The sequence below is a fragment of the Serratia sp. 3ACOL1 genome (assembly GCF_003668775.1).
Classification (GTDB): Bacteria; Pseudomonadota; Gammaproteobacteria; order Enterobacterales; family Enterobacteriaceae; genus Chania; species Chania fonticola.
In genome coordinates this window covers 4667224-4782566 of record NZ_CP033055.1, presented here as the reverse complement: position 1 = coordinate 4782566, position 115343 = coordinate 4667224, and the positions used below count along the sequence as shown (strand labels likewise).

Annotated in this window: 98 protein-coding genes, 1 pseudogene and 1 riboswitch (2 of these 100 only partly in view); of the genes and pseudogenes, 43 read left to right on the top strand and 56 right to left on the bottom strand. The window is 52.9% G+C overall.

The features are described from left to right. The 3 genes in view from glgC to glgB are tightly spaced (at most 12 nt apart) and all read right to left on the bottom strand, a layout consistent with a single transcriptional unit that may run on beyond the window. Positions 1 to 741 carry the 5' portion of a glucose-1-phosphate adenylyltransferase gene (gene glgC / locus D9980_RS21545; protein ID WP_024482770.1) on the bottom strand. The gene continues 537 nt to the left of window position 1, outside the view, so only the first 741 of its 1278 coding nucleotides appear in the window; the start codon lies at positions 739 to 741; its stop codon lies beyond the left edge, outside the window. A 12-nt stretch (positions 742 to 753) separates the two neighbouring features. Further along, on the bottom strand, positions 754 to 2739 hold the full coding sequence (gene glgX / locus D9980_RS21540; RefSeq protein ID WP_121608400.1) for a glycogen debranching protein GlgX: 1986 nt from the start codon (positions 2737 to 2739) through the stop codon (positions 754 to 756). Further along, positions 2739 to 4922: a 1,4-alpha-glucan branching protein GlgB gene (gene glgB, locus D9980_RS21535; RefSeq protein WP_121608399.1), complete on the bottom strand. Its 2184-nt coding sequence runs from the start codon at positions 4920 to 4922 to the stop codon at positions 2739 to 2741. The genes glgX and glgB overlap by 1 nt, the downstream gene beginning before the upstream one ends. Positions 4923 to 5548: 626 nt before the next feature. Between glgB and D9980_RS21530 the strand changes: the two genes are divergently transcribed. Further along, entirely contained in the window at positions 5549 to 6034 is a 486-nt protein-coding gene (locus tag D9980_RS21530; RefSeq protein ID WP_024482773.1) for a heme-binding protein, read from the top strand. 224 nt (positions 6035 to 6258) lie between these two features. On the opposite strand, the gene asd is transcribed toward D9980_RS21530, so the two are convergent. Next, positions 6259 to 7365, bottom strand: a complete 1107-nt coding sequence (gene asd, locus D9980_RS21525) for an aspartate-semialdehyde dehydrogenase (RefSeq protein WP_024482774.1) — start codon at positions 7363 to 7365, stop codon at positions 6259 to 6261. A 202-nt stretch (positions 7366 to 7567) separates the two neighbouring features. On the opposite strand from asd, the gene D9980_RS21520 reads away from it, so the two are divergent. Then, complete coding sequence (locus tag D9980_RS21520) at positions 7568 to 8161, top strand: YhgN family NAAT transporter (protein ID WP_021181749.1); 594 nt, start codon at positions 7568 to 7570, stop codon at positions 8159 to 8161. A 43-nt stretch (positions 8162 to 8204) separates the two neighbouring features. Here D9980_RS21520 and gntT read toward each other — a convergent pair whose 3' ends face one another. Then, a complete protein-coding gene (gene gntT, locus D9980_RS21515) occupies positions 8205 to 9521 on the bottom strand; it encodes a gluconate transporter (protein WP_121608398.1) in 1317 nt (438 codons plus the stop codon). A gap of 307 nt (positions 9522 to 9828) precedes the next feature. Here gntT and D9980_RS21510 point away from each other — a divergent pair, with 307 nt between their 5' ends. Continuing rightward, entirely contained in the window at positions 9829 to 10335 is a 507-nt protein-coding gene (locus D9980_RS21510) for a gluconokinase (RefSeq protein ID WP_024482776.1), read from the top strand. Positions 10336 to 10371: 36 nt separating this feature from the next. On the opposite strand, the gene gntR is transcribed toward D9980_RS21510, so the two are convergent. Together gntR and D9980_RS21500 are read right to left on the bottom strand one after the other, a co-directional pair. Further along, positions 10372 to 11367, bottom strand: coding sequence for a gluconate operon transcriptional repressor GntR (gntR, locus tag D9980_RS21505; RefSeq protein WP_024482777.1), 996 nt, complete (start codon positions 11365 to 11367; stop codon positions 10372 to 10374). A gap of 135 nt (positions 11368 to 11502) precedes the next feature. After that, complete coding sequence (locus D9980_RS21500) at positions 11503 to 12198, bottom strand: pirin family protein (protein WP_021807425.1); 696 nt, start codon at positions 12196 to 12198, stop codon at positions 11503 to 11505. 387 nt (positions 12199 to 12585) lie between these two features. On the opposite strand from D9980_RS21500, the gene D9980_RS21495 reads away from it, so the two are divergent. Beyond that, the gene (locus D9980_RS21495; RefSeq protein WP_121608397.1) at positions 12586 to 13083 is read left to right on the top strand and encodes a GNAT family N-acetyltransferase; all 498 of its coding nucleotides are present in this window, start codon (positions 12586 to 12588) and stop codon (positions 13081 to 13083) included. 72 nt (positions 13084 to 13155) lie between these two features. On the opposite strand, the gene iolE is transcribed toward D9980_RS21495, so the two are convergent. From iolE to iolD, 4 genes are all read right to left on the bottom strand, one after another. After that, positions 13156 to 14052, bottom strand: coding sequence for a myo-inosose-2 dehydratase (gene iolE, locus D9980_RS21490; protein ID WP_121608396.1), 897 nt, complete (start codon positions 14050 to 14052; stop codon positions 13156 to 13158). A 61-nt stretch (positions 14053 to 14113) separates the two neighbouring features. Then, positions 14114 to 14998, bottom strand: a complete 885-nt coding sequence (locus D9980_RS21485) for a sugar phosphate isomerase/epimerase family protein (RefSeq protein ID WP_121608395.1) — start codon at positions 14996 to 14998, stop codon at positions 14114 to 14116. A 39-nt stretch (positions 14999 to 15037) separates the two neighbouring features. Continuing rightward, a complete protein-coding gene (locus tag D9980_RS21480; protein ID WP_024482782.1) occupies positions 15038 to 16051 on the bottom strand; it encodes a Gfo/Idh/MocA family protein in 1014 nt (337 codons plus the stop codon). Between the two features lie 113 nt (positions 16052 to 16164). After that, the gene (gene iolD, locus D9980_RS21475; protein ID WP_121608394.1) at positions 16165 to 18105 is read right to left on the bottom strand and encodes a 3D-(3,5/4)-trihydroxycyclohexane-1,2-dione acylhydrolase (decyclizing); all 1941 of its coding nucleotides are present in this window, start codon (positions 18103 to 18105) and stop codon (positions 16165 to 16167) included. 594 nt (positions 18106 to 18699) lie between these two features. Here iolD and iolC point away from each other — a divergent pair. Both iolC and D9980_RS21465 read left to right on the top strand, forming a co-directional pair. Next, on the top strand, positions 18700 to 20640 hold the full coding sequence (gene iolC, locus D9980_RS21470; RefSeq protein ID WP_121608393.1) for a 5-dehydro-2-deoxygluconokinase: 1941 nt from the start codon (positions 18700 to 18702) through the stop codon (positions 20638 to 20640). A gap of 208 nt (positions 20641 to 20848) precedes the next feature. After that, positions 20849 to 21685 carry a MurR/RpiR family transcriptional regulator gene (locus tag D9980_RS21465; RefSeq protein WP_021181760.1) on the top strand — a complete coding sequence of 279 codons (837 nt, stop codon included), beginning with the start codon at positions 20849 to 20851 and terminating at the stop codon, positions 21683 to 21685. A 53-nt stretch (positions 21686 to 21738) separates the two neighbouring features. Here the strand turns inward: D9980_RS21465 and iolB are convergent, their stop codons facing one another. Both iolB and D9980_RS21455 read right to left on the bottom strand, forming a co-directional pair. Continuing rightward, positions 21739 to 22548: a 5-deoxy-glucuronate isomerase gene (gene iolB / locus D9980_RS21460; protein WP_024482785.1), complete on the bottom strand. Its 810-nt coding sequence runs from the start codon at positions 22546 to 22548 to the stop codon at positions 21739 to 21741. A gap of 110 nt (positions 22549 to 22658) precedes the next feature. Then, positions 22659 to 24164: a CoA-acylating methylmalonate-semialdehyde dehydrogenase gene (locus D9980_RS21455; RefSeq protein WP_121608392.1), complete on the bottom strand. Its 1506-nt coding sequence runs from the start codon at positions 24162 to 24164 to the stop codon at positions 22659 to 22661. Positions 24165 to 24724: 560 nt separating this feature from the next. Here D9980_RS21455 and D9980_RS21450 point away from each other — a divergent pair. Both D9980_RS21450 and D9980_RS21445 read left to right on the top strand, forming a co-directional pair. Next, positions 24725 to 26161 carry a sugar porter family MFS transporter gene (locus tag D9980_RS21450; RefSeq protein WP_024482788.1) on the top strand — a complete coding sequence of 479 codons (1437 nt, stop codon included), beginning with the start codon at positions 24725 to 24727 and terminating at the stop codon, positions 26159 to 26161. A 27-nt stretch (positions 26162 to 26188) separates the two neighbouring features. Next, positions 26189 to 27025 carry a TIM barrel protein gene (locus tag D9980_RS21445; RefSeq protein WP_121608391.1) on the top strand — a complete coding sequence of 279 codons (837 nt, stop codon included), beginning with the start codon at positions 26189 to 26191 and terminating at the stop codon, positions 27023 to 27025. A gap of 259 nt (positions 27026 to 27284) precedes the next feature. Here D9980_RS21445 and D9980_RS21440 read toward each other — a convergent pair whose 3' ends face one another. The 5 genes from D9980_RS21440 to D9980_RS21420 form a co-directional block, all read right to left on the bottom strand. Continuing rightward, entirely contained in the window at positions 27285 to 27587 is a 303-nt protein-coding gene (locus D9980_RS21440; protein ID WP_121608390.1) for a hypothetical protein, read from the bottom strand. A gap of 621 nt (positions 27588 to 28208) precedes the next feature. Then, positions 28209 to 28949, bottom strand: coding sequence for a hypothetical protein (locus tag D9980_RS21435; RefSeq protein ID WP_121608389.1), 741 nt, complete (start codon positions 28947 to 28949; stop codon positions 28209 to 28211). 203 nt (positions 28950 to 29152) lie between these two features. Further along, positions 29153 to 30415, bottom strand: a complete 1263-nt coding sequence (locus D9980_RS21430) for a type II toxin-antitoxin system HipA family toxin (RefSeq protein ID WP_370454278.1) — start codon at positions 30413 to 30415, stop codon at positions 29153 to 29155. Continuing rightward, positions 30402 to 30746, bottom strand: coding sequence for a helix-turn-helix transcriptional regulator (locus D9980_RS21425; protein ID WP_121609070.1), 345 nt, complete (start codon positions 30744 to 30746; stop codon positions 30402 to 30404). The genes D9980_RS21430 and D9980_RS21425 overlap by 14 nt, the downstream gene beginning before the upstream one ends. Positions 30747 to 30923: 177 nt before the next feature. Further along, positions 30924 to 32126, bottom strand: a complete 1203-nt coding sequence (locus tag D9980_RS21420; RefSeq protein WP_121608387.1) for an NAD(P)/FAD-dependent oxidoreductase — start codon at positions 32124 to 32126, stop codon at positions 30924 to 30926. Between the two features lie 304 nt (positions 32127 to 32430). On the opposite strand from D9980_RS21420, the gene pitA reads away from it, so the two are divergent. Then, positions 32431 to 33936: an inorganic phosphate transporter PitA gene (gene pitA, locus D9980_RS21415; RefSeq protein ID WP_121608386.1), complete on the top strand. Its 1506-nt coding sequence runs from the start codon at positions 32431 to 32433 to the stop codon at positions 33934 to 33936. Between the two features lie 65 nt (positions 33937 to 34001). Here the strand turns inward: pitA and uspB are convergent, their stop codons facing one another. Beyond that, positions 34002 to 34337 carry a universal stress protein UspB gene (uspB, locus tag D9980_RS21410; protein WP_021181771.1) on the bottom strand — a complete coding sequence of 112 codons (336 nt, stop codon included), beginning with the start codon at positions 34335 to 34337 and terminating at the stop codon, positions 34002 to 34004. A 553-nt stretch (positions 34338 to 34890) separates the two neighbouring features. On the opposite strand from uspB, the gene uspA reads away from it, so the two are divergent. Then, a complete protein-coding gene (gene uspA, locus D9980_RS21405; protein ID WP_021181773.1) occupies positions 34891 to 35325 on the top strand; it encodes a universal stress protein UspA in 435 nt (144 codons plus the stop codon). 182 nt (positions 35326 to 35507) lie between these two features. After that, positions 35508 to 36851: an NADP-specific glutamate dehydrogenase gene (gene gdhA / locus D9980_RS21400; RefSeq protein WP_121608385.1), complete on the top strand. Its 1344-nt coding sequence runs from the start codon at positions 35508 to 35510 to the stop codon at positions 36849 to 36851. Positions 36852 to 36920: 69 nt separating this feature from the next. Here the strand turns inward: gdhA and D9980_RS21395 are convergent, their stop codons facing one another. From D9980_RS21395 to prlC, 3 genes are all read right to left on the bottom strand, one after another. Beyond that, a complete protein-coding gene (locus D9980_RS21395) occupies positions 36921 to 38813 on the bottom strand; it encodes a bifunctional UDP-sugar hydrolase/5'-nucleotidase (RefSeq protein ID WP_121609069.1) in 1893 nt (630 codons plus the stop codon). A 130-nt stretch (positions 38814 to 38943) separates the two neighbouring features. Next, positions 38944 to 39690: a 16S rRNA (guanine(1516)-N(2))-methyltransferase RsmJ gene (rsmJ, locus tag D9980_RS21390; RefSeq protein ID WP_121608384.1), complete on the bottom strand. Its 747-nt coding sequence runs from the start codon at positions 39688 to 39690 to the stop codon at positions 38944 to 38946. A gap of 8 nt (positions 39691 to 39698) precedes the next feature. Beyond that, positions 39699 to 41741 carry an oligopeptidase A gene (prlC, locus tag D9980_RS21385; RefSeq protein ID WP_121608383.1) on the bottom strand — a complete coding sequence of 681 codons (2043 nt, stop codon included), beginning with the start codon at positions 41739 to 41741 and terminating at the stop codon, positions 39699 to 39701. Between the two features lie 443 nt (positions 41742 to 42184). Between prlC and D9980_RS21380 the strand changes: the two genes are divergently transcribed. After that, positions 42185 to 42664, top strand: coding sequence for an Hcp family type VI secretion system effector (locus D9980_RS21380; protein ID WP_037376510.1), 480 nt, complete (start codon positions 42185 to 42187; stop codon positions 42662 to 42664). 31 nt (positions 42665 to 42695) lie between these two features. On the opposite strand, the gene D9980_RS21375 is transcribed toward D9980_RS21380, so the two are convergent. Next, on the bottom strand, positions 42696 to 43181 hold the full coding sequence (locus D9980_RS21375) for a DUF1240 domain-containing protein (protein ID WP_121608382.1): 486 nt from the start codon (positions 43179 to 43181) through the stop codon (positions 42696 to 42698). Further along, on the bottom strand, positions 43178 to 44053 hold the full coding sequence (locus tag D9980_RS21370; RefSeq protein ID WP_121608381.1) for a hypothetical protein: 876 nt from the start codon (positions 44051 to 44053) through the stop codon (positions 43178 to 43180). The genes D9980_RS21375 and D9980_RS21370 overlap by 4 nt, the downstream gene beginning before the upstream one ends. Before the next feature lie 215 nt (positions 44054 to 44268). On the opposite strand from D9980_RS21370, the gene D9980_RS21365 reads away from it, so the two are divergent. From D9980_RS21365 to D9980_RS21300, 14 genes are all read left to right on the top strand, one after another. Next, entirely contained in the window at positions 44269 to 44634 is a 366-nt protein-coding gene (locus tag D9980_RS21365) for a hypothetical protein (protein ID WP_121608380.1), read from the top strand. 136 nt (positions 44635 to 44770) lie between these two features. Further along, positions 44771 to 45136: a DUF6516 family protein gene (locus D9980_RS21360; protein ID WP_024482799.1), complete on the top strand. Its 366-nt coding sequence runs from the start codon at positions 44771 to 44773 to the stop codon at positions 45134 to 45136. A gap of 5 nt (positions 45137 to 45141) precedes the next feature. After that, positions 45142 to 45525 carry a MarR family transcriptional regulator gene (locus D9980_RS21355; protein ID WP_024482800.1) on the top strand — a complete coding sequence of 128 codons (384 nt, stop codon included), beginning with the start codon at positions 45142 to 45144 and terminating at the stop codon, positions 45523 to 45525. Between the two features lie 104 nt (positions 45526 to 45629). Further along, positions 45630 to 46472: a 23S rRNA (adenine(2030)-N(6))-methyltransferase RlmJ gene (locus D9980_RS21350; RefSeq protein ID WP_021181782.1), complete on the top strand. Its 843-nt coding sequence runs from the start codon at positions 45630 to 45632 to the stop codon at positions 46470 to 46472. Positions 46473 to 46664: 192 nt separating this feature from the next. Then, positions 46665 to 47519, top strand: coding sequence for a tagatose bisphosphate family class II aldolase (locus D9980_RS21345; RefSeq protein ID WP_024482801.1), 855 nt, complete (start codon positions 46665 to 46667; stop codon positions 47517 to 47519). A 570-nt stretch (positions 47520 to 48089) separates the two neighbouring features. Beyond that, positions 48090 to 49391: a tagatose-bisphosphate aldolase subunit GatZ gene (gene gatZ / locus D9980_RS21340; protein ID WP_121608379.1), complete on the top strand. Its 1302-nt coding sequence runs from the start codon at positions 48090 to 48092 to the stop codon at positions 49389 to 49391. Then, positions 49384 to 49881, top strand: a complete 498-nt coding sequence (gene gatA, locus D9980_RS21335; protein ID WP_121608378.1) for a PTS galactitol transporter subunit IIA — start codon at positions 49384 to 49386, stop codon at positions 49879 to 49881. The genes gatZ and gatA overlap by 8 nt, the downstream gene beginning before the upstream one ends. Further along, entirely contained in the window at positions 49878 to 50162 is a 285-nt protein-coding gene (gene gatB / locus D9980_RS21330) for a PTS galactitol transporter subunit IIB (protein WP_021181786.1), read from the top strand. Before gatA ends, gatB begins: the two co-directional genes overlap by 4 nt. Before the next feature lie 3 nt (positions 50163 to 50165). Beyond that, on the top strand, positions 50166 to 51548 hold the full coding sequence (locus tag D9980_RS21325) for a galactitol-specific PTS transporter subunit IIC (protein WP_024482804.1): 1383 nt from the start codon (positions 50166 to 50168) through the stop codon (positions 51546 to 51548). Between the two features lie 167 nt (positions 51549 to 51715). Next, complete coding sequence (gatD, locus tag D9980_RS21320; RefSeq protein ID WP_121608377.1) at positions 51716 to 52765, top strand: galactitol-1-phosphate 5-dehydrogenase; 1050 nt, start codon at positions 51716 to 51718, stop codon at positions 52763 to 52765. A 224-nt stretch (positions 52766 to 52989) separates the two neighbouring features. Further along, positions 52990 to 53778: a DeoR/GlpR family DNA-binding transcription regulator gene (locus D9980_RS21315; protein ID WP_059199417.1), complete on the top strand. Its 789-nt coding sequence runs from the start codon at positions 52990 to 52992 to the stop codon at positions 53776 to 53778. Positions 53779 to 53901: 123 nt separating this feature from the next. Beyond that, positions 53902 to 55254 (top strand): glutathione-disulfide reductase, encoded by a 1353-nt coding sequence (gorA, locus tag D9980_RS21310; protein WP_021181790.1) that lies wholly within the window; start codon positions 53902 to 53904, stop codon positions 55252 to 55254. 364 nt (positions 55255 to 55618) lie between these two features. Further along, positions 55619 to 55805: riboswitch (M-box (ykoK) riboswitch) on the top strand. Between the two features lie 262 nt (positions 55806 to 56067). Continuing rightward, a complete protein-coding gene (gene mgtS / locus D9980_RS26755) occupies positions 56068 to 56160 on the top strand; it encodes a protein MgtS (protein WP_143813232.1) in 93 nt (30 codons plus the stop codon). Positions 56161 to 56477: 317 nt separating this feature from the next. Next, complete coding sequence (locus D9980_RS21300) at positions 56478 to 57842, top strand: cation-efflux pump (protein ID WP_121608376.1); 1365 nt, start codon at positions 56478 to 56480, stop codon at positions 57840 to 57842. A 306-nt stretch (positions 57843 to 58148) separates the two neighbouring features. Here D9980_RS21300 and D9980_RS21295 read toward each other — a convergent pair whose 3' ends face one another. The 13 genes and pseudogenes from D9980_RS21295 to D9980_RS21230 form a co-directional block, all read right to left on the bottom strand. Continuing rightward, on the bottom strand, positions 58149 to 60623 hold the full coding sequence (locus tag D9980_RS21295; protein WP_121608375.1) for a fimbria/pilus outer membrane usher protein: 2475 nt from the start codon (positions 60621 to 60623) through the stop codon (positions 58149 to 58151). Next, entirely contained in the window at positions 60623 to 61327 is a 705-nt protein-coding gene (locus D9980_RS21290; protein WP_121608374.1) for a fimbria/pilus chaperone family protein, read from the bottom strand. Before D9980_RS21290 ends, D9980_RS21295 begins: the two co-directional genes overlap by 1 nt. 67 nt (positions 61328 to 61394) lie before the next feature. Next, complete coding sequence (locus D9980_RS21285) at positions 61395 to 62057, bottom strand: DUF1120 domain-containing protein (protein WP_162304308.1); 663 nt, start codon at positions 62055 to 62057, stop codon at positions 61395 to 61397. Positions 62058 to 62299: 242 nt separating this feature from the next. Next, complete coding sequence (locus D9980_RS21280; protein WP_121608372.1) at positions 62300 to 62923, bottom strand: DUF1120 domain-containing protein; 624 nt, start codon at positions 62921 to 62923, stop codon at positions 62300 to 62302. Positions 62924 to 64602: 1679 nt separating this feature from the next. Further along, positions 64603 to 65568: a reverse transcriptase domain-containing protein gene (locus tag D9980_RS21270; protein ID WP_121608370.1), complete on the bottom strand. Its 966-nt coding sequence runs from the start codon at positions 65566 to 65568 to the stop codon at positions 64603 to 64605. Further along, positions 65561 to 66076, bottom strand: a complete 516-nt coding sequence (locus tag D9980_RS21265) for a fimbrial protein (protein WP_238393739.1) — start codon at positions 66074 to 66076, stop codon at positions 65561 to 65563. Before D9980_RS21265 ends, D9980_RS21270 begins: the two co-directional genes overlap by 8 nt. Before the next feature lie 14 nt (positions 66077 to 66090). Continuing rightward, the gene (locus tag D9980_RS21260) at positions 66091 to 66582 is read right to left on the bottom strand and encodes a fimbrial protein (protein ID WP_238393658.1); all 492 of its coding nucleotides are present in this window, start codon (positions 66580 to 66582) and stop codon (positions 66091 to 66093) included. After that, on the bottom strand, positions 66579 to 67073 hold the full coding sequence (locus tag D9980_RS21255) for a fimbrial protein (RefSeq protein ID WP_202913967.1): 495 nt from the start codon (positions 67071 to 67073) through the stop codon (positions 66579 to 66581). The genes D9980_RS21260 and D9980_RS21255 overlap by 4 nt, the downstream gene beginning before the upstream one ends. A 10-nt stretch (positions 67074 to 67083) precedes the next feature. Continuing rightward, positions 67084 to 67713, bottom strand: coding sequence for a fimbrial protein (locus D9980_RS21250; RefSeq protein ID WP_162304307.1), 630 nt, complete (start codon positions 67711 to 67713; stop codon positions 67084 to 67086). A gap of 27 nt (positions 67714 to 67740) precedes the next feature. Next, positions 67741 to 68484: a fimbria/pilus periplasmic chaperone gene (locus D9980_RS21245; RefSeq protein ID WP_238393657.1), complete on the bottom strand. Its 744-nt coding sequence runs from the start codon at positions 68482 to 68484 to the stop codon at positions 67741 to 67743. Positions 68485 to 68600: 116 nt separating this feature from the next. Beyond that, a pseudogene (locus D9980_RS21240) lies at positions 68601 to 71128 on the bottom strand (outer membrane usher protein). A 163-nt stretch (positions 71129 to 71291) separates the two neighbouring features. After that, on the bottom strand, positions 71292 to 71828 hold the full coding sequence (locus tag D9980_RS21235) for a fimbrial protein (RefSeq protein ID WP_121608368.1): 537 nt from the start codon (positions 71826 to 71828) through the stop codon (positions 71292 to 71294). Between the two features lie 85 nt (positions 71829 to 71913). Then, on the bottom strand, positions 71914 to 72438 hold the full coding sequence (locus D9980_RS21230) for a fimbrial protein (protein ID WP_121608367.1): 525 nt from the start codon (positions 72436 to 72438) through the stop codon (positions 71914 to 71916). Positions 72439 to 72893: 455 nt separating this feature from the next. Here D9980_RS21230 and D9980_RS21225 point away from each other — a divergent pair, with 455 nt between their 5' ends. The 3 genes from D9980_RS21225 (at position 72894) to D9980_RS21215 (ending at position 75194) form a co-directional block, all read left to right on the top strand. Next, on the top strand, positions 72894 to 73700 hold the full coding sequence (locus D9980_RS21225) for a transcriptional regulator (RefSeq protein ID WP_121608366.1): 807 nt from the start codon (positions 72894 to 72896) through the stop codon (positions 73698 to 73700). A gap of 6 nt (positions 73701 to 73706) precedes the next feature. Further along, complete coding sequence (locus D9980_RS21220; RefSeq protein WP_121608365.1) at positions 73707 to 74198, top strand: hypothetical protein; 492 nt, start codon at positions 73707 to 73709, stop codon at positions 74196 to 74198. 384 nt (positions 74199 to 74582) lie between these two features. Then, the gene (locus tag D9980_RS21215; protein ID WP_121608364.1) at positions 74583 to 75194 is read left to right on the top strand and encodes a LuxR C-terminal-related transcriptional regulator; all 612 of its coding nucleotides are present in this window, start codon (positions 74583 to 74585) and stop codon (positions 75192 to 75194) included. 125 nt (positions 75195 to 75319) lie between these two features. Here the strand turns inward: D9980_RS21215 and D9980_RS27200 are convergent, their stop codons facing one another. Together D9980_RS27200 and D9980_RS27195 are read right to left on the bottom strand one after the other, a co-directional pair. Next, a complete protein-coding gene (locus D9980_RS27200; RefSeq protein ID WP_255417714.1) occupies positions 75320 to 75649 on the bottom strand; it encodes an amidohydrolase family protein in 330 nt (109 codons plus the stop codon). Continuing rightward, complete coding sequence (locus D9980_RS27195) at positions 75646 to 76659, bottom strand: amidohydrolase family protein (protein WP_255417713.1); 1014 nt, start codon at positions 76657 to 76659, stop codon at positions 75646 to 75648. The genes D9980_RS27200 and D9980_RS27195 overlap by 4 nt, the downstream gene beginning before the upstream one ends. Before the next feature lie 399 nt (positions 76660 to 77058). Here D9980_RS27195 and vapB point away from each other — a divergent pair, with 399 nt between their 5' ends. The 3 genes from vapB to D9980_RS21195 all read left to right on the top strand — a co-directional run bounded on the left by vapB (position 77059) and on the right by D9980_RS21195 (position 79541). Beyond that, complete coding sequence (vapB, locus tag D9980_RS21205; protein WP_121609064.1) at positions 77059 to 77289, top strand: type II toxin-antitoxin system VapB family antitoxin; 231 nt, start codon at positions 77059 to 77061, stop codon at positions 77287 to 77289. Further along, on the top strand, positions 77286 to 77702 hold the full coding sequence (locus D9980_RS21200) for a type II toxin-antitoxin system VapC family toxin (protein ID WP_021181796.1): 417 nt from the start codon (positions 77286 to 77288) through the stop codon (positions 77700 to 77702). Before vapB ends, D9980_RS21200 begins: the two co-directional genes overlap by 4 nt. A 291-nt stretch (positions 77703 to 77993) precedes the next feature. Continuing rightward, a complete protein-coding gene (locus D9980_RS21195; RefSeq protein WP_121608363.1) occupies positions 77994 to 79541 on the top strand; it encodes a hypothetical protein in 1548 nt (515 codons plus the stop codon). Positions 79542 to 79591: 50 nt separating this feature from the next. On the opposite strand, the gene D9980_RS21190 is transcribed toward D9980_RS21195, so the two are convergent. The 5 genes from D9980_RS21190 to D9980_RS21170 all read right to left on the bottom strand — a co-directional run bounded on the left by D9980_RS21190 (position 79592) and on the right by D9980_RS21170 (position 88040). After that, a complete protein-coding gene (locus D9980_RS21190) occupies positions 79592 to 82840 on the bottom strand; it encodes a S8 family serine peptidase (protein WP_121608362.1) in 3249 nt (1082 codons plus the stop codon). 293 nt (positions 82841 to 83133) lie between these two features. Next, entirely contained in the window at positions 83134 to 84342 is a 1209-nt protein-coding gene (locus D9980_RS21185; RefSeq protein WP_121608361.1) for an N-acetylglucosamine-6-phosphate deacetylase, read from the bottom strand. Next, the gene (locus tag D9980_RS21180) at positions 84335 to 85687 is read right to left on the bottom strand and encodes an adenylosuccinate lyase family protein (RefSeq protein ID WP_121608360.1); all 1353 of its coding nucleotides are present in this window, start codon (positions 85685 to 85687) and stop codon (positions 84335 to 84337) included. The genes D9980_RS21185 and D9980_RS21180 overlap by 8 nt, the downstream gene beginning before the upstream one ends. Before the next feature lie 12 nt (positions 85688 to 85699). Then, positions 85700 to 87265, bottom strand: a complete 1566-nt coding sequence (locus tag D9980_RS21175) for a PTS transporter subunit EIIC (RefSeq protein WP_121608359.1) — start codon at positions 87263 to 87265, stop codon at positions 85700 to 85702. Positions 87266 to 87497: 232 nt separating this feature from the next. Further along, positions 87498 to 88040: a hypothetical protein gene (locus tag D9980_RS21170; protein WP_152525748.1), complete on the bottom strand. Its 543-nt coding sequence runs from the start codon at positions 88038 to 88040 to the stop codon at positions 87498 to 87500. Positions 88041 to 88277: 237 nt separating this feature from the next. On the opposite strand from D9980_RS21170, the gene D9980_RS21165 reads away from it, so the two are divergent. The 3 genes from D9980_RS21165 to D9980_RS21155 are packed head-to-tail and all read left to right on the top strand — an operon-like array spanning position 88278 to position 91613. After that, complete coding sequence (locus D9980_RS21165) at positions 88278 to 89312, top strand: glycosyltransferase family 9 protein (protein WP_121608358.1); 1035 nt, start codon at positions 88278 to 88280, stop codon at positions 89310 to 89312. A gap of 22 nt (positions 89313 to 89334) precedes the next feature. Then, on the top strand, positions 89335 to 89829 hold the full coding sequence (locus D9980_RS21160; protein WP_121608357.1) for a molybdopterin-dependent oxidoreductase: 495 nt from the start codon (positions 89335 to 89337) through the stop codon (positions 89827 to 89829). Beyond that, positions 89826 to 91613: a hybrid sensor histidine kinase/response regulator gene (locus tag D9980_RS21155; protein ID WP_121608356.1), complete on the top strand. Its 1788-nt coding sequence runs from the start codon at positions 89826 to 89828 to the stop codon at positions 91611 to 91613. The genes D9980_RS21160 and D9980_RS21155 overlap by 4 nt, the downstream gene beginning before the upstream one ends. On the opposite strand, the gene D9980_RS21150 is transcribed toward D9980_RS21155, so the two are convergent. Together D9980_RS21150 and D9980_RS21145 are read right to left on the bottom strand one after the other, a co-directional pair. Beyond that, entirely contained in the window at positions 91603 to 92454 is an 852-nt protein-coding gene (locus D9980_RS21150) for a helix-turn-helix domain-containing protein (RefSeq protein WP_121608355.1), read from the bottom strand. The genes D9980_RS21155 and D9980_RS21150 overlap by 11 nt on opposite strands. Positions 92455 to 92863: 409 nt before the next feature. Continuing rightward, positions 92864 to 93400: a TetR/AcrR family transcriptional regulator gene (locus D9980_RS21145; protein WP_226906696.1), complete on the bottom strand. Its 537-nt coding sequence runs from the start codon at positions 93398 to 93400 to the stop codon at positions 92864 to 92866. A gap of 385 nt (positions 93401 to 93785) precedes the next feature. Between D9980_RS21145 and D9980_RS21140 the strand changes: the two genes are divergently transcribed. After that, the gene (locus D9980_RS21140) at positions 93786 to 95006 is read left to right on the top strand and encodes a Tm-1-like ATP-binding domain-containing protein (RefSeq protein ID WP_121608354.1); all 1221 of its coding nucleotides are present in this window, start codon (positions 93786 to 93788) and stop codon (positions 95004 to 95006) included. A gap of 71 nt (positions 95007 to 95077) precedes the next feature. Here D9980_RS21140 and spy read toward each other — a convergent pair whose 3' ends face one another. Then, positions 95078 to 95566, bottom strand: coding sequence for an ATP-independent periplasmic protein-refolding chaperone Spy (gene spy / locus D9980_RS21135; protein WP_121608353.1), 489 nt, complete (start codon positions 95564 to 95566; stop codon positions 95078 to 95080). 411 nt (positions 95567 to 95977) lie between these two features. Here spy and pdeR point away from each other — a divergent pair, with 411 nt between their 5' ends. After that, the gene (pdeR, locus tag D9980_RS21130) at positions 95978 to 97969 is read left to right on the top strand and encodes a cyclic di-GMP phosphodiesterase (protein ID WP_121608352.1); all 1992 of its coding nucleotides are present in this window, start codon (positions 95978 to 95980) and stop codon (positions 97967 to 97969) included. A 19-nt stretch (positions 97970 to 97988) separates the two neighbouring features. Here pdeR and D9980_RS21125 read toward each other — a convergent pair whose 3' ends face one another. Continuing rightward, positions 97989 to 98855 carry a crotonase/enoyl-CoA hydratase family protein gene (locus D9980_RS21125; RefSeq protein WP_121608351.1) on the bottom strand — a complete coding sequence of 289 codons (867 nt, stop codon included), beginning with the start codon at positions 98853 to 98855 and terminating at the stop codon, positions 97989 to 97991. 321 nt (positions 98856 to 99176) lie between these two features. Between D9980_RS21125 and yhjD the strand changes: the two genes are divergently transcribed. The 3 genes from yhjD to D9980_RS21110 all read left to right on the top strand — a co-directional run bounded on the left by yhjD (position 99177) and on the right by D9980_RS21110 (position 102681). Further along, positions 99177 to 100172 carry an inner membrane protein YhjD gene (gene yhjD, locus D9980_RS21120; protein WP_021181810.1) on the top strand — a complete coding sequence of 332 codons (996 nt, stop codon included), beginning with the start codon at positions 99177 to 99179 and terminating at the stop codon, positions 100170 to 100172. A 341-nt stretch (positions 100173 to 100513) separates the two neighbouring features. Then, positions 100514 to 101836 (top strand): MFS transporter, encoded by a 1323-nt coding sequence (locus D9980_RS21115; protein ID WP_021807376.1) that lies wholly within the window; start codon positions 100514 to 100516, stop codon positions 101834 to 101836. Between the two features lie 92 nt (positions 101837 to 101928). Next, positions 101929 to 102681 carry a CDP-diacylglycerol diphosphatase gene (locus D9980_RS21110; RefSeq protein ID WP_121608350.1) on the top strand — a complete coding sequence of 251 codons (753 nt, stop codon included), beginning with the start codon at positions 101929 to 101931 and terminating at the stop codon, positions 102679 to 102681. 7 nt (positions 102682 to 102688) lie between these two features. On the opposite strand, the gene D9980_RS21105 is transcribed toward D9980_RS21110, so the two are convergent. Together D9980_RS21105 and pdeH are read right to left on the bottom strand one after the other, a co-directional pair. Continuing rightward, entirely contained in the window at positions 102689 to 104734 is a 2046-nt protein-coding gene (locus tag D9980_RS21105; RefSeq protein WP_121608349.1) for an AsmA family protein, read from the bottom strand. Positions 104735 to 104837: 103 nt separating this feature from the next. Next, positions 104838 to 105638, bottom strand: coding sequence for a cyclic-guanylate-specific phosphodiesterase (pdeH, locus tag D9980_RS21100; RefSeq protein WP_202729016.1), 801 nt, complete (start codon positions 105636 to 105638; stop codon positions 104838 to 104840). 142 nt (positions 105639 to 105780) lie between these two features. Here pdeH and D9980_RS21095 point away from each other — a divergent pair, with 142 nt between their 5' ends. Then, complete coding sequence (locus D9980_RS21095) at positions 105781 to 105984, top strand: 2-hydroxymuconate tautomerase family protein (RefSeq protein ID WP_021181815.1); 204 nt, start codon at positions 105781 to 105783, stop codon at positions 105982 to 105984. A gap of 153 nt (positions 105985 to 106137) precedes the next feature. Beyond that, entirely contained in the window at positions 106138 to 107070 is a 933-nt protein-coding gene (locus tag D9980_RS21090; RefSeq protein WP_024527662.1) for a sugar kinase, read from the top strand. Between the two features lie 220 nt (positions 107071 to 107290). Here D9980_RS21090 and ilvC read toward each other — a convergent pair whose 3' ends face one another. Next, positions 107291 to 108766 (bottom strand): ketol-acid reductoisomerase, encoded by a 1476-nt coding sequence (ilvC, locus tag D9980_RS21085; RefSeq protein WP_021181818.1) that lies wholly within the window; start codon positions 108764 to 108766, stop codon positions 107291 to 107293. Between the two features lie 167 nt (positions 108767 to 108933). Between ilvC and ilvY the strand changes: the two genes are divergently transcribed. Next, positions 108934 to 109815 (top strand): HTH-type transcriptional activator IlvY, encoded by an 882-nt coding sequence (gene ilvY / locus D9980_RS21080; protein ID WP_024482837.1) that lies wholly within the window; start codon positions 108934 to 108936, stop codon positions 109813 to 109815. Between the two features lie 182 nt (positions 109816 to 109997). Here ilvY and D9980_RS21075 read toward each other — a convergent pair whose 3' ends face one another. The 5 genes from D9980_RS21075 to ilvM all read right to left on the bottom strand — a co-directional run. Beyond that, positions 109998 to 110699 carry a DUF2461 domain-containing protein gene (locus tag D9980_RS21075; protein ID WP_121608347.1) on the bottom strand — a complete coding sequence of 234 codons (702 nt, stop codon included), beginning with the start codon at positions 110697 to 110699 and terminating at the stop codon, positions 109998 to 110000. A gap of 22 nt (positions 110700 to 110721) precedes the next feature. Next, positions 110722 to 112266, bottom strand: a complete 1545-nt coding sequence (ilvA, locus tag D9980_RS21070; RefSeq protein ID WP_121608346.1) for a threonine ammonia-lyase, biosynthetic — start codon at positions 112264 to 112266, stop codon at positions 110722 to 110724. A 5-nt stretch (positions 112267 to 112271) separates the two neighbouring features. Next, positions 112272 to 114122: a dihydroxy-acid dehydratase gene (gene ilvD, locus D9980_RS21065; RefSeq protein WP_024482840.1), complete on the bottom strand. Its 1851-nt coding sequence runs from the start codon at positions 114120 to 114122 to the stop codon at positions 112272 to 112274. 74 nt (positions 114123 to 114196) lie between these two features. Continuing rightward, positions 114197 to 115123 carry a branched-chain-amino-acid transaminase gene (ilvE, locus tag D9980_RS21060; RefSeq protein WP_024482841.1) on the bottom strand — a complete coding sequence of 309 codons (927 nt, stop codon included), beginning with the start codon at positions 115121 to 115123 and terminating at the stop codon, positions 114197 to 114199. A gap of 21 nt (positions 115124 to 115144) precedes the next feature. After that, positions 115145 to 115343: the 3' portion of an acetolactate synthase 2 small subunit gene (gene ilvM, locus D9980_RS21055; RefSeq protein ID WP_121608345.1), read on the bottom strand. 59 nt of this gene lie beyond the right edge of the window; the window shows 199 of its 258 coding nt (coding positions 60-258); the start codon falls outside the window, past its right edge; its stop codon occupies positions 115145 to 115147.

Sequence of the window (115343 nt, the reverse complement as noted above, 5' to 3'; positions counted from 1 at the left end):
TTTTGGGATCAGATCCTTACCGAAATCGTGGGTGGAGTCAGGGGTCGACATATCCTCTTCCAGCAGTTGGAAGAGGTAGCTGGCGTTGAAAATATAGATGCCCATGCTGGCCAGTGACATATCCGGGTTGCCAGGCATAGCCGGCGGATTGTCTGGCTTCTCCAGGAATTCGAGGATCAGATCGTTATCGTCCACCTTCATCACGCCAAACTCGCTGGCTTCCTTGCGCGGTACCGGAATACAGGCCACCGTGCACTGCGCCCCTTTCTCGACGTGGTCGATCAGCATGCGCGAGTAGTCCATTTTATAAATATGGTCACCCGCCAGGATCACCACATATTCCGCTTCATAGCGGCGAATGATGTCGAGGTTCTGGTAGACCGCATCCGCGGTGCCTTTGTACCAATGTTCGGTGCTGAGGCGCTGCTGGGCAGGCAGCAGATCGACGAACTCGTTCATCTCTTCGTTCAGGAACGACCAGCCCCGCTGAATATGCTGCACCAGCGTATGGGAATGATACTGAGTGATCACCCCCATACGACGGATCCCTGAGTTCAGGCAGTTGGACATGGCAAAATCGATGATGCGGTACTTGCCACCGAAGTGAACGGCTGGCTTGGCGCGGGTAGAGGTTAAATCTTTCAAACGCGAGCCACGGCCGCCTGCCAATATCAGGGCAACGGATTTATTCGGCAGTTGGCGCGCCAACATCAGAGGGTCTTTATTTTCGTGCTTAACCATAACTGACTCCTTTTAATTTTTCTCTACCAGCACGCAAAGCGAATGCGCAACCTGGCACCAGGCGGGTAGAACCGCCCGCGAATCTTCCTGAGTGAAGGGGGCGACAACCTGCCAATCACCCTCGGGTAACGTCATCTCAACGGTCTGCTGGGTGGCGTTGATCACCATCAGCCAGCGTTGCGACAGGCGGATCTGCAAGCAGCGATCGCCCTGTTCCCACTGTTGCGCACTGAGCGGCTGCCCCTGCGCGTTTAACCACTGCACGCTGCCGTCTCCCTCCTGCCACCAGCGGTCTGCCTGCAAAGCAGGAATTTGCTGGCGCAAGCGGATCAGCGCGGCGGTGTATGCGGTCAGTGACTCATCCGCATTGGCCCAGTCGAGCCAGGTGGTTACGTTATCCTGACAGTAAGCATTGTTGTTGCCTTGCTGGCTATTTCCGTGCTCATCACCGGCCAGCAGCATCGGTGTCCCCTGTGCCAGAAGCAGCGTGGCAAGCAGTGCTCGCTGGCTGGCCTGGCGGCGTTGCAAAACGGTTTCGTCGGCAATCAGGCCTTCAACCCCGTGGTTACAGCTAAAGTTTTGGTCGCTGCCATCACGGTTTCCCTCTCCGTTAGGCTGGTTATGTTTCTCCTTGAAACTCACTACGTCCTGCAAGGTAAAGCCGTCGTGGGCCGTCAGCATATTGATGCTGACATAAGGCGCGCGCCCACGTTGGTTGAATACCTCGCTGGAGGCAGCAAAACGCTGGGCAAACTGACCCAGTGACAGATCGCCCCGCAGCCAGAAACGGCGGATATCGTCACGGAAATGGTCATTCCACTCAGCAAAACGGCCGGGAAACGCACCAACCTGATAGCCCCCCGGGCCAATGTCCCAGGGCTCGGCGATCAGTTTGCAGCGCCCCAGCGTATCGTCCGCCAGCATCGCCTGAAACAGCGGTGCATCGCGGTCAAACGCCGGTGTACGGCCTAACACGGTGCCAAGATCGAAGCGGAAACCGTCGACATGGCACTCCCGAACCCAAAAGCGCAGGCAATCCATCACCCACGCCACGCCCGCTGGCTGATCCAACCGCAGCGTATTGCCACAGCCGGTGAGGTTATCGTAGCCACCGTCAGGGGTTAGCCAGTAGTAACTGGGGTTATCGATACCACGCAGCGACAACGTTGGCCCATCCACATCCAGTTCTGCACTGTGGTTGAACACCACGTCCAGGATCACTTCGATCCCCGCCTGGTGCAGCGCTTTCACCGCATCGCGGAACTCACGTAGCGGCGTCGTCCCGGTGCTCAAACTGCTGTAACGGTTGTCTGGCGCGAAAGGAGCCAGCACGTTGTATCCCCAGTAATTGATCAGCCCCAGGCGCTGCAAACGCGGCTCCGTGGTGTGCTGCTGCACCGGCAAAAGCTCCAGAGCCGTGATCCCCAACCGCTTGAAGTAGGCAATCATCGCCGGGTGGCCAAGGGCGGCAAAGCTGCCACGCAATACGGCCGGGATCTCCGGGTGCGTTAACGTCAGCCCCCGGACGTGGGCTTCGTAGATCACCGTTTTGCCCCAAGGGGTGGCTGGCGGGCGATCGTCTTGCCAATCGTAGCTTTCGTCGATCACTACGCATTTGGGCATCAACGGGGCGCTGTCTTGCTGGTCCGGTTGATCGTACCCCCCGTGCAAATGCACATGGTCGCCAACCGGCCCTTCGACTGCCCGCGCAGCCGGATCGAGCAACAGCTTGTTAGCGTTAAAGCGCAACCCAAGATGCGGCTCAAACGGGCCATGCACCCGAAAACCATAACGCTGCCCCAACTCGCCCCCTGGCAGATATCCATGCCAGATATCACCGCTGCGGGCAGGTAGCGGCAGGCGTGTTTCACGATATTGCGCATCGAACAGGCACAGCTCAACCTGCGTGGCATGCGCAGAAAACAGGGTAAAGTTGATGCCATTACCGTCGTAATAAGCCCCTAAAGGCGCGGCAAGACCCGGCGTCAGCTCTACCATCAAGCCTCCCGCCGTAGATAAACCGTGGCCAGCGGTGGCACCATCACGCTGATCGAATGTTCACGACCGTGGCTGCCGATCGGCTGCGAAATCACCCGCCCCTGATTACCCGCGTTGCTGCCGTGATAATGGTGCGAATCGGTATTGAGGATCTCCTGATATTCGCCAGCGCGCGCAATGCCGATGCGGTAATGAGGGCGCGGCACCGGGGTAAAGTTGCTGATGGCAATCAGCTCATTGCCCTGCGAGTCGTAGCGTGCGAAAGCAAATACCGAGTTTTCGTGATCGTCGACCACCAGCCACTCAAAGCCGTCTGGGCGATAATCGCGCTCATACAGCGGCGCATTCTCCTGATAGCAGTGGTTGAGATCGCGTACCAGCCGTTGCACGCCGTGGTGCCAACCGTCCAGTCCATCCAGCAGATGCCAGTCCAGGCTGGTATCGAAATTCCACTCACGCCCTTGAGCAAATTCGCTGCCCATAAACAGCAGTTTTTTGCCCGGGTGCGCCCACATAAAGCCATAATAGGCCCGCAGGTTGGCGAATTTCTGCCAGGCATCCCCCGGCATCCGATCCAGCACGGAGCCTTTGCCATGCACCACTTCATCGTGCGAGATCGGCAGCACGAAGTTTTCGGTATAGGCGTAGAGCATGCCGAAGGTCATCAGATTGTGATGGTATTTACGGTGCACCGGATCGCACTTCATATAATCCAGCGTGTCGTGCATCCAGCCGAGATCCCACTTGTAGTGGAAGCCTAAGCCGTTGGCATCTGGCGGTAGAGTAACGCCCGGATAATCGGTGGATTCTTCCGCCAGCGTCACCGCCCCTGGCCGCTCTTTGCCCAGAGTCTGGTTGGTGTAACGCAGGAAGGAGATCGCTTCCAGGTTCTCATTGCCGCCATAGTAGTTCGGCACCCACTCACCGTCAGCGCGGCTGTAATCACGGTAAATCATCGACGCCACCGCATCGACGCGCAGGGCGTCGATACCAAAGCGCTCCAGCCAGTAAAACGCATTGCCCGCCAGGTAGTTACGCACCTCGTGGCGGCCATAGTTGTAGATCAGCGTGTTCCAGTCCTGGTGGAATCCTTCGCGAGGATCGGCATATTCATACAGCGCGGTGCCGTCGAAGTTGGCCAGGCCATGGGCATCGCTAGGGAAATGCCCCGGTACCCAATCCAGGATCACGTTGATCCCGGCATCATGAGCCGCGGCGACAAAAGCCTTGAATTCCGCTGGCGTGCCAAAACGACGGGTTGGCGCATACATTCCCAACGGCTGATAACCCCAGCTGCCGTCGAACGGGTGCTCGTTAATCGGCAACAGTTCAATATGGGTGAAGCCCATATATTTAACGTAGGGGATCAGTTGCTCGGCCAATTCTTGATAGCTGAGCCAGAAATTATTGTCGGTATGGCGACGCCAGGAGCCCAGGTGCACTTCGTAGATGGAAATCGGACGGTCAAAGTCATTGGCCCGCTGCCTTTCCGGCGTGTTTTCCACCACCGCAGGCAGCGGTGTGATCAACGAGGCCGTTTCCGGTCGCATCTGCGCTTCGAAAGCATAAGGATCGGCTTTCAGCTGCACGTTGCCGTAACAATCGATAATCTCGTATTTATACAGCTGCCCGGCCTTCACGCCCGGTAAAAACAGCTCCCAAATCCCGTTCTCTCTACGCAGGCGCATGGGATGACGCCGTCCATCCCAAAAGTTGAACTCCCCCACTACCGATACACGTTGGGCATTCGGTGCCCAAACGGCAAAGCTGACCCCATCCACATTATCCAACGAGCCAGGATGCGCCCCCAGCCGCTCATAAGGCCGCAGATGGGTGCCCTCGGCCAGCAGCCAGCTGTCAATATCCTGCAGCAGGGTGCCAAAACGGTAAGGGTCTTCGAGCAGTTGTTGATGGTCGCGCCAGCTGACTTCAAGCTGATAGCGGAAAGGGGTTTTTCGACGCGGTACGAGAGCGCTGAAAAAACCACGAGCGTCATCGCAATTGAGCTGAACCAGACGGTTACCGGTTTTACTCTCTACCAGCCACACGGTGCCCGCATCCGGCAACAGCGCACAAATCTGTAGGCCGTTTTCGGTTACATGCATGCCAAGCAAGGAAAAGGGATCGGCATAGTGACCGGAGATGAGCTGATTGATCACGTCACGTTCGGGAAGTACAGGCATAGCATTCTTCCTTTGATTAAGAGCATGACTTTTAAAAGGCTACGCTGAACAAAAAGCAGCCGTTGCACCTATCATGCAATTCATTTGCTACCTAAAGCGTGATTTCAGTCGGTTATTGATTAATCGATCGCCTTCATGCTCGCAGTTTCGCTCTTTATGCTTAATTTTTAGGCGAATTTTCACCATTGATGGAAAACTTTTCATCCACCTAATAAGCATAGCCATGTCTGCTAAAAACACGGTGGCATTACCAAGGAAAATTTTTAGCCGAAAAACCGACGGAGCGGGCAACCTTCGCTGTCTGCGTCTGATATACGACAGGCGTGACGTCACCTTGCCTCTATCGCCTTTACTGCGACAGCAATCGAGACCCAAAATGTGGAAAATAGTGCATTGGAGGACTGAAAGAGATCAGCCTTGAGGAAGTTCAATGTTATAGCAGTAACGTGCAGTGTTGGGGCTCACCGAACGTCAGATCAAACAACGCTCCAGTCCTTTCACAGGGCTGCATATCCCCCAACTCAGTAAAAACACCTAGCCAAGTAGGTAATCAAGACAATAGATTGCTTCAATGACACCCTCTATTCTCTTTGTTACACCAAAGGTCTATTCAGGAGCAAACCAAGATGAAACGTATAATCTCATGCGCCATTTTATTTAGCAGTGTGCTGTCATTCACCAGTGCAGCCAGTGGCATTCTGACCGAAAAGAATCTCTCCCTCGAATTGGCTGATAAGTTGGCGCAAAGTGCTATCCAGGCCTGTAGCGCCAATAACTACAATGTTGCCGTTACCGTTGTAGACCGCGCCGGCATTCCTCTGGTTATCAAGAAGATGGATAACGCAGGTCCTCATACGGTGGAAGCCAGCCGGATGAAAGCATTTACCGCGCTGACCACCAAAAACCCTACCGAAAATGTGATGAAAAATGCCCAGACCAACGCCGGGGCAGAAAATCTGCGTGATATCCCTGGATTTTTATTGCTGGCCGGTGGCGTACCGGTGAAAAGCGGTGAAGAAGTCGTTGGCGCTATTGGTGTAGGCGGCGCACCGGGTGGACACCTTGATCAGCAATGCGCACTTACCGCATTAGAAAAGGTGCTGACGAAATAACACGGCGGGCTTGAATCGGTACGCTGTTTCAATGACATACCGCCAGGCAGGTGCCACACAGCCCCCGCATTACGTTGCCTCCTATCGACGTCCCCAAAGTACGGCCTTGTGGATAACCTAAATGTGCGTTTTGGTCATGCTATCCACATAAAAAAGCCCGCTTTTCAGCGGGCTATCGGGATTTTTGCAGCTTAGTGATTCTTCATGCCACGCAACTCAATATCCTACAGCAGGATACGCAGCATGCGACGCAGCGGTTCGGCAGCGCCCCACAACAGCTGATCGCCAACGGTGAAGGCAGAGAGGTATTCCGGCCCCATATTCAGCTTGCGCAGACGGCCAACTGGCGTGTTCAAAGTACCGGTTACGGCAGCAGGCGTCAGCTCACGCATGGTCAGTTCGCGGTCGTTCGGGATCACCCGTACCCAGTCGTTGTGCGTGGCCAGCAGTTGCTCGATTTCTGGCAGCGGGATGTCTTTCTTCAGCTTCAGAGTAAATGCCTGGCTGTGACAACGCAAAGCGCCCACGCGCACGCACAAACCATCAACTGGGATAATGCTTGAGGTGCTGAGGATCTTGTTGGTTTCCGCCTGGCCTTTCCACTCTTCGCGGCTTTGGCCGTTATCCAGTTGCTTGTCGATCCAAGGGATCAGGCTGCCCGCCAGAGGAACGCCAAAGTTATCGGTTGGCAGCTTACCGGAACGGGTAGCCTCCGTGACTTTACGTTCGATGTCCAGGATCGCCGAGGCCGGGTTCTGCAACTCCTTCGCCACATCCGCATGCAGCATGCCCATCTGGGTCAACAGCTCACGCATATGGCGCGCACCGCCGCCAGAGGCAGCCTGATAGGTGGCAACAGAGGCCCACTCCACCAAGTCGTTGGCAAACAGACCGCCCAGCGACATCAGCATCAGGCTGACGGTGCAGTTACCGCCAACAAAGGTCTTGATACCTTTGTTCAGCCCTTCCTGGATCACCGCATGGTTGACCGGGTCGAGGATGATAATCGCATCGTCTTTCATACGCAGAGAAGAGGCCGCATCGATCCAATAGCCCTGCCAGCCGGTAGCCCGCAGCTTTGGATAGATTTCATTGGTGTAATCGCCGCCCTGGCAGGTAATAATAATATCGAGAGCGCTTAATGCTTCGACATCATACGCATCTTGCAGCGTGCCTTGCTGCTGGCCACCGAAAGCCGGGGCGGCAGCACCGAGCTGCGAAGTGGAGAAGAATACCGGGCGAATGGCGTCAAAATCGCGCTCTTCAGTCATGCGCTGCATGAGAACCGAGCCGACCATACCACGCCAACCAATGAAACCAACGTTTTTCATATTTACTGTCCTGCCTTGGAGGATGACTATGCTCTATACCCTTTCAGGAAGGATATGAGATAGAGTTAAGTTATATGTTGTGTGCAATATCTACCCACCTTACAAAATGTCGGCGCGAGCGCAAAGTGAATTTATTCGATAAACGGGCATTTCTCAGCAATGCTGCTTATACCCGCCGTTTTTTCTGATTTTGAGGCCTTAGATGACAGAAATGATTGCGGCAACGGTGTTGCTGTTTTTAATTATGGATCCGCTGGGTAACCTGCCGATTTTCATGTCGGTACTGAAACACCTGGAACCGCGCCGTCGCCGGGCGGTGGTGATCCGCGAGTTACTGATAGCCTTGGTATTGATGCTGATCTTCCTGTTCGCGGGCGAACATATTTTGGCGTTCCTTAACCTGCGCACCGAAACCGTGTCGATCTCCGGCGGGATTATCCTGTTCCTGATCGCCATCAAGATGATTTTCCCTTCGCAGGAGGGCAGCGGTAGCGATCTTTCCGCCGGAGAGGAACCTTTCCTCGTGCCGCTCGCCATTCCGTTAGTGGCCGGACCGTCGATTCTGGCAACCTTGATGTTGCTTTCACACCAGTACCCCAACCAGATTTCGCATCTGGTAGTGGCCTTGCTGATTGCCTGGGGATTGTCGGCGGCCATCCTGCTGATGTCGAACGTGTTCCTACGCTTACTGGGCAGCAAAGGGGTGAGTGCACTGGAACGACTGATGGGGTTGATTCTGGTAATGCTGTCCACCCAGATGTTCCTGGACGGCGTTCGGGCCTATCTGAACCTTTAGCAGTCAGGGCGCAGCAGAGATTGCTGCGCCCCACCGTTAAGACTTAAACCACCATCGCCAACAGCAGGCAGCCAATCAGGCCACAGACTGAAATGATGGTTTCCAACACGGACCAGGACCTGATGGTTTCCATAATGGTCAGGTTGAAATACTCCTTGAACAGCCAGAAGCCTGGGTCGTTAACGTGAGAGAAAATCACGCTGCCCGAACCGACGGCGATAACCATCAGTTCCGGGCTGGCCCCGGTGGTGGCAATCAGCGGAGCCACAATGCCCCCGGCGGTGATTGCCGCTACGGTCGCGGAACCCAGTGCAATACGCAGCACTGCGGCAATTGACCAGGCCATCAGGATCGGTGACACGTCGCTGCCATGCATGATGCCAGCGATATATTGCTCAATGCCGCTGTCCACCAGCACCTGTTTGAACGCCCCGCCACCACCGATGATTAACAGCATCATGGCGATGATTTTGATGGAGTCACTGACGGTGCCCATCACTTCGTCCATGGTACGGCCACGGTTCAGGCCGAAGGTAAAGATGGCGATCAGCACCGCGATCAGCGTTGCCATTACCGGGTCACCAAAGAACTCGGCGTAAGCCAAGATCGGGTGGCCTTTTGGCAACACCATTTCCGCCACGGCACGCAACGCCATCAGGATCACCGGCACCAGTGCAGTCGCTACACTGACGCCAAACCCTGGCATCTCTTCTTCGGTAAAGGTTTTTGGGTTGTATAAACCGACCGGAACCGGCTTATCGATGCCTTTCAGGAAGCGGGCATAGACCGGACCTGCCAGGATCACGGTTGGGATTGCCAGCAAGGTGCCATACAGCAGGGTTTTACCCATGTCCGCATGGAAAATGGTAGCAATGGCCGTTGGGCCTGGGTGCGGCGGCAGAAAACCGTGGGTAACGGACAGCGCCGCAGCCATCGGCACACCGACATACAGCAGCGGGATACGCGCAGAGGCAGCAATGGTAAACACCAAAGGCAGCAACAGCACGAAGCCCACTTCGTAGAACAGAGCAAAACCGACGGTAAAACCAGTCAGCACGATGGCCCATTGGATATGCTGTTTACCGAACTTGTCGATCAGCGTGGTAGCAATCCTCTGCGCACCGCCACAGTCCGCCAGCAGCTTACCGAGCATGGCACCAAAGCCCATGATCAGCGCCAGACCGCCCAGCGTTCCGCCCACGCCGGCCTTGATGGAACCAATTACTTTGTCTACCGGCATTCCCTGCATGATACCAACCGCCAGAGCGACCAGAATCAACGAGATAAAGCCGTTCAGCTTAAAGCGGATCATCAGCAGCAGTAGCATGGCTACGCCGATGGCAACAATCACTAGTGGCATAATTTTTCTCCAACCCTTTTATCACTTGGCCTCTTTACGCAACGGCAGCGAAAGAAGGTGCTTTGTTTTATTGTACGACCCTATCCTGGTGGTCTAAGTAGGCAGCTGAGTACAGTGGTATAGCCAATGGATGCAGATTGCAGCCCGCCACGTGGCGACATGAAAACGCCGGGCATGTTCCCTGTTCTATGCTGTGTGATGACAATCACATCTCCATTTGTTACCCGTATCATGATACCGGTAACATGATAAGATCCGGAACCAGGTAACCCAGCAAAATTCGCATTCTGAGATAGAGATCAAACTTATGGCGGGAAAAAGCATCATCCTGATGGGCGTCTCCGGCAGCGGCAAATCCACGATTGGCGCGGCGGTAGCACGGGAAATCAAGGCAAAATTTATCGATGGCGACGATCTGCATCCACGCGCCAATATCCAGAAGATGGCTAGCGGCCAGCCGCTGAATGACGAGGACCGCGCACCCTGGCTGCAACGCCTCAACGATGCGGCGTACAGCCTGAATCACAAGAACGAGAGCGGGATTATTGTCTGCTCGGCGCTCAAGCGCCGCTACCGCGATCTGCTACGCAAAGACAATGACAATATGGTGTTTATCTATCTGAAAGGCAGCTTCGAGGTGATCCTGGCCCGTCTGCAAGCCCGCTCCGGGCATTTTATGCCCACCGAGCTGCTAAAAAGTCAGTTTGAAGCATTAGAAGAGCCCGGGGCCGACGAAAAAGATGTGATTTGCGTAGATATCGATACCGACGTTGAAGGCGTAGTTGGCCGCTGTGTTGCAGCGCTAAAGCAGTAAGTTAGCCGTGCTGGGCGCTGGTGGTTGCGCCCAGGTTCAGATGCTGCCACCGGGTGCCACGGTGAAGCCCACGTCCACCATACGTGGGGAAACAACCTCTCCACGCAGCCGTGCCAACAGGCGCTCAGCGGCGATCTGCCCCATATGCTCACGCGGTGTCAGCACGCTCGCCAGTTTTGGCACCATCACCTGGCCGATATCGTGGCCGTGGAAACCGGCAATCGCCATATCCTGCGGGATAGATAGCCCCTGGCGCTGGCACTCGAATGCCGCACCGATCGCCAGGTCATCGTTGGTACAAAAGATACTGTCAACCTGCGGATAATCGCGCTGTGCCTCGCGCAACATCTCACCACCGGCCGAATAGGAAGAAGAACGTGCGGTCATGATGCTGTAGGCTTCAAGACCAGACTCACGCATAGCCTGTTCGTAGCCCTGCTGTTTGATAATGGTACGTTCATCCTGACGCGCGCCAAAGTACACCACATGACGATGGCCGCGAGCGATGATCTGCTGGGTCATTTGGCGGGCCGCTTCAAAGTTGTTGAACCCGACCGCCAGATCGATACAGGGTGAGACACAGTCCATCAGCTCCACCACCGGGATGCCTGCAACTTCAATCATCTTCAGGGTACGTGCGGTATGGTGGCGTTCGGACAGGATCAGCCCATCGATGTTATAAGAAAACAGCGACGTCAGACGCTCTTCCTCACGCTCCGGCAGATAGCCGTAGTGCGCCAGCATGGTTTGATAGTTGTGTGCATCGGTAACGCTTTCGATACCCCGCAACACTTCGGCAAATACCTGGTTAGTCAGCGACGGCAGCAACACGCCGATCGCCCGGCTGGTCGCATTGGAAAGGATATCCGGGGCGCGATTGGGAATGTAGCCAAGTTCGTCCAGCGCTACCGCAATTTTTTGCTGTAAAGCGGCAGAAACCTGATCGGGATTGCGCAAATAGCGGCTCACCGTCATTTTGGTGACGCCAACCTGATCTGCAACATCTTGAAGCACCGGCCGTTTTTTCTTCATTATCACTGAACTGGCTAACCGTGAATGGGCGGCCATTTTAGCAAATAAAACGCCTTTCCGATATTGTTGGTTATCCGGCCAGCAGACACAAAAAAGGGCCCGGTATTGCACCGAGCCCTTGCCATTATTCTGTCATCACACTGGTGGCAGATCGAACAGTAAAATCTCGCTGTCTTCATCGGCATGGATAGACAGCGCTGTCTCATCCCAGATGGCAAAAGCATCGCTAATACCCGCTTTGTGGCCATTGATAGAGACATTGCCATGCACCACCTGGATCCAAACGCGGCGTTCTGCCTGGATTGGATAAACGGATTGCTCGTCTTTCTTCAGCGCCCAGCGAGACAACGTCATATCCTGGAATACCTTCAGCGAACCTTCACGGGCATCTGGCGACAGCACCAACTGGCGGCCCTGAGGCGCATCAAACATCCGCTGCTCATAACGTGGCTCCAGCCCAACCTGATCCGGAATAATCCAGATCTGGTAGAGATGCAACGGCCGATCGCTATTGGCATTGTACTCGGAGTGACGCACACCGGTCCCTGCACTCATGATCTGGAACTCACCAGCATTGATCTGTTCTTTGTTGCCCATGCTGTCCTGATGCTCTACCGTGCCGCTCAGCACGTAGGTCAGGATTTCCATGTCTTTATGGGGATGAGTACCGAACCCCTGGCCTGCATCAATCACGTCTTCGTTGATCACCCGCAGCGCCGAGAACCCCATAAAGTCGGGATCATAATAGTCAGCAAATGAGAAAGTGTGCCAGCTGTCGAGCCAACCATGATTGGCATGACCGCGATCTTGTGCCTTACGTAAATAAATCATATTCAACTCTCCTCAACGTTTTCTACAGTCTAGACCTGACGGAGGAATATGAAAGCGCAAAAATCTCACCCCTCTGTTCAAAAAATTAGGTGGAGTTTGGCAGCAAGTAGCAAAGGATTTGTGGGATGGGTTAACCGCTGAATTTGGGCAAAAAAAAAGCCAGCACCCGAGCTGGCTAAGTAAACACTGGAAGCAATGTGAGCAATGTCGTGCCTTCAGCAAACAGTATCAAAGGTTGATACTCTCTCTGAACGCATGACAATAATAATCATTATCATTCGCACCTGTAAAGCGTTTTTTTGACCAATGGGAAATTATATTGACTCAGGGGAGTAAACGGATAATTTGGGAGGTTATTCAAACGGTAAACGCGAAAGAGAGGAAAAAATGAGCGAGATTGTAGTTCGTCACGTGGAAAGTAACGATGCTGAAGCCTTGCACCAGCTATATTCCCACCCAGCCGTTTACCGTGACACTCTACAACTACCGCTACCGTCAAAAGCCATGTGGCAGCAACGTATTGCTAATGTGCAACCCGGAACCTACAACATGGTGGCCTGCATTGACGATCGCGTGGTGGGGCAGTTGTTCGTGGAACTCAACCAGCGGGTACGCCGCCGCCATGTAGCCACTATTGGCATTAGCGTGGATGCCGGTTACCACGGCAAAGGCGTTGGCAGCGCGCTGATGAAGGCGATGATCGATATCTGCGACAACTGGGCAGGCATTGAGCGCATCGAGCTCACGGTGTACACCGACAATCAGGGTGCGATTGCGCTGTACCGTAAGTTCGGTTTTGAGATTGAAGGCACCAGCCGCCGCTTTGCCATGCGCGATGGCGAGTTGGTGGATGCTTATCATATGGCTCGGTTTAAAACCCCGTAATCAGAACTGCTTTGTAGGTGGGACGCTAATACCAACGCCCCACCAGTTAGACTCAGCAAACCAATAACTAACTTAAAGCCCGGCCGTTTCGCGAATATAGCGGCGTGCTTTCACAGCGTATTCAAAAGGATTGGCCAGCGCCGGATCCTGCTCGGCCTCCACCACCATCCATCCCTTATAGCCACGCTCATCCAACAGCTTGAATATCGGCCGAAAATCGATCACGCCATCCCCCGGCACGGTGAAGGTGCCTTTTTTCACCCCATCCAGGAAGCTCAGGCGCTTGGCCTTAACCTCTGCCACCACCTCGTCACGCACGTCTTTCAAATGCACATGGTTGATGCGCGGCAGGTATTTCTCCAGGATCGCCAACATCGCCTGTTGGCTGCCTTCGGAGTAATAGGCATGTCCGGTATCAAACAGCAGGTAAACATCGTCGTTCACCATGCTCATATAGCGGTCTATCTCTTCGGTGGTCTGGATGCCCGTGCCCATATGATGGTGAAGGCAGACCTGCATCCCCTTTCCGGCAGCAATTTTCGCCAGCTCGTTATACCCCCGCGCCACCCGCAGCCACTCTTCATCGCTGAAATAGGGCTTCTCTTCAAATACCGCCTTGATGGTGCCTTGAATGCTCTTGCTTTGTTCGGAGCAGCCAATCACTTTAGCCCCCATCGCATGCAGGAAATTCATGTGGTTAACAAATTCATCGATGGTCTTTTCCTTCAGCCCATCGGCAAAAAACGTGCTGAACCAGGCATTACAGATCTGGATCCCGCGGATATCCAGCATCGGTTTCAGCACCTTGGGATCGCGCGGGTATTTGCTGCCCACTTCGCTGCCGGTGAACCCGGCCAGCGCCATTTCGCTGACGCACTGCTGGAACGTATTCTCGTTGCCTAACTCCGGCATATCGTCATTCGTCCAGCCAATCGGGGCGATTGCCAGCTTTACGTGGTCTTTGTTCATTTTCAGCCTCAGTCATGTAGGCACTTACCGGCTATCTTCCCAGCCGGCCTGGCCAGGAATGTTATTTACCCAAAAGCTCTTTTTCGATGCGCTCCCTGGTAGCGACCGCCTGGGCAGGCATTCTCTCCGGGTAGCCGAACAGCGAGGTACAGATGATGGACTCCCCACCGACCTTGAAGGTACGGCTGGCAAATTCCATATCGCGCAGGGTTTGGAACAGGGTCGCGAAGTCCACTTCCCCTTCGCCAATTGCCATATGTTGGTGCACCGCCGCATCGACACCCGGCGGATTGACGATATACCGGCAGGGGCGGGTGTGATTCATGGTATCGGCAATCAACACGTGGGAAAGATCGCTCCCGGCATAGCGCAGCATATTACCGATATCGCCGCGCCCTTGGTCGTAATAGAAGGTATGGGGAACGCTGTAGAGATAGGTCACATTGTCGCTGCGCAACGATTTCACCATGTCGGCGGTTTCATTGCTAAGCTCGCAGAAGTCCCACGGATGGGACTGAATTTCCATGCGAATGCCTTCACGTTCGATAATCGGCAGAAGCTCCTCCATCGATTGATACCACAGCTCTTCGCAAATCTCCGGCTCGTTCGGGTTGCCCGCCAGCTCGGTGTTGATCACCTGAACCCCCATCTCCACCGCGATTTCGATCATCCGCCGCCAGTTCTTGACCGCCGCCCGACGGCGGTCTTCCCCAGGGCCAGACCAGCGATACACCACGATAAAGGAGGAGATCTCCACCCCGGTGGCTTTCAGCACCCGTTGATATTCCGCCAAAACGTCACGACCGGCTTTTGGATGTTTATAGAATGGGTTGATCTGCGGGTGCGGTGACTGCTCAATGTACTTATAGCCCCAGTCAGCCACCTGCTCCACCATCTTGGTAATGCCCAAATCTTTAATCACATCGACGTCAAAAGCGATTTTCATGGTCGCCTCCTTCAGAGCATGAATGCGGTAGCTACGGGCTTATTTGCCATAGAAGCCAGGGCGAGCGGGCAAGGTCACTGGCACCACTTCACCGCTGTTCTGCGCGGCGATACAGGCATCTGCCGCCACCGCAGCCGCAAAGCCATCCCAAGCAGAAGGTCCGGTGAGCTTGCCGGCCAGGACGTCATTGATAAAGGCTTGCAGCTCAACGTCATAAGCACCGATAAAGCGGTCTTTCCAGTCAACCAGGATCTCGGTGGACAGTTTGGCACCGCTGCGCATTTGCACCGCGGAAGGTTCTGGCAGCTTGGCGATGCCGGTCTCCCCCACCACCTCACACTGAATGTCGTAGCCGTATTGGCAGTTAACAAAGATTTCAACGTCAATACGGGTGCCCTTGGCCGTTTCCATCAACACAATTTGCGGATCTCTCAAATGTGGCAGGGCTTTACTGCTCTTGCGTGGGAACACCACCTGTACCGAAACGTAATCATCGTCCAACAGCCAACGCAGCACGTCTAACTCGTGAATGAGCGTATCGGTTATGGCCATATCCGTGGTGTAGGCTTCACCGACTCTTGGGTTGCGGTGGGCACAGTGCAGCATCAGCGGCTCGCCGATCTGGCCGCTGGTCAGCACCTGTTTCAGCGCCCGATAGCCCTGATCGTAAGGGCGCATAAAGCCGACCTGTACCAGGCGTTTGCCATGCTTGGCTTCAGCATCCACGATGTTCTTGCAGCCTTGTGCCGTGACCGCCAGCGGTTTCTCGCAAAACACCGGTTTGCCCGCAGCAATGGCGGCCAGCACAAACTCTTCATGGCTCGGCCCCCATGACGTAACCAGCACCGCCTGGACGTCTGTGGAATTGATCAGATCGTGGGCATTGTCATAAACCTTGGCGTCCAGTTTCAGTTCGCTGACCACCTTGGCCGCACTGTCTCGGTTAATGTCATTCACCGCAACCACGCGGCTGCCCTGCAACACCTGGCTACAACGGCGAATATGATCCCTACCGATAGCGCCGGTACCAATAACCCCAATGTTCAATGTCATTTTCGTTATCCTCATGGACTGTAAACGGCAGACGCAAGGTCTGAGGTAGATCCGATTGTTTATGTGAGCGCGGCGTTCTCCACCGCAGCTACGATTGCCAAGGCATTGCGTTATCAGTAGTCGCGGGCTTTATCGATGTTCTCTTGCAGCTGGCGGGCGACGGCGATAATTTTTTCACTTTCGGCCACCTGGGCACCGCCCACGCGCCACCAACTGAGATATTTGTGCACCATGGTTTTCGGCAGCACTTTGATATCCAGCAGGGTAGAAACCTGTTGCTTGCGGGCATCTGCCAGCGCTTCGATCAGCTGTTGTTCGGTGGTTATGCTGTAGGTTTTGCAACCATAGGCCGCTGCCAACATGGCAAAGTTGACCGGAACGAGCTTGCCATCCAGTTTGCCGCCTTGCGGATTACGGAAGCGGAACTCGGTGGTGTAGCTCCCCATGCCGTGCTCTATCTGCAGGTTATTGATGCAGCCGTTGGTCATGTTGTCGAACAGCACCACGTTGATTTTGCAGCCTTCCTGGATCGAGGTGACCAGCTCGGAATGCAGCATCATGAACGCCCCATCCCCCACCATGGCGTAAACTTCGCGCTGTGGCTCCGCAAGCTTGACGCCTAACGCGGCGTTAACCTCATAGCCCATACAGGAGTAGCCGTATTCCACGTGATAGCCGTGCTCACCCCGGTTTTGCCAGACACGCTGCAAATCGCCCGGCAAACTGCCAGCGGCGGCAACGATGACGCTGTCCTGCGGTAAATGCTCATTCAGCACCCCCAGCACTCGGCTTTGGGTTAATACGGAGTCGGTTTTTTCGATAAACTCGGCAAACACCTGTTCACGATCGAGGCTGTCGTCGATTTCCGGTACAAAGCCTTCGCCGGTATAGGTCACTTGATAGACACGCTCGGTCTCTTTTTGCTGTTCGCCAAGCGCCTTGCTGATAGCGTCTTGCCAATCGGCACGATAATCCGCCTGAGCCAACAACGGACTGAGAGAGGCCAGAGCCGTACGGGCATCCGCCAAGACTTGCAGACCGTCCAGCTTGCCGGCATCAAACGCGCTGACGTTGATGTTAAGGAAGGCCACATCCGGATTTTGGAATAGCCATTTGGACGAGGTGGTGAAATCGCTGTAACGGGTGCCGATGCCGATCACCAGGTCTGCCTGCTTCGCCAGCGTGTTGGCCGCCAGACAGCCGGTTTCACCGATGCCCCCCACATTATAAGGATGAGCGGAAAGCACCGTACCTTTACCAGCCTGAGTTTCGGCAAACGGAATATGGAAGCGTTCAGCAAACTGCTGCAACGCCTGCCCAGCCTGCGAATATTTCATCCCGCCACCGCAGATTATCAACGGTTTGCGTTTACCCACCAGCAACGCCAAAGCCTCTGCCAGAGATTCTTGACTGGCCGGACGGCGCTCAAGGCGATGCAACCGTTTGTGGAAGAAATAGTCTGGGTAATCGTAGGCTTCGCCCTGAACGTCCTGCGGCAGGCAAAGCGTGACGGCACCGGTTTCTGCCGGATCGGTCAGTACGCGCATGGCATTAATGCAGGCGCTCATCAGCTGTTCCGGGCGCACAATGCGATCCCAATATTTACTGACGGCGCGAAATGCGTCGTTGGTGCTGATGCTTAAATCGTAGGATTGTTCGATCTGTTGCAATACCGGATCGGGCTGGCGAGAGGCGTACACATCGCCCGGCAGCAGCAGCAAAGGAATGCGGTTAGCCGTGGCAGTGGCCGCAGCAGTGATCATATTGGCCGCGCCGGGGCCGATGGAAGAAGTACAGGCGTAGATCTGCTGGCGTAGCTTCTGCTTGGCAAACCCGGTAGCGGCATGCGCCATCCCCTGTTCGTTGCGCCCCTGATGCACCACCAGATCGCCACAGTCTTGCTCCAGGGCCTGCCCCAGGCCGAGTACGTTACCGTGGCCGAAAATGGCGAAGATACCCTTTACGAATTTGGTTTCGACACCGTCTACCAGCAGGTACTGGTTGTCGAGAAATCTGACCAACGCCTGTGCCATGGTCAACTTGATCTTACCCATTTTACTCACCCTTTCATTTGGCGTTATCCCGAGCCTGCTGCAGATGGTGGTTTGCGAGCAGGCAAGCGTATCCGGTGGCGTAGCACTGACTTTCGTTACACAAAAGCAGTGATAATCTTGTCTGGGTTGTTACACACTGCTCATGCAATAAGCGGTTTGAAACGTGCATTGATTATAAACAAATATATTTTTCATAAAATATCAATACAGAAAAAACATTTCATTTTGCGATAAAGATCGCATATTACCAAACCACCCAGGTTACAGTTATTTATATAATTCAATTGATTAAGTAAAAATTCATCATGACTCTCTTTCGATCGATGCGCCCACTCGCCGATCGAACCAGCAGCCATCAAGGTGGCACTCGCTTGTGCAGGCCATTTCAGCAAGGGATTGTTCTATCAATAATAATGTGCCGATTCGGCAGGCTACCCGGTGTAAGCTGCTTTTAAATGCATCACATTTTCGGGGTGTAAATTTCAGTTCATATTGAAATTGAAATTTTTATTCCTCATACTTCGAGCCATGCTTCCTACTTAGCTCCTTTACCGGGTCGCAATCGGTTTTGCTTAATGACAGAAGGAAACGGGTATGGCCACACAACAAAAGCAGCTTGATGTCATTTGCCTCGGGCGCATCGCTGTCGATTTCTATGCTCAACAAATCGGCGCACGCCTGGAAGATGCCAGCTCATTCTCCAAATATCTTGGCGGTTCCTCCGGCAACGTGGCCTATGGCACCGCAATCCAAGGGTTAAAATCCGGCATGCTGGCTCGCGTAGGGGATGAGCACATGGGCCGCTTTCTGCGTGAAGAACTCCAGCGCGTCGGCGCGGACACGCAGAGTCTGATCACCGATAAACAGCGCCTCACCGGCCTGGTGATCCTGGGCATCAAGGATCAGGAAACCTTCCCGCTGATTTTCTACCGTGAAAACTGTGCCGACATGGCGCTGACACCCGAGGATATCGATGAAAATTACATCGCATCATCACGGGCTTTGGCGATCACCGGCACTCACCTTTCCCACCCCAAAACGCGCGCTGCGGTGCTCAAAGCGTTGGAATACGCCCACCGCCACGGGCTGCGTACCGCATTGGATATCGATTATCGGCCAGTGCTGTGGGGGTTGACCTCGTTAGGCGATGGCGAGACCCGCTTTATCGAATCAGAAAAGGTGACCCGCGAGTTGCAGGAAGTTCTGCACCATTTCAATCTCATCGTGGGGACTGAAGAAGAGTTCCATATCGCTGGCGGCAGTACCGATACGCTGGTCGCGCTGCAAAACGTCCGTAAGGTCACCCAGGCCACGTTGGTGTGCAAGCGAGGGGCGCAGGGATGCTCGGTATTTGAAGGGGATATCCCCACAGATTGGCAACAAGTCAAACTGCATTCAGGCGTTCGCGTTGACGTTTTGAACGTGCTCGGCGCGGGTGATGCCTTTATGTCTGGCCTGCTACGTGGCTATCTTAATGATGAGGGTTGGGATCAGGCCTGCCGTTACGCCAATGCCTGCGGTGCGCTGGTAGTGTCACGCCACGGCTGCGCCCCGGCAATGCCGACCAAGCTGGAGCTGGACGATTACCTGCAACGCGAACAAGAGGTGAAACGCCCGGATCTGGATGCCCGGCTGAACCACCTGCACCGCGTTACCACGCGCAAACAGCAATGGCCTGAACTGTGCGTATTCGCTTTTGATCACCGCAAGCAGTTGGCAGAGATGGCGCGAGAGGCGGGAGTGAGTACAGAGCGGATCCCACAGTTAAAAACGTTGCTGTTGGCTGCCGCACAGGCTGCGGCAACCGAGGCGGGGCTACACGGCAACAGCGGCATTCTGGCTGATACGACCTACGGCCAGGCGGCGTTGAATGCCATTACTGGCCAGGGCTGGTGGATTGGCCGCCCGGTGGAGTTGCCAAGCTCCCGCCCTTTGCGGTTGGAGCACGGTAATATTGGCTCGCAGCTGATCGACTGGCCCCAAGAGCACGTGGTCAAATGCCTGGTGTTTTATCATCCACAGGATGCCGAAGCGCTGCGCCGCGAGCAGGATGAGCTGATCGTTGACGTGTATCGTGGTTGCTGCAAATCGGGCCATGAGCTGCTGCTGGAAGTCATTTTGCCAGAAGGTCATGCCGACAAAGACGAGAGCAACTATCTACAGGTGATGGAACATTTCTACCGGTTGGGCGTTCTGCCAGACTGGTGGAAATTGCCGCCGCTTAGTGCCGCCAACTGGCAAAAAGTGGGTGAATTGATTGAAACTCACGACCCATTCTGCCGCGGGGTGCTAATCCTCGGGCTAGACTCCCCACAGGAAACGCTGAAAGCCGGGTTCGCCGCAGCCGCAGATGCCCACTGGGTAAAAGGCTTCGCGGTTGGCCGTACCATTTTTGGCACTTCTTCACGCCTTTGGCTACAAGGTGAGATCGATGACGCCGGGCTGGTCGAACAGGTGAAACAGAAATACCTGACGCTGATCGGTTTCTGGCGGCAATATCGCCCGCAGCCTGCGAGTAAAACCAGCCGTAGTTAAGCTGGCGTGGTTAACGAACCTCCCCCTTAAAGTGATTTTCGCTGCTTTAAGGGGATTTTTTTGCCCATTTTCTGTGAAGTAACGCAACTGGCGACGAAATAAATCGCTTTTTGTAGAAATGAAATGTCCACTCCATCTGTTAGAATAACCGGACAATATTTTCAGCGTATAAACCAATACGCCTCAGCCAATACTGCGAGCCGAATGGATGACTAACCCAACTCAACTTTCGCTGTTACAGGACGAAATCCGCCGCCGTTATGAAACGCTGAGCAAGCGCTTGAAACAGGTAGCACGCTACATCCTGGATAACAGTAACAGCATTGCTTTCGATACCGTTGCCTCCATCGCCGCACAGGCCAGTGTGCCGCCTTCTACCCTGATCCGTTTCGCCAACGCCTTTGGCTTCAGCGGTTTCAACGAAATGAAGCAGGTCTTCCGCCAGCATCTGATGGAAGAAACGGTGAACTATACCGAGCGCGCACGCCTGTTCCGCCAAACCTCTACCGACGACAGCGTTGCCCCGGAAAAACCGGCAGAAATCCTTAACGTGTTTACGATGGTCAACTCGCAGGCGTTGCAACAGTTGGCGATGCAAACCAGTGCCGAGCAGTTGGATCGGGCGGTAGAGCTGCTGAATAACGCGGAAAATATCTACGTGATCGGCCTGCGCCGCTCATTCAGCGTGGCTTCTTATCTCACCTATGCCCTGCGCCACCTCGAAAGGCGCGCCTTCCTGATCGACGGGTTAGGCGGGATGTTTACCGAACAGCTCAGCATGGTGAAGCCCAAGGACGTAGTGATCGCCATCAGCTATTCGCCTTATGCCAAAGAAGCGGTAGAACTGGTGGAGTTGGGTGCCAAGCAGGGCGCACAGCTCATCGCCATTACCGACAGCCAGGTCAGCCCGCTGGCCGCCTTCAGCGATGTCTGTTTTGTAGTGCGTGAAGCACAGGTAGATGGGTTCCGCTCGCAGGTGGCCTCCATGTGCCTGGCACAGACGCTAGCGGTATCATTGGCGCTGAATAACGCCAAAGAGCTGTAATATTCGAAAAGGTACGGTTAAACGGGCGCAGCCGCGCCCCTACCTTGTCAGTATCAATAGCTTTCGCTGTTGATCCAGGCGTGATCTTTTTCCCAGGTGAACTTCCACAGGCGTACCGGCCCCGCCATCACGTTGAGATAATAGCTGTCATATCCGGCCAGGGTTGCCACCGGATGGTAACCGCGCGGTACTTTCACCACGTCGCGGTTATAGACCGGCATACACTCATCCAGCGAACGATCGTCGGTATAGACGCGTTGCAGGCAGAACCCCTGTTCAGGGTTAAGACGGTGGTAATAGGTTTCTTCCAGGTAGGTTTCGTCCGGCGAGTTTTCCTGGTCGTGCTTATGACTTGGGTAGGAGCTGGTATTGCCTTCGTCGGTATAGACCTCAACCACCAGTAGGCTGTCAGCCGGTTGGCTATCAGGCAGAATATTGTGTACCAGCCGTTGGTTACGGCCTTTACCCCGCCGCTCCACGCCGACGTCTGCCGGGGTGATCAAGCGTGAAGGCAGATGCCCGTTACCCGGTGCGCTGCATACCGCCAGTTCCAGATCGGTTTCTGCCCGGACTTCAACCTGGTCGTGGTGCGGAACATAAACGGAATAAGGTGGCGTACGCTCAAACGGGCTCATCCGCTTACCAATGTGTGGATACTCCGCTCGTTGCGTTGCCACAGAGGCAATACCCGCGACCAGCACCAGGCAAAGCTCCTTATCGCCACTCTCCAACCGCAACGACTGCCCGGCCGCTAACCGATAGACCTCAAACCCGACAAAACGCCAACCGGCATTTTCCGGGGTGACGGACTGAATACGTCCCTGTGCATCCGGTTGCTGACATTTCGCAAGTAATGATGACATGATAATGCTCCTTAAATCCCGTGCTTGTGAGTGTGGCTGCAATACATTGATACCAGCAACAGCGGCCGCTATCCCGGTGGAATAACGGCCTCGGCATACCTGGCTGCGGTTTAGCCCAGCGTTGGCATACTGTATTCGGATACCGTTTGCTGGCCGGTTGGCCAACGTGCGGTGGCCGTCTTCATGCGGGTATAGAATCGCACGCCATCCGTACCATGTACGTTAAGCGCACCGAATACCGAACGTTTCCAACCGCCAAAGCTGTGGAAAGCCATCGGTACCGGTACCGGCACGTTAACCCCCACCATCCCCGCCTGAACCTCATGCACAAACTGGCGAGCATAGTGGCCATTATTGGTGAAAATGGCGCTGCCGTTACCAAACTCGTGGCTGTTCACCGTATCGATGGCCGTTTGGTAATCGGCGACCCGTACAATGCCCAATACCGGCCCAAAGATCTCTTCGCGATAGATACGCATATCCGGCTGGACGTTATCGAACAGGGTACCGCCCACGTAGTAACCCTCTGGATAACCCGGCACCTGATAATCGCGGCCATCGACCACCAGCGTTGCGCCCTCTTTAACGCCAATATCAATGTATCCCAGCACTTTTTTCTGATGGGCGGATGAGACCAACGGCCCCATTTCATTTTCCTCGCCGCCTTGCTGCATGCCGGGGCCAACCCGCAGTTGGGCGATCAGCGGTTTGAGTTTGGCAATCAGTTTATCTGCGGTGCTATCACCAACCACGACGGCCACTGGCAGCGCCATGCAACGTTCACCGGCCGAGCCAAATGCCCCTCCCATCAGCGCATTGACCGTGGCATCCAGATCCGCATCCGGCATAACGATAGCCTGATTTTTGGCGGCCCCAAAGGCCTGTACACGTTTGCCATGTGCGCTGGCGGTGGTGTAAATATGCTCTGCAACCGTGGATGAGCCAACAAAGCTCACCGCCTGAATCCGTGGATCGGTGCACAGCTGCGAGGCCTCTTCATTGCCGCAATGCACGACGTTGAATACCCCATCCGGCAAGCCCGCCTCTTTCAACAGTTCTGCCAGACGCACGGAGGCAGAAGGCACCAACGCCGGAGGCTTCAGTACGAAGGTATTGCCACAGGCCAGCGCGATAGGGAACATCCACATCGGCACCATAGCCGGGAAGTTGAACGGTGTGATCCCGGCCACTACGCCCAGCGGCTGCATCAGCGAGAAACTGTCCACGCCGGTGCCTACATCCGGTGAGTATTCTCCTTTGAGCAGGTGCGGAATACCGCAGGCAAACTCCACCACCTCCATGCCACGGGTCAATTCACCCAGCGCGTCGGAATAGACTTTGCCATGTTCACTGACGATCAGTTGCGCCAACTCTTCGCGGTGCTGCTCTAGCAATGCTTTGAAATTGAACATGATACGCGCCCGGCGCAGCGGCGTGGTACGCGCCCAGTCGGTAAATGCCTGATGGGCGACATCAATAGCCTGTTTCACCTCGGCGGCGGTGCTCTGCGTCACACGGCGTTCAACCTGACCGCTGGCCGGATTGTGCACGTCGACGGTTTGGTTACTGCTGCTCAGGCAAACCTGCCCACCAATAAAGTTACCCACGGTTTTCATGTTTCACCCTCTTTTAAGTCCGCTATCGCCACCGGTTGAAGCATTCCCGCATACCGTGACGTTCATCGTGCCGCCTGCAAGAGTACGGCCCACAGGCAGATTAAATCCTGACCAGATGAATCAAATTCTATTCCATTGAAAAAAAAGTTTCAAATAAAAGTTTTTAGAAAATTTGTTTTTAGTGCCGCCGATCGCAAATTTACCATGTCCGTAGGCTGAGCGGGTGGTGACGAACGATGCTATCCGCGATCCGCTAGCTGCGTGGCTTTACGCAGTAATCCCTATTTTTTATACAGATACGCTTTCCCGCTTGTGCGAGTCAATTTTCCAATCTGCTATGCAAAACGATGAGAACATTTGCCCTATTTATGCTCAATTTTTTGAACTGGATCTAAAAATCAATATTTCATTATTCACTAAATATGAAATAAATGTTCTTGTCTGCCAAAGGCCCACTGAAAAACACCGCCTTGATGACAGGCACGGTTCACCCTTCTGCCTCCCTACACCCTACAAGTCACTTAAGTAGGCAGAAGCCAGGATAAAAATCGGAGCAACATATGTCACATCAGCGTAAACACAATACTGGGTATATTCTGCGTATCTGCGGGATTGCAGCACTCGGCGGCATTCTGTTTGGTTATGACACCGCCGTGATTTCTGGTGCGATCGAAGCCCTTAAAACCTACTTTGACCTCAGCCCGGCAGAAACCGGCTGGGCAGTGTCCAACGTGGTGATCGGCTGCGTGGTCGGTGCCTTCGGCGCTGGGCCGCTGGCCGGGCGCTATGGGCGTAAAAAGGCCCTGGTGGTCGCCGCCTTCCTGTTTACCGTCTCTGCAGTCGGTGCCGCTCTGGCTACCACCTTCACCTGGTTTGTTATCTATCGCATCATCGGGGGTCTGGCCGTCGGGCTGGCCGCAACGGTATCCCCTATGTACATGTCAGAAGTCTCACCGAAGGATATGCGGGGCCGGGCGCTCAGCATGCAGCAGTTCGCCATCGTGTTCGGTCAGATCGTGATTTTTTACGTTAACTTCAAGATTGCCAGCTATGCCAGTGAAGCCTGGCTGGTGGAGATGGGTTGGCGCTGGATGATTGGCTCAGAGGTGATCCCCTGCCTGCTGTTCACCGCCTTGGTCTTTGTCATCCCCGAATCACCACGCTGGAGCGTAATGGTAGGCCGCGACGATCAGGCTTTAGCCATGTTGACCCGCGTTTCAAATGCTGAGCATGCTAAAAGCGTGTTAAGAGAAATCAAGGAGTCGCTTCGCCAGGACGAGCAGCACCGTAAGCAAAAGCTGAATTATGGCGACGTACGCGTACGCTTCATCTTGTTTGTCGGCTGTATGATCGCCATGCTGCAACAGGTGACGGGGGTTAACGTCATGATGTACTACGCCCCGGTGGTGCTTAAAACCGTGACCGAAAACGCGCAAGAAGCCCTGTTCCAGACCATCTGGATCGGCGTATTGCAACTGGTCGGCTCGGTGATCGGCGCCATGCTGATGGATCGCATAGGCCGTATCCCACTTATGCGCTGGGGCACCCTGGGCACCATCGTTGGCCTGCTGATCACCTCTTATGCCTTGTATACCCAGGCAACCGGCTACTTCGCGCTGTTTGGCATGCTGTTCTTTATGGTGTTCTACGCCATGTCATGGGGTGTAGGTGCCTGGGTGCTGGTCTCCGAAATTTTCCCCAACCGCATGCGTTCACAAGGGATGAGCATTGCCGTTGGCTGTATGTGGCTGGCCAACTTCGTCGTGGCCCAGAGCTTCCCGATGATCAATGACCAACCTTATCTGTTCTCCACCTTCCACGGGGCGTTCCCAATGTGGGTGTTTGCCGCCTGCTGCCTGTTCAGCTATTGGTTTATTGCCCGCTTTATTCCAGAAACCAAGGGCGTTTCACTGGAAAGAATGGAAGACGTCGTGATGGCAAAACGCTATCGCCAACCGCTATCTGAAATCGTCACGGTAGAAGATGGCAAAGCCTAAAGCCGACAAACCCAGGAGTGATGCATCATGGCCATTGCATTGGAACGTTTTTGTATCAACCGTAAGATCGCCCCCAATCTCACGCTGGAGAACTTCTTCCGCCTGGTGAAAAGATGTGGGTTAAGCAAGGTCGAACTGCGCAACGATATGTCGGGTGGCAAAGTGGCCGACAACCTGAGCAACGAGCAGTTAAACGCGCTGGCCGAAGAGTTCGGCATTGAGATCGTCACCATCAATGCGCTGGGAATGTTCAACCTGCTGGAAGATCAAGCAGCACTGCTGAAAAACGCTGAAGCGTTGCTGGTTCAGGCGAAAGCTATCCATAGCAAGGCGGTGGTGATGTGCCCACATTGCAACGCGAGCGACCGGCGTAGTGAATCGCAAAAAAGGGAAGATACGCTGGCTGCACTGCGGCTACTCGCTCCGCTATTCAAGCAGTATGGCGTTGAGGGCTACGTGGAACCATTGGGGTTTGGCATAAGTTCACTGCGTTCTTCCTTGCTGGCACAGGCAATCATTCGTGATTCTGGCGCACCTTATAAGATCGTGCTGGATACGTTCCACCACTATCTGAGCGACGTAGCACAACCGGAGTTTGATGCTCAGATCCGGGTTGAGCAGATTGGTTTGGTGCATCTCTCTGGCGTTGAGGATCCGCTCATCAAAGGCGCATTGAGCGATGAAGAACGCATTATGCTGAGCGATAAAGATCGGTTGGCAAGCGTAGCCCAGGTACAAAACCTGGAACGTTTGGGCTACCGGGGGATCTATGCCTTCGAACCGTTCTCTTCACAGCTAACTACCTGGACAGAGGGCGATATCGAACACGAGATCTGCCACAGTATTGCATTGCTGCAACAGTAAAAGTAAAACCCCCCGTAGAATGCGGGGGTTGTTTTAACAGCGTAACCCTGACGTGTTTGATAGCGCCACCCCAAGCATGCGTAGGGCCCTATGAATTCGCGTCGGAATAGTTAACGAAGTATCTATTGAATTTTAATAAATACGTCAATTATGAGCACTCAATCAAGTCAACTTCGGCAGCAAATATAGAGGCAACCCGAATATATCGATGAAATATTCGAACTATTCATCCACATAGCATGGATATTAATAGTGGCTGCTAGGGTTCGATTTGCGCACGTAAATACGCCAGTGCGCTTTGACTATAGCTCTCCCCTTGAGTCAATTTCTTGATCAAGCCTTGGGCCTCCAGCACCATACCAAGACGATGTAATTCCTGATGCTGCGGAAGTACATCCGCAAACGCATTAAGCAGGATAATCGACGGCATGATTTTTTCTGCACAAGTGCCTACTGCGCCAGGTTCATCCCCCCTGGCCGGACAGGGCAAGCTGTCCGTATGGCGATGTTGGCATGCCTGTAACAAGGTAATTGCCTGTTGAATTTCATGACTCCATGGCATAACCACTTTCCTCTGAGACTGATTGCCTTGCCTAGATATGATTAATAATCAGTACGTTAACATTCATTAACGACTCACAACAAACCACAAGCGCCCCTAACCAAGCTGGCCCTATACAAGATAGGTTTTTCCAGCCATGGTTTATTGATATAGGTCACATTGCATAAAGATCGCCAAATTTTTATATCCCACCAATGGTTAGGATAATTCGCAGAATTTCTATGATGCAACATTTTTTACTTAAAAAAAGATAAAATTCCTACTGCGATCTCTATCTATCCCTAACCTAAATTGGGTAAAAAAAAACCAGATATTGCGATAAATTACCCATTAAAAACAATAAAAAAACGCGTTCGCAAGATGCAGGAGGATATTCTGAAAAAAACACGATAGTTGTAAACGTAAAGTTATTACTAACAAGATTATTCCTGCACACCATTTGTTATCTCGAAAACGGCCAAGAGCAAGGTCTTGCTGGCCGAAAGGTAAGCGTTCACCCTGCCATGAGGCGTTAGCAGCTGCAGGGGGCAGGAGATGCCGGGGTGTCTAAGGTGTCTGAGTAAGCTGGAAACAGGCCTGAAGCCGAACATGGCCTCAGATTTTGAGGCCATGTTCACGCAATTACGGTTTCTTGCAGGGAGCAGGGGCGTATTTAGCATCCCCAGGAAACGCCTGCGGTTGGCAATCAGGCAGACCCGGCAGCGCCATTTCATAAACCGCCACGCCAATCACGCCGGTATTCTCTTTTTCGCCCGCCAGTGAACTCGCAGCGTAGGAATTATCGGGTTTTGCGAAACGGAATGCAGCAACAGACGAATCACTTTTACGGAAGCCCTCAATCACCAGGGTTCCTTTTGGGGAGACCAGATAGCCGGAATTGCGCAGTGAACCACTGCGGCCTGAAATCACGTCCAGGCCGTCAACCGCGGTTACCACCTCATAGGTTTTGCTGGGGCTAGTGTTATAGAAGAACAGCTGGTAGCGCTCGCCGTCATTGGCAGAGAATGAAAACTCGCCATTTTTATAGCGATTGAGCGCGAAATCCCGATTGTTTTCGGTCTGCACCCGCATTCTGACGGAAGACAACACGATCTCATTGGTGTACTGCCCATTATTGGAAGCTGCCGCGCTGTACAACACTTTGGCGACACTGTCTGGAGAGGAATGCATACGCTTCGCGTCAACGGTGGTCACTTTGGAGTAAACGTCCTCACCCCATGCCGTTCCCAGTTTATGTTCTTGGGCGACTGGAGCCGGTGCAGCGGCAGGATCAGCCGCCGCGCGTGAAGAGGAAATCTTTTGGCTACAGCCGGAAACCAGCACCAGAGAAGCCAGTAATGCCAAACCGCATTTGATTTTCATCAGCAGAACTTTCCTTGTTATTATTTGAATAAGAGTGCGCTTGTCTCAACGCACGAGCCGAGTCCATTATTCTGAGTTATTTCTGATGTTTCTATCTCCAAAGCTCCTAAAGTGGACGTTCCAAACTGATAATAATCAATTAACAGAGAAAATTGGCTTCCACTTTGCCAATGCAGACACCCTGCGATCCCATCAATGTAGGATCATAACCTTGAAAAAGGATTTAAGAATTGCCGGTGCCACAGCATCCTGCGATCAACCTCTGAAACCTCGGCCTCATCGCATACCTGCTGCCAATGATTCTCAATGACTGAACACTGCTGATCAAAGATGTTTTCTGCTTCCGACGCGGTCAAAAGAAAAGCGTGGGCCGCATCAATGCAACAACTTCGCTTACTGAGCCGCGTATTGCCAACAATGAGCATCGCCTGTGATGCTTCGTTTCCTGCTCGGCCTTGTGGGCAAATGTCGTAAGCGGGGGTGAGTGTCAGGGTGCTTCCATCCCAGAACGCCGCATGATTCCTGGCATGATCGTCCGTATTCCCGCATAAAATATTAAAGCACAATCGAGAAAACAGCTCTTTCAGCGTTTCCTTAGGCTGTTGAAAACGCGTACGAATGATTTCTGCCAATGTTTCATAACTCGCATATCTCGCCATCATGTCATCCAACTCAAACAGAGTCAGCGCAGATACCATCAAGCGACGTGTCCATCCCCGGTTTGTTCTCTCCCTGTCGAATCGCTTGATGAGCAGCACATCTTTTTTGGCCGCTTTGAGCAGACTAACCGGCGCTACGTTCAAACCAACCAACGCAGCTAGCCGCATGGCAATATATTCAGCCTTAACCACACTATAGAGATCCGAACTGGCCGAAAATTTTGCTATGTACTTTTCACCCTCCGCTTCGATCAGCGCTTTTGGACGCGCGCCACCAATAGAACTCCCATGAAAGAGGGCTTGATCAAGTTCAGGAGTCAGAGGTATCCCTTTTTCAACTCGCTCAACAGAATGCATTAACTCTTCAACGGTGACATTAATCGCTGAGCGGGGTTCATAAATCGAGGGGGAGCGTTGATAGTCCAGAGCCCCGATCCTGTCCGAGCCTGATTCAAGTAAATAGGTTAATTCATCCAAAGCGGCTGTATCAGTATCAGAACCTTTTCTTCCGAGTTTGCGATTAAGAATAACCCGCCGTCCCCATGCGTCAGGAGAGCTATCTCTAAGACAGCCTGGCATACCCAACCCTGGCAGCAGAGGGATAAACCCTTTTTTCAAAGGGAGTTCAGGTTCATAGATGGAAATAGCACGAGGCTCATCACGAATGCGCTCCAGATAACTTTTACCATAGTTGAATAGTAGACTTTCCCCCTCCCGGGTGACTACTCCTGCGACAACGGGTTGAGTTTCATTCGGTAACCAGATCCAGACATAGGCTTCGTTATATTCCCTATTAGAAATCATCATTCACCTCCTTGGATATTTTCCTGGCGCGCCGTGGCAGAAGGCTAAGCTTTTCTTCAGTTCGGGTACGGTGACCGATAATCGTGCTCACCTCTGCGTCTTCGTCAAATAACCTGACTCCGACAATTTTGGCCACCTCGAAGACAACGCCAATCCCGCAGCGAGGATCCGCTTTCTCAATGCGCTGCAGTAGGCCTCTAGAAATGCCCGCGCGTTCAGCTACCTCACTGGTCGTCAGCTTTCGCTCGAGCCTTGCCGCACGAATAGACACAGCAAGCAGCCCTAGAGCTTCCTCTGTGTAACGCGAATAGGCTCTTACAATAGACTTTGGCATTCTTATGCCCCACATAATTCATATAAGGTTCATTAAAGGTGATAATGGGCTATATGTAAACCATATGAGGATTAAATGATCACCCTATCAACTGTATGAAGTGAGTCATATATGAACCATAAAACACCTTAATGAATCATACATGGCTCATTAATGTGAGCTTATCGCAAATCACTTTTAAGATCTTTGTATAGCAGCCAAAGCTTGCGCGCAGGCCCAAGCGGAACTCCAGGCCCACTGGAAGTTATAGCCCCCCAGCCAGCCCGTCACGTCCACTACCTCACCGATAAAGTACAGACCCGGGACCTTACTCGCCTCCATGGTTTTGGAAGAAAGCTCCTTGGTGTCCACACCGCCCAGGGTCACCTCTGCTGTGCGGTAACCCTCGGTGCCATTGGGTTGCACGCGCCAGTCTTGCAAACTATCAACCAATGCTGTCTGCTGCGTTGGAGTGAGTTGCTTCAACGTGGCCTCCGGCAGTTGCCCCAATTCTTGCAGTAATTCCACCAGGCGCTTGGGCAAATGCAAAGCCAGGGTGTTTTTCAGGCTCTGGTTAGGATGTGCCTGGCGCTGTTCGTTAAGGAAGCCCACCAGGTCTAGCGTCGGAAGTAAGTTAATACTCACAAACTCACCAGGCTGCCAGTAACTGGAGATCTGCAAGATAGCCGGACCAGAAAGCCCCCGATGCGTAAACAGGATGCTTTCACGAAAGCTGGTGCCATCTTCCGCTGTGACCACTGCGGGAACCGAAACGCCAGACAGCGCCTGGGATTGCTCCAACAACGGCTTATGCAGCGTAAAGGGCACCAAACCGGCCCGGGTCGGCAACACTTTCAGGCCAAACTGTTCCGCCAGCTTATAGCCAAAGGGAGTGGCCCCCAGGCCCGGCATGGAAAGCCCACCGCTCGCCACCACAAGTGAGCGAGCACTTACACTCTCTCCGTTAAGTGCCAATTCGAAGCCCTGGTCGGTTTTTTCGACGCTCAGGACTTCGCTGCGCAGGCGCGTTACCACCTGACCCAGTTCGCACTCTTGTACCAACAGATCGACGACCTGTTGGGCAGAATCATCACAAAACAGCTGCCCCAAGGTTTTTTCGTGGTAAGCGATGCCGTAGCGGTTAATCAGATCGATAAAATCCCATTGGGTGTAGCGTGCCAATGCCGATTTGCAGAAATGGGGGTTATGCGAGAGGTAGGCTGCCGGTTCAGCGGACATGTTGGTGAAGTTACAGCGCCCACCGCCAGACATCAGGATCTTGCGGCCCGGTTTTTTGCCGTTGTCGAGTAATAGCACCCGGCAACCCAGTTGCCCTGCCTGCGCAGCACAAAACATCCCTGCGGCACCCGCGCCAATGACGACAACATCAAACTGTTCCACCCAAACCTCTCTTTGCAATAACCACAACAATCGCGGCAACAAGAGCGTATTTTACGCCTTTTACGTGCCTGTATACCGCTAAATCCGCGGTGAGGGATTGTAAAGGCATCGGCAGGCCAACGCCAACGTAAGAAAATGTAACGGGCATAAACGGCAGTAACATGCTGAAATTGCATCGATTCAACACTGTTCAAACCCTTTGTACATCAGAGAAATCAAAAAAACGTCATATTTTCCTTTTCCCCGACACCGGTTGTCGCCGATAATGCGCGGCGTTCATGTCCACAAACCTGGCGTAACGCTTATGCTGCATTTGTTCACTGGCCTGGATTTCCATACCGGCCTGATGTTAATTCTCGCATTGTTGTTCGTGCTGTTCTATGAGGCCATTAACGGCTTCCATGATACGGCCAATGCGGTCGCTACTGTAATTTACACCCGTGCTATGCGCTCGCAACTTGCGGTCGTTATGGCTGGCCTGTTCAACTTTCTTGGCGTGATGCTCGGCGGTTTGAGTGTTGCCTACGCCATTGTGCACCTGCTACCAACCGATCTGTTGTTGAACGTCAGTTCAGCACACGGGTTAGCCATGGTCTTCTCCATGTTGTTGGCGGCAATTATCTGGAACCTCGGTACTTGGTATCTTGGGCTACCGGCCTCCAGCTCCCACACCCTGATTGGCGCCATTATCGGTGTCGGCTTGACCAATGCGTTGGTGACCAGCACCTCCGTGGTCGACGCGCTGAACGTGCCAAAAATGATCAGCATCTTCCTGTCGCTTATCTTCTCCCCGTTGATCGGGATGATAATTGCCGGGCTGATGGTGTTTATGCTGCGCCGCTATTGGAGCAATACCAAAAAGCGTCAGCGTATTCATATGACTCCGGCGGAACGTGAAAAGGTCGATGGCAAACGCAAGCCACCGTTCTGGACACGTATCGCTCTGATCCTATCTGCTATCGGCGTAAGCTTCTCACACGGCGCGAACGACGGTCAGAAAGGTATCGGTCTGATTATGTTGGTGCTGATCGGTGTTGCCCCTGCAGGCTTCGTGCTCAATATGAGTGCGACCGGTTACGACATTACCCGTACCCGTGATGCCGTGAGCCACCTGCAGCAATTCTACCAAAAGCATGGCGATTCTCTGGCACACGTGGCCACACAGACGCCATTGGTTCCTGCGCCTCAGAATGCGGCTCCAACGCCTGATCAACCGGTTGAGTTCCACTGCGACAGCTCACGTGCCCTGATCGCCGTTGAGCGCTCTCTGGACCTGCTGAACAATCTGCAAAACTACGATCAGCTGACGGTAGAGCAGCGCAGCCATCTGCGCCGCCTGCTGATGTGCGTGACCGAGACTGCAGACAAGGTGGCCAAGCTGCCGGAAACCTCAGTGGACGATCAACGCTTCCTGAAGAATCTGCGTTCAGACCTGTTGGAAACCGTTGAATATGCACCAACCTGGATTATCGTCGCGGTAGCCCTGGCGCTGTCCCTCGGTACCATGGTGGGCTGGCGACGCGTTGCTACCACTATCGGTGAGAAAATCGGTAAGAAAGGCATGACCTACGCTCAGGGGGTGTCGGCACAGATGACGGCCGCCCTGTCGATTGGCGTGGCCAGCTATACCGGTATGCCGGTTTCCACTACCCAAGTACTGTCTTCGGCGGTTGCCGGAACGATGCTGGTGGATGGCGGTGGTGTGCAGAGCAAAACCATCAAGAGCATCTTGTTGGCCTGGGTTCTGACCCTGCCAGTCTCGATTTTGCTTTCCGGTGGCCTATATTGGCTGGCGCTGAAAGTGATTTGACGATTGCTCGATACAACAATGGCGGCCAAAGTGGCCGCCATTTTTTTTGCCTTGCTATTGCCGGCCTAATACCAGATCGCCAACGCCACCAGGCTGATCACCACTAGCCCACACAGCGATGAAGTCAGTACAAACTGGCTGCGGACACGCTGACAGCGGCGAATGAATTCCGGGTCGTGGTGCTCCATATAGCGTTGCGTAAAGATATAGCGCACCAGCCGTATCTGCTTGCTCGGCTGGCCGTGCGAAGTAAAGAATCCTCCGCCATCGACGTATTGGTAAAGTAACGGGTCGCAGCCGCGTAAAACAAATAGCAGCGCACGCAGAGAAGAAAAATACCGGGCCATGTTAATCACACAGACCACACACAATGCCCAAAACAGCGCGACGGTACTAATCATGATAGCCCCCTCAAGGCGTTGTTATCCCGGACACCCGCCGGGCCAACGGCCCTACTTCATACCTTATGCTGCCGGAGCCTTGGCTCCCATCCCCCTAGCACCTTACGGACCCGAATCTACCCACAACCTCTGACCGCTTGATGAACAGGCATTACAGCGATCAGAGGAAATAAGTGGGGTCCACATTCACTAGTGTAGAATAATGATACGCAAACAGATCCCGGTGCCGTATAAAATTTACAGTCAGGACCAAATTCTTCATCTACCCGCTCTCCGCTCGGATAACCGTCATAAGCTATACTTTGAGCAACAATGCTTATAATTCAATCGTTCAAACGGCGGAGAACCGTATAAGCCATAGGATTTTTTGCCCCGGCGGTGTAAAACGGGTGGGGTAAACGTATAAACAAGGGTGATTGATGCGGTGCAGTGTGATCGCCCCAACATATCATTGTGTTATCTGGATGGTACTATGCAGGTAAGGCGAAAGCGCCAAGCTGGAACACTGAATGCCTGCCCCCTTTAATCGGCATTATATGGAAGGAGTATTCTCATGGCTTACAAACACATACTGATTGCGGTTGACCTATCACCGGAAAGTAAAATCCTGGTCGAGAAAGCGGTATCAATGGCGCGGCCGTACAATGCCAAAGTCTCTCTGATCCACGTTGATGTAAACTATTCCGATCTGTATACCGGCCTGATCGACGTCAATCTGGGCGATATGCAAAAGCGTATTTCCGAAGAAACCCACCATGCATTAACCGAGCTGTCGCAAAATGCGGGCTATCCCATCACCGAAACCCTGAGCGGCAGCGGCGATCTGGCGCAGGTGCTGGTTGATGCGATTAAAAAATACGATATGGACCTGGTATTGTGTGGACACCACCAGGATTTCTGGAGCAAGTTGATGTCCTCTGCGCGCCAGTTAATCAATACGGTACACATTGATATGCTGATTGTGCCGCTGCGCGACGAAGAAAAGTAAGTATTCGCTAACCTGTTTGGCCAACGCCCGCCCTGCGCGGGCGTTTTTCATGGTTTCCTGTTATTTATTGCTTGTTAATCAGCCACCCCACAGTGATATAGTCGAGGTAGACACAACATCCTCCCCAACTGTGAGACACATCATAAAAACAGGGGAACCAATATGCTAAACAGGAGCTATCCATGGAACAGGCTGTATCGCTAGAATCCTTTCTAAAATCCTTACAACGTCATAACTCGCATCAACCGGAATATCTGCAGGCAGTGCGTGAAGTCTTTACCTCTCTGTGGCCATTCATCGAGCGTAATCCTCATTATCGTGACCACGCCCTGTTAGAGCGCCTGGTAGAGCCTGAGCGTATCATTCAGTTTCGCGTCAGTTGGGTCGACGATCAGGGCAAAGTTCAGGTAAACCGCGCCTACCGTATCCAGTTCAACTCCGCCATTGGGCCGTATAAAGGGGGGATGCGTTTCCACCCTTCGGTTAATACCTCCATTCTGAAGTTCCTCGGTTTTGAACAGACCTTCAAGAATGCCCTGACCACGCTGCCTATGGGCGGCGGCAAGGGTGGCTCAGACTTTGATCCCAAAGGCAAAAGCCAGGGCGAAGTCATGCGCTTCTGCCAATCGCTGATGACCGAGCTTTATCGTCATCTGGGCCCAGATACTGACGTGCCAGCCGGGGATATCGGCGTAGGTGGGCGCGAAGTGGGCTTTATGGCCGGCATGATGAAAAAGCTGTCTAACAACACCAGTTGCGTATTCACCGGCAAAGGCCTGTCGTTCGGCGGCAGCCTGATCCGCCCGGAAGCCACCGGTTACGGCCTGGTGTACTTCACCGATTCAATGCTGCAGCGCCATGGCCTGGGCTTTGAAGGGATGCGTGTCGCGGTTTCCGGCTCCGGTAACGTGGCGCAATACACCATTGAGAAAGCGTTGGAGCTGGACGCGCGGGTGATCACCGTGTCCGACTCCGGCGGTACCGTAGTGGATGAAGCTGGCTTCACCACTGAAAAACTGGCGCATCTGGCCGAAATCAAAAACCAGCGCTATGGCCGAGTTGCCGATTATGCCCGCGAGCGTGGCCTGACCTATCTGGCCGGTGAAAGCCCGTGGAACGTGCCGGTGGATATCGCCCTGCCTTGTGCCACCCAGAACGAGCTGGATCTGGAAGCCGCACAGGTGCTGATCCGCAACGGGGTCAAAGCCGTGGCTGAAGGCGCTAATATGCCAACCACCATCCAGGCTACCGATGCCTTCCTGGAAGCTGGCGTGCTGTTCGCACCGGGCAAAGCCGCCAACGCCGGTGGTGTTGCCACTTCCGGGTTAGAGATGGCGCAAAACGCCGCACGCCTTAACTGGCGGGCAGAGAAGGTCGATATCCGTTTACGTCACATCATGGCGGATATCCATCAGTCCTGCGTCGAGTACGGCGGCGAAGGCAAGCAAACGCATTACGTTCACGGCGCCAACATTGCCGGGTTCGTTAAGATTGCCGATGCGATGCTGGCTCAGGGCGTGCTCTAACCTTACCCCTGAATGAGAAATGCCGGCAGATTCGCCGGCATTTTTTTATCTGGTTAACTGAGTATTACCTCAATTAATAGCCTCGATAATCACCAACCGATCGTTTAACCGCTGTTTGATGACCGGATCGGTAGCCGCTTGCGCCTGTTGTTGCAGCGCTGCAACCTGTTGCTTCATCATTTGCGGGTCACTAAACAGTAATTCTTTGACGTTGATGGAGGCCACGTTGGTATAACGCCCATCATCGGTGGTCGGCACGCTGATCTTGCCGTCATTGAGCAGCTTGTCCACAATCTTGCGCTCACGTTCGTACCCTTCCAGCCCCACCAGCTTCCAGCGGTGCATCGCTTTGCCCTGGTATTCACCCTTCTTCACCTCGGTCAGATAGCGAATGGTGAGATTACGAATAGTCCCCGCTTCCTCACCAAATTCCGCCTTGGTATCTGACAGCACCGGGAACTGCATCCCTTCCAGTACTCCGCCTTTTTGCGTCAGGTGACCCATGCGATAGCTGTTCATCCCCAACTGGATCGGCGTGCTGTCGGTCACCGGGGTGCCGTCGTTCAATTTCAGCTCGGTGATGCGCTGCCCAACGGGTTTACGCAGATCGATGGTATAAGTCACGCCGTCAAAGAAGTCATTGGTTGAGTATTTGGACGATCGGCGCTGTGGGTTAAAGCTGTAGGTGACATCGCCATCATGCTGCTGGTTGAAGTAGTCCGCTGACCACTCCATGTACTTTTTCAGCTCTTTACCGGTCAACTGGTAGACGGTGATTTCACCACCGGCATATTGATAGTTGAAGGCGATATCCTTGGCGGTGATGGTGCCCACGTTCAGCTTCGGCCTGTCGTTATCAATCTGCAACGCGATCACCTGAGCCTTAGGCGCGTAGTGACGGGCTGCCTCCTGATACAGGGCGCTGATGCCGGTATCCTGAATATGTACCTGTGGAATACCTTTCACCGCGTCCGGCGGCACCAGATCCTGGCCGGTCAACTGAGCAATCGGCCGGTTGGCGTTGGCACGCAGGATGGTATGGAACGGCTGGTAGATCTCTTCGAGCTTTTTGTCGGAGCTGACGCCTTTGATCGGGTAGGTGTAGCTGTCTTTATTGATCAGCACGTATTTGCCATTTTGCTGCTCAAATTGCAGATCGATACGCGACAGCGCACGGCCGTATTTGTCCGGCTCGGTGACGATCACGCCGTTGATCACCTCTTTATCCACCTTGACGTGCATATGCCCGGCAACGATCGCCGCCAGCTCTGGGTTGGCCCGCGCGATGTCGCCCACCCCGGTGCCCGGCCGCTGGTTCTCATTATCGATCCCCATATGGGCCACCAGCACGATGGCGTCCACCTGGCCGTGGATCTGCTGGATCACCTTTTTCACCGCCTGCACCGGATCGGTAAACGTCAGTCCGTCGATGCGATCGGTGCCCTTGGCAAACTCGGCGGTCATCGGCGTATCCATGCCGATAATGCCAATCTTCACCCCCTGACGCTCAACGATCTTATAGGCGGGCAGGTAAGGCTTGCCGCTGTCCCAGAAGATATTCCCTGCCAGCGCGGTGCCTTTGAACTGGCTGAGTGGGGTTGCCAGCGCCTTCAGGCCAAAATCGAATTCGTGGTTGCCCATCACCCATACGTCGTAATCCAGCGCGTTAAAGCCGAGGATCATCGGGCTGGTCTTGTCGTTCTTGAAGGTTTCAACAAAGTTGCCCTGAATGGTGTCCCCGGCGTCTACCAGGATCACGTTCGGCTGCTGGGCACGGACTTTATGCACCTGGGTGGCAATCTGGCTGAGGCTGCCCGCCAGGTTCTCGGTGTCGGTTGAGTAATCCCAAGGCACGAAGGTGCCATGCAGATCGGAAGTGCCCAGAATGGTGATATTTACCGGTTCAGCGGCCATGGCAGAGGTACTCAAGCAAAGCAGCAGGGAAAGCAGCGTCTTTTTCATCATGTTTTTTCATTATAGTTGATTGTAATTAAACAGGATTATGCGACGCACATCTCAGCGTTACCAGTGACATTGCAGAATGAGCATGGGAAATGTGAGGAAGTTCAATGAATACCCCCTCACGTTTATCTTACAGTGGCATATAAATATCGAAACGGTGATTTTTGGTGGTCGTGGCAGCATGAGCGGGAACATCGGCCAGCGGAGGGGCATAATCCGGTCGTTTCACCACGACCCTTTTGGTGGCCAGCCTGCGGGCTGGCTCCAGCAAACCATCGGCATCATCATCACTGCCTACCAGCGACTGAAATACCCGCATCTCTTTTTTCACCAACGCACTCTTCTGCTTATGCGGATACATTGGGTCGAGATACACCACTTCCGGACGTGGATCGAGATCGCTCAACGCCGTCAGGCTGGAGGCATGCAGTAACGTCATACGTTCACGTAGCCAAGGGCCGATCTCCGCATCCTGATAGCCCCGTTGCAAACCGTCTTCCAGCAACGCAGCGACTACCGGATCACGCTCCAACATGCGAACCTGACAACCCAGCGATGCCAACACAAACGCATCACGCCCTAACCCGGCAGTGGCATCCACCACGCTAGGCACATAACTACCTTTGATGCCTACCGCTTTGGCCACCGCTTCGCCACGGCCGCCGCCGAAACGCCGCCGATGGGCCATCGGGCCAGAGATAAAATCGACGTAGATAGCGCCAAGCTTTGGCTCGTCGCGCTTACGCAGCTCCAACCTTTCTGGCGTCAGCACCAGCGCCATCGTCGCATCTTCGTCGCTGGTTAGCTGCCAACGATCGGCCAAAATAGACAAGGCGCCGGGATCGGCGCCTGCTTCACACAATAAAAACACGCTCACTTGGCGGGTTACCCTTTAATACCGTAATGGCGCAGCATAGCATCCAGCTTCGGTTCACGGCCACGGAAGCGTTTGAACAATTCCATCGGCTCTTCGGAACCCCCGCGTGACAGGATGTTATCGAGGAAGGATTGACCGGTTTCAGCGTTGAAAATCCCTTCATCTTCAAAGCGCGAGTAGGCGTCTGCCGACAACACTTCCGCCCACAGGTAGCTGTAGTAACCCGCCGCATAGCCACCGGCAAATATATGGCTGAATGCGTGTGGGAAACGGCCCCAGCTTGGTGAAGGGATCACCGCCACCATTTTCTTCACTTCGGCCAGGGTTAGCAGGATCTGCGCCCCTTTTTCCGGGCTGTATTCGGCGTGCATACGGAAATCGAACAGGCCAAACTCCAGCTGACGCAGGATAAACAGCGCCGCCTGATAGTTTTTCGCTTCCAGCATTTTGTCCAGCAGGGCTTTCGGCAGTGGTTCGCCAGTCTGGAAGTGACCAGAGATAAATGCCAATGCCTCCGGCTCCCAGCACCAGTTTTCCATAAACTGGCTTGGCAGCTCTACCGCATCCCAAGGCACACCGTTGATACCAGAAACCCCGGCGGTATCGATCTGCGTCAGCATATGGTGCAGACCGTGACCAAACTCATGGAACAGCGTGGTGACTTCGTTATGGGTAAACAGCGCCGGCTGGTCACCCAGTGGGCGGTTAAAGTTACAGGTCAGATAAGCCACCGGCTTTTGCAATTCGCCATTGGCTTTGCGCAGGCTGCCGACGCAATCATCCATCCATGCACCACCGCGCTTGTTCTCGCGGGCATACAAGTCCAGATAGAAGCTGCCACGCAGTTCACCTTTGGCATCGAACAGATCGAAGAAACGCACCTCTGGATGCCAGGTATCGACACCCTGACGCTCTTTGGCGGTGATACCGTAAATGCGGTTAACTACTTCGAACAGCCCTTCCAGCACACGCTGTTCCGGGAAATATGGGCGCAGTTGCTCATCACTGATGGAGAACAGATGTTGCTTCTGTTTTTCTCCGTAATAACTGATATCCCAAGCCTCTAGCTCATCCACACCATAGTGCTGCTTGGCAAAGGCACGAAGCTGTGCCAGTTCCTGTTCTGCCTGTGGGCGAGCGCGCTTGGCCAGATCGCTCAGGAAACCGAGCACCTGCTCCGGGCTTTCTGCCATCTTGGTCGCCAGCGATTTGTCCGCATAGCTGGCAAAGCCCAGCAACTGTGCCAGTTCATGGCGCAGAGCCAGCGTTTCCGCCATTACTTCGCTGTTATCCCACTTACCGGCATTTGGCCCCTGATCGGAGGCCCGGGTGGTGAAGGCACGATACATCTCTTCACGCAGCGCCTGGTTATCGGCATAAGTCATTACCGGCAAATAGCTCGGCATGTCCAGCGTCAGCAACCAGCCTTCCTGCTCTTTGGCCTGTGCCATTGCCTGGGCTTGGGCCAGCGCGCTTTCCGGCAGGCCACTCAGCTCATTCACATCGGTAATCAACTTGCTCCAGCCCATGGTGGCATCGAGCACATTGTTGCTGTAGGTCGAACCCAGTTCGGACAGACGCGCCACGATCTCGCCGTAACGCTTTTGTTTTTCCTTTGGCAGGCCAATGCCCGACAGCTCAAAATCACGCAGCGCGTTTTCTACCGACTTGCGCTGTGGCGCGGCCAGTTTGGCAAAGCCTTCGCCCTCTTTCAGATTACGATAGGCCTGGTACAGCCCTTCATGCTGGCCCACCCAAGTACCGTATTCGGAAAGCAGCGGCAGCGCCTGTTCGTAAGCTTCGCGCAGTTCCGGGCTGTTTTTTACCGAGTTTAAGTGACCAACAGGTGACCAGATGCGTGACAGGCGATCGTCAGATTCGGCCAGCGGCTGACACAGATTTTCCCAGGTAAACGGCCCCGGTTGTGCCACGACGCGCTCAACCGCAGCACGGCAGTCAGCCAATGCGGATGTCACAGCAGGGACGATATCTTCAGGGCGAATGGCAGAAAACGGCGGTAAGGCAAACGGTGTCAGCAACGCATTGGTCATAGAGGAAGTCCTGATTAGGGTGGTGGACCCGATGCGCACATCAGGCCAGACAAAGATAAGCTTCTATCTAACATGGTGCCAACCAGTGGGAAAATCAATGGTCATGCGTGTCATTGAACCTGTTTCTTCACTCACGCGGATCGTTTAGTGAGGAAGATAGGCCACGATTGCATTAAGTAGATTAAGTAGGAAAGCGACAAAAATACCTCCCTGCTAAGTACCTATAAAATGCTCTCATTTGCGTTAATACACGTTTCAAACACGCTCACATACATACAGCATACTTTATGAGTCATTTTTATTTATTGATGAATATTATTATTCCTAGCTAAAAAATCAACCTGTGCGCTAAAAACCATGTTAATTGAGGTTGTTTTGATACAAAATGGTTCGGTCTATTTTTAACCAACCCCAGCCACGAATTACATGACAAGGAGTTCATCATGGCAAATAATATCTACGCAACGATTAATGGAAAACAACAAGGGTTGATATCGGCAGGGTGTTCTACAGCGGATTCGATCGGTAACAAGCACCAATTAGGCCACGAAAACCAGATACTGGTTCTTAAGCTCGCGCATAACATCAGCCGGGGCGAAAATGTGATGCATAACCCAGTGATTTTTGTTAAACCACAGGATAAATCATCTCCTTTGTTTTTGCTGGCTATTTCTAATAACGAGTTGCTTAACCTTAAGTTTGATTTTTACCGCACATCACAAAATGGTGCCCAAGAGTTGTACTACACGATCGAACTCAGAGAGGCGACCATCGTAGATTTCAACATAAACTATCCCCACTGCTTAACGCATTCTAGTGCACAACCCGAAGAAATTATTTCCGTACGTTATAAAGATATTATTTGCCAACACCATATCGCTGGCACCTCAGGTTATAGCGTATGGGACGACAGAGTTTATTAATGACTAGCTGGGTCTCTTTTACCAAGAGGCCCTAACGTCTATAAACTGCTCTGGGTCTTTTAAGCACTTGGGTTCCTCTTTTTTTACATTCGCTGGCATCTTTGATATAGAGCGTCTCCGAATACAAGCTTCTTTTCCAACAGGTGCCATAGCCATGCTGATCCAATACTGTGGTAAAATGCCAATTAAAAATAAAGGCGACAACAAGCAAAAAAGCGGTAAGGCGTAAAGAGTATATAAGTATAGGCTTGAATTTAGCTAGATAATTTTTGCCGGTAATAGACAAATGGAAAAACATAAGAAAATATACGGCACTTGCAGGAATAATTGCTAAAATGAAAGTTTCCAACCTGTTAAATGAAACAACATCAGGATAGGTAAAGCTGATGATATAGTTGCTAATAATACTTGGTGCAAAAATGCAACCTAAAGAAAAAATCCCGGCGACAAGCAAAGAACTTAAACGCTCTTTTACTGTAACTGTCTCGCCCACGTTGGTTATTAATTTATTTTTCATGGTTTATTGTATAAAATTTGGCTATTTGTTCCTAACACACTTGAAACTCTTGGTGTCTGCGCTTCCATTTCCTTTATTTTTTCTATAATTTTATTAGTGATTCCATACTCCCGGTCTAAATACTCTAGACCCATCGTAATAAAAAACGCCACAATGGCGACACCAATAATAGCACCACCTAAGGAAACAGCCGCCCCTATTAACAACGCGGACGATGTTGCTCTCATGATAACAGTAACGACAACCGCTTTGACAATATCACTAGTTACATTTCCTAAAAAACTAGCCGCAGTGCTTTCATCCTTTAGTATAAACTCCAGGCTACGGTAGGCCAAAGAGACATATATACTCCATTTCATGCCCTGTATAGCAGTATGATTAAGCCCTTTCACCCCGATCCCAATTTGTACAACCTGCATATTATTTAACGAATAACGCGTTCCATTTAAGATCCGTCTAATACCTGGGTAGCCGGTGATCTTGATTAACTTCTCGCCATTTTTTCCGACATAAATTAGGGCGGCAATCCCAAAGCCCCCCAACTTCCTTACCAGATCCGCCGCAGAGTAGAAATCCTTCGCGTTGCCGCTATAGGTTGCAGCATATCCCAGATAGTCCAACCCTTCATCACGTGTGATATTTAGAAAACCCTCATCATACTGCCGATCGCCTCTGCCAAACTCTCCAAAGCACTCCAGAACATCATAGGCTTCTTCTTTGGTAAGCAGCATGATGTGGCGCTGTTCGGCATTCATGCAAGCCTGGAATTTTTCTTCCGCAATTCGCCGGGCATAGGCCCCATGATCGGGTGGTGTAGGGAAGAGAGTGGAATTATTTCCCGTGAGATAGTTGGGGTATATTCTGTCTTTCATCTCGGCCTCCGGTTGCCTTATAAGAAAGTATTTCCATTTACTCTTTCGCTAATATAATTGAAATTCTGCCTTGTATAAAGAACAATCAAACGACTCTGCTGATAAATATCAACCATGCAGGTCTATGCAAACTCTTAAACCACGCGCTCAACCGCAGCGCTGCAGTCTTATAGTACGGATGTCACGCAGGTGACAATATCTTCAGGTCTCCAGGGTTGGAAAAACTGGGGCATGAGGTACGTAAAAGCGATGCCCAAACCTGGTCAAATGACGGAAAAGTGGTGATAGGTAAACCGGCAACGCCAGGCTATGGTCTTGAGTTAGCCGGAGCACAGGGGAGTGAACGTTTTCAGGTGCGAGCGGTGGCCTTCACTGAACAGCGCGATAGCGACGTTGAGTCAATCTGGTGTGGTGAACAGCAACAACTCGAACAACTACTTCAACAAACCTGCGATGCGCTGACGCTTGAACGCGCGCTGCCAGCGGGTGCTTCTCAACTTAAAGTCGCTAAACAGGCCAATACGCTGACAGATCGGGCCGATTATCGTTGGCGTGGAGAGAACAGCCGTAGCCTGGATTAGTGAAACAGACGCAGCATACGGCGCCCCTACAAATTCAGCAATATCGCCTCCTTGTCACCAATCTAAACGACAGGATTGTTTGAATTTTAGCCCCCCCTATATTATGATTAGATCATAAATGTCACAAGGAAGAGATATGCAACATGATCCTAGTTTAGATTATCTCATTGAATTACATGGACAAAGAGTTAACCGAGAGGATGGCTACTGGTGGAAAATTGAGGCATGGCAAGTTAAGCCCAATAATTTTATTCCACATGGCATCCGATACAACCTCACGGTGCATGATAAGCACAACACGAGGGTGTTTGGCATGGATAACGCCCACGCCATAAAACCACCGAAGAAAGGCAAGTATACTGGGCGACTGGTATATGACCATATCCATAGAACGCCCAGAGATAAGGGGTACCCTTATGAGTTTACCTCCGCATCCCAGTTGCTCCAGGACTTCTTTGAGAAGATGGATGAAGCGATCGCAGAAAGAGAAAAGAGAGGGTAGGCGTAATGAAAGCACTGATCGGTGTAATGTCTGAAGATCTTATACGCAGGAGAACGCTGGCGATAGCCAAAGGAGATTACAAGCCCGAGCCAGGGGAACCAAAGGTTTGGTTTACCTCCATGATTGCCCTCGCGCAGGTGCTAAGCAATGAAAATATAGCGCTGCTGCGGCTGATGGATGAGCAAAAACCAAAAACGCTAACGGAGTTGGCCGATCTTTCAGGCCGAAAAATCAGTAATCTGTCGGTTACCCTAAAAACGCTTAATTCACATGGCTTTGTCAGGCTGGAGAAAGACGGGCGTAGCGTTAAACCTGTCGCACTGTTTACCGACTTCGATATCCAGGTAAACCAAAAATATGCAACAATGCAGTCTCAGGAAGTCGCATAGTTTTAAGCCAGGTTTTTTCAGGCTTTTTCACGTCTAGCACCCTCAACCTGCCAGAATAAATGCTTTCGATAATAGTGTATTAAAATCAATCGGATAAAAACGCCATGTTAAGTTACCGCCACAGTTTTCACGCCGGCAACCACGCCGACGTGCTCAAGCACACCGTTCAGAGCCTGATCATTGAGGCGCTGAAAGAAAAAGATAAGCCGCTGCTGTACCTGGATACCCACTCCGGTGCCGGGCGCTATCAGCTGAGCGGTGAGCATGCCGAGCGCACCGGGGAATACCTGGAAGGCATCGGCCTACTGTGGCAACGTGACGATCTGCCAGAAGAGCTGGCGGCCTACATGAGCGTGGTGCACAACTTCAACCGCTCCGGTACCCTGCGTTACTACCCAGGCTCACCGCTGATCGCCCGCCAGTTGCTGCGCCCGCAGGATAAAATCCATCTGACAGAGCTGCACCCAAGTGATTTCCCGCTGCTGCGTAACGAATTCCAGAAAGACGAGCGTGCTAAAGTGCAGCGTGCCGATGGTTACCAGCAGTTAAAATCCCAGTTGCCGCCTCCGTCACGCCGTGGCCTGATCCTGATGGACCCGCCGTATGAGATGAAAACTGATTATCAAGATGTGGTGAAAGGCATTCAGGAAGGCTACAAGCGTTTTGCTACCGGCACCTATGCTCTGTGGTATCCGGTGGTGATGCGCCAGCAGATCAAGCGCATGCTCAAAGAGTTGGAAGCGACCGGCATCCGCCGTATCCTGCAAATCGAGCTGGCGGTGAAGCCCGACAGCGATCAACGCGGGATGACAGCTTCAGGCATGATCGTGATTAACCCACCTTGGAAGCTGGAACAGCAGATGAACAACGTGCTGCCGTGGCTGCACAAGGTACTGGTGCCGTCCGGTATCGGTCACCACCTGGTGAACTGGGTCGTACCAGAATAAGTTCGATGATGGTCGTCTGCCTGGGCGGCCATCCGTTTTTCCCTTCGCTATCCCCCCTGCTTGCTCCTCATTTTGCCGCGATCTTTTGCCGATCCTCATCACAACCGCAAAATAACTGTTTGCTTATTTTATCTTTCGATTAGATGATGGTTATCGAAAGATAACGTAATCAAAGAAAACAGGAGGCAGGCGGTGTACATCATTTCGACCAATAATATGCTGCAGAAGGCACAACAACAGGGCTATGCCGTACCGGCCTTCAACATTCATAACCTGGAAACCATGCAGGTGGTGGCTGAAACCGCCGCGCACATGCGCTCACCGGTGATCCTGGCCGGTACGCCCGGCACCTATCTCTATGCGGGAACGGCTAACGTGGTCGCTATTGTCAAACAGCTGGCCGCCGAATACCGCATCCCGCTGGCAGTGCATCTGGATCACCATGAGACTCTGCAAGATATTGAAACCAAAGTGCATGCAGGCATCCGCTCGGCCATGATTGATGGCTCACACCTGCCCTTTGCGGAAAATGTCGCGCTGGTGCGGCAGGTGGCCGAGTTTTGCCATCGTTATGATGTCAGCGTTGAGGCGGAGCTGGGGCGGCTTGGTGGCGTTGAGGATGGCATCAGCGTTGATGCCAAGGATGCCCGCTATACCTCGCCGCAGCAGGCCGAGGAGTTTGTGCGTTCCACCGGCATCGATTCACTGGCGGTGGCGATTGGTACGGCACATGGGCTTTATCAAGGCAAGCCAGAGTTGGATTTCACCCGCCTTGGGCAGATCCGCGACAGAGTCAGCGTACCGCTGGTGCTGCATGGTGCGTCGGGTTTGCCAGACGCTGATATTCAGCAGGCGATTCGGCTAGGAGTGTGCAAGGTGAACGTGGCGACGGAGCTTAAGATCGCCTTTTCCGATGCGCTGAAGCAGCATCTGGCGGAGCATCCGCAGGCCAACGATCCGCGCCACTATATGCAGCCCGCCAAGCTGGCGATGCAGCAGGTGGTGCAAAAGGTGATTCAGGTTTGTGGCTGTGAAGGCAGGCTGTGACCTACGCCAGCATGGTAACGGCCCCTCACCCTAACCCTCTCCCACAGGGAGAGGGGACCGATCGAGTGTGTCTGAAAACTCAGTGACGCACCTTGGATAAGGGGACGATCGCGTTTAATGAGATGACCTCTTTACTTCCAAAAGAGCAGGGGCTAACAGCTCCCTCTCACTAAAGGAGAGGGAGCCGATCAAGTGTGTCTGAAAACTCAGTGACGTACCTTGGATAAGGGGACGAGCGAGTTTAATGAGATGACCTCTTTACTTCCAAAAGAGCAGGGGCTAGCAGCTCCCTCTCCCTGTGGGAGAGGGTTGGGGTGAGGGGCATCCTCTCGTCACAATAACCGCTTTCACTTTATTGCGTATACCCATTCCTCTTTTTACCAACTATTTGTAATCAACTGATTTTAAATAACTAAAATCACCCCACTCATTAACTTACTCCCTCACACTGAAAGCACCTGCGCGGAAAAATAGCGCTAAAGTTTTCGATCTTGATCACGAATAATAGAAAAGTGCATTGCTAACATTTCGAAACATTACGATTATATTCGTAAGAAAACGGAGGGTAGAATGAAAAATATAATCGCACGACATAAAGCAGGGGAGCCGATCGGGATCTGCTCTGTCTGTTCGGCACACCCATTAGTGATTGAAGCTGCATTACGCCTGGATCTGCACAGCGACCGCCAGGTACTGATCGAGGCCACATCCAACCAGGTTAATCAGTTTGGCGGTTACACCGGCATGAAACCGGCAGATTTCCGGCAGTTTGTCTGCGATATTGCGGCAACCGTCGGCTTCCCACTCTCCCGGCTGCTGTTAGGGGGCGATCATCTAGGCCCAAACTGCTGGCAAAATGAACCCGCCGCCAGCGCAATGGCGAAAGCGGAAGTGTTGATCGCCGACTACGTCACCGCCGGATTCAGCAAGATCCATCTGGATGCGTCCATGTCCTGCGCCGACGATCCGATCCCGTTAGATCCCCACGTGGTGGCAGAACGCGCCGCCCGTCTGTGCCAGGTCGCCGAACGGGTCGCTACCCCAGAGCAAAAACAGCAGCTGACCTATGTGATTGGGACCGAGGTGCCCGTTCCTGGAGGAGAATCTTCCGCCATTGGCAGCGTACATATCACTCACGCGACGGATGCCGCCGCCACGCTGGAAACTCACTATCAGGCCTTCCGCAAGGCCGGGGTGGCAGAGGCGATCCCGAGGATCATCGCCGTAGTAGTGCAGCCAGGGGTGGAGTTCGACCACTCACAGGTGATCGCTTACCAACCACAGCTGGCCCGCGAGCTCTCCCAGTTTATTACCACCACGCCGCTGGTCTATGAGGCACACTCTACCGATTACCAAACGCGTGAAGCCTATCAGCAACTGGTGCACGATCACTTCGCCATTCTCAAGGTTGGCCCGGCCCTGACGTTCGCCCTGCGCGAAGCGGTGTTTGCCCTGGCCAATATCGAACAGGCCCTGATTGCCCCGGAAAAACGTAGCCAGATCCTGGCGGTGATTGACGCCGTGATGCTCGACGAACCGGATTACTGGAAAAAGTATTACCACCCGACGTTCAGCCGCTCGCTGATCGACCTGCATTTCAGCCTGTCGGACCGTATCCGCTACTACTGGCCTCACCCGCGTATCGCCCAAAGTATGACGACGCTGCTCAATAACCTCGACCAGCAAGAGATCACCGCGGGCCTGCTGAGCCAATACTTCCCGCTGCAGTATCAGCGCGTGATGGAACGCAAGCTGGCGAAGCAGCCCCACGCACTGATGATCGACAAAATTCAGGATGTGCTGCGCGCTTATCGCTTCGGCTGTGCCCCCGCAGAGCAAGCCAAAAACGCCGAGGAGATGGCTCATGCATAACAGCCAACTGTTCGTTCGCACTGGCATCAGCTTTGCCGACGCACAGCAGGCGCTGGAGCACATTGGCATCACCATGCTCAACGCCGGGGTTGTTCACAACAGCTACCCGCAGGCGTTGCTGGTGCGTGAGAGCGCTTATCCCACCGGCATCGCCCTTGAGCAGCACGCGGTCGCCATCCCCCATTGTGAAGCGGAGCATGCACGTGCCCCGGCTATTTATCTAATCCGCCCTGACCAGGCTGTGCCCTTCGCTCAGGCGGATGATGACGGCACGATCGACGTTGCGCTGATTATCGCGCTGATCGTCACCGACCCGGCGGCGCAGTTGGTTTTACTGCGCACGCTGTTTGGCCAGTTGCAGCACCCCGAGTTTATCACTGCGCTACTGACCGCCCCCGAGGACCAACTGGGCGAAATTTTTGCCCAGCGGGTTTTCACTTCGCCCTCCCGACCACAACAAAAAACAGAATATGAAGGAGCCACACTGTGAAACGTAAAATTATCGTTGCCTGCGGCGGTGCCGTTGCCACCTCGACCATGGCCGCAGAAGAGATCAAAGAGCTGTGTGCGGAGCACAACATCGAGCTGGATTTGGTGCAGTGCCGCGTGACCGAGATTGAAACCTATATGGACGATGCCGACCTGATCTGCACCACCGCCCGTGTCGACCGGCAGTTTGGCGATATCCCGTTGGTGCACGGCATGCCGTTTATTTCCGGCGTCGGCATCGATGCGCTGAAGCAAAAAATACTGACCATTCTGACGGAGTAGCCCATGTTTACCGACATCATGCGTTACATCCTCGATCTCGGCCCTACGGTGATGCTGCCCATCGTGATCATCATCTTCTCGCTGATTTTAGGGATGAAATTAGGGGATTCATTTAAATCCGGCATTCATATCGGCATTGGCTTTGTCGGTATCGGGCTGGTTATCGGCCTGATGCTGGACTCGATCGGCCCCGCAGCAAAATCGATGGCCGAGCAGTTCCAGATCAACCTGCACGTGGTGGATATCGGCTGGCCAGGCTCGTCGCCGATGACCTGGGCCTCGCAGATTGCCCTGATCGCCATCCCGGTAGCGATTGCGGTCAACATCGTGATGCTGCTGACGCGTATGACCCGCGTGGTTAACGTGGATATCTGGAACATCTGGCACATGACCTTTACCGGCGCCATGGTGCATCTGGCCACCGGTTCCTACTGGCTGGGTATGCTGGGCGTGGTGGTGCATGCCGCCTTCGTCTACAAGCTGGGGGACTGGTTCGCCAAAGATACCCGCGACTTCTTCGGGCTGGAAGGGATTGCCATTCCGCACGGCACCTCCGCCTATATGGGGCCGATCGCCGTACTGGTGGACACCATTATCGAGAAGATCCCCGGCCTGAACCGCATTCACTTCAGCGCAGACGACGTACAGAAACGCTTTGGTCCGTTCGGCGAGCCAGTGACCGTCGGCTTTGTGATGGGGCTGATTATCGGTGCGCTGGCCGGTTATGACCTGAAGGGCATTCTGCAACTGGCGGTGAAAACCGCTGCCGTGATGCTGCTGATGCCGCGGGTGATCAAACCGATCATGGATGGCCTGACGCCCATCGCCAAGCATGCCCGTAAACGCCTGCAAGCACGCTTTGGTGGCCAGGAGTTCCTTATCGGCCTCGATCCAGCGCTGCTGCTGGGCCATACCGCCGTGGTCTCCGCCAGCCTGATCTTTATCCCGCTGACCATTCTGATCGCCGTCATCGTCCCAGGTAACCAGGTGCTGCCGTTTGGCGATCTGGCGACCATCGGCTTCTTTGTGGCCCTCGCCGTGGCGGTGCACCAAGGCAACCTGTTCCGCACGCTGATCTCGGGTTTTATCATCATGAGCATCACGCTGTGGATCGCCACCCAAACCATCGGGCTGCATACCCAACTGGCTGCCAATGCCGGTGCGCTGAAAGCGGGCGGAGTGGTGGCCTCGATGGACCAAGGCGGCTCACCGATCACCTACCTGCTGATCCAACTGCTCACCTGGCAAAACGTGGTGGGTCTGGTGGTTATCGGCGTCATTTACGCCATCGGGGTGTTCCTCACCTGGCGCCGTGCCCGTCAATTTGCCCAGGCTGAAGCCTCCGCCAAGCAACAGGCAGCCCAAAGCCTCAACGCCATGTCCTAATCCTTCGGGGGAGCCCGCCTCCCCCTCAAAGTATTTGCAAGGGAGCGAGCAGGTTCGACCCGATCTAACCCATTGATTATCCAAACGGGCGCAGCATGCAGCGCCCCTACGATGTGAGTCTGTTGGGGAGTCAACTCCTCCAATCTATTTTCTACGGAGTTCAAGTTATGCAATCAGTCGTGATCCATACGGAGGGAGAAGTGCGCGTTGAAGAACGCCCCGCTCCTGCTATTGAGGCCGCCGATGAGGTGTTGGTTCGGGTGGCGTATTCCGGGCTATGCGGTTCAGATATCCCCCGCATCTTCGCCAAAGGCGCGCATTTCTACCCGATTACCCTGGGGCATGAGTTCAGTGGCCGGGTCGTGACCTGCGGCGATCGGGTTACCGACCTGCAACAGCATGATGCCGTGGCCTGCGTCCCTTTGCTGCCGTGCTTTAACTGCCCGGAATGCCAGCGCCATTACTATTCGCTGTGCAAGCATTACCAGTTCGTCGGTTCACGCAGCCACGGCGGCAACGCCGAGTTTATCGTGGTCAAACGCGCCAATCTGGTGAAATTGCCTGCCAACGTCAGCTTGTTGCAGGGGGCGTTTATTGAGCCCATCACCGTCGGCCTGCATGCCATTCAGTTGGCTGGGGGCTGCCAAGGCAAAGAGGTGATCATCATTGGTGCCGGCACCATCGGCCAACTGGCGATCCAATGTGCCCGCGCGATGGGCGCACGCAGCGTCACGGCGATCGATATCAATGACGACCGGCTCAAGCTGGCACGGCAGATCGGTGCAGAAAACGCGTTTAACAGCGCGGAGCTTAGCGCTTCAGAGATAGCCGAACGTTTACAGGAAAGGCGCTTTGATCAGTTGATTCTGGAAACCGCTGGCACGCCACAAACGGTCGGGCTGGCATTGGATATCGCCGGGCCGCGGGCACAAATCGCGCTGATAGGGACGTTGCATAAAGATCTGCACCTGTCTTACAGCACCTTCAGTCAGATCTTGCGCAAGGAGCTGACGCTGCTGGGCAGTTGGATGAACTATTCGGCCCCGTGGCCAGGGGAAGAGTGGCAGCAGGCCATGAAGCTGTTCCAATCGGCAGATCTGGCTCTGGAGCCGTTGATTGCCAGCATCGATCGCCCGCAGCAATACGCCGCCAGCGTTGCAGCCCTGGCCGGTAAGCCGATGCAGGGAAAAATCATGCTCAAACTCTGCGAAGAGTGACATCAAGCGGCAGAGTTGCTGAATTTGTAGGGGTGAACCTATTCGCCCCTACCTAACCCATTGATTATCTAAACGTGCGCAGCGTGCAGCGCCCCTACGAAGCAAGCCAGTTGCCCTAACTTAGCCATTATTTTGCCTCAAATCCCATCTCCTTGATCTTTATGCTCCCCTTTCATATCCCTTTCGCATAAAATAAAAGCAAAACATTTCGATAGGTCAGGATGATGAACTCTTTTGAAAGACGAAACAAAATTGTCGACTTGGTTCAGCAGAACGGCAGCATCTTGGTCAGCGATCTTTCGAATTCCTTCGGAATTTCTGAAGTTACCATCCGCGCTGACCTGCGCCTGCTGGAAGAAAAAGGCCTGCTGATCCGCTTCCACGGCGGTGCAGCCAGGCCGGGCAGCCAGTTGGAGCAGGAGGCCGAGGCGCCGAAAACCACCGGTGAGGTCATCCTGGAGGAACGCTACCAGCTGGCTAAAGATCCGAAAAAGCGCATTGCGTTAAAAGCGGCGGCCATGGTCAATCCCGGCGATACGGTGATCCTCGACAGCGGCAGCACCACCATGCTGATCGCCGAAGAGCTGGTGAAGATGGGCAATATCACGGTGATCACCAATAACCTGCCCGCCGCCTTTGCGCTTTCCGACAATAAAGACATCACGCTGGTACTGTGTGGTGGCACGCTGCGCCATAAGACGCGCTCCATGCACGGTTCCATCGCGGAGCTCTCCCTACAGGGCATTGCCGGTGACGTGATGTTCGTCGGGGCCGACGGGTTGGACGCCACCAACGGCATCACCACCTTTAATGAAGGCTACTCGATCAGCGGCGTGATGGCTCAGGCAGCCAAGCGCGTAGTCGCGGTGGTCGATTCCACCAAGTTCGGCCGCCGGGGGTTCAACCTGGTGCTGTCGATGAGCCAGATCGACATGATCATTACCGATACCGGCATCAGCAGTGCCGATCGCCAAGCGCTCGATCGGGCAAAACCCGAACTGGTTATCGTGTAAAATCAACCGGGCAGAGGATCAAGCCTCTGCCTATTACAGCCATCGACGCAATCTTTGCGACAACCCCCTGTCAGGCGTTAAACTCTTACCCTTCTCGAATCACACAACTCATGGAAAACCCAGATGACGAAACATTACGATTATCTAGCAATTGGCGGCGGTAGCGGCGGTATCGCATCGATCAACCGGGCAGCCATGTATGGCCAGAAATGCGCACTGATTGAAGCCAAAGAACTTGGCGGCACCTGCGTTAACGTGGGTTGTGTCCCGAAAAAAGTCATGTGGCATGCGGCACAGATCGCCGAGGCCATTCACCAGTACGGCCCGGATTACGGCTTCGATACCACCGTCAACGCCTTCGACTGGAAACGCCTGATCGCCAACCGCACCGCCTACATCGATCGTATTCATACCTCTTACGACAACGTGCTGGGTAAAAACAAGGTTGACGTGATCAAAGGTTTTGCCCGCTTTATCGACGCGCATACCGTAGAAGTCAACGGCGAGAAAATCACCGCCGACCATATTCTGATCGCTACCGGTGGCCGCCCGAGCCATCCGTCGATCCCAGGTGCCGAATACGGCATCGACTCCGACGGCTTCTTCGAGCTGGATGCCATGCCAAAACGCGTGGCAGTGGTAGGTGCTGGCTACATCGCGGTAGAAATTGCCGGTGTGATGAACGCGCTGGGAGCCGAAACGCACCTGTTCGTGCGTAAACACGCCCCGCTGCGTACCTTCGATCCGATGATTGTAGAAACCCTGGTTGAGGTGATGAACACCGAAGGACCAACCCTGCACACCGAATCCATTCCAAAATCCATCGTCAAAAACGCTGACGGCAGCCTGACGCTGGCGTTGGAAAACGGCAAAGAGTTCACCGTGGACAGCCTGGTCTGGGCCATTGGCCGCGAACCCGCGACCGACAATCTGAACCTGGCAGTGACCGGCGTAAAAACCAATGCCAAAGGTTACATCGAGGTCGACAAATTCCAGAACACCAACGTGAAAGGCATCTACGCGGTAGGTGACAACACCGGTGCGGTTGAGCTGACCCCGGTTGCCGTCGCCGCTGGCCGTCGCCTGTCCGAGCGCCTGTTCAACAACAAGCCGGACGAACATCTGGACTACAGCAACATCGCCACCGTGGTGTTCAGCCACCCGCCAATTGGCACCATTGGCCTGACCGAACCGCAGGCGAAAGAGCAATTTGGCGAGGATAAGGTGAAGGTTTATAAATCCTCCTTCACCGCCATGTACAGCGCCGTAACTCAGCATCGCCAGCCGTGCCGCATGAAGCTGGTATGTGTGGGTGAAGAAGAGAAGATCGTTGGCCTGCACGGGATTGGCTTTGGTATGGATGAAATCCTGCAGGGCTTCGCCGTGGCAATCAAGATGGGCGCGACCAAGAAAGACTTCGACAACACCGTGGCGATCCACCCAACCGCAGCGGAAGAATTCGTGACCATGCGGTAATAGTGCCATTCCTAACTGTAAAACCGACTGTAAAAGGTCGGTTTTTGCTTTTATTCAGCTTATATACCCTATGGATTTCAAGTTGCAGCTAGGCGACAAGCTTACTCATCCCCAGGAGCTTACTTGAGTAAGTGACTGGGGTGTGTAAGCGCAGGTAACAACGCTGCAGCTTGAAAGACGACGGGTATAAATGCTGATTAAGGTAATTGAATATCCCCGCCATAGTGTTTATATCACTGCAAAATTATCGTTCATTAAGATAAATCGTTCGTTTAAATATAACTTCTTAAATATCACCTCAACGAGGTGCCGATTTTCGAGCACAATCGCGCCCAGCACGCCTATAATCACCGCGTAGTTATATGCAGTATCTCGTTTGGCGAGGCTCCTATACAAACACAGGTTACTGATCTGACGACATCGAGAGATGCCCAAGGTTAAGACAGGCTTTATCGGATTAAGGTTCAGCCCAAGGTAACTTCTGAACTGTTCTTCAGATACATTGTTCAGATACGTTGTATAGTGCTAAAACCTGGACGCGGAGATAGGCTTTCTGCACTCCCCTCTTTGGTTTACTCCCCTATACGAAGCACTGTTGAAGTTTAAACAGCAATAGGGTCAATGACTTCCAGACTCCTCAGCAATGACCGCTACCGCGCCAGCAACACAGGCGGGCCAGCCATTGCTAACTCTTTGAACGCTGACTTTTTCGCCGCCAGGCACCCTGACGGTGAATGAAGCCAGAGACTACGTTGCACACTTACTTTTAACCACAGAGGTCGTTATCGATTACAGTTAACCGAGGATAAAATTATGGGAAATATGATGTTTTTTATGGGATTTTTGTTTTTCGTCAGCTCATTGGGGCTGATTGCAGCCTATCTGAGCACCAAATGGGATGACTAATGAACGAAAAAGATCCGCCTAGCATCATCCTCCCCGTAGCCTCATCAAATCATTGCGGGGAGGATGAATAACCGCAATAAACGGACGGTATTTACCGCGCGTGATAATGATGATGATTTTTATTCTTGGATTGCTGTACGCTATTTTTATGATCTCGGTAGGAATTAATGAGATTTATTTACATTCCACCGGTCAAACTGCATTTCTCTCCTGTTTATTGCTGACAGCTACCGCAAGCTTGCTGCTCGTCGCTTTTGTCTGGCAATGTTCCGTAAAAACCAAACGCTGATTTTTTTAATTCAACTATGAGCTGTGCTATGCAAAATCAAAAACAGGCCGTCGCCCGAAACTCGATGATTATCAGCGGATTGTTAGCGTTAGGTAAATTTATCGCAGGTATATTTACCGGCAGTATTGGCCTGATATCCGAAGGCATTCACTCATTTACCGATTTTATTGCCACCAGCATCACCTGGTGGGCGGTGAGCGTCAGCGATAAACCTGCCGATGATGACCACCACTTCGGCCATGGCAAGGTTGAGAATCTAGCCGCATTGTTTGAAGTACTCCTCCTGTTGGCGGCTGGGGGTTGGATCGTCTTTGAAGCAGTGAGCAGCCTGATAGGTGAGGCCAACCAGATTGTGGCTGCACCGGTAGTGATTGCGGTACTGCTGGTGTCCATTGTGGTTGATTTCTTCCGTGTGCGGGCCTTGAACCGTGTGGCTAAAGCCACCAACAGCGCGGCTCTGGAAGCCGATGCTCTGCATTTCTTCTCCGATATGTTGTCTTCCGGCGTGGTGCTGTTGGGCATGGTTTTTGTGCTATTTGGTTTTGCCCGTGCGGACGCACTAGCGGCACTGATCGTCGCCTGCTTTATCCTGACTGCCGCCTTGAAGCTAGGAAAACGCTCCTTTGATTCCCTGATTGATACTGCACCTGCTGGCACGCGGGAAGATATCGCGGCCCTGCTTAATGATTTCCCCGCGGTGCTGTCTACAGAAAATATTCGACTGCGCAGTGGCGGAGCCACGCTGTTTATCGAGGTGAGCGTTGGGGTATGCCGGACGCTACCGCTTGAGCGGATCAAGGAGTTGAAGCAGACCGTTACCGCCAAACTTGAACAGCAATACGCCAACTCAGAAGTGCGGGTGATTGCCCTCCCTCAAGCCAGAAGTGATGAAGATCTGGCAACCCGTATTCGCATGCTGGCCGCCAACCATGGGGCCGTGGTGCAGAGCCTTTCGCTACAACAATTGGCAGACCGTGTGGCGATCGGTATGGATCTGCTGGTTCCGGCCAATGCCAGCGTAGAGCAGGCGCATGATATTGCCAGCGAGGTGGAGGAGGCCCTACGCCAGACGTTGGGCGAAAATACGGAGATCGAAACCCACCTGGAGCCCCAGATGCTGGATTGGCTAACTAGCCAGGATGTGGAACACGGCGAACTGGCGAAGATTGAACAAGCATTGACGGTTTCGGCGCAAAACAGCGGATTGGTGCAAGACATCCATGATATCCGGGCGCGAGAAACGCCACAGGGCGTGATTGTGAATTTTCACTGTCGGGCCCTTCCGGCCTTGTCGATTTCTGCGGTGCACGATGCGGTGGACCATATTGAACGGCAATTGAGAATACAATTCCCGATGGTATCGCGGGTGGTGGGGCATGTTGAGCCGCTGTGAACTCTCACAGCGGAATGATTTGTTAAAGCGCAGAATGGGCTAATTAAATAGCCCTTTCTCAGATGGCGCTGTTGGCGCTTCTTTATCCTCTTTATATGTGGCTAAACGAGGTTTGGGAAGAGCATAATTCCTCTATAAACAATAAGATAACTCAACTTTTAGGGCTATGTAAAAATATTACGATCGCGGCCTGCGGTCGCTAGAAAAGAAGAACGCCACCTGAAAAAAGTGGGTTAGTCAGCAGTCTGAAACGCCCGGCAAAGTGTAAACCTTGCCGGGCGTTTTCTTTTTCTTCTCAATACTGCGCTATTTGCAGGTTAGAGCTAGCTGCTCATAGAGCGTATTCTCGTCACTCGGGCCATGTAACTGGTACTGAACATCGCACTCCTCGTTTGACTGGGCGATCTTCACATGGAAGGTGCCTTTGCTTTCAGCATTTCCGATAAAGACCAGCCCTTCATCTACCGCTTCCGCAACAATTTTCTCCCCCATCCAGAGCGTACTGCCCTTGGGGATCAACTGACCATTAGCCAGAGAGAGGGTCATCAATAACCGGTTTCCGGACAGCATGGTTATTTGCACTTGCTTTACCGTGCCCCGTGCTGGTCGCAGGGTACGGTGCCCGTTACTGATATCGATATTTTTGGGGAGCTTATCAACGTCAACATCAATGGCGTTATCATTCCAGGGGCTCAGTGATGAGATCAGGGCCATTCCGCGCCAGTCCGTCCAGGTCGTTCCCGCTGGCGTGATGACAGGCACACCTGCCAGCGGGCGATTGAGGCTGAGTATGCCATAGGTATCTTGAACCGGAATATTGCTAAAGGTCACTCCCCTGCCGTGTGCGACGACTGAACCATTGCCGCTAATACTGTAATTGCGCTGATGCTGATTATCCAACTGCATACTGGTATTTACATTGGTGTAGCGTAAGTCACTACTGAGTGAGGTTTGCAGCGAACGATTATGAGCTTTGGTGTTTTCCTCAACGGCGAGCTGTAAATTATTGCTGGTTCCCAGGGGGAGGTTGATATCGCTGCCTATCACACTTCTCTGGTTAGAGGAGCGGTAGTAATTGCGGACACGTTTCTCACCCAGTGGCCAACTGAGGTTAATATTGAGGTTCTTGTTGTTTCTGCCGCGACTTTTTGCCTGAGATGCACTGGTTGTGAACTGTAGCCCATTCTCAAAGCGCCGGTTCCAAGTGAACATAGAATAGCGCCAGCGTTGGTTGTCGGGATAGCTGGTGGTCAGACTATGGGTAAATGAAAAGGTGCCCAATGCTTCGCTATTCCAACTGGCTCCCAGGCTTAGTTCTGAATTATCAGCGCTATAGTCCCAGCTCTGTTTGTCATTTCGTCTCGACCGCAAGCTGGCTTCTTCTATTGAGGCATAACCCGGTGTGTTTTTACTCACCCCCAGTGACAGAGTCAGGTTTGTCGTCACAGCATGGTTGCTAAAGGCGCGCACCTGTGCGCTTTTCTTATGTTGATACTGGTCTTGTACCAGCAATGCCTGCAATGAAAATGACTGGCTTGGCATCGACGCGAGCTGGCCACTCACCGCGGCAGCGACAGACTGGTATTTGCTACTCAACAACGAGCCGGTGCGCAACGACATTCGATTTATCGGTTGCCAGTCTTTATCCAGCGTAAGTATCGCCGGGATATTAGCATCATCGCTTGACTGATTTTTTAGTTTCCCGAAAGACATGCTGAAACCGCGGCTTTCAGGTTTGGAAGCGTTCATCAACAGGATCGCCGGAACAATGAACTGTTGCCTCTCACCGCTCGTTTCTACTACGTTAACGTCCAACTCAGCATTATGGTTTTGCACAGGAATATTCGTCAGATGAAACGGGCCGGCGGCAACCAGCGTACTGTAGATCAGCTGATCATATTGGCGAACTTCCACGCGAGCTTGGGAGGTATTGGCCATTCCATCAATAGCAACACCGCTGTCACTATTTCTAAGCAGTGCTTCATCGGGATAGAGTTGAAAGCCACGTAGTCTTCCTAACGGAAATAGTGTGTTTCTGGTGCTAATTTCACCCGCTTGAAAAATTCTGTTCAGGCTGCCGAGATAACGCTCTATATAGGTAGAGCTGATGGTTGTATTTATTTCTCCCTGGTTGTCCTGAATGTTTTGTTGGCTGCGGATCATCCAGTTGGCAATATTAATTCCACTGCTAAGTGATAGCCAACTATAGCGTTGACGTTGATATTCGTTTTTACTCAGGCTTGAGTAATAGTCATAGTTTATATGCCCGGCGGTGCCGCCATAATCGCCGATGCTACCCTGCTGTAACAATGCAGGAGGAATAATGATGCTTAGTGTTTGTGATCCACTCTGCCAGGCAACACTGGTATCGGGTTGTTTGCCAAGCCAGTCATCGCACTCTTCTTTGCTATTTTCCTCTGGCAGGGCAATACCCAAAATGTAAAAGAGTTCTGGAGTAAAGCAAATAACACCGCTGTCGTTTACCTGAATTTGGGAGGAAGCTTTAAAATCGCCGTTAAGGTTGATATCAACCAAACTAGATCCCTTAGGGATTTCATTCAGTTTATCGAGATTCTCCACCTGAGCGGATATGATCCCACGGCGTTTTAGTGCCTCCATATCCCAGGTTTTTCTCGCCGGTTCTGGATAAGGGGGTGGCAGCTTGGCCCCCCTGGCATTGGCAAAGGCCACCAGGAGTAATAATCCGCCAGCAAGGACTCCTGGTGTTTTTATGGCGCGGCTATCATTGCATACGGTCAAAGTCCTTTTCACCGTAGGCATCAGTATCGCGATACTGGCATTTCGACGGTCCCGGTTTCATAGCCGTACTTGGACAGGGTTTCAATGCTCACTTTTTGTAGCTGTTCAGCCACCTTGCGATCTTTGATCTGGATACTCATCGTCTGACCTGGCAGTACGTAACTTTTATCCAGGATCGATGCTGAACCTGAAGGGAGTAATTTGACATTCTGTGACAGCCGGATGACATATTTCCCCGGGTTTTTTACCGTCAATATGCTGCCGCTCTGAGACCAGACAAGCGCTTTCCAGGGATCGGCAATAAACGGTAACCCTTTTGGATGAATAATGACCGGGATGTTATGACGAATATTTAGAGATATCTCATTGTTTCCATCCGCCGTTTTTGGGCTGATCCCTTCGAAAGTGACACGTTTTAAATGCTCATATTCTAACGGTTTATCATTTTTTAAAATAAAACGCACGCGCTGAGTTTTCCCCGCGGCTACCCGGGTGACCGGTTGGGTCACCAGCAGTTTAGGCTGAGGATCGTCCGATAAATCCGTAATTTTAACGTAAAGCAGCGCTTCTTCTTGCGCCATATTCTCTACATTAATACTGCCGCCGCCGTCTGCTTCATTAATGAGCAACATGGATGACTCTGGTTTCATAATGGCAGAAGAGGGGGAAACGGACATGATTAGCATCAACGACAGGGTCGTATATATTATGGTGAGAAGCTTCATATTGCCTCAGGCGTGAAAATTGGGAGATCCTGACGGATCCCCCAAGAGATATTAGTAAAAGAAACGATTACAGATAAACAAGATCGTAAGTTACTTCACCGCGTAGTTCAATTTTGTCTGCAGAGTCTGCGGCTGACAGTGGATTGATGTATGGGTGAACTTTCAGGAGAACCTGATGAGATAACCCAATCGTAGGGGCATTCTGCCCGCTTGCCGCGCTCCAGGAGTAAACGCTTTTCTTCGCTGCGTCGATTGTCCCTGTGAATTTCTTCCAGTCTGTGCCTGATGTATTGGAAGAAATAAAGCTTACAACGTTTCTTGCATCAACCTTGCCTGAATCAAAATTAATGAAGTATCCGCCAGCAATAGCGCCGCTCTTGGTGGTCCCCAGGCTAAACAAACCGGGGCTTACGGCACCAGCTAAATCAACCTGGCCCGCTTTTTCGCCCAGATCCATTACCTGGAAACCAACCAAGGATGGGGCGGGGCAGATGATGTTCAGTGTAACAACTTTGTTTGGCAGTTCGATCATACCGCTTTGAGCAAGCTGTGCTGCGCTAATTTTACCCAGAGACAGAACACTAGAGGTACCGCCATTCAAATTGATGTTACAAGTGGCTGGAGTAATGCTCCCTTCAATTTTCATTGTTGCCTGTGAGTTAGCTGCATTGGCTACGCTGGAAACCGTGATACTGCTTAACATTGTTATGAGGATTGCTTTTTTTTGCATTTCGTATAGTCCTTTATTGATTTGAAGAATATAAGATGTATGAATCATCGCAAAATGACACATTGACCTCATGGGGGTAAATAAATTGTTATTCTTCCGTGGCCAATTAATCTCCCCTATCAGGAGATAATAACTTAAGTGTTATTTTTTGTTGGTATGTATTGCTTTTTAATTACTGTATTTATTAATTATTATTTTAAGCGCGAGATATTGCAATCTGGAATGCATACAGCCAGATGCCATCATAAATAAATCAGTTCGAAACTTGTAGCACCATCTATTTTAACAGCATCACTATAGCTATTTTGGAATAAAAAAGGTGAAATAAGTAAGCTAACTTTAACCGAACGGGCACTGTATGGTTGCAACTGCTCCCCCCAGGAATAAACATTTTGCCCGTTAGCAGTGAGATAACCTTGCGCGACTTGCCAGCTATTACCTTGATCCTGAGAGAGAATGATATTATCAGGTTGCCTGCCATCAACCCGTGAGCGCGATTTATCAATGCTGGCATAATAACCACCAATAGCCTTTCCAGAAACACTCTGGCCGAGGCTGAATACCCTATTACCTTCTGCACTAGCAGGCTTAACATTACCTGCATTTATTGCGATATCTATGGGGCGAATAGCAAACAGCGTGGCGGCCGGGCACGTAATATTAATAACAATGTTTCTTTCTTCTAACCTGATGCTGTTTTTATCTGAAGGGGATTGTTGAGTGTTCCTTTTCCCCAGTCTGAGCGTCCCTCCATTATCTATAACCATATCACAGGAATCAGGTAAGATCTCCCCCTGAAAATTTAACGATGCCTGCGAGGCCGCGTTGGTTGCAGAGATAAAAAAGGCAACGATAATACTAGTCATGTAGACGACTATTGATTTGCTTACATTCACAGGCAGTCCGGTACGTAGTCAGAAGCGAGAGATATATGAAATCATAAAGTTCATTCATTTGTCAAAACAATAAGCCCCTTTACTTATTTAAATGATACGTTAAGTTAAATTATACTTAAGTTAAAAGTAAAAGTTAAAATTATACGAATAAACAATGTTCAGAATGATTTATATTATGCACTTTTAAAGAGCTGTTTGTTACTGAAGCTGACGGTTATTAAAGTTAAGGTACTAATTAATGATGAAGTCGTTTAACGATCATCTGTAGCACGCCGCCTGGTTTGCCGCTTCGCACGGATTTTTTTAGGTGCTGAAAAAGATATAAGTCAGGGGGCGTGACGCAAATTTATTGATAGTGATGAATAGTATGATACCAACCGATGGTCTTATCGTGCTTAAGCATTCTCATTTAACAACACAATCCGTAAGCACGACGCCCAAACGACCAATGCACCACACTTGCCCCCTGCTCTATCGAGTCGTGCCGCCCTCAAAGACAGGGCACGCCTGCTCGTTAATCTGTTTTACGGCTTCAAACTAGTAGACTATAACCTCATTACGGACATGGGTAGTAACAAACTGAAAAGAAAAGGTGTATGCAGCCATCTTCTGGAAATCCTATCAAAATGGCGCCAAATATACGGTTACGGTCGTGGTGCCAACAGAAATCGCAGCCATTTGCCGACGTTTTGGTCGACTGAAGATACCGACGTGTCGGCGCCATGCGTCCGACGCGCCGGTTTTAAATCATTGTCAGGTAGCTCCACACAACTCTTGTATTGGTGGGATCATTGAAGCACAGCCGTGTCTGGTTGGGGATTATAAGATATCTAATCGGAACACGGCAGACCCAACGTACAATCCGGCACTAGTCGGGGATTTTGTTAATTCACCTTTAATCATGACTACAGGGTTATCGGAATTGGTAGATAGCACATCAGACCCATTCTCTTGGAACGTCAATTGAACCTCCCCCCCACCACCAACGTCGACGGCCCCTCCTTTAGATATCGATAGCCGGACGTATGCCCGCGCGCTACACCGGACAGTCAGTTCAGACGACGATACCAGCAGAGACCCCATTTCGCCGGCCATCGACATTTCAGAGTTGCCAGCCGTGCATGTGGTCGGGGCGGGGGCGGCCCCGCCGCCATTTATATTATAAAATCCAACACCGTCGTCCGCAGGGCAGTGGGCCCAGTTCAACCCGGGATTATTAGGGTAGTTCGGCAGTTGGGAGAGTGTCCGACCTACGTACATAGAGTTCATTTTCGCTACGGCGTCTCCAGCACTGCTACATCGAACACCAAGCAATTCTTCAACTGATGGGCACCCCCGGCTCCCACCAGAGGCGCGAACGGTGTCACACACATGAGGGTATGGACGCGAGGGGTTGAGATAGAGATCGGAACCCCGACACAGGCGCGGGTCCCCTACAGTGCAGAGGGTGTATATAGCAGGGCCGTCGATCCTATCGATCGTCACAGTACGTTGCGCGGGATCATAGGTGTACCATACCCCGGCTAAGACAAGGGGTGAGTGCAGTAGGAAGACAAGGAGGTAAGGGAGGTATCGCATGGATGTCCTTGACGATATGTTCGTATGAGGATAGAGGACGGAGCGGGCAGCATGGCTGCTATCATGGTTTCCTATGATTCCGGCAATACTCGCTCCGCCCATATTTTCCACCGTGCCTCATACGTCTGCACCCGCGCCTCGGTTTCTGTCAATGACAGTCCTTGTCGCCTGGCTTGCTCGTAAAGCCGCATCCGTCGTGCACGATGGTTTTCTAACGCACGAGGTGCGATGGTGGTCCCCGTGGGGGTGAACCACACGCCCAACCAGTCAAATCCATGTTCAATCCTTCCCAGTTGGGTTTTGTCCGGGTGAGTTTCAAAGCCACCCAGGTTAAAAAATTCATGCAGCCGTTTAACACAGCGCCGCAGTTGCCAACGCGAACGGGTAAGCAACACAAAGTCATCCATGTAGCGTGCATAAAAGGTTCCTTCCATCGTAGAAAAATAGCTGCCCACATGGTGCAGCAAGCTGCCACCAATCCGCGGGCTGAGCGCGCAGCCCCGGCAAATCCCGTGCTCTGGCGTATAAAACTCGCCCGCATCTTCCACGCTGTAATACAGATACTGTTCAATAAGGTCGACTAACACCGGGTCATCGACATGCCACTGAACCTGGCTGAGCACCTGTGCTTTACGAATATGGCGGTAATAACCCCGAATATCCGTTCGATAAACAAAGGCATATTCCTCTGAGCTTAACGCCTGCCATACCTCGTTGACCGACTGCTTACCACCGCCCCGGCCTCTGAGATGGGCGCAGCGTTCATGCCTCGGCAGTTTGTCTTCTACCTGCTGCGCAACCCATTTCAGTACCAACGCATCTTGCGCACACCATTGCACCCAGCTTCTGTCGCGATAGTGGTGAACCTGCATCGGCTGCAAGCGATAACCGCCGCCGCACACCTGCCGGTAAAGCGCCTCACCCCGTTGGGGCCAATGGAAACGCAGGTGCCAAACATCCGCATTAGGTGGTGCATGCCTGCGGCGTTTTACCAGCCAGGCATAGGCCACCTGCCAATCAGACTCAGCCTTATTCATATTCCAGGCTGAAGGTGGCAATAGCACTAAAACGTCCACGTTCAATGGTACGATTAGCTATCGCGTTCGGCTCACCCTGCACATAGGCCAATACCGTCAAGGTATTGTTACCGCTGACCAGTCGATAACCTTCACCGCTTTTGTTCAGAGGCAATGGTTGCCCGGCCTGGGTTTCCATACCAATCGCAATACCCGATGCCTCGCTGCCGCCCTCAATCGCCAGTAGTCCGGCAAGATGTGAGTTCTCAATACCACTGAGGGTCACCTTCACCGTTTTCCCCAGGCTCAGATCGCATTCCGTGAGGTGGATTTCAAATGCCTGCCCATGCGTACGTTGGTTGGTGTACAGGTATTTATCAATGACCGTGCCAAAGTCCAACCTGATGTTCTCGTCTCCCGGTGGGATCACGCAGGGCTCAGCAACCAATGCGCCGTGCAGGCGAACGTTGTATGGTTGCGCCGCCTGGCTTAGGGGCGAGATTAAGGCCAATAGTATTGGCGTCAACATCAACATTTGACGGTTCATTGATACACCGCCTTCAAGGTCGCGGTGGCTTCAAATGGCCCTTCTTTTAGCATTGCGCCCGGTCGCTTGACCGGCACCGCTTCCAGCGTGGGTGGGCTGGTCAATCTAATCGGTATCGGCTTGTTCAATTCAAACGGGATACCGTTTTGCTTAATCTGAATCGCCAGATCATTCACATCGCTGGTCACCGCCGCCTTGTCGTAATCCGCCGGTGTGCCAATAATTTCCAGCGTCATATCCCAGGCATTGGCATTTGGATCGCAGGTGATGTGGTAATTGATCGGTTGCAGGTAGTTCACGCCATCCACCTTTTTCACGCCCACCCGGCTGCCAAAATTAACATCTACCTTGCCACCGTCATTGATGGTGCAGGCCGGGGGTTCAATCAGCGTGCCGAACAGTTTCATATTCGGTGCCGCCTGGCTCACTCCACTCAAGATCCCGCATGCCAGCAACAAAACCAGACCTGAATAGCTTTTCATCATCATAGGTACTCCACCTTCATCGTTGCCCCTGCGGAGAAGGGGCCACCGGTCAGCGTGGCACCCGCACGTTTGACCGGCACGGCCTCGAGCTCTGGCCAATTCGGATAGGTGAAATCTAACCAACTGTTGATGGGTAATCGGCTGCCGTTACTGCGTATCTCAATACCGAAATCGGTTTTATTGGTGGTCAGCACCTGGCTATTAAATGAAGCCCCATTGCCTTCAATCAGCATCTTCACCGCGTTTGAGGAGCCGCCTTTGCACTGTACGGAATACGGCACCGGCCGTTTTTTATAGGTGCCATCCACCCGCGTCGTCAGTACATCATTGCCAAAATCAACCTCAATCAGCTTGTTGTTGTTGATCTCGCAAGGCGGCGCCGTGATAGTCACTTTGACCGTAATGGTGCTGGTTGCGGCTTCTGCCCCCAACCCCAGAACCATCAATGCGGCACACAGCATCTGCCCTGGCCTGCTCGCCTTTTCCGTTTCCATGCCGCCCCCTTTAGTCATAATTAAGCTTAAAGTTCAGTTGGGCCGAATAAGCTCCCGCCTGTAGCGGTGCCCGCGTGCGTTCCGGGGTCACGGTGTAATTCAGCGTGTCCTGCCCTGCGGCTACTATTAGCGGCGCCCCGCGGCTGCCCAGGCGAATATCACGGCCAAGTGAATCGCTCATCCGCAATGCCAAGCCAGAGGCACCACGCACCTTGACCAGTTGCGGGTTATTCACGTCTGCCGGTGCCGAAAAACTCACCGACACGGCAGGCTGATAGGGGGCCCACAGCAGATTGCCACTGCGCTCATCACGGTTATTCGCCGGGCTGCGCAGGCAATCCCGCAGGCGCAATTGCACAACCACCGGAGTACCCTGAGCACCGATCTGTGCCAAACGGGCAGTGCCGGTCTCCCCTAACCATACGTCTTGATAAGCCGACTCCATTTCCAACCGGCAGGCGCTCTCCGCCAGCGCACCATGCACACGCAACACGCCATTAGCACCGTCGACATTCCAGTTATCCGCAGAGTGGGCGGCAGGTAACAGTGTCAGCACCATCAAGACCGCTGCCGCCTTTACTAGCAGGCACTGCCGCCCATGGCGCGACAGATCAGTACCTTTCCATTCTTGCTGTTGCATGCTCCGCTTCCTTTTCCGTGCCGGTTATCAGCTTTGTTTGATTGGCTTGGCCTGGCAGTTGGCTCCGCTACAGGTAAATTGCAGCTGTGGACGACCGCCGTAGTCATTCACGTAAGTCAGCACCGGCGCATTGCCCAGCACCGATACGCCCACGTTCAGTGTCTCGCTGCCTTTTGGTGCCACCATCAGTGGCTCAAATCCATTAGCGCTGGCCCCACCTTGTTTGCTGCTGGCATCGACAATCGTCACGAAATACGCCGTCGGGTTATTCACCAGATATTTGTCGCCTTGTTTGCTCAGTGTCAGTTGCTCTTGCCAAGGTGCAGCACTCTGGGAATGGCTCAACGCCTGCGGGCGATAGAACAATTTGATGCGCGTTTGCAGCGCTAACTGCAACGTGTTGGGTTTATCGCTCTTTGGTGGGATCTCACGCAGGTTAAAATAGAACAGCGTCTCACGATCCTGCGCCAGCAGGTTTGCTGCGGGTAACGCTTGCACCTTCACCTGGCTTTTTGCTCCCGGCTCCAGGCGTTGCAATGGTGGCAAAGCCGTCAACGGCGTGGTGATTTTATTACCCTGTGCGTCCTCTACCCAGCCTTGTGCCAGGTAAGGCAGTTGCTTATTCTCGTTACTGATACTCAGGCTGACTGACTTTTCACCGCCGTTAAACACCACGCGGGTGCGGTCTAATGCGACCGCAGCCTGTGCCTGTTGAATGCACAGCACGCCTAACAGCAAACCGCCTGCCAGCGGGGGAATACGTTTACTCATTACGTTCATTGTGGGTTACTCATTATCTGGCTTCTGTCAATTCGTTAAAAAATAGGTCTGCCGTGGGAGAGGCCTTATCGGCCTGTCACAATGGCTAAACTTGTGTTGCTGCTGACTCATCCGGCAAGGTTTTCTGCCGTGTCATTCGCCGGTAACAACCTGCATGGCAACAAGAGATCGGTCAGACCACTCTGCGGGATCTGCGCCGGTAGCGTCAGCGCACACTGCGCCAACCCACTCCAATGCACCGTCATTTCTTCGTTCGGATTAATGCCGCTCAGGTACACGCTGCCATCGTCACTTACGATACCGACCTCCTGCTTTTTATGGTTTTTCACCGTGGCACCAAATGGGGCTGTTGAACCATCCGCCAGGCGGATCACCGCCATCGCCTTCTCACCGGCAATCACCTCAAACCGTCGGTAACCAATAGCCCCTTCGGTCAAAGTGGCCTGAACTACCGAACGTATGGCTTCGGCATTATCTGGCAGCTTGTTAACATCAATGCTCACCTGGTTGCGGTAATAGCTGCTGACATCCGTCACCACCGCTTTACCAAATCGGTTAGTGCGGGTCACTGCGCCATAACCGCCAATCGGGATATCCGCTACACCGTCCGTATCCAGCAGCATTCGGGTACCGCCGATCATGCCCGAACGGTGAAGTGCCGCGCCTTTCATGGTGGCTGTCGCGCCGCCCTGCAATGACACACCTACCGATGAATAGCGGCCTTCCTGATAACTGGCGTTGGCATTCACCTGGGCCAATGAGCCCTGATGGCTGTAATAACCACTCGCCGCCCCACCGCTGCGGGTGACGCCGCTGCTCAATTGGTAACTGTCGCCATTTTCCAGACGATCGTAGTACCCCACTTGATGGCTGTTATCATTGCGATCGTAGCTACTGCTGTAGCTCACCGAACCATTGCCGCCCCATGGGATTGACAGTGACAGATACATGCCATCGTCATTGGCACCGTTGTACTTGTTGCGATACCCCGTCAGGGAAAGGCTCAAGTTGCGGTACCGACCAAGGTCAAAATTGCGCGACAACGTCAGGGTGTAACGATCGTTGGTCGTACTGTTCCAATAGGTCTGGTGGTTGTAGTTCAGGTAGGCACTTAACCCAAGATCGCGGAAGTGCTGGCTGAAACTGACGGTATACATCTCCTTGCTGTTCTGATTACGAGTGCCGTAGGTACGCGCATCCAGATATTCGCTCATCGACATGTAGTTCTGCTCCGAGAAGCGGTAACCGGCAAAGGTCACCTGGCTGTCATACTCGTCGAAGTTTTTCGAATAGCTCAGCCGGTAAGAGCCCCCGTCAGCGTGCTGTCTTCCAGCTGTGGCAAGCGTGCACGCGACTGGGTAAAGTCAAACGACAATGCGCCAAACATCATCAGATCGCGCCCGATCCCCACCGCCAATGCGTTGTAATCACCGCCAGCCACGCCACCGCCATACAGTGACCAACCGTTGCTCACCCCCCAGGAGAATTCACCGGTGCCGAACAATGGCCCATTGGTGTTGTGCCTCCAGTCAGAAGGGCGACCACTCGCCAACTTGTAGCGCACCGTTCCTGGCCGTGTCAGATACGGAACGCTGGCGGTATCGATCCGGAACGTCTGCACGCTGCCGTCCTGCTCCTCTACCCGCACATCCAACTGCCCAGACACCGCATCATTAATATCCTGAATGCGGAACGGCCCTGACGCGACCTGGGTCTCATACAACACCCGCCCCTGCTGGCTGATCACCACTTTGGCGTTGGTACGCGCTACACCGGTCACCTCTGGGGCATATCCGCGCAGGTTCGGTGGCAGCATGCTGTCATCACTGATCAGGCTGGCACCGGTAAAGCGGAAGCTGTCAAAGATGTCGGAGTACAAGAAGTTCTCCCCAACCGACAACTGCGCCCCCAGACGTGGCATAGCCCGATAGGCGTAGTAACGGCTCCAGTCCCAGTTATTACGTGTTCCTGTCCCGCTACCGGTCTGATGGTCCAGCCGCATCTGCCAGTCAGCCCGTAATCGCCAGGCACCCAGATTGGCGCCCATGGTGCCGTTGCCGCTCACGTTATAACCCTGCTCACCACGCTGCTGCTGACGTTGTGCCTGGCCGTTGATGTAATAATCCATGAGTAATCCGGGAATACCCTCATCCCAACGCGATGGGGGATCCCAGTTGTCTGCCGCGTACTCCAGATAGGCCTGTGGCAGGCTCACTGTCAGGCTGGCACTGCCCAGATCGGCACGCGCAGCCGTCCCTGGCAGGCTACCCAGCGATAAACACTCGCCTTGGTGCCACCAGGTCAATTTTTCTTTTATTGCCGGTTTTAAGCCAAATTGTTCAACCATTGCCGGGCTAAGGCAGGCAGCGCTGTCATTGGCATCCTGTTCTGCCGGGTAAAAAACGACAGGTTGTTCAGGCAGTTCCTGTTTATTAATACGCACTAACATCATGTAATCGCCCGGCATGATATAACCGCCGCGGGAAAACTGGCCAAGGTCAATATTCCCTCGGTCTTTAACATCCAGCACGTCCGTATTGAACTGGACTTCCGCCGCACTGGCATGATGCCCACCACTCCCTAGCGCACAGGCTATACAAACGCCCAATGCACGTGGGCGAAAAGGTAATAACATCCAGTTCGATATCCTCATGCTTCATCAATCCCTTTTATTATTCACATTACAGCTATTAAGACGAAGCAGACCCTTCCATAGCTTATGGAATTAATTTTTATTTACATTACTCATTATTGAAAAGAGAGAGGGTTCATAATTCCATTTCAACCATGGCTTTTCTTCAGTAGTAATCCATTTTAAAGCGAATGGTTGAGGTATATTCACCAACACGCAACACCTGTAAATTACTCACCAAGCGCAAGGAGTAATTCAACTGTCTGTTCCCTTCAGCAATACTCATTGCAGGTAACGGCTCTCCAGGGAACGCAGTGTTTCCCCTACTATCTTTCAGCTGTAATGCGATACCACGCGCTTGCCCATCAACAGCGAAAAAGCCATTATCCATACGACCATCAAACGTTACCTGAAAGCGCTGCCAATCTGGCTGACTTTTGTCTATATTCCCCAGTACGCAATTAACCAAGCGGATCCTGAAAGAACGGGTCAAACCTTGTCCATCACGAATTATCTGGCTCAGTGGTAATAGAGACATGTCAATTGTCTGGTCACTGCTTTCAGTATCAATAGCGCAGGCGGTTTCAATCACGGCACCTTGCATATTGACCCGTCCCCAACCAGATGCCAGCACAGAGCAACTTTCTAACGGTAACAGTACCAACAGGCAAAATGCCAAATGACGAGGTAACACCTTTTCCATTCAACTTATATCCTCTGAACTAGCTTTGACAAGAATGCATACGGGGTAATCCCGTATGCACGATTTATCTTCTAGCCAGGACCGATTATTTATAGTCCATAATGAAGCTTACGACGCTATAAAACTTGCCTGGGACAACATCAATCTTGTCGCCGTCACCTTTCAGATAAGCGCTAAATGCAAGAGTTGCGTCCGTAGCGCCCACGCTGATCACTTGACCGGTAGTCGGCTTATTCAGAGTAACCAGGTTATTACCACCATCCATAATAGCAATGCTTGCGCCTTCAGCATCACCGCTCATGCCCAAAAGACCATTTTTACCTGGTGCACCATCAAAAGTGGTGGTGACCGTTTTTGCGGTTGTCAGGCTGCACTTTTCCAAATGAATTTCAAAAGGCTTAGGGCTAGAAGTTCCGCCATTAAGCAGTGACACGTTGGAAACAGCACCCAAGTCAACCGTCTGGTCGATAGAGTTCGGATCAATAGAGCACGGAGCATCAATAATTGAGCCAGTGAAAGTAACTGTGCCGTGACCCTGGTCTGCAGCCTGCGCACCAGAAATAGTGCCAAATGCTAATACCGTCGCCATCATGATCTTATTCAATTTCATTTTACTATATCCTTAATAAAACAGTTTATCCTATATGTTTATCACCATAGCCATTCATGAGCTGGCACAGAGTCGGAGTCTTGAGAAGAGCTTTATTCTCTACTACGCTGGTCATTTATATGAATGAGTATCGGCGACTGGAAATATGTTACCTCCATCAAGCCATAAAAGATAATTAAGCTGATTTACAACAATAAAAAAGGATTTATAACTAACAATTAATGAATTATAAGGATATTGTTTTGCAATGTAAGAAAATAGCCACATCAAGCGGGATCTCATGCCTTTTAAGAAATGATAACTTATTATTAAAAAAATAATTCCAGCAAACAGTTGACTCAAGCCATATTTCTCAACTAAATTCCCCAAAAGATAAAATCAGAGACTATTCTTATTCTTTGAAACGACGTTAAGCTTTGACGCAACATTGACACTAAGGGTTACTTATCAACACTATGAAATACATAATAAATTTACACCTAACTTTTGATCCTGACACTAGGATCCTAGCCTTAAAAAATGACACCCTACTGTCCATTGAGTTAACCAAACCAGCAAGCCGTCTGTTATGTGAGCTCATTGAGAACAACAGGAACACTCTTTCTAAAGATGTCATCATTCAAAATGTGTGGGTAAAATATGGCTTCGCACCCTCAAATGCCAATTTAAGCAACCACATAAGTGAGTTAAGGAAAGCATTTGTCAATCTGGGGCTCGATAGTGATGTCATCATCACCGTACCCAAAGTTGGCTTTAGAATGGAGGCGGAAATTCATCCTGTCATAAAAGCGGAAAAAATAATAAAAGAAGTGGCGATAGAGGAAAGGAGCGCGGTCATCGTAGATGAACCCACCACGCGGATAAATGAACGAACTTTATCTCAGCCAGAAAATCGAACAGAGAAGAGCAGAAAAAAGGTTAAGTTAAACATTATCATTCTTGTAGTGGCATTACTTTTAGCCTCTGCAGCAGGAGTGGCTTTCCTACTCTTACCTAAAAATGATGCTATTCCTTTGGTGACCACAATAGATAAGTGTAATATCTATAGCTTGACTAGTGTTACCCCCCCTACCGATTTTATAAAAATGGTTACTAACAGGATTGAAAGTGAAAAGATCGATTGTACACAAGAGAGTATCGACATCTATTACGCAGACACTCGAAATAACAATGCGAAGATGAAGATAAGCTTTATGTCTGTTTGTAAAAATCGTGACAGCACTCACTATAGAAATTGCACAAACTATAAATATGTTAAGTAGGCTAAAATGAAAAAAATATTATTTGCGTTACTAGCCATTGTTTTTATATGCGGTTATATCTACTATCGCCATCACCTTAATGCTCCTAGCAAGCAACCTTTCCGCTGTGATGCGCAACTGATTTCACATATCGAGCGTAACAACAAAGATATTGATATCAACTTGTTTGCCAGCATCATATTTACTATACGTGGTGAAGGTTTATTAGAGATGACGGGGACGTATACACAAGATAATCAGCAATACCTGGTTAATAGGAAACTTATTTTTACTCACAAACACTCAGAATTAAATGGCATGAAAAAAACAACAATCACGCGAGAGGTTGTTTCCCCAGGCGACAATGTTCCAGAGGCGTCATGGCAGCAATATATTCTGCCTGAAATTCCTGGGGTCGAGTTCTATACAGAATTGAAAGAAATGAATAAAAATGCAGTTTTTTTCCAGGGACTATCTAATCCATTCTTTGTTTGCGTACTTTCAGAATATCACGATTAACACAATTTTATTCACCCTTATGTCAAATCGCTTACCCTCGGTAAGCGATTAATTTAATTAACTTATAAAAATACAGGTATGTATTCACCATCTACATAACTTAAAAATACGATCACTTATCTTTATATAATTAAATTAATAAAACTTAAGTAACCACCATGAAAAATAACTAACTTAATTTTAAACTTAACCTTTATTAAATTGCAAAACACGCCGTAGTTCAGGTAACCTCTTGAGAAATTACCCCCCGCACTGAACAATAGAATTTTTTATTTTCATGAACATCAAAATTATTACGAAACTGATTTAAATAAACATGCAAAGTAATACAAACTTCTCCATGGTCAGATATGTACTTTGCTTAAAAAAACAAGGATATAGGTTATGAAAAAAACGTTAAGAATTTCAATAATTGACAATAATCAGTACTTTACAGTTGGCCTGCGCCACGCGCTTGCAGAATTTTACTTCAAAAAAAATACCAACGTGAGGTTCATTGATGAGACACCTTCAAAACACTCAATAGATATCTTATTTCATGCCCCTCGTCATGGCATCCCGAACAATTTCTGCTACATATATCCACACAGCACATCTAACCCGCTTGTTTTTGCAATCTGTGATAAAACCGAAAACAGGGGTCTTACTCACATTTTTCGCTGTGTAAGAAAAGACGGCACCTTATACCGTCATCAACCTATCGACTTAGTCTTGAATATGGTTGAACAAGCGCGGTCTATCGATCCGCACTCTTCAGGCTCTGCATTTGATGGAGCTTTAACTCAAACGATTACCCATCGTGAATACGAGGTATTAGGTTACCTCCAACAGGGTAGGAGTCTGACTGAGGTAGCATATTATATGAATCTGAGTGTGAAAACGGTCAGTGCGCATAAACGTTCAGCCATGAAAAGACTCAACTTCAGACGTAATAGCGAGTTGCTCTATTGGATGCTACAAGGGGGACTCATCGGCCAAACAAAGAGGATGGGCTAAGAGCTCACCGCAGGAAGCGATGCGCCGCCACAGTCTCCTGACCCACCCAGCTCACAGAAGATGATAAGGTTATGTTCTTACTGCGTGTTTCCACTAATGGACATCAAACCTCGCAATATGAAAACTCACTTCGCCAGCCGCTGGTTTTTTACTATCTGACCGTCTTTCATAATGACAGTCAGGTTTTTGCCAGGATCGGCCAGCAGGCCGATATCAGCTATCGGATCGCCGTTGACCAGTAATAAATCGGCTAAAGCGCCGACTTCGACAACGCCCAGTTTTCCTGGATAGGGGTTGCGTCGATCTGATAGTGCCAACAATTGTGCATTATCAGCCGTCGCCATTTTTAGCACTTCGGCTGGGGTGTACCACCGCGTCATGGTAGAAAGTTGAGAGCCTTGCCTGGCTGCCAAATTCGCATCAAATAACACGTCCGTGCCAAATGCGACTTTCACACCGTATTTTTTGCCAAGCGATAGGCATTATCCGTTCCGGCAAACACTTGTGCTGCTCTGGCTTGTCCGGCGGCATCGGGCAGTTGATTGGCATTTTCGTCAGCCAAAAAAGGCTGCAAACTCCACCATGTCCCCGTATCTGCCATCAGCTTTGCCGTTGCATCATCGGCTAGTTGACCATGCTCAATCACTTTTGCGCCGGCCTGAATGGCATTACGAATGGCTTCCGGGGTATATGCATGGACTGTCACATAGGTCCCCCAATTTGCAGCGGCCTCGACTGCAGCGTGAATTTCATCGACGCTAAGTTGGACCGTATCTATCGGGCCATAGGGAGAAGAGACGCCACCGCCCCCGGTCAGCTTGATCTGGCTGGCTCCTTGCAATAATTGTTCTCTGGTACGCTTGCGAACCTCATCGGGTGAATCCGCTATCGCTGATATGCCTACTCGCTCTGGATAGCTCAATTGGTCAGGGGTAGACGGTATCTCTGAAAGCATACGAAAATCACCATGACCACCCGTTTGTGAAATCATTGCCCCCGATGGCCAGATGCGTGGCCCTTTGATGACGCCATTATCAATAGCGAGTTTTAAGCCAAACGCAGGTCCACCCAAATCGCGAACGCTGGTAAATCCACGCATCAGCGTTGACTCAGCTTCAGCACCGGCCAGCAAAGTAATAAAAGTTAACGGAGCCATTGATGCCTGGGCCATGGTAGGACGCACCATAAAGGTATGCCAGTGAGCATCGATAAGGCCGGGCATCAATGTTTGACCATTACCAGAGATATGCACTGCATCAGTGGGTGAACTAATCGGTTGGGAAGAAATTTGAGTAATTTTATTGCCTTCAATGGCCACATTCATCTTGGCAGTTAAACTTGTGCCGTCAAAGATCCGCACATCCTCGAAGAGGGTCATTGTCGATTGAGCAACGGATAATGAGGGTTGGAGCAGGAGGCCGGTCAGACATGTGGCCAAGAATGTTCTTTTGATTGAATCTAACATCAGTAATGCCCTCTCGGATCCCTGAACCAGGTAGCGTTTATTATTTATGGCTAGTAGATGATCCCCTCTTATCTCCAAAGGAACGTGGGAAGACTTGAGTCTCAATAGAGTTTAGAACGTTGTTATAGGGTTAGTGAAAAATCATTTCCCATTAAGCATCTTGGCCTTTTTACTACGATTAGAGACTCATCCTCCATCCTGCTTACTTATCACACAGACAACACTTCATCCCAGTCTAGCGTTTGTCAATCAGGTGATGGATATCCATTGCCTTACATCTGCATAGGTTTGGCATCTGCACATACTTACCCTATACAAGCGCCCACCACAGGCATATACTTAACATATGCTTATGGCACTCACCTGCACACATAACACCCAAAAGGGCAAAAGATGAATATGAGAACCGTATCTATTTTTAAAAATGGTAATAACCGCGCCATCCGTCTGCCGCGTGACATGGATTTTGAGGGGGTGAGCGAGCTGGAGATCGTCCGGGAAGGGGACCGTATCATTCTGCGTCCCATCCGGCCGACCTGGGGATCGTTCACACAACTCGAAAAAGCCGACACGGACTTTATGGCGGACCGTGAGGACGTTGTCAGCGACGAAGGACGATTTGACCTGTGAACAAGACCTATATGCTGGACACCAACATTTGCTCGTTCATCATGCGCGAGCAGCCGGAAGCCGTGATTAAGCGTCTTGAGCAGGCCGTACTGCGCAATCACCGCATCGTGGTTTCGGCCATCACCTACGCCGAGATGCGCTTTGGCGCTATCGGAAAAAAGGCCTCCCCGCGCCACGCGCAGCTAGTCGACGCATTCTGCGCCCGCCTGGATGCCGTGCTGGCCTGGGACCGGGCGGCGGTGGACGCCACCACGGAAGTTAAGGCGGCGCTGTCTGCAGCCGGGACCCCCATCGGTCCCAACGACACGGCGATTGCCGGGCATGCCATTGCGGCAGACGCCATACTGGTGACGAATAATACACGGGAATTTGCGCGGGTACCGGACCTGAAGCTGGAGGACTGGGTGAAGTAAGCGGAGGGTGGCATAACGCCCTTCGCTATATCAGCGCCGGAATTTTCCTGACGGGAAATCAATGCAAGATAGTCATTACGGGCTTGTTTGGCTTTCGATAATCCTGGGCGGAAATACCCCCCAGGCGCGCAACTGACGTTCAGCGGCTAAGGCAAGCCGGTCCCCCTCAATTTAACTAACCAATTTCAGTGTGCCTCTACACTCCCCCTTACCCACCCAGCTCACAGACAATCCCCGCGAATTTCTATACCCTCAACTATCCGACTCCAGACCAGACGTTGAGATGCCTTGGTGAACAGTTTTGACCTGTCATTGTTGAAATATATTCAGGAACACAGCCCGGTGTTAATCGAGGATGTCACCTCCAGGTTTGGCAAAACCACATCGACGCTGAAGCGCTCCATGAAGGAGATCAACGAGTTCCTGGAGCCAGATTGCCACCTACATATCGATGGGCAGTGGATCGTCACGGCAATCGGCTACCGGGAATATATCGCCTTTCTGGAGCAGATCCCGTTTAACCGCTACATCACCACCGCCGATGAACGCATTAAAGATCTCAGCGTGGCGCTATGCCTGCAGGACGTGGTGAACAAAAGCGAGTATTACCGCAAGTTTAACGTCAGCCCAACCACGCTCAAAAACGATAACCAGGCGCTGTCGGCATTTTTACAGGCGAACCATCTCGCCGTTACCGCCATTCCCAAACAGGGATCGCGGCTGGATGGCGACGAGATCCTGCTGCGCATCGCCATTTGTCTGACGATCCTGAAAACCATCGAGATCGGCGAAGATCACCTGCTGGTGCCCCACAAGGCCAACGAGCCGATTAATCGCTCCATTGCCACGCAGTTCTTAAAGGTGTGCCAACAGGAAATCAGTGCCGCTGCCGAGCTATACCAACAGCGGCTGAGCCAGCGGATCACGCTGGGCTATAACAGCAAGAAATACTTCCTGGTGTATATGAGCATTGCGCTACATCGCATGCGGCGCGGGCATTTTATTACCCACAGCGATAACCTGAGCTTTATTCAATCTTCTGACTTTGGGTTGCTGGATGGCGAGCACGAAAACCGCTTTCTCGACCTGCTGATTTCATCGCTGACCTACACCTGGCGACCGTTCGATATCTACGATCCCACGCTGATTACGCTCGTTGGCCACCTTTGTGAAACCCTGACCCCGTTGCTGCGGGCAGAAATCCACAACCGTTCGCCCTTCTTCGCCGAGATCTACCAGTTCGTCTATTCGACCATCGTACAAAACAAGTTCAATCTCTACTTTGACGATAAAAAACTGCATCAGGTTCAGACCCGGCACGCGCTGCTCTATCAGGGCGTCGCCCAGGCCACCGCCCCCATCGCGCAGCACTATCAAACCACCTTTTCGCCGGTGCATCTGTCCACGCTGGTGTTGATCCTGAAGAAATACGAGCTGCAAAACAGAGTCCACAGCGAGGAGAAAAAACGCGTCATTATCGTGACCAACTCTTCGGAAAGTAAGGTGGGTTATTTCAAGGAGGTATTGAAGTCGCACTTCCATATTGAGATTGTCGGCTACGTGAATATCAATGAGATACACACGCTCAAGCAGATCCCCTTTGATTTGCTGATCACCTTCACCAATAAAATCTCGAGCTATCTGAAGTATTATCAGTGGGATTACATCAAGGTGAATTTCTATCTCAGCCGCGATGATATCTCGCTGCTCAGCCAGCACGGGCTTTCCCGGGCGAAGAAGAAGATCCCGGCAGAGGGATTTATTCAGGAGATTGAGGGATTGGATCGTCAGCAGCTGCGCGCCCTGCTAGAACAGAGATACCCTGACTTTTTCATTTGATCGGGACAACCACCAGCCTTGGCCGGTGGTTGTTTTATCGCGTAATCACTCTAGAAATCGATCTTTAACTTGGCGTAAAAACCGTTTGAGGTGATATCGCTATTATAGGCACCGGTGTATGACAGACCGAAGGTGGTCGCTTTACCGAGCTTGGTTTCAATACCTAACCCCACGCCAACCAGGTTAGACAATTTGCCCCCCTGGATCCTTGCTACTCCGCTATCTGCAAGAGACATTGTCGCTTCTGGAGTGGTGTCACCGAAGAAGTGGGTACCATACAGATCGCCCTTCACTGCCATATCCAGGTTAGCCAAGGTAAATGGCACCGCGGTACGCACGCCAAGGGTGGTGACCTGCAGATCCTGGTTATCAACGTTGGTGGTAAACACCATGTTGTTAACCGTTTCCACATAGCCATCGGATTTGATATGCATCCAGCTGACACCGAAATAAGGCTCAACGGAATAGCTATCGGTATTGAATCCTGAATAGGCCGCTTCTGCAAACAGCTGGGTAATATCCACATTTGGGGAAACAGAATTTGTGCCAACCTGATCGAGGACACTCAAAGTACGATTAGCATCACGATCCTGCTTGGTGTACATCGCACCATAATTCAGCGAAGCCACATCAGCGATTTTAGAGACGCCGTAAACCCCGAAGTGCAGGTCGTCACTGTCGATTTTACCGCTGCTTCCCCCTTTGAAATCGGTGCTACCCGCCCCGAAGTACAGCCCGAGTTTAGTGCTGCTGCTAACATCGATTTCACTGCCGATTAAGGCCGCGAAGAAATCGACGTCCATGCTGGATTGGCCGTAATCCACATTAGACCAGCTACCTATAGGTGCCATCCAGAAGCGGCCCGAACCATCGGCCGTTTCGACATAACGCCCTCCCCCCACGCCAACCGCCTGATCCTTGATAACACGGGACATCGTCATTGAATTAACGATGCTGGCATTTTGCGTATTGAGGTACATATCATTGCCGAGTGAGTTGTAGGTATTACTAACCTGCTCACCAGATGCCATCAGCAGGGAGTCGAAAAGCGTCCCCCTACCCGTGCCCTCAATCGTATTGGCAATAGAGCGGCCATTGTGGTTTGAAGCGTAAGAGGCAAACGTCACATCATCATTACGGCCAAAACTGGCGGTGAGGGCATTACCAGAAACCTCGACCTCGGTGTTGAAGAACGCGTACTGAGGTGTGGCAATGGCCTTATCAACACCGGTTAAGGCATCAGCGGTGACCGTGCCAACAGCGACGGTGCCATTATTAAACACGTCTGCGTATACGTCCCTGTCGTTGGAGCCCACCGTAATCATCGAACCGTCGTTAAAGGTCAACTGACCCACATTGACATGTTCATCCGTGCTGACGACGTAAGTACCCCCGGCATTGACGTCAATATTGGCCTTATGGCTTGCTGTCGATGTCAGTGGCCCCTTCAGCGTAAACGTATCGTTATAGTGGCCAATGACCCCGAACTTACCGCCATTCACCGCCACGGTGCCGCTACCAAAGGATTCAGTGAAGCCATACAGGGCGCCGTTCTCCACGGTGGTATTCCCCTGATAGCTGTTATCACCGGTCATGACCAACGTACCCGCACCGAGTTTAACCAGGGAACCGGTATAGAGATCGGCGTCAATTTTGGACTCAATAGCTGCAGCACGCGCAGCGTAATAATCCTGCCGCCATTTCTCCGCATCCTCCTGGCTAACGATATGATCCGTCGGATCGCTGTTACCGTCATTGACTACGAAGCTATTACCCAGCTCATAGGCTCCACCAGCCGCAATACCCTGATTTTTATAGTTCTGTAGCCAGGCCAAATCTTCTTGTTTACGCGCATCCAGCGCTTGCTGGCTGATGTTATTACTCCAGACATCAAGCGGTGTTGTGGCCATGTTGTATTCAACCTTGCCAAGGAACTGACCGGGCCCATACATCCCTTTATCAAGATCGGGCACTCCCCAGCCGTAGCGAACATCGGGAACGCCGTCAGCCGCAGTCCAGTTGGCCAGCGTACTACCGTCTGGGTTCTGGTGGCTGGCGGTGGTGAACATCACATCACGAACCTGAAGAGCGCTCATGTCCTGATAGCGTGAAAGCAGTACGCCCATGGCACCAGCCACATGGGGAGCCGACATGGAGGTACCTGATGAGTTCCCCCAGCCCGGAGCCCCGGTTGTCGCATTCACCGTGGTTGAGTAGATGCCATTTCCCGGCGCAGCCACGGTCCACCATTTGGCCTCACCAGCCTCATTCCAGGTATAAGAGAGGGAGTATTTATCGGTACCGGTTACCCGTTGCAACCCGGCAACAGCAATCCAGTGCTGCTCGGCTTCAGGGTGATAATAAGGGTAAAGTGCACGATAGAATGGATTGGCAAAATCGCGGTTGCCCGTGGTAAATATCTGCACCACCGTGGTGCCTTTCACGGCATCATAGGCAGCATCAACAAAGGACGGATTGTCTCCATAGACTTTATTGAAATAAAAATACTCATATTCTGATTGGGTCATGTTATTGGCAGGTATATGCACACCAGTATTGCCACCATCACTGCCGGTTGACCCGTTGTCGACAATACGAATGTTGGTGCCCCAGCTGTTGTTAATCACTTCTGCACCGGAATCAACCAGCGCTTTCCAACCGGTATAGAAGTACTGGTAATCCTGGAACGGGCCATAGTTATTGCTATCTGTGCCACCGGTATTAGCGACATAAATATTGGCGCCCCAGGCAACACCGTGCATGCCTTCACCATCACGATTAGCCCCAACGGTGCCAGTTACGTGGGTCCCATGGCCATCGTTAACACCAGCTACCCATTGGCCGCTGATATCAAATGCTTCACCCTCGATATATTCGCCCTGTAACCCCGGGGCCGACTGTGGGTAACGCAAACCGGACGAACCGTAGATGCCATTAGCCTGGACAGCATGGAAGCGATCGCCGTTAAGATCTTGATGAATAAATAACAGAGCACCAGAATCCATTACGCCAACGTTAACCCCTTGCCCAGAGTACCCCAACGCATAGGCGCTGGATGCTTTCATCGCAGTTATGCCCCAATCCTTGCTGTATTCCTCTGTTTCCCAACTGGCTTTATCGCCAATCTGCCCTGTTTCCACATAAGCTGCGGTGGCCACACCGGCCATCGGTGAGATGGCGGCGGAAATGGTCAAGGCAATGAGTGACTTGTTAAGCGTGACTTTTTTCCCCTGGTTTTGATTTATTTTGTTGGGTTGTTGACAAGCCTTGTGAAAAAATACCTTTGAAATCAAATTCATGTTGATATTCCTTTCAATAATGCTCACAGAAATATTTCTTTGTGCCAAGTTGGCCACACCTTTTTTATTGATTTGTATACCATTTCAAACGAGCACCTGCAGTGTGCTCACTTTTTGAACTGACACATATTGATAAATATCAACATAGTTTTTTACAGCCCATCAAATAATTAGATTATGTGACGGCCTTCATCAATAAAATCGCTGAAATTTTTTGAGGTTGTACCACTGAGAGTTTTAGCTAGGAGGGAATGGAGGCCACTACGGCCAACCAACGTTGGCCGTGCATTAGGTTACAGTGTCTGACGAACGCCCCGGCAGTAGACTTCCACCAGATCCAACCCTTCATTCAGCACCAGAATATCGGCATCTTTCCCCGGGCACAGTGATCCTTTCCGGCTCTGCGCGCCCGCCAGAAACGCCGGATTCTCGCAAGCGATGCTGGCGACGGACATCAGGCCAGTATCCAGACGATCGACGATGTTCTTCACCGAATCGAGAAAGTTCATCTCCAGTTGCTGCACCGCATCATAGTCACAGGGGCAAACGTGGCGCGTATCACCACCGTCTGAGGTGATCTCTAACTGCCCCTGTTTGATACGGAAGGTCTCTTTGCGCAGGTAATGGTGAAACTCATAGCCTTCCGGGAAATCGACATAGCCCATACAGTCACTCATCAGCACCATGCGCCGATCGCGCTTCAGGCGATAAAGCAGATCAAATGCCTCCGGTTTGATGGTGATGCCGCTCTGTTTCGCAACTTCCGCATAGGTATCCTGATAGTACATCAGCGCACCGACCACCCCGAGCTCACGGTGATGGAAGCCACGCATCCCGCTATAAGCGTGGGTGAAGTGATTTAATCCCGCCTCTATCGCTGCCGTAACCTCAGCAAAGGTGGCATCGGTATGCCCAGCCGACGCGGTGATCCCCTTCGCCCGCAGATGGCGAATCAAATCCAACGCCCCTTCCAGTTCTGGCGCTAGCGTCATCAGGCGGATGTTCTGCCCCGCTAGCCGGTTAAAGCGTTCGAATCCTTCAATGCTTGGCCGTTGCAGGCAGTCAGCTCGCTGCATGCCGAGGTGTTTTTCGCTGATGTAGGGGCCTTCCATATGGATGCCGATGGCTTCGGCCCCGTCCGCTGGCGTTGCCGTGGCAATATAGTCAGCGGCCTCCACTAACGACGTCTCCAGGAAATCATTTGGCATGGTGCCGGACGTGGGCAGGTAAGAAGTGACCCCGGCCTTGACCAAATCGTGGCTCATCCACTTCAGCGACGCCTTATTGCCCTTGTAGCCGAACGAACCCCGCCCCCAGCCATGCACATGAATATCGACAAACCCGGGCATGATGATCCGCTCGCTATGGTCGATGCAGCTACCGGAAAAGTGGCTGGCGAACCCGCTGATTTGCCCTTGCTGCACCAATAGATAACCGGCCTTGATACCGTCGGGGAACACGATCCGGTTGGACTTAATGACCCCGGAGCGCTGGTCATCCATGGCTTCTCTCCAAGACCCGGTCTGCCAGTTCATCGGCCAAGACGGCACACAGGCCGGTATAGGCTCCGGGATCCAGCAGCTCCGCAATCTCCTGCGCCGTGAAGTTTTCGGCCATGACCGGATCCTGGCTTAGTATTTCACCGTATTCGAGGTGTTCATGGGTGCTGCGCATCGCCATGTTGTAAACCAGCTCATGGGCCGGATCCTTACCCAATTTATCCACCAGCTTCATCATGATTTTCTCGCTGTTGATCAGCCCGTGCGTCAGCATCACGTTATCGTGCATCCGCTCAGGGTTAATCACCAGCGTGCGCGTCAGCTCCTCTGCACGCAGGATAATCTCGGCCATCAGCTCAATGCTTTCCTGCAGGCTGGCATCAAAGATAAAGTAGGCCGAGCTGTCCGCCTCAAACGGCCTTGGGCAGACGTAGAGCGCCGCCGTCATCACCGAATACAGCTTCTGGGCGTTGGCAATGACGCCCTTTGCCAGCTTGGGATTGACCTTCTGCGGCATGGTGCTGCTGCCCACGGTGCCTTTGGTGAACGCCTCGGAGACTTCGCCAAACTCCTCACTGGAAGTCTGATAAACCTCTTCGGCGATTTTATGCAGAGTGGTTGCCAGCAAACACAGGTTGCTGATGTACTCGGCGCGGAACACTCTGGCATTGCGTGAAGGCACCAGCATCGAATGCATTCCGAGCTGTTCGGCGACCTGATCCTGCACCGTTCTGCCCGCTTCCCCCGTGGCGTGAAAAGCGCCCACCGCGCCGCCCATCATCACGGTGAAGACACGCTTTTCTGCCTCTTGCATACGTTCCACCGCCGCCAGCAACTCATAAATCCACACGGAAACCTTATAGCCATAGGTGATGGGCAAGGCGTGTTTGCCGTGGGTGCGCCCCGCCATCAGGGTATTTTTGTGTGCCTTCGCCAGGCGGGCCAGATTGACCAGCGTGTCATCGACAAACTTCATCAGATGACGGTGGAATTTCTGCACGATCAGCAGGTGGGCCGTTTGCTGTATGTTTTGGGTCGTCACGCCGTAGTGCACGTACTTGCCGCTTTCTGCATCACAAGCCTTCACCAGCACCTTGATGACAGGCACAAACCCGTGGCCAATCTGACGCATCAACCGATCGATCTCCGTCAGATCGATCCGTTCCAACTGGCAGTTGGCGGCGATATTTTCTGCCGCAGCAGCAGGGATCATACCGACCTTGGCCTGCGCCATCGCCAGAGCGCCTTCCACGTCTAGCCATGACTGCACCCTGGCCTCGTGGGTGAAAAGATCTTTCATGCCCTGATGATCGATGGTTTTACTTTTGGAATCATAAAGTGCGCGCATGCTGTGTTCCTCTTAACGTTGCTGGATGCCAGCAAGATTGTCGTCTACCGCGTTACGGACAAACTCGACGTGCGGCCCGAAGACCACGTGAATATGGTTGCTGGAGGGAATAAAGGTCCCCAATGAACCGGCCTCTTTCAGCAACTCCATGTTCATCAGCTTCTGGTCGCCAAGGTCGATACGCAGCCGCGACACACAGTTTTCTACCCGCTTGATGTTCTGCCTGCCGCCCAGCCCTTCGACGACCAGCTCCGCCACCTTGTCGTACTCTTTGTTATTGAGCAGCGCGCTGTCCGCCATCTCTTTCTCACGCCCAGGCGTTTTGATATCAAACTTGCCAATGGCGTAGCGGAACACGCCATAGAACACCACAAAGTTAATCGCGCCCAGCAGCAGCAGGTTCGGCCAGTGGGTGTTTTCGTACATCAGCCCGAAGATGCCGAAGTCAAAGATCGTGCCGCGAATATAACCAATCGAGACGTCCAACATTTGCAGAGGAATGGTTAGCAGGCCGCACAAGATCGCGTAGATAACAAAGAGCTGCGGCGCAATAAACAGGAAAGAGAACTCAAGCGGCTCGGTGATATTGCCGAGAAACGCCGTCAGTACCACGGTCAGGATCATCCCTTTGGCGAATTTCTTGTTTTTGAAATAGGCCATGTGGTACATCGCCAGCCCGATAGCCGGAACGCGGAACAACGTGGTCAGCATCTGCGACGAAGCCAGGTAGCTGGACAGCGTTGGCATGAACTCATTCCATGCCGGATGGTTAGGCCCCAGTTCAAACAGGATCTTGTTCATGGCGGGCAGAATGCCAACGTAGGTTTGCCCATCAATCAGATAGGTGCCACCCGCTTCGGTGAAGCGCACCGTCGAACTCAGGACATGGTGCAAGCCAAACGGGATCAGCAAACGGTTCAGAGTCATGTAGATCCCGGCACCGATATTCGGGGCCATCATCACGGTCGAGATGCTCCGCATCCCATAGGTAAACACATCCCACACGAACGGGATCAGCAGACCAACCGGGATGGTGAAGGCAATCGACAGGATGGCGACCGATTTCTTCCCACTGAAGAAGGCAAAGGCCAACGGCAGCTGTAGCCGGTAGAACCGGTCTGTCACCTTGGCGGCAAGCAAACCGGCAATGATCCCTCCCAGCGCCTCTATTTTCAGCGTATGGATGCCGAGCACCGTGCCCTGCCCGACCAGTGCCATATTCTCCGTCACCAATTGGTCCATCACTTTCAGATGCACGTGCATGGAGATCAGTAAGGTTAAATAAGCGATGACCGAAGCGAAGACCGCAATGCCCTTTTCCTTCTTCGACATGCCATAAGCGACCCCCATGGCGAACAGCAATGGGATATTCTGGAACACTACGCTGCTGATTAATCCCACCGAAGAGAGGATCGCCTTGCAGTAGGCATTTCCCAGAAACGGCAGTTTATCGATCATATACGCCTGGCCCAGCGCGCTACAGATCCCCATTAGCATCCCCACCGGGGCTAACACGGCAATAGGCAATAATAGGGAACGCCCAAACGTCTGTATTTCGTTTTTAAAGTTGGATTTCATTATCTGGCCCCTGGTTTACTTTACCGCTCTATCAAACAATGCCAGCGCTCCCACCATCAAGGCCAAATACTGGCTGATTCAAGGCTCATTTTTTGCCCGTCAAAAAACGGAGGCACGACAAATTGCCACCCGGTCGTTTTCAGACGGGCGGTAATAGGTCAAGGTTGGTAGGCGGTTACCAGGCCAGGCCGCGATCCAGACTCAATCGATCACGACCACCAGATGGTTTAGCTTACTGATTTACGACTGCGGGGACCGGAATATCCAATCCATAAAGGCGCAGCATAGCAGGTGTGTCTTCAACGTCAGCAAAAACATACCGCACTCGGACTGCCGCATTTTCCGGAATGGTAATATTCGCATCCCCAGGCACCAATGCGGTTTTCAGTGGTGAAACAAAACCCTCCTTGTCTAACAGCATCAATGATTTACTTTCATTCAGATTGCTAAGACGTACGATTTTGTCGGTTTTATTACGGAGGGAAAGGGTCACTTTATATTCTTGAGCCGCGACTTTCTCAATGGCGGAAACCGATGCGGTGACATTTTTAACCAGATTGTCTTTGTCGGTCACAATGATGGCCCCATCAATGCTGCTACCTGACTGACGGCCATCATCCACGCCATCTTTCAGACCGCTGAGTGCATCTTTACCTGAGGCAATGACGCCAGAGACCACGCTTTTCACGCTGTCTTTCACCACGGCGGTCTCTTCAGCCTGAACGGCAGGGGCAGCCATCATCACCAAAACCAAGGCCATTACGCTATTTTTCATCTCATTATCCTGCTTATCATTATCCATTGACGACAAAATCACCTCAATCTAGCGGAAAATAACACGGATGACATCTTATCTATTGGGGCTGCCTTCCTGCTGCTATTCAGGTAAGGCGTAAACTCCAATCTTTTTAATGCTATTTCGCTTATTCTCACCTGCAAAGCGCGGCGTTTTCTGCCATTCTTTTGCCTATTCCTCCTAGCCTTAGCCGCGCCTTCGTAGACAGGACAAATAATGGAAGTGTTAACAAAGGATGAAGTGTTATATCACCGGGGAAGTTTGCTGACAGCAGACGGCGTCATGGTCGCCTCATGGGATCTTGAGCAGCAGGAGAGTTTTTCCGGTGATTATTTTAGCCTGGCTGGCTACCGCGGTATCCGCAACGCCGCTGCGGCTCCTTTCAGCGTGGATTATTGTAATGAATCTGTCGTGCACATCATTAATGGCATGGGCGTAACGCTGGGCGATTCCATTATTGGCCTGACCGCGCTTGAAGCGCTGCGCGAGTTTAATCCCAACCTGCGTACTATTATCTACCGGCCAGGGCGCGCGCCCCACTATGTCGATCAGCTTTATCATCTGGCGGCAGGCATGGTGGCGGATCTCCGTTGGCTGCCGTGGAAAGCGGAGCATATTCCTGAGCAAGAACTGTGTATCGATGCCGGTAATCAACTGTTCTGGCCAGCCTTCACCACGTTGCCGATGATTGATTTTTTCCTGCAGGCACTGGGCGTTGAACCTGCCGCTATTCCTGCTGCGGCGAAAGCCAACCGCTGGATGCAAAAACTGTGTCTGCCGCCATTACCTGAGTGCTGGCAGAACAAGCCCTACGTGCTGTTTTGCCCCACCGCCAGTACGCCGTTACGCAGCATCCCGGCCAGTGCTCATGTGCCACTGGTGAATGCCCTGTGGGAGAAGTTTGCCTGCCCGGTGCTGGGGTTCGGCGCGGTGGATCACCCGCATTATGTGGATATTCAACCGCTCTCCACCGCGACCGCTGATTTCCTGGCCTGGGTGAAGCATGCCCGCTATGTTCTGACATCGGATACCGCTGCGGTGCATATTGCCGCAGGCTACGATGTCCCAACTACCGCCTTCTTTACCTCAATCGCTCCCGAATTGCGGGTGCGAGACTATCCTTTATGTCAGCCTGTCTATTTTGCCCTCCCCGAGCTGAACAACGTGCAGGCCAGCGCCAGAAAGCATGACCTGGAGCAGGTCGAACTAGCCTTCACTACCCTGATGCTAAACGAATTGCCGTGGGCCTGATCCCCGGTCTGGAGAACTACCGATGCTGTTGACCGCAATAAGAAATACCGCGTTTGCCCTGCTGGCTTTGGTCATTACCCAAACCAGTGCTCTCAGCTTTACCCTGGAAGTCGGCGGCAAGATTAAAAACATCACCGACGCCGAGAACAAAACCTATGTCTTTACCGATAAAGAGCTGTTTGCCATGCCGGTCCACAGCATCACGACCACCACTTCGTGGACGCCCAGAGTAAAATTCGATGGTGTATTGCTGGCGGATATTTTGGCTAAAGTGGGTGCCGAAGGCACCATGATGACGCTCTACGCGCTGAACGATTATTATATTGATGTGCCCATCTCGGACGTGGCTAAATACAATATGATCCTGGCCTATAAAATGGGCGGGGAAATGTTAAAGGTGCGCGATTTCGGGCCGCTGTTTCTGATCTATCCCCGCGATGCCGGGGGCGCGGAGCTCAACTCTCCGCTGTATAACTCGCGCTTTATCTGGCAGATCAACAGGATCGTCATTAAATGAAGTTAGTCAGGTTCAAAGACAGCGGCAGGTTGGCCATTCCGGCCATTTTTGCCGCCTTATTCCTGCTCGCCTCAACGGTGACGCTGTATTACTACAGTGCCACCTTGTCCAAAAAAGGGCTGTATGCCGTTGCCGGTACGCAGGAAAACTACTCTTGGTCGATCGCCAAGTTCGCCATCAAGCTGGCGGAATTTGAAACCCTGGTGGAACAGCAAAAAAGCACCAACCAGGTGGATATCGATAATCTGAGGCTAAGGTTCGATATTCTCTATTCTCGCTATTCGGTGCTCGCCCGCCCGTCAGAATCGACCCTGCCGCTGTACCACGAACCTGGCTATCCCGAGCTCGTTGAGCGGATGCGCAATGAAATTACCCAGTTGGATCAGTTGGTCAACAGCCCTCAGGTAGATCTGGGACTGATTTCGCAGGCCATGCAGCAGATCAAACCCTCCGCGATTATGATGGCCAACCTGGCGGACCACGCTGAAGTGAAACAGCGCACCGGGGCTTACGAAGATTTTATCGAGAAAAGGCACATCATCTTTTATGGCCTGGTGATCATCATGTTCTCGGTGATCGCGCTGATTGCCATCACGCTGATCGTCATCCGCCAGCAGCGTCAAACCATCAGCCAACAGTCGAAGGCCATTCGCGCAGAGCAAAAGGCTATCCGCACCAAAAATGCCTTCCTCGGGGCCATCGGGCATGAACTGCGCACCTCGCTGCAAAGCATCATGTCCGCCATCGATGTGTTGACCAATACCCGCGTATCCCATGAGCACAAAGATACTTTCCACCGGCTGGAAACCGCCGCCGAGCAGATAGAAAGCCAGATGAAGGATCTCACCGATTATGCGCGCCTGGACAGCGGCATGATGGAGCTGCGCATTGTTCCCTTTAATGCCCAGCAGGTGATCGACGAAACGACGGATGAAATCGCCATGCTGGCCCATAAACCTGGGGTCAAACTGGTACGTGAAGTGGAATTCACCCATGCGCAGGTCTATTCCGACCCGCAGCGGCTACGGCAAATCGTGGTTAACCTGCTGACCAACGCCTTTAAATATACCGAAAGCGGCACCATCACGCTGCACAGCTGCCTACGTAGTCAGCCTGCGGGGAGTTCGTTAATCATCGAAGTTACGGATACTGGCATCGGTATCGACAATGCCCTGCTACCGCAGATTTTTGAGCCCTTTACCCAGCTCGATCAGTCAAATACTCGCCAATACAGCGGGGTTGGCATGGGATTGGCGATCGTCCACGGCCTGGTTGAATTGCTCGACGGCACGATCACGGTGTACAGCGAAGTGGGAGAAGGCAGCACCTTTATCGTCAGCATCCCCGTTGAGATCAGTGAAGAACAGTTGCCAGAGCAAAGCCCACGTCCGGCAGCGACGCTGTTGAAAAAAGAGCAGCAAATCCTGGTGGTAGACGACAATCCTGCCGCAGGCATGGCCTTTATCGCCCTGCTCGACAAGTTGGGCTATCAATATGAGCTGTGTGACTCGTCAGAACGTGCGCTGCAAAAGCTGCTGCGGCGGCCTTACGATGCCTTGCTGCTCGATCTGCAAATGCCCGGCATCGATGGTGTGGCAGTAGCGCAACAGCTGCGTGACCAGCGCGGCCCGAACCGTAATATCCCGATTATCGGTATCAGCGCCTATACGCCGGAGCTGCTGCCTAGCGAGCAACGCGCCATGTTTGACGATTACCTGATGAAACCGGTACGCATGGAGGCGCTATCCACCTCACTCACGTCGCTGTTTGTCACTACAGATTAAAGCACCGTTGCAGTGCGGCTTCGATGACATGGAGCCGCACCGGTTTTTCATACGGGCCTAACACGTCATAATCGCGCATCGCTCTGGCAATCTCTGACTCACGCAAATCGGTGCCCAACTGGCCGGTCAGCACCAGGATCGGCGCATCTGCATGATCGGAAGTGCGAATGGTTTCGATGCATTTCTGCGCCGTTTCGTGGCCTATCAACCAATCCACCACGTAGCCATCAAACGGGTTTTTGGCCAGCGCCTGGCAGAAACTGCTGACGTCATAGAAAGCCACGGCGTTGAATCCTTGGCTATTGAGATACTTGGTTAGCTCATCAGCGGCCTGATGTGCATCATCCAATACCGCAATGCTCAGGCGATCGTCTTCGCTATGGCAGGGGCGGATCTCGATCAGTTCGACAGCAAAACGCTTGCCCTGTGGGGCCTCGCTGGCTCGATAAACCATCCACTGCCCATCCTGCTGCAAGCCAACAAACTCGGCCTGCTTGCTGCCCACTAGTTCGCTGCTAATGTGCGCCACACAAGGTAACGCCACCCCGGCCACAGAAAAGATGGCATCCTGTGCCACAGTGGACCCAACAGGCTCGCTTTCTGGCAGAATGTCGACGATGGACGCCGGCGTTTCTCCCAAAGCCAGTGCCACGCTGTTGATTTGTTCCAGCGTCCATGGGCTCTGGCCTTTCAGCTTGCGGTGAGCATGGGAAAAACTCAGATCCAAAATGCGGCTGAGTTCCTTGGCATGTTGTCGCTTGCCGATCCCATGCTGCAAAAAGAGTTCCCTGACCTTGCCTGCAATCGACTGCGAATCGAATTTTTGATGATTGTTAAACATTTTATCCTTCGATATATCTCGCTGATTTTTCAGTCGCTTTGACACCCATCCGTACAAAAACGTTATCGAAATCTCGCATACTATACAATCTTAGCCTAATAGCTTGCTTGACATACCATCTTTTATGGTCAAACATGGTACCAGAAGTGATATATTATAAAAACGATAGTAGAACGATAAGTTAGTAATAACCATACCAGCACCAGGGAAATTATAAGCCGGCCACAACACCTGATTAAAGTATCGACAGGGAGTTGCAAGCTGAGCAAGTTTAACCGCAGAGTTAATTGCTTCACCCCTCGTTAAGCCGGGGCCCGCAAGGGTTCCGGTTTTTTATTAGCCAAAAACCCAATGAAAAGGCCGGAGAACACTCCCCGGCCCGTCAGCATGGCCAACCTTGATCGGCAGATTACCCTCCAGCGTTGGCATCTTCTTCAGCCTGGCGAATGATGGCTTTGGCCATCCACTGGGTCACATCTTGAATATCATCGAGCTCTAAACCCCAAATGTCCTTCAGCACCAGGAACACCTCGGAACCATAAATCAGCGAAAAGGCGTGGATTACGCGTTGCAGGGCTTCAGCAGGGAGTTTGTTCTGCAAGGGCTCCACCGCCAGCTTCAACAGCCGTTTGCGATTGCCACGCACAAATTTTTCGCCCGGCGTCGCGTTAGCCCATTGCTGGAGCGATAGCTGTAACGCCGCACGTAGCGCGCCTTCATGCTGCTCCATCTGCGGATAGGCAAACGCCAACAGTTGATGAATGCGCTTGAGCGCATCATTATCCTGCGGTTGCCATTCAAGGATCGGCCCCAGACTTTTCGCCACAACGGCGGAGATCAGGGCGCTTTGGGTGGGAAAATAGCGATAAGCGGTGGCACGGGAGACCTGCGCATGCGCCGCCAGCTCTGTAATCGAAGGGAAGACCCCACCATCGTAGAGCTCCATCGCACAGGCCAGCAGCAAGCTGCGGGTTTTGGCACGAGTATGTGTCAAAGATTCATCCCGTGGAGCGGGAAATGCGGATATTGGCACGTTTTCCTCGAACTTCCTCGTATCTTCCAGCCTTGGAGTCAATACGATAGACAGCCTCACCGACAGATCCTGGCCCATCGGCAACGTAAAAAATTACCGCTAAGATAGCCAAAAACGGGACACAAGTCTCACTTTAAGCAAATTAATGCTTGCAAAAATGATACGGCAGTCTCATTATGACCAACAAATAAACGATAGTACCTTATTGTCCGACACCAGGGTTCACAACCCACTATAAAAAATAGCATTAAAATCAATTTGTTCAGACCTTTGTCTGAACCTTTTTCAGGAACAGATGATGAGCAGCACCCCAGGTTTTGTCTATATTGCTACCACAGCAGATACTAAAGGACAAGAACTGGAATATGTCCGTCATCTGATCGCCAATCTCGATTTACCCGTCATCACCCTCGATCTCTCCACTTCCGGTAAGCCTTCTCTGTATCATGCGGACGTTTCTGCACATGAGATCGCGGGTTACCATCCGGAAGGTGAACAAGCCGTTTTTTGTGCTAATCGCGGGCAGGCGATTGCGGCCATGGCTATCGCTTTTGAGCGCTTCATGCTCTCACGCCGTGATGTTGCTGCGCTGCTCGGTTTGGGCGGGTCTGGTGGCACCGCGATCATCACACCCGCCATGCAACAGTTGCCCATCGGCCTGCCAAAGCTGATGGTATCGAGTATGGCTGCGGGTGATGTCGCTGGCTATGTCGGCTCCAGCGACATTGCCATGCTGTATTCTGTCACCGATATCGCCGGGCTAAATCGCATTTCACGCAAGGTATTGAGCAATGCCGCCAACCAGATAGCCGGGGCAATCCGCTTTCATATCGATGATGATGCCGACAGCAAACCCGCCACCGGCCTGACCATGTTTGGCGTCACTACGCCTTGTATAAAGGCCGTGACCAGCGCCATTGAGCACGACTGGGATTGCCTAGTGTTTCACGCTACCGGCAGTGGTGGCCAGGCAATGGAAAAGCTGATCGACAGCCGCTTGCTCAACGCCGTATTGGATCTGACCACCACAGAGGTATGCGACTATCTGTTTGATGGCGTGTTGGCCTGCAACGAAGATCGCTTTGGGGCCATTGCCCGCACTGAGATCCCTGGTGTGATGTCATGCGGGGGGCTGGATATGATCAACTTCGGTCACCCGAAAACCATTCCGGCCCGCTACGCCAATCGTCAATTTTATTGCCACAACAGCCAGGTAACGCTGATGCGCACCACGGCGCAGGAGAATACCCAGTTAGGGCGCTGGATTGGTGACAAGCTGAACGCCTGTGCCGGGGAGGTATGCTTTGTCGTACCGCTGGGTGGCTTTTCAACTTTGGATGCGCCAGGGCAGCCCTTCTGGGATCCACAGGCGCTGAGCGCTTTTGTTCACTCGCTGGAACGGACGCTGGTGCAGACCGCAAAACGCCGGTTGCTCAAAGTGCCGTACCATATCAACGATCCCCTGTTCGCCGCGATTATTATCGAACAATTTAATGCCATTGCTGCTACGACTAAATAATCCTGTCAGAAAATAAAATAAAAAAAGCCGGGCAAATAACCCGGCATTTTTTATTATGCTAGCAATGTTAATTATTCAGCAGCAGGGACATGATCACGCATTTTTTTCATATGCTCCATCATCTTCTGCTCGCGTTTCTGATAATTCTCATTGTATTGTTTTTTCTGCTCTGGCGTTAGCAGGTTATACATTTTGTTTTCCGCTTTGGCGCGTTCCAGCATGTGCTCAGATTGCGCTTTACCGATCGCATCGATCTGGGCTTTTGCCTTGGCTTCGTCGAAGCTTTCCGAAGCGATCATGCTGTGCAGTGCCTGGCGCTCGTCTTTAGCACCCGGGCCGCGTTTTTGATGCGACTCTTTCATGATATCGCGCATCTGCTGGCGCTGCTCTTTGGTCAGGTTCAAGCCAGCAAAAGGACTTTCTCTTTTTGCGTCTTTATAGTGCATCATTTTCACCGGGGCGGCAGTTGCCGGGGCGGTAGTTGCGTCGGCTGCAAAGGCGGCAGAAGCAGAACCCAGGGCTAACGTTGAAGCGACAAATAAAGCGGTCAGTTTACGCATAATTATTTCCTTAAAAGTTATTCTTCATCAGGAGCGCTGTACGTTAACAGGCTCACTATCTCGTCGTCGGAAATAATAGTATGCGCATGAATATATAGTAATGCGAGGGAGTGTAAATTTTTTAAAATCAAAAATGGTAATATTCGTCAATTATGAATAAATTATGGAGAAGGCGTCTGTTATTTGGAAGATTAGATTGCCCAAGCGTAATTATTAGTGTGGCTTTTGTCCACCTCCAGCTAGGGATTAATTTAGCATCCCTGGCCACAACCCTGGCTCAACGAAGCCAAAAACTGATTTTCGCACACTGCGCGGTTCTCTTTTACACTCTATACAGACGTCGCTCACGCGATCCCCATCGTCTTTCAGGCTGCAGCGTAGGGTCCGGCTGTCCCTTTTTGAGGAATGATCATGTTCGCAGACCAAGGCCCGATACTCCTTAACACCCATTTTGGCACCAGCAGCCCTTACTGGCATCTGGCGTTTGACAGCAATGCCCTGCAGTTGACGGCAATCAAAGGCAAAACACACCTTGCCGTGGCCCTCGACGAAATGCAGGCGGCGAAAATCCGCCGTCTGAGCGGGGTCACCGCCAGCCTGGATCTGACCATTCTGCTCAGCGGCCAACCCATCCACCTGCATTTGGTCGGCCGCCGGGTCAATAAATTAGAGTGGGCGGGCACCGCCTCTGCCTATACCGATACCGAGGCCGTGGCACGTGATTTGGTGCACGGCCTATCGTTTGCCGAACAGGTGGTGTCAGAGGCTAATTCCGTCATTGTCATCGTTGACCAACACGGCCGCGTCCAGCGCTTTAACCGCCTGAGCGAAGAGTATACCGGCCTGCAGGAACAGGATGTGATCGGCAAAAACGTCTTCAAGATGTTTATGAGCCCCGAAGAGGCCGCTGCATCCCGGCGCAATATTGCCACCTTCTTTCGCAACGGGGCCTCCTATGAGGTGGAGCGCTGGATCAAAACGGTCAAAGGCGAGCGGTTATTCCTGTTCCGCAACAAGTTCGTCCACAGCGGCAGCGGCAAAAAAGAGGTGTTCCTGATCTGTTCCGGCACGGATATCACCGAAGAACGCCGCGCCCAGGAACGCCTGCGGCTATTGGCCAATACCGATACCATCACCGGCCTGCCAAACCGCAACGCCATTCAGGATGATATTAACCGGGCGATTAGCGAACGCGGTGACAGCCACGTTGGGTTGGTCTATCTCGATCTGGATAACTTCAAAAAAGTAAATGACGCCTATGGGCATATGTTTGGCGATCGCTTGCTGATCGAGGTGTCTCACGCCATTCTCAGTTGCCTGGATCATGGAGAAAAACTTGCCCGTCTGGGGGGCGATGAATTTCTGGTGCTGGTCACCCAGGCCGACCGGATCATGCTGCAAGAGCTGGCCCAGCGTATTATCGATCGCTTGCAAATGCCCTTCCGCATCGGCCTGATCGAGGTCTACACCGGCTGTTCGATTGGCATTGCCCTGTGCCCGCAACATGGCCACGATCTGGACAGCCTGATCCGCAGCGCCGATACCGCCATGTACGTCGCCAAGGAGCACGGCAAACGCACCTTTATCGTCTTCTCGCCGGAAATGAACCGCCGCGTTGCCGAATACATGTGGCTGGATACCAATCTGCGTAAGGGGCTGGAACAGGAGCAACTGGTGGTGTATTACCAACCCAAGATCACAACGCTCAACGGAGCCGTGCACAGCGTAGAGGCGCTGGTCCGCTGGGATTCGCCGGAACGCGGGCTGATCCCACCGCTGCAGTTTATCTCCTATGCCGAAGAGTCCGGGCTGATTGCCCCACTTGGCCGCTGGGTGCTGCAAACCGCCGCGAAACAGGCTGCCATTTGGCAACGACAGGGGCTGAATTTACGCATCGCGGTTAACCTTTCCGCCAGGCAGTTGGTGGATGACAGCGTGGTAAACGATCTGGTTGAAGTACTGCGGGAAAACCAGCTTGCACCCTGCACTCTGGATTTTGAGCTGACCGAAAGCAGCCTGATAGAAGATGAGAGCCGGGCGCGTGAGGTGATAGCCCGGCTACGGGCCTTGGGTGCACAGGTTCATCTGGATGACTTTGGCACCGGTTACTCCTCTCTGGCCCAGCTGGCACGTATCCCTCTGGACGCCATCAAGCTGGATCAAAGCTTTGTTCGCGGCGTCAATCTGGCCCCGGTATCACAATCACTGATCCGCGCCATCGTCGCGGTCGCCGCAGCGTTACAGTTCAAGGTGATTGCCGAAGGGGTTGAGACGGACAGTGAAAATCGCTTCCTGGACTGCGTAGGGGTCGATGAAAAACAGGGATTCCTGTTCGCCCGGCCGATGCTACCCGAGCAATTAGAACAGTGGCTGAAAACCTATAGCCCGCGATCACCAAAGTGATGCGGGCGGGAATTAACGCTTAGCCAGCGTGACGCTGATTAAGCGTGTGCCGATCCTGCAGCATCACCAACCGCTCAATGTACAGGCGATCCTTCTCCTCGATAGTAAAAGCCGAGTGCACCCAATCCTCGGTAATGTCCATCAGCTCGGAGCGGGTTAACTGCAATACTCGCTGACGCGCGCGCAACATGGCGCGCATACCGTTCAGCTTGGGCCTGATGGTGTCGATGAAGGTACGAGTCGCCATATAGGCATCACCCGGTTGAAACAGCTTATCCACCAGCCCATAGCTTTCGAACCATTCGGCGGTATGAGACTCCCCGCTCCAGATCAGCTCTTCCGCCAGGCGCATGCCTGCCTTACGGCTTACCAGTGAATAACCGCCCATACCGGGAAACAGATTGAAGGCGATTTCTGGGAACCCCATCCGTGCGTTGTTCTGCGCCAAAACAAAATGGTGCGCCAATGCCGCCTCAAAACCGCCCCCTAGCGCGCTGCCCTCCACCATGGCAATGCTGATGGCTCCGGTATCAAAACCTCGTGCTGCGGCATGCACACAGTCGATACAGGCCCGGGCATACGCCATCATCGCCTCACGCTTGCGGTTTTTGATCGCTTCGGCAAAAAAGCTCAGATCCCCACCGACGTTAAACATGTTTGGCACCAGCGAGCCGGTGACCCAAAAGTCGAACTGCAACGTCGACTCTTTCGCCGCCTGCGCCAGCGTCATGATGTCTTCTATCAGCGCCTGATTGAAACAAGGGCGCGGCTCTGCACGCATTAGCATCCACATAATGTGGCGATCTTCCTCGTAATAAGCGGAAAGTTGCGACAGGTTGCCCGCTTCGGTAAATGGGCGACAGGTGGGGTGATTGAATAATTTCATAAGACCTTCCATTTTATCTATTGATTCAGGAGATAACCGTTCCAGCCCCTACGGCTGCAGTAGGCGCATACCGGGTGAAAAAGCGCGCGCCATAAGATGAGTAAAAGCCTTTCTGGCGCTGAGATAGATAAAATTGCAGGGATCCGGCAGAAAAACAGACGTGTGGTGAATAGGACAAAATCGAGCGCTCTTGCTCGCAGCTGTTGGTAGAGGCCATCATCAGAATTAACCCAATCTCGTCCATTAGCGACCAAATCGAGGGCATATTTGGCTATAATCAAGCACATGCCCATTGATTTATCTGAAGGATACCGTGACGTAATGCAGAATAAAGCCGCTCCAGAGCAGCCTGAGGCCATTGAGAAACCGACGATCGCCATCAAAACCGGCAACCAAAAACTGGATAAAGGCCTTTCGGGGTTCGCTCGCCTGATAGAGCGCGTTAAAGCCTGGCCCACCATCGCTCACCTGCTGCGAGCCACCGAACGCTTCAACGACCGTCTTGGCAGCCAGTTTGGCGCCGCCATTACCTACTTCTCGTTTCTCTCTTTGATTCCGATCCTGATGGTGTCGTTTGCCGCCGTGGGCTTTGTGCTAGCATCCAACCCGGACCTGCTGGCCGAATTGATCAATAAGATCGTCAATAGCATCAGCGATCCCACGTTGGCCAGTACCTTGAAGAACACGGTGAACACCGCCATTCAGCAACGTACCACCGTCGGCCTGACCGGCCTGGCGCTGGCGCTGTACTCCGGCATCAGTTGGATGGGCAATCTGCGTGAGGCGATCCGCGCCCAGTCCCGTGACGTTTGGGAACGTAATCCGCAGGATCAGGAGAAAATCTATTTTCGCTACACCCGCGATTTTATTTCATTAACCGGTCTGGTGGTGGCACTGATCGTCACACTGTCGTTAACCTCGATTGCGGGTTCTGCCCAGGCGGCCATCGTGCATGCGTTGGGGCTGGATGGCATTGAATGGCTGCGGCCGGCGATGACGCTGATCGCGCTATCGATCTCCATTTTTGCCAACTACCTGCTGTTTCTGTGGATCTTCTGGATGCTGCCGCGCCATAAGCCGAAGAAAAAAGCGCTGCTGCGCGGCACGCTGATCGCCGCAATTGGCTTTGAAGCCATCAAGTTTGTGATGACCATGACGCTACCGCAGGTCGCCAAATCGCCTTCCGGCGCCGCCTTTGGCTCGGTGATCGGGCTGATGGCATTCTTCTACTTTTTTGCCCGCCTGACGCTGTTTTGCGCCGCCTGGATTGCCACGGCACAGTATAAAGAGGACAAAACCCTGCCGCAGGGCAAGTGAATATCCACCATCAGCATTGCATTCATGCCAGTCGCAAGGTTGCGACTGGTTTTTTATTTCGATAATAAAACCAAAAAGCAGTCAATAATTCTAAAACCAGACTAAGCAACCGGCCAAAACCAGCATAACAAACTACCCTATAACTTTTCTTTGCACCTTTTCCAGTCATTCTCTCTGCTTATAGCTCACTTCGCCACGTTAACGACCATAGAACATCAACTCGTTAAAACATTAGTCTTTTTAACAGTTTATTTGCCAGATAGTACAAAATCTCCCCGTTGAAAAGCCATTTTGCTATGACTAAGATGAATTTTTCCCTAGTCAAAATATAAGAAATAACTATGCAAGCCACCATCGCAACCCCCTTGGACGCCGATGCCGCGTCCACACCGGTTAACTCCCGGGGAAAAGTCATCGTCGCCTCTCTGGTCGGTACCGCCATCGAGTTCTTTGATTTCTATATTTATGCCACCGCTGCGGTGATCGTGTTCCCGCATATCTTCTTCCCACAGGGTGACCCGGCTGCTGCAACGCTACAATCGCTGGCCACCTTCGCCATCGCCTTTGTGGCACGGCCAATCGGCTCTGCTCTATTCGGCCACTTCGGCGATCGCGTCGGGCGGAAAGTGACTTTGGTGGCTTCACTGCTGACCATGGGGATTTCCACCGTGCTGATCGGCCTGCTGCCAAGCTATGCAACCATTGGTATCTTTGCACCGATCCTGCTGGCGCTGGCACGCTTTGGCCAAGGCCTGGGTCTGGGTGGCGAATGGGGCGGTGCCGCGTTGCTGGCCACCGAGAATGCGCCTGCCAACAAACGTGCGCTGTACGGCTCTTTCCCGCAGTTGGGTGCACCGATCGGCTTCTTCTTCGCCAACGGCACCTTCCTGCTGCTCTCCTGGTTGCTGACTGACGAACAGTTCATGACCTGGGGCTGGCGCGTACCGTTTATCCTTTCTGCCGCGCTGGTGCTGGTGGGTCTGTATGTGCGTATTTCGCTGCACGAGACTCCAGTTTTTGCCAAGGTGGCCAAAGCAGGCAAACAGGTGAAGGTCCCGCTCGGGACGTTGCTGAGCAAGCACAAAAAGGCCACCATCCTGGGTACCTTCATCATGCTGGCTACCTATACGCTGTTCTACCTGATGACCGTTTACTCCATGACCTACGGCACGGCCGCAGAGCCGCTGGGGCTGGGCTATTCACGTAACAGCTTCCTGTGGATGCTGATGGTGGCGGTGATTGGTTTTGGCGTGATGGTGCCGATCGCCGGTTTGCTGGCCGATGCCTTTGGCCGCCGCAAGACCATGATTGTCATCACCCTGTTAATGATCGGCTTTGCCTTCCTGTTCCCAAGCATGCTCGGTTCCGGCAATCAGCTGTTGGTGATGGCTTTCCTGCTGCTTGGGCTGAGCATTATGGGCCTGACCTTTGGCCCGATGGGCGCACTGCTGCCTGAACTGTTCCCAACAGAAGTGCGCTACACCGGGGCCTCGTTCTCGTATAACGTGGCCTCGATCCTGGGGGCTTCGGTAGCGCCTTATATTGCGACCTGGTTGGCTAACAACTATGGGCTGTTCTACGTTGGTATGTACCTGGCGGCCATGGCTAGCCTGACGCTGATCGCGCTGCTGCTGATGAAAGAAACCCGCCACACGTCTCTGTAATCCTCTCCCGGCCCCCTGCCTATGGGGGCCTGTTTGTCTGTTGTCACAAATCCCGGCTATGCTATCCCCCCATTTGCTGAGGAGACCCGCCCATGTCATTGCGCCGATGGCTCTGTTTGTCTGTTACGTTGCTGATTATTATCGCCATTGCCGCCTATTTCTGTCTGAAACCGGCCCACCCGGATGCACTGTGGCATATCGTCAGCCAGCAATGCCTGCCAAATCAGCAACAAAACCATAATCCGGCCCCCTGCGCACAGGTAGATGAGCAGGCAGGGTTCGTGGTGCTGAAAGACCGCAATGGGCCTTTGCAATACCTGTTGATGCCAACGGCCAAAATCACCGGCATCGAAAGTCCGCAAGTATTACAACCCGACACCGCCAACTTCTTCGCCTTAGCCTGGCAGGCCCGGCATTTTATGGCGGATAAACTCGGTAAACCGATCGACGATGCCGCCATCTCACTGGCGATCAACTCCGAATACGGCCGTACGCAAAATCAGCTGCATATTCATATTTCCTGCCTGCAACCGGCGGTAAAAACCCGGCTGGCACAGCTGCCAGGGGATTTCAGCGAAAGCTGGCAGCCGCTACCTGGTGGGTTGCTGGGGCATGATTATTTGGCTCGCCGCGCCAGCGCTGCTGAACTCAAGCAGCTTGGGGCATTCCGTTTGCTGGCTCAGGGCGTTGAGGGCGCACGTGAAAGCATGGGGAGCTACGGCATGGCGATGACGGCCTTGCCGGGAGGGGATTTCCTGCTGTTGGCTGTGAAACGTAACCTATGGCAGCTGAATCTGGCCTCCGCCGAAGAGATCCAGGATCACAGCTGCCAGGTACTACAGTAATATTGGGTCACTTCTTGTTCTTCATCTGCTGCAGGATCTTGCCACACTGGTTTTCCTCGCCACCGTCACTCGGTGAAACCAGGGCCAGCAATGCCGCTGCCGGAGCAACGACTACGCCCAACGCCACCGCAGCCACCCCGCGGGCAATCAACGGCCCGGCCTTCACGCCCGCATCCGGTTTTTTGAATGTCCCTTTAACATACAGCGGCGAACGCAGGGTCAGCACCCGCATCCCTTTGCTTTCCGGGTCGATGGACAGATCCAGCCGCTCGGTGGCGAAATTGATGTTGCCGGTGATGTTGATGATGGCGTTTTCCGTATCAAACACGAACAGCCGTGGCGTCGCCAACCCGCTGCGAATGCCGACATCCGCCGCCGCACAGTTGATCCCCACTTCGTCATCGCCAAACAGTTGAGCTACCAGGTAGTTACCTACGTTCAGGCCCAGGATTTCCATCAGGCTGCGGCTGATCACGCCGTCATTGATCAGCAGGCGCAGGTCGCCGCTGCTGGTCGCCAGCAAGTCGGCCACCGAGTTGCCGCTACCCGTTAGCTTGGCATCGCCGTTCAATTCTCCCAGGCTGCGCTTCATCGACTCCACGTTCGGCAGCAGCTGTTTCAGTTGGAACTTACGCGCATGCATATCTACCCGCCCCTGCATCGGGCTCTTGCTACCATCAAGACGGACGGTGGCATTCAGGTTGCCCCCCGCCACGCCGAAGCGCAGCGGGTCCATCAGGATCACCGCGTTATCCAGCTTAAGGTGGGTATTCAGATCGCTCAGCGGCAGCGAACTGCCATGCTCAATACGTTTGGCGGTAAATTTGACGTCGGCATCCATTACCCCCCAGCTTTTGGTTTCGAACTTCTCAACCGGCAGCACTTTATCGCTCGGCTGGCGGGTTTTCTCGCCACGATTGGCTTTCTGCTGATTGGAATCTGCGCCGATCAATGGCGCAAGATCGGCGAAACGCAGCTGTTTGGAGAGCACTTCACCACTCAACTTGGGCCGAGGGTGGCTTGCAACGTACTTCAAATCACCGTGAATATCGCTGTCACCGATCTTGCCGTCAAAGCCCTGATACTGGAATACCGCTCCGCCCGGTTGGTGCAACTGGGCGATCAAATGGCCATCGGTAGAATAAGGAGGGGTATTCGGTAACAACACGCCGGTCAGCGCATACAGGTTTCCCAGGCTGTCACCGGAGAATTTCAGCCGTAGATCCAGACCGCCAAAGTTCAGCGGATCGGACAACGTCCCCGCGACCTGCACTCTGGTATTGCCGGAACGGACATCGGCCTGCAGTGGGAACGGTATATCAGCGCTTTGCAGTGACAGCATGCCACCCATCTTGCCGCTGCCTGACAGCGCTTCACCGTGGTATTTTCCTTTAACCTTCCAGCCGAAAACATAATCCGGCGTCGTCGCTTTATCCCCCGGCTGTTTACCCGCAACTTCACTAAAGGGCAGAGGCTTGCCAAGTGGGTAGATCAACGCCTGGAAATCGGCCTTGAGCGTGGCGTCTTTAAAATCAATCTGGCCGCGATCGAACACGATATCGTGGATGCTGACCGACCAGTCTGACTGTGGTTGGTTGGGGTCTTTATCGGCGCTGTTGGCCAGGTTGAAGGTCCAGTTATTGTCACCGTTCGCCAAGCGTTGTAGCGAGGCATTTGGCTGCTTCAACCAGATACGCGGGATCAGCACCTCTTTGCCCAGCAGCGCCAATGGCGCGATCGAGGCATCGACACGTTGCAGTGTGACCATCTCGTCGCCCGGTATCTTGGCCGGGTTGCCCAGCATAATATCTTCGGCGTGGATATGAGGCCACGGTACCCAGGCACGCCATCCCCCCTCATCCTGGTGACGTTCCCAGTTAACGCCCAGATCGCCACGAATAGCAAACGGGCGCTGCAGCTCGGCAGAGACTTTGCTATTAATGGTGGGTTTGAGACGGTTCCAATCGAAGGTGGTAATAAACACCACCAAAACCACGATGATCAGCAGCACGATGCCGCCAATCCAGCTAAATGTTTTGCCTGTTCTTGTCATAACGGTTCCCTCGAGGCGATAGCAGACTGCTCAAATTGATAAGCAACCTTACTGAAAGCCTAGTAGAGGATAGGCTAGAGTTCACGCTTTGGGAACTAATGGGTCAGGGGGTGGGGGCAATAAACCGCGTAGGCAGGGTTTTAAGCTGGTCAAAATGTGCAGGGCGGCTAAGGTAATACCCTTGGGCGGCAAACGCGCCAGAGCGCTGTACCAGTCGCCATTCCTGCTCTGTTTCTACCCCTTCGACAATCACCCCGTCGCTGTGCTGGCTCATCAGGCGCACCAGGGTAAAAAACAGCTGGATGCCCTCATCGCTCTGTTTGAGCAACATAAACAGCTCGCGCGCCACCTTGATATACTGATAACGCCAACTGCTGACCGCGGAGAAATTCGCCAGCCCGCTACCGAAATCATCCAGCCACAGGCGCTCCGCCCCGGGGATATGCTGCAGTGGCCCATTTAACGCCCTGTCCGCATGCTCAACCAGCTCAAAACGCAGATAAGGCATGATGCTGATTTGCCGCTGCATTGCCGGGTGCCGCTGTAGGGCCTGTAAGGCCTTGCCGTCGATATTGATGGAGACCATTAGCGCATGACGGGTAAACAACGTCTGCCATTGCTGCAGTAAATCGAGCTGTTCCTGAATGACCGCCAGGCGCTGACGTAGCCCCAGCGCGGCAAAGTAATGTTCTGGGGATACCGGCTTGCCCGGTGACGCCGGATGATGTACCGCCGTGAGCAACTCCACCGCCAGCAGTTTGCCGCAGGTGCGGTAAATGGGTTGAAAAGTATACAAACGCCGACACTGTCGCCAGTAACGGAAGACTTTGGCACGCTGCCAGACGGCAAACAATGGCGTCAGTAGACCAGAGATCATGTTGGTTATCATCGGTACTATCGCCATTAGGGAATGGGAACGATAACGTTGCCGGAAATTTGTCGATCTTGTTATCGGCAACGCACAATAAAACTTTAAGCTTGGGTAAAAGGTCCCTACATTAAGCCATTACCTACATGCAACGTTTCGATAACAAGAGGAAATTTTAATGCCCTACGTAAATATCAAAATTACCCGCGAGGGTGCAACCGCGGAGCAGAAAAAACAGCTAATCGCGGGTGTAACCCAACTGTTGGTCGATACGCTCGGCAAAAATCCGGCCACTACCGTGGTGGTAATCGATGAAGTGGAAACCGATAACTGGGGGATTGGTGGTCAATGCGTCACCGATCTGCGCGCGGCGGCCAAGTAGTTTTCCTTCCTCAGCGGCGGGAAACCACGCGTTTCCCGATCGCGATCATAAACTAATTAAAACGCTGTTTTATTCCTATTGACTCGCTTCGCCCTTGCGTTGAGACTGGACGTATTCGCAGCAACCAGACTCATTATCAAGCCAGGGATTATCATGAACAGCAAAAACCTCGCCGTGATCGGCGAATGCATGATCGAACTGTCGCAGAAAGGCGCCGATCTCAGCCGTGGATTCGGTGGCGACACTCTCAACACTGCCGTTTATATTGCCCGCCAAGTGCCGCAACAGGCGCTGAACGTGCATTACGTCACCGCACTGGGCACCGACAGCTTCAGCCGGGAAATGCTGCAAACCTGGCAGCAGGAGCAGGTGAAAACCGATCTGATCCAGCAGTTGGACAACAAGCTGCCGGGGTTGTACGTGATCGAAACCGACGATACCGGCGAGCGCACCTTCTATTATTGGCGCAACGATGCTGCCGCCCGTTACTGGCTGGATGGCCCGCAGGCAGAGAGCCTGTGCGCGCAGCTGGCGCAGTTTGATTACCTGTATCTGAGCGGTATCAGCGTGGCGATCCTCAACCCTGCCAGCCGGGAAAAACTGCTGACCCTGCTGCGCCAATGCCGGGCCAACGGCGGCAAAGTGATCTTCGATAACAACTATCGGCCGCGGCTGTGGCAAAACCAGCAAGAGACTCAGCAGGCCTATCGCGAGATCCTGGCCTGTACCGACATCGCCTTCCTGACGCTGGATGATGAAGATTTACTGTGGGGTAAACAGCCGGTTGAGCAGGTGGTGAGCCGTACCCGCGACTTTGGCGTAAGTGAGATTGTGATTAAGCGTGGCGCAGATTCCTGCCTGGTGTTCAGCGCCGATGGGGAAACCCACGACGTACCGGCGGTCAAACTGCCAAAAGAGAAAGTGATTGATACCACCGCCGCCGGGGATTCCTTCAGCGCGGGTTATCTGGCAGTGCGCCTGACTGGCGGTGATGCAGTTAGCGCGGCCAAACGTGGCCACCTGACCGCCAGCACGGTGATCCAGTATCGCGGGGCCATTATCCCACGCGAAGCAATGCCACAATAATACCCGTCGTCTAGATAGGCGAAAGGCCAGCAACTATGCTGGCCTTTTTAATTGGTGCACTGAACCGAGTTTATTGGACTCGAAACCAATCTTAATACCCTATGGATTTCAAGTTGTAGCTAGGCGCCAAACTATCTCATCCCCAGGAGCTTACGTTTAGTAAGTGACTGGGGTGAGATAGTGCAGGTAACAACGCTACAGCTTGAAAGACGACGGGTATTTAGCCGGCTACCGCGATACGTTTCATATCGGTCATATAACCACGCAGTTTGCGGCCAACGGATTCGATTGGGTGGTTGCGCACCGCTTCGTTCACGTCACGCAGCTGCGCGTTGTCAACGGTGGTACCAGCAACAGATTTGCCCAGATCGCCCGCCTGCAGAGTGGTCATGAACTCTTTCAGCAACGGTACCGCCGCATAAGAGAACAGGTAGTTACCGTATTCTGCGGTATCGGAGATCACCACGTTCATTTCATACAGACGCTTACGCGCGATGGTGTTGGCGATCAGCGGCAGCTCGTGCAGTGATTCGTAGTAAGCAGACTCTTCGATGATGCCTGAATCCACCATGGTTTCGAAGGCCAGCTCAACGCCCGCTTTCACCATTGCTACCATCAGTACGCCATTGTCGAAGTATTCTTGCTCGCTGATTTTGCCTTCAAACTGCGGCGCGGTTTCGAAAGCGGTTTTACCGGTCTCTTCACGCCAGGTCAGCAGTTTCACATCGTCTGCGGCCCAGTCTGCCATCATACCGCTGGAGAACTCGCCAGAGATGATGTCATCCATGTGCTTCTGGAACAGCGGAGCCATGATGCCTTTCAGCTGCTCAGACAGCGCATAGGCACGCAGTTTCGCCGGGTTGGACAGGCGATCCATCATCAGGGTGATACCGCCCTGCTTCAGCGCTTCGGTGATGGTTTCCCAGCCGAACTGGATCAGTTTTTCTGCGTACGCCGGATCGGTACCTTCAGATACCAGCTTGTCGAAGCACAGCAGAGAACCCGCCTGCAGCATACCGCACAGGATGGTCTGCTCGCCCATCAGGTCAGATTTCACTTCTGCCACGAAGGAAGATTCCAGTACGCCTGCACGGTGACCGCCAGTAGCTGCCGCCCATGCCTTGGCAATCGCCATGCCTTCGCCTTTTGGATCGTTTTCCGGGTGAACCGCGATCAGCGTTGGTACACCGAAACCACGTTTGTATTCTTCACGCACTTCGGTACCTGGGCACTTAGGCGCAACCATCACTACGGTGATGTCTTTACGAACCTGCTCGCCCACTTCAACGATGTTGAAGCCGTGGGAGTAGCCCAGCGCAGCACCGTCTTTCATCAGCGGCTGAACAGCACGAACTACTGAGGTGTGCTGCTTGTCTGGAGTCAGGTTAACTACCAGATCGGCCTGCGGGATCAGATCTTCGTAGGTGCCAACCTTGAAGCCGTTCTCGGTGGCTTTGCGCCATGAGGCACGCTTCTCGGCAATCGCTTCTTTACGCAGCGCATAAGCCACGTCCAGGCCGGAGTCACGCATGTTCAGACCCTGGTTCAGACCCTGAGCACCACAGCCGACAATCACCACTTTTTTCCCTTTCAGGTAACCGGCTTCATCCGCAAATTCGTCACGCGCCATGAAACGGCACTTACCCAATTGCGCCAACTGCTGACGCAGGTTCAATGTGTTGAAATAGTTAGCCATGGTGATGCTCCAGTTAATGTTGTGTCGTGCAATATTATTTTCATCCCAACCCTGTCGGTACGGGATCCGTTGAAACCAATGTATAACAGGAATTGCGTTGCTTAAATTGATATATTACGAACGTGACGTTGCAATTTCTGCAACACCCCGCTGCGAGCGTACTGATTATGGACTTACGTGATCTCAAGCTGTTCCTGCACCTGGCTGAAAGCCATCACTTTGGCCGCACGGCCAAGGCGATGCACGTCAGCCCCTCCACGCTTTCCCGCCAGATCCAGCGGCTGGAAGAAACGCTTGGGCAGTCACTGTTTCTGCGTGATAACCGCACCGTAGAGCTGACCGATGCCGGTGAACAGCTGAAAGTGTTTGCTCAACAAACGCTGCTGCAGTATCAGCAGTTGAAACATTCGCTTGGCCAGCACGGCCCTTCACTGAGTGGTGAACTGCGTTTGTTCTGCTCGGTCACTGCCGCTTACAGCCATCTGCCGCCAATCCTCGACCGCTTCCGTGCTCAGCATCCCTTGGTGGAAATCAAGCTGACCACCGGTGATGCCGCCGATGCGGTGGACAAGGTGCAATCTAACGAAGCCGATCTCGGTATCGCCGGGCGGCCTGAAACCCTCCCCACCAGCGTCGCCTTCACCCAAATCGGTGAGATCCCGCTGGTGCTGATTGCTCCCGCTCTGCCGTGTGCGGTACGAACGCAGGCTTTTGCCGAGCAGCCAGACTGGGCCAATATGCCGTTTATCCTGCCGGAGCATGGCCCGTCCCGAAAACGCATCGAGCTGTGGTTCCGCCGCCAGCACATCACCAATCCGCTGATTTACGCCACCGTCGGCGGGCATGAGGCGATTGTTTCTATGGTGGCATTAGGCTGCGGTATCGCGCTGATCCCCAGCGTGGTGGTAGACAATAGCCCGGAGCCGGTTCGCAACCGCATCTCTCAGTTGGAGAATATCTCGATGGTCGAGCCGTTCGAACTGGGGGTCTGCGTGCCGAAAAAACGCCTCAACGAACCGCTGATTGAGGCGTTCTGGCAACTTTTGTGAATAGAAGTGCGATTCCCACTCAAAACTCAATGAGGTTGTTTATCACAACTTAATAATACCCTATGGATTTCAAGTCACAGCTAGGCGGCCAGCTCGCTCATCCCCAGGAGCTTACTTTTGGGTAAGTGACTGGGGTGAGTGAGTGCAGCCAACAACGCTGTGGCTTGAAAGACGACGGGTATTCATAGGTCTGCGGGGTCGATCTGCTTCATCGTCTCTACCTGCATCAGCCACTGGTACAGCGGCTCCAACTGCTGGAAACTCTGCGTAAGGGTAGCGACCAGATCGGCGCTGAACAGCTTTTCCACCTGATTATCCGTGGCCATCACCGCAAAGGATTTGCGGTTGTACCAGGTGGCAATCTCCGGTGCCTGCTCCAACACTCGCGGGCGCTTGTAGCTTTCCCCCACCAGCTCGAACGGTGCGCGGCAGCACTCGGCCACCTCCAAAAACGGCTGTGGCCTGCGCAGCAAGGTATGGCGAAACAGATCCATGGTGGCTTTGTCGGCGCTGTAATAACCCAGGCCATAACGCAACATGTCCGGCCCCAGTTCAAAGAAGTACACCGGTGCCAGCTTCCAGTCTTTGCTTGGCCGCTTGAAGGTCAGCCACATGCGGCTACGGTAGCGGGATTTATCATGGGAAAAACGCGTGTCGCGATGAATGCGCGACAGCGTTTTACCAATGGCCGGACGGGTTTCAAACTGCGGGTCAATCATCAGCATCGCAGGACTCAGCGCATCCACCAGCGAACGGAACGGCGTTAACAGCTCACGGTCATACACGCCCCGATTGGCATCAAACCACTCCTTGTCGTTCTCGATCCGCACCTGTTGCAGGAAGTCCAGCCCTTGTTGGCTGAACCCGGTGAACTCATTACTCATACGCTAATCCTTGTCGCCGATGTTAGCCCTGCAGGAAGAACCGGAAGGCCGGGTTGTCGGTCTCATCATGGCAGTCGTAACCCAACGCCTGCAGGTGTTGCTCAAACTCTGGCTCGGTCTGCGAAAGCTCAAACCCTGCCAGCACGCGACCAAAATCGGTGCCGTGGCTGCGGTAGTGGAACAGCGAAATATTCCAGTGCGTGCCCAGCGTTTGCAGGAACTTGAGCAGAGCGCCCGGTGACTCTGGGAACTCAAAGCTGTACAGACGCTCACGCAGCGGTTTCGAAGGCCGCCCGCCAACCATGTAACGCACGTGCAGTTTCGCCATCTCATCGTCGGACAGGTCCACTACCTGATAGCCATCACGGTTGAGCTCATCGATGATTTCCAGCCGCTCGGTATGGCCTCGGGTCAGGCGGACACCGACAAAGATGCAGGCGTTGTCGGCATCGGCATAGCGGTAGTTGAACTCGGTAACCGCACGGCCGCCCAACAGTTGGCAGAACTTCAGGAAGCTGCCCTTCTGTTCTGGAATGGTCACCGCCAGCAGCGCTTCGCGTTGTTCGCCCAGTTCGCAGCGTTCGGACACGTAGCGCAGGCCGTGGAAATTCACATTGGCACCGGAAAGCACGTGGGCCAGCCGCTCACCCTGAATATTGTGCTGCTGCACGTATTTTTTCAGCCCCGCCAACGCCAGTGCGCCAGAAGGTTCGGCGATGGCCCGCACGTCTTCAAACAGATCTTTCACCGCTGCGCAGATCGCATCGCTGTCTACGGTGATCACATCATCAAGGTATTCACGGCACAGACGGAAGGTTTCATCACCGATGCGCTTTACCGCCACGCCTTCGGCAAACAGCCCAACGCGCGCCAGATCGACCGGTTGCCCGGCATCCAGCGCTGCACGTAGACAGGCCGAATCCTGGGCTTCCACGCCAATCACTTTGATTTGCGGCATCAGTTGCTTGATCAGCACCGCCACACCGGCCGCCAGGCCGCCACCGCCAACCGGGACAAACACCCGGTCCAGATGCGCGTCCTGCTGCAACAGCTCCATCGCCAAAGTGCCCTGCCCGGCAATGACTGCCGGGTGATCGAACGGGGGCACGAAAGTCATGCCCTGCTGCTGCGAGAGCTCAATCGCCTTGACCTTGGCTTCGTCGAAGTTGGCACCGTGCAGTAACACTTCGCCGCCAAAACCGCGCACCGCATCAACCTTGATATCCGCTGTCGACACCGGCATCACAATCAGGGTTTTGATCCCCAAACGGTTGCCGGAAAAGGCGACGCCCTGTGCATGGTTGCCCGCAGAGGCAGTGACCACGCCACGCGCCCTCTGCTCTTCATCCAGGCTGGCGATCATCGCGTAAGCCCCGCGCAGCTTAAAGCTGTGCACCGGCTGGCGATCTTCGCGCTTCACCAGAATGGTATTACCTAGGCGCGCAGAGATCTTGCCCATGGTCTGTAACGGGGTGACCTGAGCCACCTCGTAAACCGGCGAGCGGAGCACCGCTCGCAAATATTCCGCGCCGCAGGGGGCGTCGGGTAGGGGTTGTGATACCGCCATGGTGGTTAGCCTCCCAGCTTGCTCTTGTCCCGCACTGCGCCTTTATCGGCACTGGTGGCCAGCGTAGCGTAAGCACGTAACGCATAAGACACCACACGCTCACGCGCTTTCGGTGTCCAGGCCGCATCACCGCGTGCCAGTTCCGCCTCACGGCGTGCTGCCAGTACGCTCTCCGGCACATCCAGCACCATGCTGCGTTTCGGGATATCGATATCGATCATGTCACCTTCTTCCACCAGCGCAATCAGGCCGCCGCTGGCCGCTTCCGGCGAAACGTGACCAATGGATAAACCGGAAGTGCCGCCAGAGAAGCGACCATCGGTGATCAACGCACAGGCTTTGCCCAGCCCCATCGATTTCAGATAGGTGGTTGGGTAGAGCATTTCCTGCATGCCTGGCCCGCCTTTTGGCCCTTCGTAGCGGATCACCACTACGTCGCCTGCCACCACTTTACCGCCCAGGATCGCCTCAACGGCTGAGTCCTGGCTCTCATAAACTTTGGCTGGCCCACGGAAGGTCAGGTTGTCTTTATCCACACCAGCGGTTTTAACGATGCTGCCGTCTTCGGCCATGTTGCCATACAGCACTGCCAGGCCACCTTCCAGACTGAAGGCGTTTTCCAAGGAGCGGATACAGCCATCGGCACGATCGTTGTCCAGAGTGTCCCAACGGCAGTCCTGTGAGAATGCCTGGGTGGTACGGATACCTGCCGGGCCTGCGCGGAACATTTTCTTCACGGCCTCATCCTGGGTGAGCATGATGTCGTACTTTTCCAGGGTCTCTGGCAGCTTCATCCCCAGGATGTTATCCACATCGCGGTTCATCAGCCCGGCGCGATCCAGCTCGCCAAGAATGGCCAGCACACCACCGGCACGGTGCACGTCTTCCATGTGGTATTTCTGAGTGCTTGGCGCCACCTTGCACAGGTGTGGCACTTTGCGGGACAGGCGATCGATATCCGCCATGGCGAAGTCGATCTCGCCTTCCTGTGCCGCAGCCAACAAGTGCAGCACGGTATTGGTGGAGCCGCCCATCGCAATGTCCAGCGTCATGGCGTTTTCGAACGCTGCCTTGTTGGCGATGCTGCGTGGCAGTGCACTCTCATCGTCCTGCTCGTAGTAACGCTTGGTCAGTTCAACGATGCGCTTACCGGCGTTCAGGAACAGGTCCTTACGATCGGCGTGGGTCGCCAGCAGCGAGCCGTTGCCCGGCTGAGACAGGCCCAACGCTTCGGTGAGGCAGTTCATGGAGTTGGCGGTAAACATCCCGGAGCACGAGCCGCAGGTTGGGCAAGCGGAACGCTCGATCTGCGCGCTGTCGGCGTCGCTGACGTTCGGGTTGGCACCCTGGATCATCGCATCGATCAGGTCCAGCTTGATGATTTTGTCGGAAAGCTTGGTTTTGCCGGCTTCCATCGGGCCGCCGGAAACGAAGATCACCGGAATATTCAGGCGCAATGACGCCATCAGCATCCCTGGGGTGATCTTATCGCAGTTGGAAATACACACCATCGCATCGGCGCAGTGGGCATTCACCATATACTCCACCGAGTCGGCGATCAGCTCGCGCGACGGCAGAGAATAGAGCATGCCGCCGTGGCCCATGGCGATCCCATCATCCACCGCAATGGTGTTGAACTCTTTGGCAACACCGCCAGAGGCTTCGATCTGTTCTGCAACCAGCTTGCCCAAGTCGCGCAGGTGCACATGGCCCGGCACAAACTGGGTGAAGGAGTTGACCACCGCAATAATCGGTTTGCCGAAATCGTCGTCGGTCATCCCGGTCGCGCGCCATAATGCGCGGGCACCCGCCATGTTGCGGCCGTGGGTGGTGGTGGCGGAACGGTACTTAGGCATGCTCTTCACTCCAAAAATTGTCATATTACGGACGGCGAACGAACCGCCCGTTTAGTCTTGTCTGTCGTTGTTATTTACGGATTAACCGGATCGAGCCAGCCATACTTGTCTTCGGTTTTGCCGCTGAACAGGCCAAAGAACGCCTGCTGGATCTGCTTGGTAATTGGACCGCACTTGCCGATCCCAACCTGAATACCATCCACGCTGCGCACCGGTGTGATTTCCGCCGCGGTGCCGGACATAAACACTTCGTCCGCCAGATACAGAGACTCACGGGAAAGCACTTGCTCGCGCACTTCGAAGCCCATGTCTTTTGCCAGCTTGATGATCGCGTCACGCGTGATACCAGGCAGGGCAGAAGAGGTGAACGGTGGAGTAAACAGCACGCCGTCTTTCACTTCAAACAGGTTCTCGCCTGCGCCTTCAGAGATATAGCCGTGAACGTCCAGCGCGATACCTTCCTGATAGCCGTGGCGGCGTGCTTCGCTACCCACCAGCAGTGAGGAAAGGTAGTTGCCCCCGGCTTTAGCCGCGGTAGGAATGGTGTTTGGTGCCACACGGTGCCAGGAAGAGACCATCGCATCGATACCTTGGTCCAGCGCTTCTTCACCCAGATACGCGCCCCAAGGAAACGCCGCGATAATCACGTCAGTTTTATAGCCTGCCGGTGGGTTAACGCCCATGCCAACATCACCAACAAACACCAAAGGACGAATATACGCGCTGACCAGATTGTTTTTACGTAGCGTAGCACGGCAGGCTTCCATCAGCTCATCGACGCTTTGCGTTACCGGCATGCGGTAAATTTTGGCCGAGTCATGCAGACGCTGCATATGTTCACGGTGGCGGAATACTACCGGGCCTTTATGGGAGTCATAGCAACGAACTCCTTCAAATACCGACGTTCCGTAGTGCAGCGCATGCGACATTACGTGAACCTTGGCATCGGCCCAGGGAACCATCTCACCATTGAACCAGATATAATCGGCTTTCTTCGTCATTGTGTTATTCCTTCTGCGCCATCAGGCGCTGATTTGTTGTGATGATTGTTGCTGGATCTCAACGCTGGAGACATCCATCAGTTTGCTTAACTGAGATGACAGTAAATCCACAGGGCGCTGGCTGGCAACGGTCAATTCAATATTTATATCGTCGCTATTGATGCCCGAAGCCATATTCATAGCACAGACCTGGAAGCCACGGTGACGGACAACGCGCAAT

What these genes read in the sequence shown, in the direction of transcription:
- D9980_RS21485 (WP_121608395.1), bottom strand. Translation starts at nt 14,998, where the DNA reads ATGAAAATCGCTTTTGACGTCGATGTGATTAAAGATTTGGGCATTACC.
- glgX (WP_121608400.1), bottom strand. Translation starts at nt 2,739, where the DNA reads ATGGTAGAGCTGACGCCGGGTCTTGCCGCGCCTTTAGGGGCTTATTAC.
- D9980_RS21370 (WP_121608381.1), bottom strand. Translation starts at nt 44,053, where the DNA reads ATGAAAGACAGAATATACCCCAACTATCTCACGGGAAATAATTCCACT.
- D9980_RS21480 (WP_024482782.1), bottom strand. Translation starts at nt 16,051, where the DNA reads ATGACATTGAACATTGGGGTTATTGGTACCGGCGCTATCGGTAGGGAT.
- D9980_RS21180 (WP_121608360.1), bottom strand. Translation starts at nt 85,687, where the DNA reads ATGCGCGCACTTTATGATTCCAAAAGTAAAACCATCGATCATCAGGGC.
- D9980_RS21110 (WP_121608350.1), top strand. Translation starts at nt 101,929, where the DNA reads ATGTCATTGCGCCGATGGCTCTGTTTGTCTGTTACGTTGCTGATTATT.
- gntR (WP_024482777.1), bottom strand. Translation starts at nt 11,367, where the DNA reads ATGAAGAAAAAACGGCCGGTGCTTCAAGATGTTGCAGATCAGGTTGGC.
- D9980_RS21435 (WP_121608389.1), bottom strand. Translation starts at nt 28,949, where the DNA reads ATGAAAATCAAATGCGGTTTGGCATTACTGGCTTCTCTGGTGCTGGTT.
- asd (WP_024482774.1), bottom strand. Translation starts at nt 7,365, where the DNA reads ATGAAAAACGTTGGTTTCATTGGTTGGCGTGGTATGGTCGGCTCGGTT.
- D9980_RS21360 (WP_024482799.1), top strand. Translation starts at nt 44,771, where the DNA reads ATGCAACATGATCCTAGTTTAGATTATCTCATTGAATTACATGGACAA.
- D9980_RS21150 (WP_121608355.1), bottom strand. Translation starts at nt 92,454, where the DNA reads ATGTTTAACAATCATCAAAAATTCGATTCGCAGTCGATTGCAGGCAAG.
- D9980_RS21295 (WP_121608375.1), bottom strand. Translation starts at nt 60,623, where the DNA reads ATGCCTACGGTGAAAAGGACTTTGACCGTATGCAATGATAGCCGCGCC.
- D9980_RS21090 (WP_024527662.1), top strand. Translation starts at nt 106,138, where the DNA reads ATGAACAGCAAAAACCTCGCCGTGATCGGCGAATGCATGATCGAACTG.
- iolC (WP_121608393.1), top strand. Translation starts at nt 18,700, where the DNA reads ATGGCCACACAACAAAAGCAGCTTGATGTCATTTGCCTCGGGCGCATC.
- uspB (WP_021181771.1), bottom strand. Translation starts at nt 34,337, where the DNA reads ATGATTAGTACCGTCGCGCTGTTTTGGGCATTGTGTGTGGTCTGTGTG.
- D9980_RS21315 (WP_059199417.1), top strand. Translation starts at nt 52,990, where the DNA reads ATGAACTCTTTTGAAAGACGAAACAAAATTGTCGACTTGGTTCAGCAG.
- D9980_RS21280 (WP_121608372.1), bottom strand. Translation starts at nt 62,923, where the DNA reads ATGACTAGTATTATCGTTGCCTTTTTTATCTCTGCAACCAACGCGGCC.
- D9980_RS21520 (WP_021181749.1), top strand. Translation starts at nt 7,568, where the DNA reads ATGACAGAAATGATTGCGGCAACGGTGTTGCTGTTTTTAATTATGGAT.
- prlC (WP_121608383.1), bottom strand. Translation starts at nt 41,741, where the DNA reads ATGACCAATGCGTTGCTGACACCGTTTGCCTTACCGCCGTTTTCTGCC.
- D9980_RS21095 (WP_021181815.1), top strand. Translation starts at nt 105,781, where the DNA reads ATGCCCTACGTAAATATCAAAATTACCCGCGAGGGTGCAACCGCGGAG.
- pitA (WP_121608386.1), top strand. Translation starts at nt 32,431, where the DNA reads ATGCTGCATTTGTTCACTGGCCTGGATTTCCATACCGGCCTGATGTTA.
- D9980_RS21140 (WP_121608354.1), top strand. Translation starts at nt 93,786, where the DNA reads ATGAGCAGCACCCCAGGTTTTGTCTATATTGCTACCACAGCAGATACT.
- D9980_RS27195 (WP_255417713.1), bottom strand. Translation starts at nt 76,659, where the DNA reads ATGTTAGATTCAATCAAAAGAACATTCTTGGCCACATGTCTGACCGGC.
- iolE (WP_121608396.1), bottom strand. Translation starts at nt 14,052, where the DNA reads ATGAACAAAGACCACGTAAAGCTGGCAATCGCCCCGATTGGCTGGACG.
- D9980_RS21425 (WP_121609070.1), bottom strand. Translation starts at nt 30,746, where the DNA reads ATGCCAAAGTCTATTGTAAGAGCCTATTCGCGTTACACAGAGGAAGCT.
- D9980_RS21350 (WP_021181782.1), top strand. Translation starts at nt 45,630, where the DNA reads ATGTTAAGTTACCGCCACAGTTTTCACGCCGGCAACCACGCCGACGTG.
- D9980_RS21245 (WP_238393657.1), bottom strand. Translation starts at nt 68,484, where the DNA reads ATGAGTAAACGTATTCCCCCGCTGGCAGGCGGTTTGCTGTTAGGCGTG.
- gorA (WP_021181790.1), top strand. Translation starts at nt 53,902, where the DNA reads ATGACGAAACATTACGATTATCTAGCAATTGGCGGCGGTAGCGGCGGT.
- D9980_RS21155 (WP_121608356.1), top strand. Translation starts at nt 89,826, where the DNA reads ATGAAGTTAGTCAGGTTCAAAGACAGCGGCAGGTTGGCCATTCCGGCC.
- mgtS (WP_143813232.1), top strand. Translation starts at nt 56,068, where the DNA reads ATGGGAAATATGATGTTTTTTATGGGATTTTTGTTTTTCGTCAGCTCA.
- pdeR (WP_121608352.1), top strand. Translation starts at nt 95,978, where the DNA reads ATGTTCGCAGACCAAGGCCCGATACTCCTTAACACCCATTTTGGCACC.
- D9980_RS21220 (WP_121608365.1), top strand. Translation starts at nt 73,707, where the DNA reads ATGAAAAAAATATTATTTGCGTTACTAGCCATTGTTTTTATATGCGGT.
- D9980_RS21215 (WP_121608364.1), top strand. Translation starts at nt 74,583, where the DNA reads ATGAAAAAAACGTTAAGAATTTCAATAATTGACAATAATCAGTACTTT.
- D9980_RS21265 (WP_238393739.1), bottom strand. Translation starts at nt 66,076, where the DNA reads ATGTTGACGCCAATACTATTGGCCTTAATCTCGCCCCTAAGCCAGGCG.
- D9980_RS21395 (WP_121609069.1), bottom strand. Translation starts at nt 38,813, where the DNA reads ATGAAAAAGACGCTGCTTTCCCTGCTGCTTTGCTTGAGTACCTCTGCC.
- D9980_RS21260 (WP_238393658.1), bottom strand. Translation starts at nt 66,582, where the DNA reads ATGATGATGAAAAGCTATTCAGGTCTGGTTTTGTTGCTGGCATGCGGG.
- D9980_RS21380 (WP_037376510.1), top strand. Translation starts at nt 42,185, where the DNA reads ATGGCAAATAATATCTACGCAACGATTAATGGAAAACAACAAGGGTTG.
- D9980_RS21170 (WP_152525748.1), bottom strand. Translation starts at nt 88,040, where the DNA reads ATGAAAAATAGCGTAATGGCCTTGGTTTTGGTGATGATGGCTGCCCCT.
- D9980_RS21500 (WP_021807425.1), bottom strand. Translation starts at nt 12,198, where the DNA reads ATGATTTATTTACGTAAGGCACAAGATCGCGGTCATGCCAATCATGGT.
- D9980_RS21185 (WP_121608361.1), bottom strand. Translation starts at nt 84,342, where the DNA reads ATGGATGACCAGCGCTCCGGGGTCATTAAGTCCAACCGGATCGTGTTC.
- D9980_RS21375 (WP_121608382.1), bottom strand. Translation starts at nt 43,181, where the DNA reads ATGAAAAATAAATTAATAACCAACGTGGGCGAGACAGTTACAGTAAAA.
- D9980_RS21300 (WP_121608376.1), top strand. Translation starts at nt 56,478, where the DNA reads ATGCAAAATCAAAAACAGGCCGTCGCCCGAAACTCGATGATTATCAGC.
- D9980_RS21450 (WP_024482788.1), top strand. Translation starts at nt 24,725, where the DNA reads ATGTCACATCAGCGTAAACACAATACTGGGTATATTCTGCGTATCTGC.
- D9980_RS21495 (WP_121608397.1), top strand. Translation starts at nt 12,586, where the DNA reads ATGAGCGAGATTGTAGTTCGTCACGTGGAAAGTAACGATGCTGAAGCC.
- D9980_RS21165 (WP_121608358.1), top strand. Translation starts at nt 88,278, where the DNA reads ATGGAAGTGTTAACAAAGGATGAAGTGTTATATCACCGGGGAAGTTTG.
- D9980_RS21440 (WP_121608390.1), bottom strand. Translation starts at nt 27,587, where the DNA reads ATGCCATGGAGTCATGAAATTCAACAGGCAATTACCTTGTTACAGGCA.
- gatZ (WP_121608379.1), top strand. Translation starts at nt 48,090, where the DNA reads ATGAAAAATATAATCGCACGACATAAAGCAGGGGAGCCGATCGGGATC.
- D9980_RS21105 (WP_121608349.1), bottom strand. Translation starts at nt 104,734, where the DNA reads ATGACAAGAACAGGCAAAACATTTAGCTGGATTGGCGGCATCGTGCTG.
- D9980_RS21510 (WP_024482776.1), top strand. Translation starts at nt 9,829, where the DNA reads ATGGCGGGAAAAAGCATCATCCTGATGGGCGTCTCCGGCAGCGGCAAA.
- D9980_RS21190 (WP_121608362.1), bottom strand. Translation starts at nt 82,840, where the DNA reads ATGAATTTGATTTCAAAGGTATTTTTTCACAAGGCTTGTCAACAACCC.
- gdhA (WP_121608385.1), top strand. Translation starts at nt 35,508, where the DNA reads ATGGAACAGGCTGTATCGCTAGAATCCTTTCTAAAATCCTTACAACGT.
- iolD (WP_121608394.1), bottom strand. Translation starts at nt 18,105, where the DNA reads ATGGGTAAGATCAAGTTGACCATGGCACAGGCGTTGGTCAGATTTCTC.
- D9980_RS21225 (WP_121608366.1), top strand. Translation starts at nt 72,894, where the DNA reads ATGAAATACATAATAAATTTACACCTAACTTTTGATCCTGACACTAGG.
- D9980_RS21235 (WP_121608368.1), bottom strand. Translation starts at nt 71,828, where the DNA reads ATGGAAAAGGTGTTACCTCGTCATTTGGCATTTTGCCTGTTGGTACTG.
- D9980_RS21230 (WP_121608367.1), bottom strand. Translation starts at nt 72,438, where the DNA reads ATGAAATTGAATAAGATCATGATGGCGACGGTATTAGCATTTGGCACT.
- D9980_RS21455 (WP_121608392.1), bottom strand. Translation starts at nt 24,164, where the DNA reads ATGAAAACCGTGGGTAACTTTATTGGTGGGCAGGTTTGCCTGAGCAGC.
- gatA (WP_121608378.1), top strand. Translation starts at nt 49,384, where the DNA reads ATGCATAACAGCCAACTGTTCGTTCGCACTGGCATCAGCTTTGCCGAC.
- D9980_RS21355 (WP_024482800.1), top strand. Translation starts at nt 45,142, where the DNA reads ATGAAAGCACTGATCGGTGTAATGTCTGAAGATCTTATACGCAGGAGA.
- glgB (WP_121608399.1), bottom strand. Translation starts at nt 4,922, where the DNA reads ATGCCTGTACTTCCCGAACGTGACGTGATCAATCAGCTCATCTCCGGT.
- D9980_RS21125 (WP_121608351.1), bottom strand. Translation starts at nt 98,855, where the DNA reads ATGAAATTATTCAATCACCCCACCTGTCGCCCATTTACCGAAGCGGGC.
- gntT (WP_121608398.1), bottom strand. Translation starts at nt 9,521, where the DNA reads ATGCCACTAGTGATTGTTGCCATCGGCGTAGCCATGCTACTGCTGCTG.
- ilvC (WP_021181818.1), bottom strand. Translation starts at nt 108,766, where the DNA reads ATGGCTAACTATTTCAACACATTGAACCTGCGTCAGCAGTTGGCGCAA.
- D9980_RS21530 (WP_024482773.1), top strand. Translation starts at nt 5,549, where the DNA reads ATGAAACGTATAATCTCATGCGCCATTTTATTTAGCAGTGTGCTGTCA.
- D9980_RS21445 (WP_121608391.1), top strand. Translation starts at nt 26,189, where the DNA reads ATGGCCATTGCATTGGAACGTTTTTGTATCAACCGTAAGATCGCCCCC.
- D9980_RS21270 (WP_121608370.1), bottom strand. Translation starts at nt 65,568, where the DNA reads ATGAATAAGGCTGAGTCTGATTGGCAGGTGGCCTATGCCTGGCTGGTA.
- D9980_RS21325 (WP_024482804.1), top strand. Translation starts at nt 50,166, where the DNA reads ATGTTTACCGACATCATGCGTTACATCCTCGATCTCGGCCCTACGGTG.
- pdeH (WP_202729016.1), bottom strand. Translation starts at nt 105,638, where the DNA reads ATGGCGATAGTACCGATGATAACCAACATGATCTCTGGTCTACTGACG.
- D9980_RS21250 (WP_162304307.1), bottom strand. Translation starts at nt 67,713, where the DNA reads ATGCAACAGCAAGAATGGAAAGGTACTGATCTGTCGCGCCATGGGCGG.
- vapB (WP_121609064.1), top strand. Translation starts at nt 77,059, where the DNA reads ATGAGAACCGTATCTATTTTTAAAAATGGTAATAACCGCGCCATCCGT.
- D9980_RS21285 (WP_162304308.1), bottom strand. Translation starts at nt 62,057, where the DNA reads ATGCAAAAAAAAGCAATCCTCATAACAATGTTAAGCAGTATCACGGTT.
- spy (WP_121608353.1), bottom strand. Translation starts at nt 95,566, where the DNA reads ATGCGTAAACTGACCGCTTTATTTGTCGCTTCAACGTTAGCCCTGGGT.
- gatD (WP_121608377.1), top strand. Translation starts at nt 51,716, where the DNA reads ATGCAATCAGTCGTGATCCATACGGAGGGAGAAGTGCGCGTTGAAGAA.
- ilvE (WP_024482841.1), bottom strand. Translation starts at nt 115,123, where the DNA reads ATGACGAAGAAAGCCGATTATATCTGGTTCAATGGTGAGATGGTTCCC.
- ilvD (WP_024482840.1), bottom strand. Translation starts at nt 114,122, where the DNA reads ATGCCTAAGTACCGTTCCGCCACCACCACCCACGGCCGCAACATGGCG.
- ilvA (WP_121608346.1), bottom strand. Translation starts at nt 112,266, where the DNA reads ATGGCGGTATCACAACCCCTACCCGACGCCCCCTGCGGCGCGGAATAT.
- D9980_RS21160 (WP_121608357.1), top strand. Translation starts at nt 89,335, where the DNA reads ATGCTGTTGACCGCAATAAGAAATACCGCGTTTGCCCTGCTGGCTTTG.
- D9980_RS21430 (WP_370454278.1), bottom strand. Translation starts at nt 30,415, where the DNA reads ATGATGATTTCTAATAGGGAATATAACGAAGCCTATGTCTGGATCTGG.
- yhjD (WP_021181810.1), top strand. Translation starts at nt 99,177, where the DNA reads ATGCAGAATAAAGCCGCTCCAGAGCAGCCTGAGGCCATTGAGAAACCG.
- D9980_RS21145 (WP_226906696.1), bottom strand. Translation starts at nt 93,400, where the DNA reads ATGGAGCTCTACGATGGTGGGGTCTTCCCTTCGATTACAGAGCTGGCG.
- D9980_RS21465 (WP_021181760.1), top strand. Translation starts at nt 20,849, where the DNA reads ATGACTAACCCAACTCAACTTTCGCTGTTACAGGACGAAATCCGCCGC.
- iolB (WP_024482785.1), bottom strand. Translation starts at nt 22,548, where the DNA reads ATGTCATCATTACTTGCGAAATGTCAGCAACCGGATGCACAGGGACGT.
- D9980_RS21255 (WP_202913967.1), bottom strand. Translation starts at nt 67,073, where the DNA reads ATGGAAACGGAAAAGGCGAGCAGGCCAGGGCAGATGCTGTGTGCCGCA.
- ilvY (WP_024482837.1), top strand. Translation starts at nt 108,934, where the DNA reads ATGGACTTACGTGATCTCAAGCTGTTCCTGCACCTGGCTGAAAGCCAT.
- D9980_RS21075 (WP_121608347.1), bottom strand. Translation starts at nt 110,699, where the DNA reads ATGAGTAATGAGTTCACCGGGTTCAGCCAACAAGGGCTGGACTTCCTG.
- uspA (WP_021181773.1), top strand. Translation starts at nt 34,891, where the DNA reads ATGGCTTACAAACACATACTGATTGCGGTTGACCTATCACCGGAAAGT.
- D9980_RS21290 (WP_121608374.1), bottom strand. Translation starts at nt 61,327, where the DNA reads ATGAAGCTTCTCACCATAATATATACGACCCTGTCGTTGATGCTAATC.
- D9980_RS21175 (WP_121608359.1), bottom strand. Translation starts at nt 87,265, where the DNA reads ATGAAATCCAACTTTAAAAACGAAATACAGACGTTTGGGCGTTCCCTA.
- D9980_RS21115 (WP_021807376.1), top strand. Translation starts at nt 100,514, where the DNA reads ATGCAAGCCACCATCGCAACCCCCTTGGACGCCGATGCCGCGTCCACA.